Source organism: Aliirhizobium wenxiniae (assembly GCF_019511445.1).
In the GTDB taxonomy this organism is placed as follows: Bacteria; Pseudomonadota; Alphaproteobacteria; order Rhizobiales; family Rhizobiaceae; genus Neorhizobium; species Neorhizobium wenxiniae_A.
In genome coordinates this window covers 227,208-342,550 of sequence record NZ_JAEUAN010000005.1, presented here as the reverse complement: position 1 = coordinate 342,550, position 115,343 = coordinate 227,208, and the positions used below count along the sequence as shown (strand labels likewise).

The following is a 115,343-nucleotide window of genomic DNA, read 5'->3' as shown; positions in this document are numbered from 1 at the left end:
CCGTTCGCAGTCCTCCGTTGCCCTGCACGTGCTGCGTGGCATCGAGGAATACCTGCTGAAAAACACCACGCATGACATCACCGTGCGCACCACCCCGGACATCGCGCTCTTCCTGCTGAACCATAAGCGCGGCACCGTGGTGGATTACGAAAACCGCTTCGGCGTTTCTATCTTCATCGAATCCGACGTCAGCATCGGCTCGACCCATTTTGCCATCGATCGCGGCGAAGCCGTCGAGAACCCGGTCAAGATCGAAAGCCTGATGCAGTTTGCCGCCATCCCGGTCGAGGAAGACGACGATGTCGTCATCGAGATGGAAGAGGACGAAGAAGAAAACGACCTCGAGCCAGCCAAGGCTGTCAGTAAGCCGGAACGTGCCGAAGGCGATGACCAGAACGGTCGCAAGCGCAAGCGTCGTCGTCGTCGTCGCAACCGCAATGGTGAGCGTAACGGCGATGCCCAGGCAGAGAATGGCAATGTCGAGCAGATCTCCGAAGACGCCGAAGATGGCGATGACGAGAGCGAGGATGATGCCGTCGAGACATCCGCTGACGTTGACGCTTCCGCCGATGCGGAAACCGACGAAAACGGCCGCCGCAAGCGCCGTCGTCGTGGCAAGCGCGGCGGACGTCGCAACCGCAATGGCGAAGAGGGTGTTGAAGCCAGCGTCGATAGCGATGCCGAGACCGTAGCCGATGATGCCGCTCCTGTGAGCGAGGTTGTCGAGGTCGTGGTTGAAGCTGCAGAACAGGCACCGGCAGAAACGGTTGCGGAAGCCGCACCGACAGAACCTGCCGCAGAGGTCGAGCCGCCGACCAAGCCGAAGCGTGCGCGTCGCAGCAAGAAGGCGATCGAAGCCGAAGCAGCAGCCGCTGCGGCAGCTGAGGCCGAAGTTGCACCGGTTGCGGAGGTCGTTGCCGAACCGGTTGAAGCTGCTCCTGCGGTAGAAACAAAGGCAGAAGAAGCAGTCGTCGAAGCTCCTGCGGTCGAAGCTGCAGCCACCGAAGAAAAAGAGGCAAAGCCGGCACGCGCCAACCGCGCCTCCAACATCTCCTCCTCGAGCGAGGCGGTGGTGAAGAGCTCCGACGTCAATCCTGCTCCGGAAGGCGAAGATGACGCGGCAAAGCCGAAAAAGGCCGGCTGGTGGCAGCGCCGCGGGTTCTTCTGAGAACTGCCGATATCGATCGAGAAAAATGGCCGCTGATGCGGCCATTTTTTTGCGCGTATCAACGCCGTCACTGTCAAAGTGATTCAGGAAATGCTTGCAAGCTACTGGATTTCATGTGGCAATACGTCTTCGTGACAGTCTCGTGTTTTACACAGATGTGAAGCCTTCCCCATGTCGCAATGAAGTTTTTCTGTTTCGCCTGTCCGCCATCTGCCTTAGCCTTGCCGCCGATGATATGCGGGTGACCGGAATTCGCGTCGCCAAGCTTCAAGAGGAATTTTATGACACGCCTGTTCAAAACGCTCGCCGCCGGCACGGTTCTGGCCGCCTCAATTGCCACCGCTCCTGCTGTCGCGCTCGACGACAACCAGAAGAAGGAAATGGGCGCGTTCATCCGCGAATACCTGATCCAGAACCCGGAAGTGATGATCGAGGTTCAAAATGCTCTGGAAGCCAAGCAGCAGGCCCAGCGCGTCGATCAGTCGACCAAGGCGGTCTCTGCCTACAAGGATGAGATCTTCTCGTCTCCCAACGACATCGTGCTCGGCAATCCCAAGGGCGACGTCACCGTGGTCGAGTTCTTCGATTACAATTGCGGCTACTGCAAGCGCGCCATGGGCGACATGGACGAGATTCTCGCCAAGGACAAGAATATCCGTTTCGTGCTGAAGGAATTCCCGATCCTCGGCCCCGATTCCATGGCGGCGCACAAGGTTGCGGATGCCGTACGCATCCTCGCGCCCGAGAAATATCCGGAATTCCACCGCGAGCTTCTTGTCGGTCAGGAACATGCGTCGGAAGCGACTGCTATTTCGGTCGCGACCGAACTCGGTGTCGACGAGGCTGCGATCCGCAAGACGATGACCGAAAAGCCGAATGACGACATCGTTCGCCAGGCCTATCAGCTGGCAAATGCGATTGGGATTACCGGCACGCCGACCTATATCGTGGGTGATGAGGCGGTGTTCGGCGCCGTTGGCCTGCAGCAGATCGAGGAAAAGGTCGGCAATGTCCGCTCCTGCGGCAAGGCAAGCTGCTGAGACAGGCCGGTTTTCAGACCTCTTCGACGAATCGCGAATCGATTAGTGGACCAGCGGCGTTTCGGCGCGGCAGGGGCTTTCCCTTGCCGCCCTACCGGTCTATAGGTGGCCGCTGAATTCGGATGGAACATAAGATCGGTATGAGCAAGACGATTTTCGTCCTCAATGGCCCCAACCTCAACATGCTGGGCAAAAGAGAGCCAGGCATCTATGGCGGGCAGACGCTGGATGACGTTAAGCAGCAATGCATTGCGGCGGGCAAGGAACTTGGTTTCGATGTCGATTTCCGGCAGAGCAACCATGAGGGCACGCTGATCGACTGGATTCACGAGGCCGGCGAGAAAGCCGTTGGCGTCGCCATCAATGCCGGTGCCTATACGCATACGTCTATCGCGCTTCATGATGCGATCAAGGCCGTATCGGTGCCAGTCATCGAACTGCACATCTCGAATGTTCATGCACGGGAAGAATTTCGCCATCACTCGATGATCGCACCGGCCGCCAAAGGCGTCATCTGCGGCTTCGGCACGGCGAGCTACATTCTGGCGCTGCATGCCTTGAAATACACAATCGCCTGACAAGATAGAACAGAACAATAGGGTTTGCCATGTCTGAGAAGAAGAACGGGATCGACAAGGGACTGATCCGCGACCTCGCTGACATCCTCAACGATACCGATCTCACCGAGATCGAAGTCGAACAGGATGATCTGCGCATCCGCGTTTCGCGCGCTTCGGCAACGCAGTACGTACAGGCTCCGATCGCAGCTGCTCCGGTTGCAGCCGCAGCACCGGTTGCCGCCGCTCCGGCCGCAGCAGCACCGGTCGCCGCCGCCGACAACAAGAACGCGGTCACCGCACCGATGGTCGGTACGGCTTACCTGTCGCCTGCTCCGGGCGCCAAGGCATTCATCGAAGTCGGCGCGACCGTCAAGGAAGGCCAGACACTGCTCATCATCGAAGCGATGAAGACCATGAACCAGATCCCCGCGCCGCGTTCCGGCAAGGTTGTTGAAATTCTGGTCAACGACGCGCAGCCCGTGGAATACGGTCAGCCGCTCGTCATCGTCGAGTAAGGCGCTTTTCATGATTTCCAAGATCCTCATAGCCAATCGCGGTGAGATCGCGCTGCGTGTCCTGAGAGCCGCCAAGGAACTCGGTATCGCAACGGTCGCCGTGCATTCCACGGCCGATGCGGACGCCATGCACGTCCGCCTCGCCGACGAGAGCGTGTGTATCGGCCCTCCGCCGTCGCGCGAAAGCTATCTCAACATCCACCAGATCGTTGCAGCCTGCGAGATCACCGGCGCTGACGCCGTGCATCCGGGCTACGGCTTCCTGTCGGAGAATGCCAAGTTCGCGGAAATCCTCGAAGCGCATGGCATTACCTTCATCGGCCCGACCGCCGAGCATATCCGCCTGATGGGTGACAAGATCACTGCCAAGCAGACGGCCGTCGATCTCGGCATCCCGGTCGTTCCGGGCTCCGAGGGCGAAGTCACGCCCGAAAACGCCATGGAAATCGCCAGGGAAATCGGTTTTCCGGTCCTGATCAAGGCGACGGCTGGCGGTGGTGGACGCGGTATGAAGGTCGCCAAGACCGAAGCCGACCTCGAAGAAGCCTTCAACACCGCCCGTACCGAAGCGCTGGCCGCGTTCGGCAACGGTGCCGTCTACATGGAAAAGTACCTCGGCAAGCCGCGGCACATCGAAATCCAGGTCGTCGGTGACGGTGAAGGCAATGCGATCCATCTCGGCGAACGCGACTGCTCGCTGCAGCGTCGCCACCAGAAGGTCTGGGAAGAAGCAAACTCCCCTGCCCTTACCGTTGAGCAGCGCATGAAGATCGGCCAGATCTGCGCCGACGCGATGAAGAAGATGAAGTATCGCGGTGCCGGTACGATCGAGTTCCTCTACGAAAACGGCGAGTTCTATTTCATCGAAATGAACACCCGCCTACAGGTGGAACACCCGATCACCGAGGCGATCACCAATATCGATCTCGTGCATGAGCAGATCCGTGTTGCTTCCGGCGACGGGCTTTCGGTTACCCAGGAAGAGATCCAGTTCCAGGGTCACGCGATCGAGTGCCGTATCAATGCCGAGGACCCGCGGACCTTCGTTCCCTCGCCCGGCACGATCACGCATTTCCATGCTCCGGGCGGCCTCGGCGTTCGCGTCGATTCGGGTGTCTATGCGGGCTACAAGATCCCGCCTTACTATGACAGCCTGATCGGCAAGCTGATCGTCCATGGCCGCACGCGCGAGGAATGCATCAAGCGCCTCGGTCGCGTGCTGGACGAATTCGTCGTCGACGGTATCAAGACAACGCTGCCGCTCTTCCAGGACCTGGTCAAGAACCCCGACATATTGAAGGGCGACTACGACATTCACTGGCTGGAAAACTATCTGGCCGGCGGCAACGAACACTGATTATAATAGACGCCCGGAGCACATCGTTCCGGGCGTCTTTCTATCTCATCCTTTCTGCGTCAAAGCCGATGCATAAAGGATGAGGCAGAAATGGATTATCTGCATCGTACTTTCCGAAAGCCGATACCGGCTTCAGGGTCGATGCCATAGGGAGCGAAATGGCAGGTCGGCGCGGCAGATATTACCCGGCAATCACACCGGACGTTCTGTTGCGAGCCTATTCGATAGGCCTGTTTCCGATGGCCGAAGCGGCCGATGATCCGGAGATCTTCTGGGTCGAGCCGGAAATGCGGGGCATCATCCCGCTAGACGATTTCCACGTCTCCAAAAGCCTTGCCAAGACCATCCGTAAAGCGCCATTCGAAATCCGTTTCGATACCGCATTCGATGACGTCATCGGCATGTGCGCACAATCCGCGCCCGACCGACCGAGCACGTGGATCAACGCCACCATTCGCCAACTTTATGGCGAGCTTCACCGCATGGGACATGCACACAGCGTCGAAGCCTGGGAAGACGGCGTTCTGGTGGGCGGTCTCTATGGCGTGTCGCTGGGTGCTGCCTTCTTTGGTGAAAGCATGTTCTCGCGGCGTACCGATGCTTCGAAGATCTGCCTCGTGCATCTGGTGGAACGATTGAACCGGAACGGTTTCAAACTGCTGGACACGCAGTTCACGACCGATCACCTGAAGACGTTCGGCGCGATCGATATTCCCAAGGACGAGTATCTGGTGCTGCTGCGTGATGCGGTCGATCGACCCCACCTGCCGTTTTAACCAACCAGCCTGATGCCAATCAGTTCGTGGCGTTCGAAGGTGCCGGGATATCCGACTGCGGCTTGCAGCCGGTCAGCCATACGTCATAGATCGGGTGCTCGACGGCATTGAGACCGGGGCTGTCGGCAAACATCCAGCCGGAGAAGATGCGGCGGATCTTGCGGTCGAGCGTAATTTCATCGACTTCGATAAAGCCGTCGATCTTCTGTGCTTCCGTGTCGTCGCGCGAGTAGCAGACCTTCGGCGTCACCTGCAATGCGCCATATTGCACCGTCTCATTGACATAGACATCGAAGGTGGTGATGCGGCCGGTGATCTTGTCGATGCCGGCGAAGACGGCAACAGGATTGGAAATACGCGCAGCGACAGCCTGTTCCGTGGCAAGCAGCGGTGCTGCTGCGATCAGCGCACCAAGAATGAGTTTGCGTGGAAAAGGCATTATCCGTGTCATATTCATCCCGTCTCGACCGCTTATGCGATCGATGACTAGATTGCGATTATGGCCAAATGACCATCGGTGTCTGGCCGGGCTGCGGCAGTCTCAGTTTCCGGGCGTCCAGGCGTCATAGTCGCCGGTTACGCGCGGACGCTCGCCGGCAGCTGCCATCGATCCCTTGGGACGGTAAGCGAGCGCGGAACCGGTAAGATTTTCCTTGTGCGGCTTCTGCCATTCGCGCGGCTTGTAGTCTTCCTGGGATGGCGGCACATCGGTGCGGTAATGCATCCAGCCGTGCCAGCCCGGAGGAATGGCCGAGGCTTCGGCATAACCCTTGTAGACAACCCAGCGCTTCGGTTTGCCCCAGGAAGCCATCGGGCCTTCATAATAGATGTTGCCCATCTCGTCTTCACCGACCTTCTTGCCATGGCGCCAGGTGAAGAAACGCGTCCCAATCGTCTGACCGTTCCACCAGGTGAATAACTGCAGCAGAAGTGCTTTCATGGGGTATTCCGTCGCTCTGACATGGTCGAATTGGACATTTGACGCCGAAAGATGGCTATCCTGCTTATGACGCCTGCCGCCGGTCCTGTCCAGCGATTCTAGGCCTCACGAGTGCTTGAGCTTCATCTTGAAGCCGGCATGGCTTTTTGCAAAGCCGAGACGCTCATAAAAGCGGTGGGCATCGGTACGGGCGATATTGGACGTGAGCTGCACCAGGCGGCAATCACGCCGTTTTGCCTCTTCCATCGCATAATCGATCATCTTCGCGCCTATGCCGCGACCGCGCATATCCGGCCGTGTCTGAACCGCTTCGATAATCATCGACAGCGATCCGCGTCCGGTCAGCGTGCGATTGAAAAGGATCTGGAAGGTGCCGACGATCTCGCCATCCAATTCGGCAACAAAAAGCTGCTCGTTGCCGGAGTGATCGATCATATGAAAGGCGCGCAGATAATCCTCGTAGGCGGATGGATCGGTCGTGTCGCCATGACCTCCTACATCGTCCGCCGAGAAGATGGCGATCAGGGCATTTAAGTCCTCCTCATGCGCCCTTCTGATGGTCAGTTCGCTCATTGGACTTGGCCTCCCCCTCGCCTCAAATCAGTTCTGCTGCAAACGCTTTTCCATGATGATGGCAGGTAGGCCGGAATTCGGCGCTCCCCACTCCTCCATCCGATCGACCTCGGAGAAACCAAGGCGCTCGTAAAAGGACATGGCGCGGACATTCGGAAGAGCAACCTCTACACGCATGATTTCCGCATCCGGGAAGCAGGTTTCCATCTCGGCAAACAGATCGCGACCGACACCTTCGTTCTGGCAGGAAGGGCGAACGTAGAGCTGATGCAGCATCACGGTCTTCGCCATTTTGGGATACATGGCCGCATAGGCGATGCCGCCAAGCTTGCGGCCATCATCGGCCACCAGAAACTCCCCGTCACGCTTACCGATGCGCGAGCGGATCGCATTCGCGGAATGCCAGCCGCTCACCATCTTGGCCACCTGATCCGATCCATAAAATGGATCGTAGGCGTCATGAAACGTCTCGCCTAAAAGGACGCGGATCTTTTCCACGTCCTCTTCTCCGGCGGTGCGGACGAAGAACAAGGCTTATTCCTCGATGCCGAGCTTGGCCTTGACCAACGCCTGCACGGCCTGCGGGTTGGCCTTTCCGCCGGTCGACTTCATCACCTGGCCGACGAACCAGCCGGCGAGCGTCGGCTTGGCCTTGACCTTCTCGACCTGATCCGGATTGGCGGCGATGATTTCATCGACGGCCTTTTCGATGGCACCGGTGTCGGTGACCTGCTTCATGCCGCGGGCTTCGACGATTTCGGCCGGATCACCACCTTCGTTGAGCACGATTTCAAAGAGATCCTTGGCGATCTTGCCGGAAATGGTTTCCGCCTTGATGAGGTCGATGATGCCGCCGAGCTGAGCGGGCGAAACCGGAGTCTCTTCAATGTCTTTGCCGAGTTTGTTCAAGGCGCCAAGCAAGTCGTTGATGACCCAGTTTGCGGCGATCTTGCCATCGCGGCCTTCGGCTACAGCTTCGAAATAATCGGCAATCGCCTTTTCCGAAACGAGAACCGAGGCGTCATAGATCGACAGGCCGAGCTCGGCGACAAAGCGGGCCTTCTTGTCGTCCGGCAGTTCGGTCAGATCGGCGCGCAGGGCGTCGATAAAGGCGTCGTCGAATTCGAGCGGCAGCAGGTCCGGATCGGGGAAATAGCGATAATCATGCGCGTCTTCCTTGGAGCGCATCGACCGAGTTTCGCCCTTGCCCGGATCGAACAGGCGGGTTTCCTGATCGATCACGCCACCGTCTTCGAGTATGCCGATCTGGCGGCGTGCTTCATATTCAATCGCCTGACCGATGAAGCGGATCGAGTTGACGTTCTTGATTTCGCAACGCGTGCCGAAAGCTTCGCCCGGACGGCGCACCGAAACGTTGACGTCAGCGCGCATCGAGCCTTCGTCCATGTTGCCATCGCAGGTACCGAGATAGCGCACGATAGAACGCAGCTTGGTCATGTAGGCCTTGGCTTCGTCGGAAGACCGCATGTCGGGCTTGGAAACGATTTCCATCAGCGCGACGCCCGAACGGTTCAGGTCGACATAGGACATGGTCGGATGCTGGTCGTGCATCGACTTGCCGGCATCCTGCTCCAGATGCAGGCGCTCAATGCCGATCTCGATATCCTCGAACTGGCCCTGACGGTCCGGACCGAGCGAGATGACGATCTGGCCTTCACCGACGATCGGATCCTTGAACTGCGAGATCTGGTAGCCCTGCGGAAGGTCGGGATAGAAATAGTTCTTGCGGTCGAAAATCGAGCGCTTGTTGATCTGCGCCTTCAGGCCCAGCCCGGTGCGCACGGCCTGACGGACGCATTCCTCGTTGATGACAGGCAGCATGCCGGGCATGGCGGCATCAACGAGCGACACGTTACCGTTCGCCGGCTTGCCGAATTCTGTCGAGGCGCCGGAGAAGAGTTTTGAATTGGACAGGACCTGAGCGTGAACCTCCATGCCGATGATCACTTCCCAGTCGCCGGTAGCGCCGGGGATGAAGCGTTTCGGATCAGGGGTACGGACGTCGACTAGGGTCATTTTGGGCTCGTCTCATGCGTGAATTCTTTGAATTTGTGAGGTAGAACAAATGCTCTGGTGGCGCAAGCGAAGTCCGCAAAATGGGCCGATTCTGCCACATGTTGCATTTCGCGATGAACGGGTGATTCGACAGCAATGAGCCTGAGCTTTTTTCTGGCGTTCTGCGTCCTGGCATTTGCCTACAACCTCCTGGTCTTCGGCATCTACGGCTGGGACAAGCGGGCGGCGCGCAATGGCGAGTGGCGGATCGCGGAATCGACGCTGTTGTTACTCGCGTTTGCGGGTGGAGGCGCAGGTGCACTGGCAGGGCAGCGATATTTCAGGCACAAGACCCGAAAGCCGCCCTTCCCGGTGGCGCTGCCACTGTTTTGCATTCTCCAGGCCGGATGCTGCGTGGTGGCGATTGCAGCACCGGATAGAACGGGCGCACTGCTGCAAAAATTAGGTGTGAGCTAGAATTCCTGACCGTAGCTGACGCTCGGCGGCGCTTCCACCAGCAGTTTCGACAGGCCGACGGACTGAACATCCCGGTCGATCTTGGGAGAATAGGCAACAGACAGCCAATGGATGGCGTAACCGTGCTTCTCGAAAAAGCCGATCGCCTCGCTGTTCTGCGCATGGGTTTCGATCCGCACTTTCTCGAATCCCTGACGGACAATCTCCGCCTCGACCTCTTCCAGCAGCGCCTTGCCCAACCCCTGGCCCTGATATTGCGGATCGATCCAGAAGTCGGAGATCAGTTCATCGAGATGTTCGCGCGCCGCCCAGCCGGCGATGTTTCCAACATGCTCGATGACGGTGATGGTCAACCATGAAGAACGTGTAAAGTTGGCAAAGGCTTCGCGCGCACTGCCGCGCATACCGGCCATTTCACCGATCGTCTCCATCGCCTTTTCCCAGGCGCGGAAGCCTATTTCGGCAAGAGCATCAACATCGTCTTCGCGTGCGTTGCGAACTATGGCCTCATCCTTTCATGTTAGGCGACCAGTAGAACACTGTATCTGTCGTTTTACCAGCGCAAGATCTCGTGTGTCGAAGGGACTTGTTGACGAGCACACACAACTCGCCTAGCTGTTTTCATGGAGCGAAACCAGACAGTTGAAGCGCGGTTCGCCTGATGGAGTTTTGATGTTCTCTTCGCAAGAGGCCCGCTGAGGGGCCGGTAGCCGTCAGGCGACTGGCCCAGACAAAAACGCAAGCCCCGACACCTCCTCCGGGTGCCGGAAACGTTTTTGTGCGCTTGAAGCCAAGCGCCTCTCCGGACATCGAAACAATGGATATTTCCCGCGCCGAACAGCGCATTCTCCACCTGCTCGCCCAGGGCGGCAGGATCGAGATCACCCGCGACGACGATCGCAAAATCGAAAAACTGCAACTCTTTACCCGCGAAGGCTGGATCTTCTCCGGCCTCGACCTCCTCACCTTTCGCAAGCTGAAGCAGAAGAAGGCGATCCGATCGCAAGGCGGCAGGCCCTACCGGATTACCGAACGGGGATTGGTGCTGGTGAGAGCCGAACTTAATAACCGATAGAGAATTGTGGCCGGCCTTTCGGTGAAAGGCCGGCTTCCCTTCAGCCCTGCAAGGCGGCTTTCATCGCAGCCCATTCATCGGCGAAAGAACCTGTCGCCACGGATCGTCCTGCACGCCGGTACCAGTAACCGGCATTCCAGTCGTCACCTTCGATACGATGGCAGAGCGCGTGCCCCCAATCGAATGCCTGTTCGCCCTCATGTTGCTGGCACAGATTATGCACATCTTCCCAGTCAGGCCCGTTTGTGAAACCGGCAGCAGCGAGGCGGTCGAAAGCTGCGATCAGAGATGTCAGTTCGGGACTCATCCTACTCTCCTCGGCATTCGGTCAGGTCAAGGACTGCTCCAGATGAACCTTTTCCAGATCCATCCCCATGCTCTTGGAATATTCGGTGCCGCGCCAGGCGATGACAAAGCCGCAACGCTGATAAAGCCTGATCGCACCGACATTCCGCTCATGGGTATGGATGGTCACCATCAAGTGCCCCTCCGCCTTGATGCGGGAGACCATATCAAGGACCAGTGCCTTGCCGATGCCCCTGCCCTGATGGTCCGGAAGAACCCAGAGATCGGAGACATAGTTCGGCGCGCCATCCCGGGCGCACCAGCCGACGATCTTGCCATCCAGTTCGGCAAGCCAGACGTCGCCCTTGGTTTCGCCTGCGAAAATCTCATAGGCCCTGCGGGTCCGCTCCAGGACGTCGGCTGAAAGCTCGACATTTCTGAAGGCATCGCTGGATTTCCACGCAGCAAAACCGACTTCGCCGACCACATGGTGATCGGCGACAGTCATTCTTCGAATTTTAAGCCCGCTTACCACCACTTGGCCGGCGTGAACTTGCCGGCGGCCTGTTCGATGACATGGGCGGTGCGGAAGAGCGTTTCTTCCTCGAACGGCTTGCCGATGAGCTGCAGGCCGAGTGGCAGGCCCTTCTTATCGAGGCCGGCCGGAACGGCGATGCCTGGGAGACCTGCCATGTTGACCGTCACCGTGAAGATGTCGTTCAGGTACATGGCGACCGGATCAGCGGCGAGGTTTTCATCAGCGATGCCGAAAGCGGACGACGGCGTGGCCGGCGTCAGGATCGCATCGACACCTGCGTGGAAAACGGTCTCGAAGTCGCGCTTGATCAGGGTGCGAACCTTTTGCGCCTGCAGGTAATAGGCGTCGTAATAACCGGCAGACAGAACATAGGTGCCGATCATGATGCGGCGCTTGACCTCGGTGCCAAAACCGGCAGCACGGGTCTTTTCGTACATGTCGGCAATGTCCTTGCCATCGACGCGCAGGCCGTAGCGAACGCCGTCATAACGGGCAAGGTTGGACGAAGCTTCTGCGGGAGCCACGATGTAATAGGCCGGCAGGGCGTATTTCGTGTGCGGCAGGGAGATGTCGACGATTTCGGCACCGGCGTCCTTGAGGAAGGCAATGCCCTGTTGCCAGAGCGCCTCAATCTCTTCCGGCATGTTGTCGACACGGTATTCCTTCGGAATGCCGATCTTCATGCCCTTGACCGACTGGCCGAGTGCCGCTTCGTAATCCGGGATCGGAAGATCGACCGAGGTGGTGTCCTTCTTGTCGACGGATGCCATCGACTTCAGCATGATTGCGGCATCGCGCACGTCGCGTGCGATCGGGCCGGCCTGATCGAGCGAGGATGCGAAGGCAACCGTACCCCAACGCGAGCAGCGGCCATAGGTCGGCTTGATGCCCACAGTGCCGGTAAAGGCGGCCGGCTGACGGATCGAGCCGCCGGTATCGGTGGCCGTTGCACCGGCGCAGAGATGCGCGGCGACGGCTGCGGCCGAACCACCGGAAGAACCACCCGGAACGAGCTGCTGGTTAGAGCCCTCGGCCTTCCAGGGGTTGATGACCGGGCCGTAGAAAGACGTTTCGTTGGACGAACCCATGGCGAATTCGTCCATGTTCAGCTTGCCGAGCATGACGGCGCCATCGTCCCAGAGGTTCTGGGTGACGGTCGATTCGTATTTCGGCTTGAAGCCGTCGAGAATGTGAGAGCACGCCTGGGTGTGGATGCCTTCGGTGGCGAACAGGTCCTTGATGCCGAGCGGAATGCCTTCCAGCGCGCCGACCTTGCCGGAAGCGCGGCGCTCGTCGGAGGCCTTCGCCATGTCCATCGCCTTCTCCGGCGTGGTGGTGATGTAGGCATTAAACGTGCCGTTGAAGGCGTCGATCGCGTCGACATAGGCCTTGGTCAGCTCGACCGAGGTGATTTCCTTGGAGCTCAGTTTTTCGCGGGCTTCGGCAATGGTGAGGCTGGTGAGTTCGGTCATGGGCTCTTCAAAATGTTCGAATGCGTGGAGAAGATCGGAAGCGCTTTTGAAAAGCGGCTTATTCTACGACCTTCGGCACCAGGAAGAAATTGCGGTCTGTGACGGGCGCATTGGCGACGACATCCTCGGCCTTGTCGCCATCGGTCACAGCGTCCTGACGCTTGCGCATGTCCATCGGGGTCACCGAGGTCATCGGCTCGACGCCGGTTACATCGACTTCCGAAAGCTGCTCGACGAAATCGATGATGCCATTCAATTCGCCGACCATGCGATTGGCGTCCTCTTCTGTGACGGCAATACGGGCAAGGCGCGCAACGCGCTTTACGGTGGCGAGATCGACGGACATGGCTCAACTCCGGGAATGTAAAATCCCCTCCGCTATAATGGCCACGCCCGCCCTTCGCAACTGCCTAAGCTTCAAGGGATGCGGGAAATCCCATGCGTGGCGCGCGCCACCCGTGTTACGGCAAGTCTCAACCAACATGGATTGATAGTTGCATTTTTTTCCACCGGTTACCGATTTTGGCTCTTTCTTTTCGATAGACCGCTGATTATTCGGAACGCGCAAAATACTTGATAAAATTTATCATATATATGGAGAGGGTAATCCATGGATTTCAAAATCTCGAAAGTCCGTCATTCCAAGGAGAAGCTATACGGCACCATGATGCTGGTGATCGGCATTCTGATCTGGGCCATTGCGGCTATCGCCATAATCGCGGTTGCAATGCTTCAAAGTATCGCGATCGTCTTCATGCTGGCGCTCTATGTCGCAATCTTCTGGTTCATCGGCTTCGTCGGACGCGCACTCGTTCGCGCCTATATGATCGGCCATTACGTCATGGTCAGCGAGCAGCAGTTCCCGCATATCCATGCCATGGTGCAGGAAGGCGCGAAGGCGCTTGGACTGAAGGAAGCTCCGCAGGCTTTCGTCTACAATTCGAGCGGCGTGATGAACGCCATGGCGCTGACGCTGGTCGGGCGCACCCGCTATATCTGGCTCACGTCGCAGTTGATCGATGCCGACAGCGATGAGCAGGTGAAATTCGTGATCGGCCATGAACTCGGCCATCACGTCGCTGGCCACCTCAACACCCTGCCGGGCATCCTGCGCCTTCCGGCCTATATCGTGCCGTTCCTGGGCCAGGCCTATTCGCGAGGCCGTGAGCTGACTTGCGACCGCGTCGGCCTGATCGTCTGCCGCAACCTTCAGGCTTCACGCACCGCATTGCAGATGCTGGCATGCGGCAGCGCCAAGCTCAACGCACAGATGAACCCGGCAGCGTTCGAAGCGCAGGAGCGCATGGTGCCGTCGATCGCCGGCTTCTTCCTGCACATTTTCTCGCTCTATCCGCGCCTGACACGTCGCGTCGAGGCTGTGAGCCAGTTCGCCCTGCAACTGTCCGCCGGCGCCTCGACGTCCAGAACGCGTGAACCGGCCGTCCGCGTTGACGCCCAGCCGGCCTGAGCCAGCAATTTTCCAAAAGCGCCATGCCGGTTCGCCCGGCATGGCTTTTTTTCGGCTTAATCGAAGCTCAGAACAGTGCCGGGCGTCGGCGCCTCGACGCGGGTGCGGCTGCCTTCCATGCCCTTGACGAATTTTTCCGGCGTCTGGTCGATGATCGGGAACGTGCCGTAATGGCAGGGAATGGCGTGCTTGAAATCGAAGAAGCGCTGGCAGGCAAGTGCCGCCACCGCGCCGCCCATGGTGAAGCGATCGCCGACCGGGACAAGACCGATATCCGGCTGATGAAGCTCGTTGATCAGGCCCATGTCGGTGAAGATGTCGGTGTCGCCCATGTGAAGGACGGACATTTCATCGTCGACATGCAGCATCAGGCCGTTGGCGGAGCCGAGCGAATGGGCAACGCCCATCTCATCGACCTGGCCGGACGAGTGCAACGCCTGGGTGAAGGTCGCGGTAAAGCCGTCGAACGCGACCGTGCCGCCGGTATTACCCATTTCGATTTTTTCCACGCCCTTGGTGCCGAGCCAAGATGCAAGATCGGCATTTGCCAGAACAACGGCCCCCTTCTCCTTGGCGATTGCGACCGTATCACCGACATGATCTGCATGACCGTGAGTGAGAAGAACATGCGTCACACCTTCGGTGACATCCTTGATGTTGAGGCCGGCGTCGGCAAAGGGCTGGTTATAGCTCAGGAATGGATCGATCAGGATTTTTGCCTTGGCGGTCTCGATACGAAACGCCGAATGGCCGAGCCGGGTGATCTTCATGGGAGAACGTCCTCCAATACAGTCAAATGAGGGGGAACAAGACCAAATCGAAATTTGATAGAAGGGAGAGGTCGGAACGGACGTTCCGACGCGACGAAAGGAGGTGAGACGATTGAAAATCCGGGTTACGGTGATCGTTAGTTTGTTCGGTTGGCGCCTGACACTGACGATAAGCCGATAACAGCACGGGGGTCGGGCGAAAGCCCGGCTCCCACCGGAAGGAAGGTCGTCTCACCTCCTCGTCGGATAATAGCACGGCACAGGCCGATTTCAAACTTTGCGATGGTCAATTTGGACGGCACTCACGACCTGTCGGCACCGTTGCCGTGAGATCGACCAGATCGGCATCTCCTGCCGCCGCGGTTGCATGGCGCTGAGCTGTGGGATAATCGACTTCCAGCCGTTTCCAGCACCTTCGGGCAATATCGGCAACGGATGCATTTTTCATCACCTAAGGAACACATATGGCAGGCAATGACGACGAATATATCTACGACGAAGCATCCGGCGAGTGGCTTCCCGCATCTGAAGTCGCGGCAAAGGCTGCAGCGGCAGCGGCCGTCCACGATAGCGCCGGCAATGTGCTCGCAGACGGTGACGCCGTTACGCTGATCAAGGATCTGAAGGTCAAGGGCGCTGGCCAGACCTTGAAACAGGGCACGGTCATCCGCTCGATCAGACTGACGGATAATCCGGAAGAGATCGACTGCCGCCATGATACGATCAAGGGGTTGGTGCTGCGCACCGAGTTCGTCCGCAAGAAAAGCTGAGTTCAGGATAGACAAGACATGGCAACACTGACGATCGAGAAACTGGCCGAGGCGCTTCAGCCGAACCAGGCGATTGCCGGGCTTGACCTCGGGACCAAGACGATCGGGCTTGCCATGTCTGATCTCGGCCGGCGGTTTTCCTCACCCCGACCGGTGATCAAGCGGGTTAAGTTCACCCAGGATGCCCAGGTCCTTCTGGCGTTCGCCGAGAAGGAAAAGGTGACGGCCTTCATCATTGGCCTGCCGATGAACATGGATGGCTCGGCCGGGCCGCGCGTCCAGGCGACCCGCGCCTTCGTCCGCTCCATGTCGGAAAAGACCGCCCTGCCCTTTGTCTTCTGGGACGAGCGGCTTTCGACGGTCGCGGCCGAGCGGGCGCTTCTGGAAATGGACGTTTCACGCGCCAAAAGAGCCGAACGGATCGATTCGGCGGCGGCAAGCTTCATTCTTCAGGGCGCGCTGGACAGGCTCTCATCGCTGCGTACGGCAGCGGCTTCATCTTTCGAGGACTGACGCTTGCGCCACCAGGCGGCGATTGTCTTGCGCTTTCTGAAGGCAATGATTGCAAAGACGATCAGGCTGTCGACGGCAATGGCACGGGCCACGAGCGGCGGAATGGTTTCCGGCGGGATACCCAGAACGTTTCCATAGACCTCGAAGACAAGATCATGGGTGTGGCGCGTCAGCATGAAGAAGCCGAAGCTCATGTCGTAGTAGGACAAGCCATACCAGCTCGACAGAAGCGCTACAGGCGCAGCCCAGAGTATCAGGAACCACTTCATGCGGCCTTACCTTTAAGCTCTGCCGGATCCATATCCGTCAAGACGATCCATCTCGACAGCGCCATCAAACTCAAAACAACAGCGGGAACCGCGATGTTCAAAGCCAGTCCTGCGAACGCCCCCGTCAGGACGATCAGCAGTGCATACTGTCTGATGAATGGTATCACACCCGGCATTTGTCTTACGAAACCTGGTTAACAATATATTAACCAACCTAAAGACGCACCAGTTCAGTGCAACGGAAAGCCGTCGTTATGGTTAATTTCGACAGTCAGGTTGTGGAGAACGTTTCTCGGATCAGCCGTATATGGCCCGAACGAGGCGGCGCACGGCGGCGGCCACCTTTTCCCAATCCTTTTCCGCCTTCAGCGGAACGCCGGCAAACTGTCCGCTGACGGAAGCGGAAATCACCAGATGCTGGATGGATGCAAACAGCAGTGCATTGGTGGTTGATGTATCGACGCCCTTCGGCGGTTTCAGGTTGCCCTGCATCCGCTCGAGCCATTTGCCGAGCGATTTCATGCGCGACTCGGAGAGGCGACGAACCTGCGGTGTATCCTGCGAGACCTCCCAGGCGACGATCTTGCAGACCAGCGGATCGTCACGCAGCGCTTCCATGAAATACATGGAGAGCTTTTCCATCAGATCACCATAGGTGAGGACGAACATGCCGCCGGTATCCTGCGGGATCTTGTCGTTCACCCAGCTGCCGAGTTCCTCGCCGATCGCATCGAGCAGACCATCAAGACCGCCGTAATAGCGGTAGATCAGCTGCTTGTCACAGCCGGCGCGACGCGCCACCGCATTGATCCCGAAACCCTGAAAGCCGTGTTCCGAGAGGAGAGCGCGAGCCGCCAGAAAAATCGCACGCTCGGTATTGGCGCGATTGCGCGGTCTTGCGGCCACACCTTCCTTCGTCATCGCGTCGGCAATCTGCAACATTCGCAGCCACTCTCCAGAAAATCAGTCGATTTCGGATAATCCTCTCTCTGCAAGGCGGCAAGCGCGTTACGAGGTGATGCACAGAATTGCGGGCATTGCCTTGCTGCAATTTACGTGCAGAGTGCGGCAAGGGAGAGATAGTTCATAAGAAGATAAGTGTGCCGCTGGCCCATGCTGACCGTATTTGAAAGCATTCTCCCCGTTTTCCTGCTCGTACTTCTCGGTATCGGCCTCAAGCGGACCACAGTCATCAATAGCAATTTCTGGGAAGGGATGGAGCAGTGCAGCTATTATGTGCTGTTTCCCGCTCTGCTGTTCCAGACCATGGCAAAGGCCGATTTTTCGGATGCAAGCAGCATCCATGTCAGCCTGATCGCCATTCTCGCCTTCACCACCATGTCGGTCGTCGTGCTGGCATCATGGCCGGTTTTGAAGCGTGGCAGAATGACGCCCTCCACCTTCACCTCGCTCTACCAGACCTCGACGCGCTGGAACGGTTTCATGGCGCTTGCGATCGCCGCCAAGACCTATGATGCACATGGGCTCGTGGTGGTCGGCATGGTGATGGCCGCTGTCATCGTGCCGGTCAATGCCGGAAGCATCGCAGTCCTTGCCGTCTTCTCCGGGCAGAGACGCGACTATCGCGCCATTGCCATCAAGATCATCAGCAATCCGATGATCATCGCGACTTTCCTCGGCATAGGCATCAACATGACCGGGATACCTTTCTATCGGCCGGTGATGGCAACGGTCGAGATGCTTTCCCAAGCATCGCTCAGCCTTGGCCTGATCACGGTCGGCGCAGGCCTGAAAGTCGCGGACGCGCTGAAACCGAGCATCGGCGTGCTATCGGCCGTCGTAATGAAACTGGTCGTATTTCCGGTTCTCGCCATCGCCGTCGGCATGGCAGTCGGGCTTACCGGCACAAACCTGGCGCTGCTCGCGCTCAGCGCTGCCGTGCCGACAGCGATGAACGGTTATGTACTCGCCAAGCAGATGGGCGGCGATGCCGACTTCTACGCAGCAGCAGCCACGGTGCAGACGGCGCTCGCCTTCTTCACCATTCCGGTCGCGATGTTTTTCGCGAATTACGCAGCCGGCGGGTAAAGAAGGTCGACGATATAGCTGGCGTCGAAACGCGCATCGAGCATGCCGTAAGTCGAGCGCCAGCCACCGGCCAGTCGGGTTTCGAGATAGGCATCGGCAATCTTGCCGGCGCCGAGACGCGCCAGTTCAGCGGCACCGGCGGCCAGCGCCAGTTGCTCGACGAGCAGGCGGGCCGCGCCCTCATCCCGTTCACAAAGCGCCATGGCGGCCCGCAAAACCTCGATCGTCTTTCTGCCCGACGCGCCGAGATCGCGCTCGAAACCGGCAAGTACCAGTTCAAACAGGTCGCGACCGCGTGAGAGGACACGCAGGACATCGAGCGCCATGACGTTGCCCGAACCCTCCCAGATCGCGTTGACCGGCGCTTCCCGGTAGTGACGCGCGATCGGACGCTCCTCTACGTAACCGTTGCCGCCAAGGCATTCCATCGCCTCGTAGATCAGCGACGGGGCAATCTTGCAGTTGAAGTATTTCACGACCGGGGTCATGACGCGGGCAAAAGCCGCGTCAGCCGGATTGCTGGCGGCGCGATCAAAGGCATCCGCCAGACGGAAACCGAGCGCCGTGGCAGCCGCCACGTCAAGCGCCATATCCGCCAGAACCCGTGTCATCAGCGGCTGGTCGACGAGTTTTCTGCCGAACACGTTGCGGCCGCGGGTGAAATGCACGGCTTCAGCCAATGAGGCGCGCATGATGCCGGCGGAAGCGACGGCGCAATCGAGCCGCGTCAACGTAATCATATCGAGAATGGTGCGGATTCCAGCACCCGGATCGCCGAGCAGATAACCGAAAGCATCGGAAAACTCGACTTCAGCCGAAGCGTTGGAGCGGTTGCCGACCTTGTCCTTCAGGCGCTGGAACTGCAGGCCATTGGCCGAACCATCCTCGAGAAGACGCGGAACGAGGAAGCAGCTGATATCGTCCTTCGTCTTCGCCAGCATGATGAAACCGTCGCTCATCGGGGCTGACATGAACCATTTGTGGCCGTTAAGGCGATAGATGCCCTCACCTACCCGCTCGGCAGTCGAGCGGTTGGCGCGCACATCGGTGCCGCCCTGTTTTTCGGTCATCCCCATGCCAAGCGTGATTGCGCTCTTCTGCATTGCAGGGCGATTGGTCGAATCATACTTGCGCGACAGGATTTTCGGCGCCCATTCCTTCTGGACGCGCGGCGATGCCATCAGGGCCGCAACGGAAGCGCTGGTCATGGTCAGCGGGCAAAGATGTCCGCTTTCAAGCTGCGCCGTCAGATAAAACCGCGTGGCGCGGGCCTTATGCTCGCTGCCTTTTGCTTCCGGGATATTCTCCCAGATGGACGAATGCAGGCCGGTCTGCATCGAACGGCGCATCAGCGCGTGCCAGGCGGGATGGTATTCCGTGACATCCTGGCGCTCGCCGCGCGGACCGTGGGTCTTCAGCTTCGGCGGATTTTCATTCGCCATGCGCGCCAGTTCCTGCGCTTCCGGCGACGTCACATAACGGCCCAGCTGGTCGTATTCCTCGCGAATGACGCGATTAAGCCCCCCCGTCAGATCGACCAGAAGCGGATCAGAGCGATAGGCATTGATGCCGGACCAGGGCGCAGGCTGGTTCAGTTCGGCAAATTTTTCTTCGGCGCGGGTCAACTCGTTCATGCTCCGCTTCTAGCGGAAGTTAACAGGAGTGGGAACGGGCACATGACCCGAAATTGGGCTTCTCAACAAATGGCCGCGCTGGGATCCAACCAACCGCCAAACCTATAGCAAATGATCACGATATCAGATGGTAAGAAAAACGATTTCGACGCGCTTCACATGCGCCGCGCCATTATAAATTTGAGAGCTTTGCGGCCTGGAACGGGCTCACGAGCGTTTTACACCCGACAGTCGTCCAATCGCCGCAGCCTCCTTGATCGTACGTGCCATTTCCACAAGGAAAGCCGGACTTACACTGCCCAGCGGACGAATATCCTCGAGGTCATAAGCCTTGTCCAAGGCGACAAGATTATATTCATCAAGAATAATCCAGCACGGGAAACGCAGGCCTGCGCGGCGGCATTCGATCTGGTTGAATGCCAGCGAAAGCCTGTCCTCATCAGGCTGTTGTGAAGTGATCGGAAACAGATAGACGCTGCCAGGAATGTCTTTTGTCCGGATGGCAATACATACTGGCCGGGCTTTTCGACCGGATTCCTCGCCAGCCTGGGCTTGTCGTTTCCAGAGATAGTAAAATCGGACCACATGGCCGCGCTCAAGCATCGGCATCGCCTTCGGCCAAAATCTCGTCAAGGCCGCTCAGCAACTCGCGATGCACGTCATCTGGCGCATCGTAAAGGCCGAAAGCCTGAACCTGCGGTTTTCCGGCCAGCCGCTGATATGCTTCTGCAGTCAGGATGACGAGTTTTTCCTTGCCATACTTGGTCAAAGCGACCGGTTCGACCAAAGCCGTTTCCAGAATTTCGCCGGACGATCTGTTCATGTCGGAAAAAGAGAAACGCTTCATATCACCACCAAATGCCTCAAAATATCACCGCCCAATGCCTCAAACGCAATTTATGCAACTTACGTATTTCATGCAACATACGTATATTTCTGGGGTCGTTTTAGAGGCTGAGGTCGATATTGATTGCCATAGCCGCGTTCGAAGTGGTGAGCAGATGCCGGGTTTCGCTAACAACACGTAGATAACGCCCGATCCCGCTTGCAGCTTGCCCCCCCAAACCTTATAGACCGCCGAACGCAAGCGGAGACATGCCCAATGGTCTTCTTCCCTCATCGCCACCTCCTCTGCATCAAGGGTCTCAAAGAACAGGACATCACCTATCTTCTCGACAAGGCCGACGAGGCCGTGAAGATTTCCCGGCAACGGGAGAAAAAGACGTCCACATTACGCGGCCTTACCCAGATCAACCTTTTCTTCGAAGCCTCGACGCGTACGCAGTCGTCGTTCGAGCTCGCAGGAAAGCGACTCGGCGCGGACGTGATGAACATGTCGGTCGGCAATTCTTCGGTGAAGAAGGGCGAAACGCTGATCGACACGGCGATGACGCTGAATGCGATGCGCCCCGACGTGCTGGTGCTTCGCCACTCTTCCGCCGGTGCCGCCGCGCTCCTGGCGCAAAAGGTCGCCTGCTCGGTGGTCAATGCCGGCGATGGCCAGCATGAACATCCGACCCAGGCGCTGCTCGACGCGCTGACGATCCGCCGTGCCAAGGGTACGCTGACGGGTATCACGGTGGCGATCTGCGGCGATGTCCTGCACTCGCGCGTCGCCCGCTCCAACATCATTCTTCTCAACGCCATGGGCGCCCGCGTCCGCGTCGTTGCTCCCTCCACCCTTCTGCCTTCAGGCATCCGCGACATGAGCGTGGAAGTTTTCCACTCGATGGAGGAAGGCTTGAAGAATGCCGATGTGGTGATGATGCTGCGCCTGCAGCGCGAACGCATGGCCGGCTCTTTCGTCCCCTCGGTTCGCGAATATTTCCGCTTCTACGGGCTCGACGCAGAAAAGCTGAAAGCGGCCAAGGAAGACGCGCTCGTCATGCATCCCGGTCCGATGAACCGTGGCGTCGAAATCGCCTCGGAAGTCGCGGACGGTCCGCAAAGCGTGATCGAACAGCAGGTGGAAATGGGGGTCGCGGTGCGCATGGCCGTGATGGAGACGCTTCTCACCTCCAACCAGGGAGAACGCGCATGAAGTCCACCGTTCTCACGAATGTCCGCATCCTCGATCCGTCGCGCAATCTCGACGAAATCGGCACGATCATCACCGGCGAAGACGGGCATATTCTTGCATCCGGCAAAGACGCACTGAACCAGGGCGTACCGCATGGCTCCAGCGTGCGCGATTGCCAGGGCCTCGTCGCTGTGCCCGGCCTTGTCGATGCCCGCGTCTATGTCGGCGAACCGGGTGCGGAGCATACCGAAACGATCGAATCCGCCAGCCGCGCGGCAGCGGCCGGTGGTGTCACCTCTTTCATCATGATGCCGGAGACCGATCCTGTCATCGACGACATCGCGCTGGTCGAATTCGTCCATAAGACGGCCCGCGACAAGGCGCTGGTCAATGTTCATGCCGCCGCCGCCCTCACCCGCGGCCTCGAAGGCAAGGAGATGACGGAATTCGGTCTGCTGCAGGAAGCCGGCGCCGTCGCCTTCACCAATGGCCGCCATGCGCTTTCCGACTCGCTGCTGCTTCGCCGCGCCATGACCTACGCACGCGAGTTCGATGCGGTGATCTCGCAGGAACTGAGAGAAAAATATCTCGGCAATGGCGTGATGAATGAAGGGCTGTTCGCCAGCTGGCTCGGTCTTTCCGGTGTGCCGAAGGAAGCGGAGATCATTCCGCTGGAACGTGATCTCAGGATCGCCGCCCTCACCAAGGCCAAATATCACGCAGCCAAGATCTCGGTGCCGGAATCGGTCGAGGCGATGAAGGTCGCCCGCGGCCGCGGCGCAAACGTCACCTGCGGCATTTCGATCAATCATCTTTCGCTGAATGAAAACGACATCGGCGAATACCGCACCTTCTTCAAGCTCTCGCCGCCGCTTCGCACCGAAGACGACCGGATCTCGATGGCCGACGCGCTGGCTGCGGGCGATATCGACATCATCGTATCTTCGCATGATCCGCAGGATGTCGACACCAAGCGCCTGCCGTTCGCTGATGCCGCCGATGGCGCGATCGGGCTGGAGACGATGCTGTCGGCTGCCCTTCGCCTGCATCATGACGGCCGCGTACCGCTGATGCGGCTGATCGATGCCATGTCGACCCGTCCTGCGCAGATTTTTGGCCTCGATGCCGGCACGCTGAAAGTCGGTGCCAAGGCCGATATCACGCTGATCGATCTCGACGATCCCTGGATCGTTTCCAAGGATGCGATCATTTCGCGGTCGAAGAACACACCGTTCGATGAAGCCCGCTTCTCCGGAAGAACCGTCGCCACCTATGTTGCGGGCAAATGCGTACACGCAATCGATGGGGGCCGAGCGTGAGCGAACTTTTCAACTGGCAGATCACGCTGCCGATCGCGGCCGGTGCGCTGATCCTGGGCTATCTGCTCGGGTCGATCCCGTTCGGCCTGCTTCTCACCCGTGCGGCGGGGCTTGGCGATATCCGCTCCATCGGTTCGGGCAATATCGGCGCAACGAATGTGCTCCGAACCGGCAACAAGAAGCTTGCCGCCGCAACCCTTTTGCTCGATGCGTTGAAGGCGACTGTCGCGGCCATCATCGGCTGGCATTTCTTCGGCTCCGAAGCCGGACTGCTTGCAGGCTTTGCCGCCTTCATCGGACACCTTTATCCGGTCTGGCTCGGCTTCAAGGGCGGCAAGGGCGTGGCCACCTATATCGGCACCCTGCTCGGCGTTGCTCCATGGATGGTGCTCGTCTTTGCAGCCGTGTGGCTGACGGTTGCCAAGCTCAGCAGATATTCATCGCTCTCCGCGCTGGTTGCAACGCTTGTCATTCCGGTTGTGCTGTGGTTCATACAGGAGCCTAAGATTGCAGTCGTGATGGCAATCATGACCGTGATTTCCTGGGTGAAGCACAAGACCAATATCGAGCGGTTGATCGCCGGCACCGAAAGCAAGATCGGCTCAAAGGGGTAACTCACTTTCGCTGTGGCCCCAAAAGAGGCCATCCATGCCCGACGGCAGCGCAGGACGATCTGGAATTGCGCTGACGGAGAGACAGAGGATCGCCTGGCTGCGGCTGATCCGTTCCGACAATGTCGGCCCCGCCACGTTCCGGCAGTTGATCAACCATTGCGGCTCGGCAGAAAACGCGCTTGCCATGCTGCCGGAACTTTCCCGGCGCGGCGGAGCGACACGATCGCTGCGCATCGCCAGTGTCGAGGATGCCGAGCGAGAGCTTGAAGCCGCTCACAGACATGGCGCTCACTTTATCGGCATCGGCGAACCGGACTATCCCCCCGCACTCAGACATATAGATGGTGCTCCGCCGCTCGTCGCCATCAGGGGCAATCCGGCAAGCGCAACGCGTCCTTCGGTCGGTATTGTCGGCTCGCGCAATGCCTCCGTCGTCGGCGCAAAATTCGCAGCGATGATCGCCCGACGCTGCGGCCAGAGCGGCTATGTCATAACTTCGGGGCTTGCACGCGGGATCGATACCGCCGCACACCGGGCCAGCATCGAGACCGGCACGATCGCCGTGCTGGCCGGTGGGCTTGACCGCCCCTACCCGCCTGAAAATCTCGGGCTGCTGGATGAGATCACCAATGGTAAGGGTCTTGCGATCAGCGAGATGCCGTTCGGCTGGGAGCCGAGAGCACGGGATTTCCCTCGCCGCAACCGGCTGATCGCAGGCATTTCGCTCGGTGTCGTCGTGGTCGAGGCGGCGGAAAAATCCGGCTCGTTGATTACCGCGCGGATGGCCGGTGATTTCGGCCGCATCGTATTTGCCGTGCCAGGCTCGCCACTCGATCCGCGCTGCCATGGAACAAACGCCCTCCTCAAACAGGGCGCAATCGTTACCACCGGCCCGGAAGACGTGCTCGAAGCGCTTGCGCCCGTGTCGCAACTGGATCTGTTCGAACATCAGGTCATCGAAGAGCCGGAGCGGTCGGACGATGCCATGCTGCCGCCGGACGACAATGTCCGCCACACCATCATTTCAGCATTGGGGCCGACACCGACGGAGATAGACGATATCATCCGCCATACCAGCCTTCCTGCTGCATCCGTCTATCTCGTGCTGCTCGAACTCGATCTCGCGGGACGCCTATACCGCCATCCCGGCGGGTTTGTTTCCATTTCGCTTCCCGGCTGAGCACGGACGACGACCGGACTGAATGTCGCCAGCTTCGACATAGGCCATCTCGATGAGATAGCAGAGCATGTCGGCCCCCTCGCCGAATGCCACCTGCCGCAGCTCCCCCAGCATCTGGCGAATATACGCTACATTTTCGGCAGAAAACTCCTCGCGGAGCCCATACATCTGAATCGACATGCCCCACCCCACTCGCGCCAACAAAGTGAAATTATATTCACAAAGAATAGTAAAATGGACTTTATTGGAAATATTCATGATTGCAAGTCAGATTAAAGCACCCAACGATTGCATCCTTCGAAATGTGCTAATTTCACTTAAGCCCTTGACCGCGGGACAAACGCCCTCCATGTCGGGAAGTCAAATCTCCGCCTGGACCGAACGAGGCACCGGGCCCTGCTCTATTACAGAGAAGCAAAAATGAATGTTGTCGTTGTAGAATCTCCAGCCAAAGCCAAGACTATCAATAAGTATCTGGGCTCGGGTTATAAGGTTCTCGCATCCTTTGGCCACGTCCGCGATCTTCCCGCGAAAGACGGCTCCGTGCTTCCCGACCAGGATTTCGAAATGTCCTGGGAGGTCGACAGCGCATCGCAGAAGCGCATGAAGGATATCGCCGATGCCGTAAAAGGCTCCGACGGACTGTTTCTCGCGACCGACCCGGATCGCGAAGGTGAAGCCATTTCCTGGCATGTGCTCGATCTCTTGAAAAAGAAGAAGGTGCTGGGCGACAAGCCGGTGAAACGCGTCGTGTTCAACGCCATCACCAAGAAGGCCGTGCTCGACGCGATGGCTGCGCCGCGCGATATCGACGTGCCGCTGGTCGATGCCTATCTGGCACGCCGCGCGCTCGATTATCTGGTCGGCTTCAATCTTTCTCCGGTCCTGTGGCGCAAGCTGCCGGGCGCACGCTCTGCCGGCCGCGTGCAGTCGGTGGCGCTGCGCCTCGTCTGCGACCGCGAAAACGAGATCGAGCGTTTCGTCTCGGAAGAATACTGGAACCTCTCGGCGCTGCTGAAAACCCCGCGTGGCGACGAGTTCGAAGCAAAGCTCGTCTCTGCCGACGGAAAGCGTCTGGCGCCACGTGCGGTCAAGACTGGCGAAGATGCGAACCGGCTGAAGACATTGCTTGAAGGCGCAAGCTTTGTTGTCGACAGCGTCGAGGCAAAGCCGGTCAAGCGCAATCCCGGCCCGCCCTTCACCACGTCGAGCCTGCAGCAGGCCGCGTCTTCCAATATCGGCTTCAACGCGTCGCGCACCATGCAGGTGGCGCAGAAGCTTTATGAAGGCATCGATATCGGCGGCGAGACGGTCGGTCTCATTACCTATATGCGTACCGACGGTGTTCAGATGGCACCGGAAGCGATCGATGCTGCCCGCGCCGCCATCGTTTCCCAGTTCGGCGACCGCTACCTGCCGGAAAAGCCGCGCTTCTATTCCACCAAGGCAAAGAACGCCCAGGAAGCGCACGAAGCGATCCGTCCGACCGATTTCAACCGCACGCCGGATCAGGTAAAAAAATTCCTCGATGCCGATCAGGCACGGCTTTACGAACTGATCTGGAAGCGCGGCATCGCCAGCCAGATGGCGTCCGCTGAAATGGAGCGCACGACGGTCGAAATTCTCGCCTCCAACGGCGCGGACAAGGCTGGCCTGCGCGCCGTCGGCTCGGTCGTCCGTTTCGACGGTTTTCTCGGCGCCTACATGGATCGCCGTGACGAGGACGAGAAGTCGGAGGATGACGACGAGGATGGTCGCCTGCCGGAGATCAATGCGCGCGAAAACCTCGCCAAGCAGAAGATCAACTCCAGCCAGCATTTCACCGAGCCGCCGCCGCGTTATTCGGAAGCCTCGCTGATCAAGAAGATGGAAGAACTCGGCATCGGCCGCCCTTCCACCTATGCCGCAACGCTGAAGACGCTGTCGGACCGCGAATATGTGGTCACCGAAAAGCGAAAGCTGATCCCGCATTCCAAGGGTCGATTGGTAACGGCCTTCCTCGAAAACTTCTTCACCAAGTATGTGGAATACGATTTCACCGCGGATCTGGAAGAAAAGCTCGACCGGATTTCCGCCGGCGAACTGGACTGGAAACAGGTCCTGCGCGATTTCTGGCAGGATTTCTTCGCCCAGATCGAAGACACCAAGGAACTGCGCGTCACCAACGTGCTGGATGCCCTGAACGAAGCGCTTGCGCCGCTCGTCTTCCCAAAGCGTGAAGACGGATCGGATCCGCGCATCTGCCAGGTCTGCGGCACCGGCAACCTGTCCTTGAAGCTCGGCAAGTATGGCGCATTCGTCGGCTGCTCGAACTATCCGGAATGCAATTTTACCCGCCAGCTTTCGTCTGACGGCGCAGAGGCGGACGCTTCCGGCCTCAACGAACCGAAGGCGCTCGGTGCCGATCCGCATACGGGCGAAGAGCTGACGCTGCGCTCGGGCCGTTTCGGGCCCTATATCCAGCGCGGCGAAGGCAAGGAAGCCAAGCGCTCCTCGCTACCGAAGGGCTGGAGGCCGGAAGACATCGACCATGAAAAGGCGCTGGCGCTGATCAACCTGCCGCGTGACGTGGGACAGAACCCGGAAACCGGCAAGATGATTTCCGCAGGTCTTGGCCGTTACGGGCCGTTCCTGCTGCATGATGGCACCTATGCCAATCTTGAAAGCATCGAGGACGTGTTCTCGATCGGACTCAACCGCGCCGTCACCGTGCTTGCCGAAAAGGCCGCCAAGGGTAGGGGTGGACGCGGGCGCGGCACACCGGCAGCCTTGAAGGAACTCGGCGATCATCCGGATGGCGGCGCAGTCACGGTGCGTGACGGCCGTTACGGCCCTTACGTCAACTGGGGCAAGGTCAATGCGACCCTGCCGAAGGGCATGGACCCGCAGTCGGTGACGATGGAACAGGCCATGGCGCTGATCATCGAAAAGGGCGGCAAGACTTCAACCAAGACCAAGGCAAAGCCGAAGAAGGCTGCAGCCAAGGCCGACGGCGAGACCAAGAAGGCTGCTCCGAAGAAGACGGCTGCAAAGAAGGCTCCCGCCAAAAAGGCACCGGCCAAGAAGGCCACAGCGAAGACAAAGAAGACGGATACGTGAGCGAAGAGCAGGACGACGACATCAGATCGCACCGGCAGCGGAAGCGGGCGGAAAGAGCCGAACGCGGTATGGCGACCGGTTCCAAGGGAAAACCCGCGATCATCCAGGGCGCCATCCCGCCGCGCGAAGTCCTGCTCGAATTCATCTCCGACAATCCGGACAAGGCCTCGAAGCGCGAGATCGCCAAGGCTTTCGGGCTGAAAGGTGAAACGCGCGTCGAGCTGAAGGACCTGCTTCGCCAGCTCGAAGACGAAGGCCTCTTGACCAAGAGCCGCAAGTCGTTGACGCGTCCCGGCGCACTGCCCCCGGTCACCGTTCTCGATATCACCACCCGCGACAAGGATGGCGAACTGATCGGCCGCCCTGCCGAATGGCCGGAAGATCAGGGGGCGGCACCGGCCGTGCTGATCCGCCAGTCGTCGGAACAACGCGGCAAGGGCAAGGCGCCTGCCGCCGGCCTCAACGACCGTATCCTCGCCAAAATATTCCCGAACAAGGATCGCACCGGCCCGGCCTATACGGCGCGTGTCATCAAGGTGATCGACAAGCGTCGCGGTGCAACGCTCGGTGTCGTGCACAAGCTTGTCGATGGCGAAATCCGTCTCCTGCCGACAGACCGTCGCGGCGAGGAAATGGTGATCGAGCCCGATGGCCTGGGCGATGCCAAGCATGGCGATTTGGTCGAGAGCGAAACCGTACGCTCCGGTCGTTTCGGCTTGCCGCGCGCTCGTGTGCTTTCTGTGGTTGGTTCCGTCGCCTCGGAAAAGGCGATCTCTATGATCGCCATCTATTCGCATGGCATTCCGCACATTTTTCCGAAGCAAGTGATGGATGAAGCCGAGGCTGCTCAGCCAGCCTCGATGTCGAAGCGTGAAGACTGGCGCAACGTGCCGCTCGTCACGATCGATCCGGCCGACGCCAAGGATCACGACGACGCGGTTTATGCCGAGCCGGACACGTCACCCGACAATCCGGGTGGCGTGATCGTTACCGTCGCGATTGCAGACGTCTCCTGGTATGTGCGCACCGGTTCGCCGCTCGACCGCGAGGCGCTGAAGCGCGGCAATTCCGTCTATTTCCCCGACCGCGTCGTGCCGATGCTGCCGGAGCGTATTTCCAACGATCTCTGCTCGCTGCGCGAAGGCGAGGATCGGCCGGCCATGGCCGTGCGCATGACCTTTTCGAAGGAAGGCCGCAAGGCGGGCCACACGTTCCATCGCATCATGATGAAGAGTGCCGCCAAGCTCTCCTACCAGCAGGCACAGGCTGCAATCGACGGCAAGCCGGACGACAAGACCGGGCCGCTGCTCGAACCGATCCTGAAGCCGCTCTGGGACGCCTACCGGATCATGAAGATCGGCCGCGACCGTCGCCAGCCGCTCGAACTCGACATGCCGGAGCGCAAGATCCTGCTCAAGGCCGACGGCACCGTCGATCGGGTCTTCGTGCCGGACCGGCTCGATGCGCACAAGCTCATCGAAGAGATGATGATCCAGGCGAATGTCTGCGCTGCCGAGACGCTGGAAAAGAAGCGCCAAGCGCTGATCTACCGCGCCCATGACGGCCCGTCGCTTGCCAAGCAGGAGACGCTGCGCGAGTTCTTGAACACACTTGGCATCTCCATGGCCAAGGGTGGCAACATGCGCTCCAACTCGTTCAACGGCATCCTGTCACAGGCCCAAGGCACACCGCATCAGGTGATGGTCAACGAGATGGTGCTGCGCTCCCAGAGCCAGGCCGTCTACAGCCCGGACAATATCGGCCATTTCGGCCTCAATCTAATGAAATACGCGCATTTCACCTCGCCGATCCGCCGTTACGCCGACCTGATCGTGCATCGCGCGCTCGTCGGCTCGCTGGGTCTCGGTGAAGGTGGCATCACACGCGAAGAAGAAGCGCAGCTCGACGATATCGCGGCCGAAATCTCGACCTTCGAGCGTCGGGCGATGGCGGCGGAGCGCGATACTGTCAACCGCCTGATTGCCCATCACCTCGCCACCCGTATCGGCGAGGAATTCGAGGGGCGGATTTCCGGCGTCACCAAGGCCGGACTGTTCGTCTCGCTGCCGACCTATGGCGCCGACGGTTTCGTGCCGGTTTCGACGATCGGCAACGACTACTATTTCTACGACGAGGCGCATCAGGCCTTGTCCGGCGAGCGGTCGGGGCTCGGCTATCAGCTCGGCGATACCGTCGATGTACGGTTGAAGAATGCCATTCCGCTTGCCGGCGCACTGCAGTTCGAAATGCTGAGCGAAGGCAAGAAGCTGCCGACCGGAACACGCTCCTTCCACAAGGCGGGACGGCGCAACCGGCCGGGCGGCGGACCGAAAAAACCGGGCACCCGCCCTCCCCGCGGACGCAGGAGATGAGAATGGACGAGCGCGCCGGATCAACCATCAAATATGGCGGTGAAGGCGCGCCCGAGCGTCCCTTGGGACGCTCCATCAAACGCGGCCTTCTCTGCCGCTGCCCAAATTGCGGCGAGGGCCGCCTGTTCCGGGCGTTTCTCAAGCCGGTCGATCATTGCGCCGTCTGCGGCGAAGATTTTACGCCGCAACGCGCCGACGATCTTCCGGCCTATCTCGTCATCGTCGTTGTCGGCCATGTGCTGATGACGGGTTACCTGTTGACCGACATGCTCTGGCGCGTCTCGCCCTTCGTTCACATGGCGATCTGGATACCGCTTGCGGTACTGACCGCGATCGCGACCGTCCAACCGATCAAGGGCGGTGTCATCGGCCTGCAATGGGCCTATAGAATGCATGGTTTCGCAAGCCAGGAACCCGATCGCAGCGATCCTTCCACATGACTTCGACAGACACAGGCTCCGAGGAGCCGGACGAACGCTTCGAGGGGCGTCACCGCGTCCGCACACAGGATGCGGCATGCCTGATCCTCATCGATCGTTCCGGCTCTGCACCCCGGATATTGATGGGGCGTCGGGCGGCCAAACATGTCTTCATGCCGGATGTCTATGTCTTCCCGGGGGGACGCCGCGACCGCCATGACCACGCCCTGCCCTATGGCGGCGATCTCAATCCGCTGGTGATGGAAAAACTGCTGGCCGGCACCTCAGGCCGTATGGGCCCCGCTCGCGCCAGAGCGCTCGCACTCGCAGCACTTCGCGAACTGCGTGAGGAGACGGGTATCAGGCCGGCAGAGGAAACGGGTTTCGATCTCGGTACGCTACGTTATGTCGCGCGGGCCATCACGCCACCGGGAGCCGTTCGCCGCTATGACACGCGCTTCTTTCTGTGCCTTTGCGACGAGACTGTCTTCGACATGTCGCATTTCGGCGATACGGACGAGCTTGAAGACTTGCAATGGCTTGACATTGCAATGGTTTCTGGTCTGAAACTCGCGCGGATCACCCAGACGGTGCTGGAGGACATCAAGAACCTGATGAAGCTCGACCCGTCGATACCTTTTGGAACCCCAGTCCCGTTTTATTCGATGCGTCACGGACGTTTCGTCCAGAGCCGACTGTAAGGAAGAATGAATGTCGCAGCCGACGACCGACGCAAACGGGCATGTGGAACACATCCATTGGCCTTCCCTCATCGCGGCAATTTCTGCGATCAGCGCGGTGGGCATAGCGATAGGACTTGGCCTTCCGCTTCTTTCCATCATCCTTGAAAAGCGCGGCATCCCTTCAACCCTGATCGGCCTCAACGCCGCCATGGCGGGCGTCGCCTCGATGCTGGCGGCGCCTGTCACCACGAAGCTTGCCCATGATTTTGGCGTGGCGCGGACGATGATGTTTGCCGTCGTCGTTGCCTCGATCAGCGGGCTCGGCTTCTATTATGCACAATCCTTCTGGATGTGGTTCCCCTTGCGCTTCGCCTTCCATGGCGCCACGACCACGCTCTTCATCCTGTCGGAATTCTGGATCAACGAGGCGGCCCCTCCCCGTCGCCGCGGCCTGGTGCTCGGTATCTATGCGACCGTGCTTGCGGTCGGCTTCGCGCTCGGCCCCCTGCTTTTTTCCGCACTCGGCAGCGACGGCATCCTTCCTTTCCTTGTGGGCGCTATCATCATTCTGCTGGCGCTTATCCCGATCTTCATCGCGCGGCATGAGAGCCCGGTTCTAAACAGCAAGCCGGACCGACATTTCTTCCACTACATCTTCCTTGTGCCGACGGCGACGGCTGCCGTCTTCGCTTTTGGCGCAGTCTCGGCCGGTGGGCTGTCGCTGTTTCCGATCTACGCCCTGCGCGAGCAATTGCAGGAATCACAGGCGGCCATACTCCTGACCATCATGGGCATCGGCAACATGGCCTTCCAGATCCCGCTCGGCCTCTATTCCGACAGACTGAAAGACCGCCGCCCGCTGCTCGCGGCCATGGCCATTCTGGGTGTCCTCGGGTCGCTGGCCTTGCCGATGCTGATCCACAACTGGATCTTGATGGCGGTCGTGCTGTTTTTCTGGGGTGGCTGCGTCTCCGGCCTCTACACGGTCGGCCTCGCGCATCTGGGGGCGCGACTCAGCGGGGCGGATCTTGCCGCAGCCAATGCGGCCTTCATTTTCTGTTATGCAGTCGGAACCGTTGTCGGCCCGCAAGGCATCGGGGCTGCCATGGATGTCGTCGGAAACGACGGTTATGCTTGGGCGCTGGCCTCATTCTTCGGCTTTTACGTGCTTATTGCCCTGTGCCGCACGCTTTTCCATTCAAAACAGAGTTGACTTTTGGCGCGCGATTTGTAATTTCGCGCCAGATTTAGCTGGGGCGCACGCTGCGCCAACGGCTTCCTATTTTCTAGAGGCAGAACAACCATGGCGAAAGCTACGACCATCAAGATTAAGCTGTTGTCGACGGCTGACACCGGTTTCTTCTACGTCACGACGAAGAACAGCCGTACGTTCACGGACAAGATGACCAAGACCAAGTACGACCCGGTTGCCAAGAAGCACGTTGAATTCAAGGAAACCAAGATCAAGTAAGACTTGATCGAAGGGTTTGAACAAGGCGCCGACCATCAGGTCAGGCGCCTTTTCTTTTGCCCGATTGCCTGCCGGTTACTCCACTGATGCAGAGACGAAAAAACGCCGCATCCCATCGGGAGCGGCGTTTTGAATTTGGGGGTCGACCAGCCTGCAATAACGGCACGAGGAACCGCATTGATATGCCTGCCGGTCGACCGACCCCACGACCCAGGAGATGCGGCGGACCTGAGCATCATGGGGTATGGCAGTGCCACTTGAGGCACATGGTTGTCGTTGGCTTCAAAATTGCGCAAAGGAAAAAGAAAATCAATAGATTCTTAACTGGCCGGAAAAAATGGCTTTGCTATTGGTTAAAATTTGCATCTTCCGGCGACCCCCAACTTAACATTCATCAATGACAGCGAAGTAAAGCAGGCAAAACGATCAGCATCTTTTCTTTGCGGCGACAACCATCACGGAATTAATTCCGCAAAAATTGGGGACACGGCACAATCATCCGTGGAATTGCAACGATCTAAACTCGGATATCCTTAAGACGCCTCATCCTCGCCCGGATTTTAACACTCCGGAAACCGAGAAAGAGCCTGCTGAATTTTGGCTCGGCAGATCGCAACCAAGCATTGCCGCAATGCCACAAAACTGTGATTAATCCAGTCGGCAAAGCCCAATCACCGCTCCAAACCATGGAACGAGATCAAACCCTTACGAAAACCCCGCTGCAGTGCGAGATCGCCTCAAACCGATTCGCGGTCAGGCCGCGTTGGCGACAACGCGGTTCCTGCCTTCGGCCTTTGCCTTGTACAATGCCTGGTCGGCCTGCTTGAGCAATTGCTCCGGCGTATCGGCATCTCCAGTGCTGCAGGAAAGCCCGAAAGAAGCCGTCAGGCTGATCGCGGTGCCTGCGCTTTTCAGCACGAAAGGGGTCTTTTCAATAATGGCGCGCAAACGCTCGGCGACAGCTGCCGCTGCAGCCGCATCCGTATCGGGCATCACCACGACAAACTCTTCGCCACCATAACGGCACGCAAGATCAGCGCCCCGAACGGTTGACCGGATACGGGTTGAAAACTCACGCAACACCTCGTCACCGGCATCGTGGCCATAGGTGTCATTCACCTGCTTGAAGCGATCGATATCCATGAGGCAGATCGACAAAGGCCGGGATCGCACTGCGGCACGCGTGAACAGAACTTTCAGATGGTTATCGAGATATCGACGGTTGTTGAGGCCGGTCAGCGCATCGGTGACGGCAAGCTCGATCGTATGTTTGACGCTCATCCGCAGGCGGTCGTTGTAACGCTTTCGCTTGATCTGGGTGAGTGTGCGCGCCAGCAATTCATTCGGATCGATGGGACGAACGATATAATCGTTGACGCCAAGGTCGAGCGCACGAACGATCATGTCCTCGGCGCCGACTTCTGCTGCCAAGAGGATCGGTAGGAACCGCGTCCTTTCCAGCGAACGGAGCTGCGAGCACAGGCGCAATGGGTCATAGTCGTCGAAATTCGCGTTGACGATGACAAGATCGAAATTGTTTTCGGCCGCTTCGAAAATTGCAGCCTGCGGATCGGACATCGCAACGATATTGCAGACAGGCTTCAGCGCCCTGACGATGCGCTCCTGCGAGCTTGCCCGACCATCGACGAGCAGAACCTGACCGATATCGTCACGGCCATCCACACCCTTCAGCATGTCTTCCATGACAAGGCTATGGGCCGTGTCGGCGCGAATGCGCAATTCATCGCTCAGCGCCTTGAGGCGCACGAGGCTGCGAACGCGGGAAATCAGCTGAACGTCATTGACCGGCTTGGTCAGGAAATCGTCGGCACCGGCTTTCAGGCCGCGGACGCGGTCTGAAGGCTGATCCAGAGCCGTTACCATGACGACTGGGATATGAGCCGTTTTCGGATTGGCCTTCAGGCGCTCGCATACTTCGAAACCATCGATGCCGGGCATCATGATATCGAGCAGGATCAGGTCGAGATGGGTATTTTCGCAGATCGCCAGTGCCTTGTAGCCGTCATCGGCCGTCAGGACGTCGAAATATTCCGCCAGAAGACGCGCTTCGAGAAGCTTCACATTTGCCGGGATGTCATCGACCACAAGTATCCGCGCTGTCATGCCCATGCTCCCCGCATCATGCGTCGCCGAGATAAGTCTTGATCGTTTCGATAAACTTCGGCACCGAGATCGGTTTTGAGACATAGGCCTCGCAGCCGCCCTGGCGGATGCGCTCCTCGTCTCCCTTCATCGCGAATGCCGTAACCGCGATGACAGGGATGACGTGCAGTTCATTGTCTTCCTTCAGCCACTTGGTGACTTCAAGGCCGGAAACTTCCGGAAGCTGGATATCCATCAGGATAAGATCGGGACGGTGTTTGCGAGCCAGATCAAGCGCTTCCATGCCGTTTCGAGTCTGGATCGTTTCATATCCGGATGCTTCGATCAGATCGCGGAAGAGCTTCATGTTCAGCTCGTTGTCTTCGACAATCATGACCCGTTTGGGCATTGCGATCCATTCCTCAAATCGCGCCTTCAAAAGCGTATCTTCGATATATAAGCTTCAAAATGGCCGATTCCATTGAGCTCTGTTTCGCCAAGGTTAAGGCCATTTGGTTGAGAAGAGGTAACTCCCGAAAAATGCCGGCAAAAACGACAGCACAGGACGCGAAACGTATCGAAGCGGAGAAGACGGCTGCTGCCGTGCTCGCATGGATGGCGGGAGAGCCCGATATGCTGCAGCGTTTTCTTGCGCTGTCAGGCGTGGCACCTGACCAGATACGGTCGGCCATTTCGGACCCCGGCTTTCTGGCCGGCATGATCGATTTCGTGATGGGCCACGAGCCGACGCTGCTGGCCTTCTGCGAGGCGACGGACACCAAGCCGGAGACGGTAATTGCCGCGCATAACCATTATTCCGGTCCCTATTTCGGACCTGGAGACTATTGATCATGAGAGAAATCCTAGACCTTTCACATCTCAGCCTGAAAGACCGGCCGCTTATCGTCTGCGACGTGGATGACGTGGTCCTGCAATTCTTCGCGCCTTTCGAAGACTATCTGAAAAGAGATGGACTGGAGCTGCTGCCGCGCTCATTCCGGCTCACCGGCAATATCGTTTCGGTCGGCACGGAGATTGCCATCGAAGACCTCGCCGTCAAACAGCTGATCGGCTCCTTCTTCGAGAGCCAAGAAGAATGGCAAACACCCTTCGATCTGGCTCTCGACACGCTCAATGCGCTCGGGGCGGAAGCGGATGTGCTGTTCCTCACCGCAATGCCGCCACGCTATAGCGAGCCGCGCCGTCGCCTGCTTGACCGCCTCGGCTTCGACTTCCCGCTTGTCGCAACGGAAGAACCGAAAGGGCCGGTGATGCGTCGCATCCACGGCGAACGCCCCCTGCCCTCGGTCTTTATCGACGACATGGCGCATAACCTTCACTCGGTGCGGGATCATGTCGACAACTGCCTCGTGCTGCACATGATGCCGGATTCCCCGCTGCATCTTCTGGCGCCAAAACCGGATGACGGCATTGTTCGAGCGATGGGATGGGCGCAGGCAGGAGATCTCATTCGCACGCATATCAGCCAATCTTAAGGCTTCGCATCAGGCAGGTTTGCAGCGTGAACAAATGAATGTGGACGGCCGTCGGCACTCTTGAGTGTCGCCCGAATGCGGCTTATCGTGCCGATGTTCAATCTTTGTTCCTGACATGACATCTTCTGTCGATCCACTAACCGGTTTCTGTCGCGACTGCCTTGCCGAGCAGAAGGTCGAAACGCGCCGTTGTCGCAAATGCGGCTCGCCGCGTCTCCTTTATCACCGTGAACTCTACGACCTGACGCTGGCGCATATTGATTGCGACGCCTTTTATGCGACGATCGAAAAGCGGGATAATCCGGAGCTTGCCGACAAGCCGGTTATCATCGGTGGCGGCAAGCGCGGTGTCGTATCCACGGCCTGTTACATAGCGCGCATCAGCGGTGTCAGATCGGCCATGCCGATGTTCAAGGCACTGGAACTCTGCCCCAATGCCGTCGTGATCCGGCCAGACATGGAGAAATATGTCAGTGTCGGCCGGCAGGTGCGGGAGATGATGATGGAGCTTACGCCGCTCGTCCAACCTCTGTCGATCGATGAGGCGTTTCTCGAACTGGCCGGCACCGAACGCCTGCACCGCGATCCACCGGCGCGTATCCTCGCCAGGTTCGCGCGGCGCGTCGAAAGCGAACTCGGGATTTCGATTTCCATCGGCCTTTCCTATTGCAAGTTCCTCGCCAAGGTCGCGTCCGACCTGCAGAAGCCGCGCGGCTTTTCCGTCATTGGCGAGGCAGAAGCCAAAGACTTTCTCGCCCCCCGCCCCGTCACCACGATCTGGGGTGTCGGCAAGGCTTTCAACAGCACGCTTGAGGCCGACGGCATCAGAACGATCGGCCAGTTGCAGCAGATGGAGGAAAGCGACCTGATGCGCCGCTACGGCTCCATGGGGCAGCGCCTCTACCGGTTGGCGCGCGGCATGGATGAACGTGAAGTCCATACCAATGACGAAGCCAAAAGCGTTTCCGCCGAAACAACCTTCTTCGATGACATTTCCCGCCACGACGACCTGGTGCCGATACTGCGGCGGCTGTCTGAAAAAGTTTCGGCGCGATTGAAGAAACATGAGATTGCCGGCCACACGGTCGTGCTCAAGATGAAGACCGCCGATTTCAAGAGCCGGACGCGCAACAAGCGGCTGGAGGATCCCACCCAGCTTGCCGACAGGATTTTCCGCACCGGCCTTTCGCTGATGGAGAAGGAAACGGACGGCACGAAGTTTCGTCTTCTCGGCATAGGGGTGGCCGATCTTTGCGATCCGGCGCTTGCCGATCCGCCGGATCTGGTGGACCAACAGGCAGGAAGGCGGGCCGCTGCAGAGGCGGCCATGGACAAGCTCCGCAACAAGTTCGGCAAGGCAGCGGTCGAGACCGGATATACGTTTGGCGAAAAGCGTCGATAGACCTGTTGCGGCGTCTTCAGAATTTGTTTCGAAATCGCAGGAACGTGATGATTTGACACGATCCCGCCACTTTTCAGAAAATTTTCATTAAGTTTAACACGCTAAATTGCGGGCCATTGTAATGCGTAAGAGGTCTTCATGTTGCGTGGCGTTTTGTTCAGCCTCGGACTCCTGTCCGGGACCATCCTTTCTCAGTCTGCTTTTGCCGACACCGCAACACTTCAGATCATCGTTTCGAAAGACCAGCAGTCGATGACGGTCTATGACGGCGAAAAGGTCGTCACGACTTCGAAGGTCTCCACCGGCAAGGCGGGGCACACCACGCCGAGCGGCATCTTCTCCATTCTCGAGAAGCGCAAGTATCACGAATCCAACATCTATTCGAACGCGCCCATGCCCTTCATGCAGCGCCTGACATGGTCCGGCATCGCGCTTCACGAGGGTAACGTGCCGAACTACCCGGCATCGCATGGCTGCGTTCGTATTCCGACGGGTACCGCCAAAGCAATCTACGACATGACCGAGCGCGGCGTGCATGTGGTGATTTCCGATGCACCGGTGAAGCCGGTCAAAATCGACAACGCCAATCTCTTCGTACCGCTGAAGCGTCTGCCTTCGGAGCCCCTGTTTCCGAATACAGATCTGCGCCCGACCGCGATGAAGAAGGCCGCGGACGGATCTTACGATGTGGCGATGGCCGGCACGGATCCGATGCCGACCGGCTCACTGCAGGCGGTTGTTCCCGAAGATGCCGCACCCTTACGCATCCTCATCCATCGCCGCGGTGCGCGCGAGACCATGCTCGATGTCCAGACCCATCTGACGGATCTCGGCTTCGATGCAGGCGTTGCGGACGGCATTGCAGGCCCGATGACACGCGAAGCGATCGCCGGCTACAAGCGGTGGAAGGGCCTTCCGAGCGGCGGGACGCTGATCAGCAAGGAATTCCTCGCTGCGCTTTATAATTCTGCGGGAGAAAATGCACCTCCGGCCGGGCAGATCCTGGTGCGCCGCAATTTCGAGCCGCTGTTCGAAGCGCCGATCGGCATCAAGGACCCGGAACAGGCGCTCGGCACGCATTTCTTCACCGCAGACCACCTTGAGCGGAATGCGGAGACGGCGGAATGGCATGCCGTCACGTTGAAGAACGAAATGACCGAGGACGAGATGAAGCAGCTCGGCATCGACAAACCGAGCGATGCCAACCTGCCGAATGCGGCGGTAGCGGCGCTTGATCGTCTCGATATTTCGAAAGAGGTGCGCGAACGGATCGGCGAACTGATGACAAATGGCACGTCGCTGACGATAACCGACCAGGGCCTTGGCCCTGAGACCGGCAAGGGTACCGACTTCGTGACGCTGACCCGTTCCCAGGCGAATATTGCCCAGGCAGGCCTGAACCAGAGCCAACCGAAGCCTGTGCGCCGTTCGAAAAGAGATTCATATATCGGCGGTATCGGTCTGTATTAATTGGAGAAAATCGGCTCTCCGCAAGTGCGATAGCCATCGAAACTTGCTTAGACACACCGCATCGCAGCCAAGAAGTTGCGATGCGAATGTTCGTCAAGGCGGCACATAGACGAAAGTCGAACAACAAAGCTTTCACCACGTCACATTGCGACCATGTTCGATTTCTACCTAGGCGACATGGAAGTACCCCCGAAACTCGTGTCCCCCACGTGTTACGCTTCCATCAGTGCTGGACGGTTATGTGTTGTTTTTCTTCCATGACCGTCCTCCGGGGAGGATGGGCCTTCAAGGCGTTCATCCATCGGCGATGACGTTTCCGTACGGATCGCGAAGAGCAAATTATCCATTGATATATCTGCTAATTGATCGCAGTTCGGCTACCGATATAAGCGAGCGACAAGAATTTGTTTTTCTACTCATTAAGGCACACGCACAGATACCGGGGTGCCTCATGACCGTTGCGATGGATCGATGAACGGTGTCGCTTTCTTCCTTGGCGTAAATTTCGTCGTCGCAGTCTGTTTCAGCGCGGTCTTTGCCGTTGTTGCCACTCGCAGCCGATCTCGCCGGGCGGCCCTCTGGTTTGCTGCCGGGTTCGGCATTGCATCGCTATCAGCGCTCTGTGAGCTTCTGGTCGCCTATGCGAGCAATTCGAAAATCTGGGCGCTGGGCGCTTTCGCGACAGTTCTGATCGGCATGATGCTGCTCAGGGTCGGTATCGGGCATCTCTACGGTCGGCAGCTCGACAAACGCATCGCGACGTTCTTCATCGCTGCAAGCATCACGCTGAGTTATGTGATCTATGACCTGCCGCGTGGAACGCCGCTGCAGGCATTTTCCTACCAGAGCCCGTTTGCGGTCGTAATTCTCGATAGCGCATTCGTCGTACTTTCATCCCGCGGGCGGCAGATGATCGACCGCTTTCTCGGCATCCTGATGATGATCACCGGCCTGCATTTCTTCGCCAAGGCGGGTCTCGCGATATTCGTCGGGTCCGGCACAATCGCAAAGGACTATATCCACACCAACTATGCGCTGATCTCTCAAAGCGCGACAGCCATCCTCGTCGTCGCCGTGGGGCTCACTCTGCTTGCTGCGCTCGTGCTCGAGATCATGGCGGATCAGAGAAGTGAATCAGAGAGAGACACGCTTTCGGCACTCGCCAACAGACGCGGGTTCGATCGGCAAGTTCAAGTCTTTCTGGACAAAGCACCGAATGGCAACCACGCCGTGATCCTCTGCGACCTCGACCATTTCAAGCGTATCAACGACACCTATGGGCATCATGTCGGAGATCTGGTGATCAAAGGTTTTGGTCAGCTGATGAATGATAGCGCGCCCAAGAGAGCGGCACTCGGGCGTATCGGCGGCGAGGAATTCGCAATTTTCCTGCCGGAAACCGAAATCGGCTCCGCGGTTCTCTTTGCACAGGCTTTGCGCGGTGCGGCAATGACCCTGCCGGACCTTCCCGAAAGCCTGACCGTCACGGCGAGTTTCGGCGTCTCTCCCCTGGCAACGGTCGGCGGATTGGCCGAGGCTTATCGACAGGCAGACCTGGCGCTCTATAGCGCGAAGAATGCCGGCCGAAATCAGGTCAAGCTGGCCAGCGACAATCATCCCGAGGCTGGTGAAACTCGTGGGGAAACCCACCTGTAAAGTCTACCATAACTCCGAGAAGTCACGCGGGCGACACAACCTGTTACTGGACGAGTTCGACATCCAGCACGCCAGGAGCAGCCTTCAGCGCAGCGGCCATTTCCGGCGACAGGCGATATCTCTGCGTCAGTTCCACCTCGATCTCGCGGCGGCCGTCTTCCTTGATGACGATGAAATAAACCAGCCCCTCACCGCGCATGTTCAGGTGATTGGCGACCGTCTTCAGGGGGCCTGAATCGCGGACAAAGACGCGCAGCGCCTTCTGCATGCGGATCGACTGCTCTTCCAGCGACTGGGCTGTCTGGATGCGCAGGCCAATGCCCTCCGGCCGCTCGTCGGCCTGAACGGTGATGACCAGAGATTTTCCGGGTTCCAGCAGATCGCGATATTGCGCCAGCGCCTCGGAAAACAGCACGGCTTCGAACTGGCCGGATGAATCCGAAAAGGTGATGATGCCCATCTTGTTGCCGGTCTTGGTCTTGCGTTCCTGACGACCGGTCACCGTGCCGGCAAGACGGCCGGCGGTCGCCCCCTGGCGGACGGAGGTGGCGAAATCGGCAAAGGTCTGCACTCGGAGCTTCGACAGGACATCCTTGTAGGTATCGAGCGGGTGGGCCGACAGATAGAAGCCCAGAACCTGATATTCGCGCATCAGCATTTCCGACGGCATCCAGGGATTGAATGTCGGCAGGATGAGCTTTTCCGGGCCACTGCTGGAGCCTGAGCCGAAGAAATCGGACTGGCCCGAGATCTTTTCTCCCTGGGCGCGCTGCATATAACCGATGATCCGGTCAAGGCCGGCGATCAACTGGGCGCGGTCATGGCCGAAGCAATCGAAAGCACCGGCGGAGATCAGGCTTTCCAGAACGCGGCGGTTGACCTGCTTGGGATCGACCCGCATGCAGAAATCCTCGATGCCGGCGAAAGGCTTGTCACCGCGGACTTCGGTGATGTGCTCGACGGCCGATTCACCGACACCCTTGATGGCGGCAAGCGCGTAGTAGATCCTCGCCTCGCCCGTTTCGAAATGACGGAACGAGGTCTGGACCGACGGCGGAAAAACCTTGATGCCGAGGCGACCGGCATCCTCGCGGAAATCGTTAAGCTTTTCCGAGTTGCCCATATCGTAGGTCATGGTCGCGGCGAGGAACTCGACCGGATAATGCGCCTTCATATAGGCCGTCTGGTAAGAGACGATGGCGTAGGCCGCGGCGTGGGACTTGTTGAAGCCGTAGTTGGCGAACTTGGCGAGCAGTTCGAAGATGTTCTTCGCCTGCGGCTTGGAGACGCCATTCTTGACGGCGCCGTCAACAAAACGCTCGCTCTGCTTGTCCATCTCCTCCTTGATTTTCTTACCCATGGCGCGGCGCAGAAGGTCGGCTTCGCCGAGCGAATAGCCCGACAGAACCTGAGCGATCTGCATGACCTGCTCCTGGTAGACGATAACGCCCTGGGTTTCCTTCAGCAGATAGTCGATCGACGGGTGAACGGATTCGATCTCTTCTTCGCCATGCTTGCGGGCGTTGTAGGTCGGGATGTTTTCCATCGGACCCGGACGATAGAGCGCCACAAGCGCAATGATGTCCTCGATACAGTCGGGTTTCATGCCGATCAGCGCCTTGCGCATGCCGGCACTTTCCACCTGGAACACGCCGACCGTTTCGCCGCGCGACAGCATTTCATAGGTCAGCTTGTCGTCGAGCGGGATCTTTGCCAGATCGACATGGATGTCACGTTTGCGGCAGAAATCCACGGCCGTCTTCAAGACGGTCAGTGTTTTCAGGCCGAGAAAGTCGAATTTGACGAGACCGGCCTGCTCGACCCATTTCATGTTGAACTGGGTGACCGGCATGTCCGAGCGCGGGTCTCGATACATCGGCACCAGTTTCGACAGCGGACGGTCGCCGATGACGATGCCGGCGGCGTGGGTCGAGGCGTGGCGGTAAAGGCCCTCGATCTTCTGGGCGATATCGAGAAGACGGCCGACGACCGGCTCCTTGTCCACCTCTTCCTGGAATTTCGGCTCTTCTTCGATCGCCTTGGAGAGCGGCGTCGGGTTCGCCGGGTTGTTGGGCACCAGCTTGCAGATGCGGTCGACCTGACCATAGGGCATTTCGAGCACGCGACCGACGTCGCGCAAAGCGGCACGGGCCTGCAGCGAACCGAAGGTGATGATCTGCGCCACCTGCTCGCGGCCATATTTGCGCTGCACATAGCGGATCACCTCTTCACGGCGATCCTGGCAGAAGTCGATATCAAAGTCGGGCATCGAGACGCGTTCCGGATTGAGGAAGCGTTCGAACAGAAGCGAAAACCGCAGCGGGTCGACGTCGGTAATGGTCAGCGCATAGGCGACCAGCGAACCCGCGCCGGAACCACGGCCGGGACCGACCGGGATATTGTGCTGCTTGGCCCATTTGATGAAGTCGGCAACGATGAGGAAGTAGCCCGGAAACTTCATGCGCTCGATAATCGAAAGCTCGAAGTCCAGACGCTCGCGGTAGTCCTTCTCGGTGAAGCCGGCACTAAGCCCAAGTTCCTCAAGGCGATGATCGAGGCCCTCGACCGCCTGGCGACGCAGCTCGGCCGCTTCCTTGCGCTCATCTTCTTCCGGATGATCGCTGACACCGGTGAAGCGCGGCAAGATGGGGTTGCGCGTCTTCAGAATGAAGGAGCAGCGGCGGGCGATCTCGACGGTATTTTCCAGCGCTTCCGGCAGATCGGCGAAAAGCTTGGCCATTTCAGCGCGGCTTTTCAGGTAATGATCCGGCGTCAGGCGAAAACGGCTATCGTCCGAAACGATGGCGCCATGGGCAACCGCCATGAGCGCATCATGCGCATCGTAATCGCCCTTGGTCGGGAAATAGGCCTCGTTGGTTGCAACCAGCGGAACGTCATGTTCGTAGGCCAGATCGACCATGCGATGCTCGTGACGTCGGTCATAGGAACCATGTCTCTGCAGTTCGAGATAGAGCCGGTCGCCAAAGAGATTTTTCAGACGCGAGAGCCTCTGGACCGCAATCGCTGGATGCCCTTCACGGATCGCCCTGTCCACCGGACCGGATGCCGCGCCGGTCAATGCGATCAGACCGGCTGTGCCCAGCTCGTCCAGCCAGGAGGCGCAGATATGTGTTTCGCTTACTCCCTCGCCGCCGAGATAGGCGCGGCTGACGAGATCGACCAGTCGCTCATAGCCTTCGGCATTTGCGGCGAGAAGAACGATTGCCGGCAGCTTGGTAAGCTGATTGCCACGACGATCCTCTTCCTGATCCTGCATGTCGATCGACAGCTGACAGCCAATGATAGGCTGAATGCCATCACCGGTCGCCTTCTGGGCGAATTCGAGCGCGACGAAGAGGTTGTTGGTGTCGGTTATGGCAATCGCGGGCTGATTGTCCGCGACGGCCTTGCCCAAGACTTTCTTGAGCGGAAGAGCGCCTTCAAGCAGGGAAAAGGCCGAATGCAGGCGCAGGTGGACGAATTGCGGGGTCTCCCCGAGGATTTCGTCTGTCGATCCTGTCTTTGCCTGTTCCGCCATATCCGTCGCCGTACCTGTGATTCAATCGCTCTATTTTCAAGTGCGCGACGGCTCAAGTCCAGTTTTGAATTCACCGCTCAACGGTTTTCGGCGGCGCATTGCAGAGGCAGCGGCGCCCGGCGCGGGCGCCGAAGCAGGTCACATGGCAATCATCAGCATCGATAGCGTAGCGACGAAGGTTGCGATGGATGCGAAAGCGGCAATATCACGAAGAAGGTCAGTCATCGTTGTCTCCCGTGTTCGTTATGTTTTTAATTTGTTCTCTTTTTGTACGAGAGTCAACAATAGAACAAACAGGAAACGAATTTTGCGCCATATCCCCGGCCCGATAGTGAACAAAATCCTAACGGCAGATGGACAGAAAGACGGAGTCCCCCCTTGGTGCGTTTGGCTTTTTCGTTTCGGCCGGGACACGTCGGGTGCCTCGAATTGAATTTTTATAAATGACACACGCCGTGTCCCGTTCGGTGTGTTTTTCCGCGCAACTCCGGTCCGTCTGCGGCGATCCGGACCTATGCTCTTGCGAGCTGCCGGACCGATATGTGTGCGACACACGCACATCCCCTGCGATGAGGAGAGGCAGACCATTTTCTGCGCGGCCCCGGACGGTCCGCCTGCATAAGGGCAGCCTATCCGATCACCGGTCCCGCCTCGCCGGTTATGCGGACCGGTGTAGCCGAAGCGAACGCGGGCATTGTAGGCACGGGATTTGAGGGCGGGGATGAAGAAGTCGCTAAGTGATTGATTTGGCGTCCATGACCTGCAGGAATATGCACGGCTATCATCCAGGCATGGCTGGATATTTGACGCACAGATTAAACGTGATACATTTATGGACATGATCATCACTTATGATGAGATCAAACGGCGAACCAATATCAACAGGCATTTTGGCCTGGATTTTGCCGACCTCGATATGGACTTCTTCGAAGGTTCGACCGTCTATCCAGCGAAAAATGGGCGTCTTGCTGCAATTGGTATCTTTCGCGGACAGATCGTCATTGTCGTGATCTTCAAGCCACTCGGCTCAGAGGCCATTTCCGTCATCTCTATGCGGCCAGCCAGCAGAAATGAAAGGGCAAGATATGGCACCTAAATTCTCGATGAAACGCCGTTTAAGCGATCATGAGGAAGCGGAAATTCAAAGCTCCATCCTGTCGGACCCCGACAATCCAGAGCTTACCGAGGAGCAGCTATCACAGGGGAGACCGTTCCGTGAAGCGCTGCCGGATCTGGCTGCAAGCATCGATCGAGCGAGGAAACGGGGCCGCCCTCCTGTCGACAATCCCAGACAGCAGATTTCGGTTCGCCTCGACCCCGACATCATCGCCCACTACAAGGCGACCGGTAAAGGATGGCAAAGCCGCCTGAACGACGATCTGAGAAAAGCAGCCAAGCTTTAGGGTCAAAACTCAACCAGTCGGCGTGGAGAGCCTTAAAACTCCACCACCTTGCCGCCTTCCAGCGTAACGCGACGGTCCATCCGGGCGGCGAGTTCGTGGTTGTGGGTGGCGATCAGGGCTGCAAGGCCGGACTGGCGCACCAGAGCCTCAAGCGCATCGAAGACATAAGATGCAGTCTTCGGATCGAGATTGCCGGTCGGTTCGTCAGCCAGCAACAGGCGGGGCGCATTGGCAACGGCGCGGGCGATAGCGACACGCTGCTGCTCGCCGCCGGAGAGTTCGGCCGGGCGATGTTCGGCACGGTGGCCGATGCGCATGTAATCGAGAAGCTGAGCCGCCCTCTCCTTCGCCTCGGCCTTGGACAGGCCGCCGATCAGTTGCGGCATCATGATGTTTTCCACCGCCGAAAACTCCGGCAGGAGATGGTGGAACTGATAGACGAAGCCGATTTCAGCCCGACGGATGGCGGTGCGCTGGTCGTCAGGAAGATCGTTGCAGGATCTTCCACCGACGAACACGTCTCCCGCATCGGGGTGTTCCAGAAGGCCGGCCAGATGCAGGAGTGTCGACTTGCCGGTACCGGATGGGGCGACAAGCGCGACGATCTCACCGCTCACCAGTTCGAAATCAGCGCCTTTCAGAATGGAAAGCGTCGTTTCTCCCTGGCCATAATGGCGTTCGACATTGGCAAGCTTCAGTACGGATTTGCGAGGTGCCATGAGGTGATGGGATCCTATTCGTAGCGAAGCGCCTGGACAGGATCGAGCCTGGAGGCCCGCCATGCCGGGAAAATGGTGGCGATGAAGGATAGCGTCAGCGCCATGGCGACAACGGAAACGGTTTCGCTGACGCTCATTTCAGCGGGCAGTTCGCTGAGGAAATAGAGCTCAGGGTTGAACAGGACCGTGCCCGAAAGCCAGGAGAAGAACTGCCGGATGCTTTCGATATTGAGGCAGACGACGACACCCAGCGCCACGCCCGCAAGCGTGCCGACCAATCCGATCGCAGCCCCGGTCATGAAGAAGATGCGCATGATCGCGCCGGAACTTGCGCCCATGGTGCGCAGGATGGCGATGTCGGAGCCCTTGTCCTTTACCAGCATGATGAGGCCGGAAATGATGTTCAGAGCGGCGACCAGCACGATCAGCGTCAGGATCATGAACATGACGTTGCGTTCGACCTGAAGCGCCGAGAAGAAGGTCTGGTTGCGCTGGCGCCAATCGGTGATGAAGATCTGGCGGCCGGCGGCTTCCTCGATCTTCGGGCGCAGTTGATCAACGGCTTCAGGATCGTTGATGAAAAGCTCGATCGACTGGACGATGCCTTCAGCATTGAAATAGAGCTGCGATTCCTCGAGCGGCATGTAGATGATCGTCGCGTCGTATTCCGACATGCCGATTTCGAATATACCCGAAATCGTGTAGGATTTGACGCGCGGATTGACGCCCATCGGCGTCACGTCGCCTTCCGGCGAGATGAGCGTGATCTGGTCACCGGCATTCAGCCCTAACTGTGCGGCAAGCCTGGAGCCGACCAGAACGCCCTGCCCCGAGGCGAAACCGACGATATCGCCCTGCTTGATATTGCCCGCGACTTCGGTGAGCTTTTCCAGATCTTCGGCGCGAACGCCGCGGACCAGAGCACCGGAACCCGCACCACCGCGGCCGGAGGCGAGCGTCTGGCCCTCGACCAGCGGCAGGGCCATCCTGACGCCGGGAACGGCCGAGAATTTCTTCGTCAGCTCGGCATAGTCGTTCAACGGCGTATCGACCGGCTGGACGATCATGTGACCGTTGATGCCGAGGATGCGGGAGATAAGTTCGGTGCGAAAACCGTTCATTACCGCCATGACGATGATGAGGGTCGCGACCCCCAGCATGATGCCGATGAAGGAAAAGCCGGCGATGACCGAGATATAGGCTTCCTTGCGGCGCGAGCGCAGGTAACGCCAGGCGACCATGCGCTCGAAGCCTGAAAAGGCGCCGGCACTCGGGACCTTCTCGACCTTCTGCTTTTCCTCAACCGCCGCGGCACTCGCCATTCACGTTTCCTCGTCTTGATCGGTGTGGATTGAACCTTTCACGGCTTCATCCACACCCAATTCCTTCATCCGGCCGGAAACCCGAACGGTAGTGTTATCAGCCGGTTACCCGGTTGAGTGCGGCCTCAAACGTCATCACTTCGCGCGCACCGGTCTTGCGGTCCTTCACTTCGACCTCGCCAACAGCCGCAGAGCGCGGGCCGACGATGATCTGGACCGGCACGCCGATCAGATCGGCGGTGGCGAACTTGGTGCCGGCGCGATCGTCCGTGTCGTCGTAAAGCACATCCTTGCCGGCATTGCCGAGCGTAGCGTAGAGCTTTTCCGACAGCTGGTCGCAGGCGGCGTCGCCCGGCTTCATGTTGATCACCACGACATCGAAGGGGGCAACCGATTCGGGCCAGATGATGCCATTTTCATCATGCGATGCTTCGATGATGGCGGGAACAAGGCGGGTCGGGCCAATGCCGTAGGATCCCATGTGGACAGGATGTTCCTTGCCGTCCGGACCCTGAACCTTGGCGCCCATCGGCTCGGAATATTTTGTGCCGAAATAGAAGATATGGCCGACCTCGATGCCGCGGGCGGACAGGCGGTCGCCGTCCGGGATGGCGTTGAAGGCTGCCTCGTCATGCATTTCGGACGTTGCGGCATAGACCGAGGTCCATTTGTCGAAGATCGCCTGCAGGCCTGCGACATCATCGAAATCTGTGTTTTCGGCCGGAATGTCGAAATCGGTGAAGGCCTTGTGGCTGAAGACTTCCGATTCGCCGGTATCGGCCAGAATGATGAATTCGTGGCTGTGGTTGCCACCGATCGGGCCGGTATCGGCACGCATCGGGATGGCGCGCATGCCGAGCCGCGCGAAGGTGCGCAGGTAGGCGACGAACATCTTGTTATAGGAATGGATCGCGTCTTCGCGGGTCATGTCGAAGGAATAGGCATCCTTCATCAGGAATTCGCGCGAGCGCATGGTGCCGAAGCGCGGGCGGATCTCGTCACGGAACTTCAGCTGGATATGATAGAGGTTGAGCGGCAGGCTCTTGTAGGATTTGACATAGGAGCGGAAAATATCCGTGACCATTTCCTCATTGGTCGGGCCGTAGAGCATCGGGCGCTCCTGACGGTCCTGGATGCGCAGCATTTCCTTGCCATAGGCCTCGTAACGGCCGCTTTCCTGCCAGAGTTCGGCGGATTGCAGTGTCGGCATGATGAGTTCGATAGCACCGGCGCGGTTCTGCTCCTCGCGGACGATAGCGTTGACCTTGTCCAGCACCTTCTTGCCGAGCGGCAGCCAGGAATAGATGCCCTGGCTCTGCTGGCGGATCATGCCCGCACGCAGCATCAGGCGGTGGGAAACGATTTCCGCTTCCTTGGGATTTTCCTTCAGGATGGGCATAAAATAGCGGGACAGGCGCATGGTGATTTCCGACTTTTGCTTGGCCTTCCGCATCACGCAGGAATCGGCCGAATTGAAGACCATTTGCGTGGCTTATTACCGGTTCCCCGCGTTTAAGAAAACCCAGCTACAGGTGAAAAGGTGGTGGATGAGCGAAGCGGCAAATCGCTCAAGACGAGCTAAAAATGTGTTTTTGATGAAAGCCAGGGTGCGACAAATGCGCCAAAGGCAATTTTTTCCACACGTGTCACAAAAATACAAAAAAAGAGGATGACAAAGCCCAACCTATGAGCTAGTTTCAGCCCATAAAACAGGCATGAAGTTCAAATTCTTGCCAATCGCGGTAAAGTCTTGGGAGGATCAGATCTTAGGCGCGCTCGACGCTGCCCCGGCAACGGTTAGGATCACGCGAAACTAAAAAACAAGGCTTCAACGCCTTGTTTTTTTTTGCCTTTCGGCAGCCTGGAATGACGAAACCTCCTCATCTGAGAGTTACCACCGTACCCTGGTATCTATTGCGGGAAGCGCGGCACGATATCGGGGATGCTGCCGATACCAAAGCCGAAATAGACCGACGCCAGATGATAGGCCAGATAGATCGCTGCCGAGATCAGCGTGGTGAGCAGGATCACTCGTCCGCCGCGGAATTTTGCCGGGGCACTTTCCACCGTTCCGAGCGTCACCTCTCCTTCCTCGTGCTGGCTGCGATAGCCGAGCGGAAGGACGATGAAAAGGACTGTCCACCAGAGGATGAAGTAGATCGCGGCGATCGTCAGGATTGGCATGAAATGGCTCCGTCACATCGCTTTATCAGCGGAACAGGTGGTTGAAGCGGCTGACAAAATGATTCCGGGCTTTTCTCGGAGCCATTGTTTTATTTGTTATATCGCCATGCATCAGACTTCTTCCAGCTCAATCAGCGTGCCGTTGAAATCCTTCGGGTGGAGGAAAAGGACCGACTTTCCATGGGCGCCGATCTTGGGCTTTCCGTCACCGAGAATGCGCGCGCCGGTCGCTTTCAGCCTTTCGGCTGCGGCTGTGATATTTGCCGTTTCGTAGCAGATGTGGTGGATGCCGCCCGACGGATTGCGTTCGAGGAAGGCGGCGATCGGGGACGCGTCGTCGAGCGGTTCGAGCAGTTCGATCTTGGTGTTGGCAAGCTCGACGAAAACCACGGTGACACCGTGTTCGGGCAGCGCTTGCGGGGCAGAGACCTTTGCACCAAACGTATCGCGATAAAGTGCTGCCGCCTCATCAAGGATCGGGACGGCGATGGCGATGTGGTTGACGCGGCCAAGCATGTGATCTCTCCTATTTCAGACACCCGCGTTTCGACAGGTGCCGCACCGCATCCGACGGCTGGCGCCTTCTGTCCGTAAACGCCTCAACTGTCCGATGGCAGGTTGAATATCTGACGGCTAACGATTTTGAGGCTTCGATCCGGCTGTATTCGGTAGCGTTCAACAACCCGGTTGCCGAAGCTGTTGTAAAATTCATGATCGAAGCTGCTGCCGACGGGTGCCTTGGTAAGACGGCTTCGAGGTTGACCGCCGTATGTGATACTGCCCGAGATTGGCGCGATGTCAGATCCGTAATCGCGTGCGACCAATTCGGGATCGGCGGTAGCACTGCAGGCCGTAAGCGTTGCAACGGCCAAGAAAATCAGTGTTTTTCTCATCACGGTCATCTCGTCTCTGGATGCTGACGGGGCAAAGAACGTCTGTCGAAGTTCCATTATGACCGAGTGAAGCGCTAAAGCATATCGCGATCCCGCAAATTCGCTCACGCGCTTCAGGCATTGTTTTATCGGATGTCTATCGCGCAAAACCGCTGCGCACTTTTGCGCAACAGACTCTACGTAAGCGCCCCTAGAGCATTTCCGCCTTCGTTCGAAACGCGAAACTGCCCTATCTCTTTGTTTTAACGCAATTCCGGACGCAAAACCGGTTCTCACTTTTGCTGGAATTGCTCTAGAAGGTACGGCCCCACCGCCGTGACCTAGCTCTGCGCACAGAGGCGGAGTGCAGTTCACTGCACTCCGGGCGACAGGCAAGCTGCCTACTGCACCCTCGTGACAAACACCGTCACCACCGGCTTCTTGCCCCAGGCGATGTTGGCGGCCGAGCGCACCGCACGGCGGACGGATTCGCGGACCGTATCGAGATCCTTGCGGCGCGCGCGCGCGATGCTTTCGACGGCGCCGAGAACGGCGTCATAAAGGCCATCGTCCATGTCCTCGCCCTCATCGTCGAATTCCGGCAGGCCGTAGGAGACGAGGTCGGGATCGGCCAGGAATTCGTAGCGCTGGTCGAGCAGGATATTGACCGAGACATGGCCGACGAAAGAGAGCTTGCGGCGATCGCTGATGCCCATCTCATCCATGTCACCGATCAGCTTGCCATCCTTGAAGATGCGGCCGAAGGGGGCGTCGTCGATGACTTCCGCCGGGCCGGGAGCTAGGCGAAGGATATTGCCGTTGCGGACGCGCGGGATGGTCGCAATGCCGGCGGATGCGCCGAGTTCGGCCTGGGCAGTCAGGTGGGCTGCCTCGCCGTGAACGGGCACGAGGATCTGCGGGCGGGTCCACTCGTACATTTTCAGGAGTTCGTTGCGGCGCGGGTGGCCGGAAACGTGGACCAGCGCATCGGAATCGGTGACGATCTTGATGCCCTGTTCGATCAGCGCGTTCTTGATCTCGATGATCGGCTTTTCATTGCCCGGAATGGTGCGAGACGAGAAGACGACCGTATCGCCCTTGGTGAGCGCCACATGGCGCATCTCGTCGCGGGAAATTTTTGCCAGCGCCGCACGCGATTCACCCTGGCTGCCGGTGAGGATGACGACCACCTTGTCGCGCGGGATATAACCGTATTCATCTTCCGCGATGAAGGGTTTGAGGCCTTCCATGATGCCGATGTCGTGGGCGACGTTGACGACGCGCTTCAGCGACGAACCAAGCAGCAGGACTTCACGGCCGGCTGCATTTGCGGCTTCCGCGATCGAGCGGATACGGCCGACATTGGACGAGAAGGTGGTGACGGCCACCCTGCCCTCGGCTTCTTCGATGACCTTCTGCAGGCCGGCGGAGACTTCTTCTTCTGACGGCGACACGCCTTCGCGCAGGGCGTTGGTGCTGTCGCACATCAGAGCGAGAACACCTTCGTCGCCGATGGCGCGGAAACGCTGCTCATCGGTGAGAGGCCCGAGCGTCGGCTTGGCGTCGATCTTCCAGTCGCCGGTATGGACGACATTGCCAAGCGGCGTGCGGATGACCAGCGACATCGGCTCGGGGATGGAATGGTTGACGCCGACGGCCTCGATCTCGAACGGGCCGACATTGATGCGATCGCCGGCCTTGAAGATGGTGATCGGGATTTCGGCGCGGTCGCCTTCGTACTTACGCTTGGCTTCCAGCATGCCGGCGGTGAAAGGCGAGGCATAGACGGGAACGTTGAGGCCCGGCCAGAGATCGTTCAGCGCGCCATAATGGTCTTCATGGGCATGGGTTATGATAATGCCCTTGAGATTGTTGCGCTGCTTGGCGAGGAAGCGGATATCGGGAAGCGCCAGATCGACACCCGGAAGATCGGGACCCGGGAAGGTTACGCCCGCATCGACCATGATCCACTGGCGCTTCTCTGCCGGCCCATAGCCATAGAGAGCGAGGTTCATGCCGATCTCGCCCACGCCGCCCAGCGGCAGAAACACCAGTTCGTCTTGCTTAGCCATTCTTCTTCTTATTCCGTTCTTGTAAAGAATACATCCCCTGCCGCGATCGGCCGGACTTGTCCACCCCCCATTTCGGCCCCCATGTCGAGTAACAGCAGGCCGCCATCATCGATCCCGGCAAATCTTCCCTCCAGTGAGCGATCGGGAAGATTGACGGTGATGCGCTCGCCGACACCGCAGGCGACCTCCCGCCAGCGGCGAACGATCTCGGCCGTGCCCTTACCCTCATCCCACACTTCCAGCGCCAAAGCCATTGACTGATAAAGATGGGCGAAAAGTTCATCCGGCGAAATCGCCGCACCGTGATCGGCAAGGCGGGTCACGCCATAGGGCGCGCTGTCCGGCATATGGCGGATATTGATGCCGATGCCGATGACCAGCGCCCGTTTGCCGCCGGGGAGCGGTTCGCCCTCAAGCAGGATGCCGCAGGTCTTTTTGCGATTGATCAGGATGTCGTTCGGCCACTTTACCTGCAGGGCGGCATCACCTGGCGGCAGGACCGTCTTCACCGTATCATGAACGGCAACGGCGATGGCCAGCGGCAGAGAGGCGACACGTTCCATCGGAGCCGGATCGATCAACAGCAGCGAGGCGTAGAGATTGCCGGGCTCCGAGGTCCAGGCGCGACCGCGGCGGCCACGCCCTTCGGTCTGGCGGGCGGCTGTCACCCACAACAAACCGGGATCGCCCGCGCGAGCGCGGGCGAGACATTCGCTATTCGTGGATCCTATGTCGTCGAAGGCGACATGGCGGAAAGCTTCGAGCGAGAAGCGGCTCGTCTCTCCCGCCATCCTCAGAAGAAGGACCGTGCTGCAGCATCCGCCGCAGAGCCGATCGGGCCGCCATAGAGGATGTAGGTTGTGATCAGCAGGCCGGAAATGCCGAAGATGAAGCGCAACTCACCGGGCGTGCGTTCGAACTCGCCCTTGGGCTCATCAAACCACATCAGCTTGACGATGCGCAGGTAATAGTAGGCTGCAACGACCGACATCAGGAAGCCGACAACGGCAAGCGTGAAGAGGCCTGCTTCGACGGCTGCCAGGAAGACGTAATACTTGGCGAAGAAGCCTGCCAGCGGCGGGATGCCTGCCATGGAGAACATCTGCGCCGTCAGCACCACTGCCATGAACGGCTTTCTGGCAAAGAGGCCGGCAAGCTCGTCGATCTCCTCGACATAGGTGCCATCCGGACGGCGCATCGACATGATGCAGGCGAAGGTGCCGAAGGACATCATCATGTAGATGAGCATGTAAAGGGCAACACCTGAGACGCCGCTTTCGCTGCCCGCCGACAGGCCGACAAGCGCGAAGCCCATGTGACCGATGGAGGAATAGGCCATCAGGCGCTTGATGTTCTTCTGGCCGACGGCTGCGAAGGAACCAAGCGCCATGGAGGCGATCGCCACGAAGACGATGATCTGGCGCCAGTCAGCGATGATCGGCAAGAAGGTTTCCGAGGTCAAGCGGATGAGGATCGCCATGGCGGCAATCTTCGGGCCAGCGGCAAAGAATGCCGTGACCGGCGTCGGTGCGCCTTCATAAACGTCCGGCGTCCACATGTGGAAGGGAACGGCGGAGATTTTGAAGCAGGCGCCGGCGAGCATGAAGACCATGCCGAAGACGAGACCGAGGCCACGGGTTTCCGAGGAGAGCACGGTGGCGATTTCCTGGAAGCCGGTATTGCCGGTGAAGCCGTAAACCAGCGACATGCCGTAAAGCAGCATGCCGGAAGACAGCGCGCCGAGAACGAAATATTTCAGGCCGGCTTCCGTCGAGCGCAGGCTGTCACGGTTGAAGGCGGCGACGACATAGAGCGCCAGCGACATCAGCTCGAGGCCGAGATAGAAGGCGATCAGGTCATTGGCCGAGATCAGAAGCAGCATGCCGAGCGTCGAGATGACCAGCAGGACCGGATACTCGATCTTGTCGAGCTGCATGGCCTTGCCCTGAACGGCAGACATGGCGAGCGCGAAGATCGAACCGGCGATTGCCGCGACCTTCATGAAACGCGCGAAGGGATCGACGATGAAGGCGCCGCCGAAAGCTTCGCCATTGCCGGTGGAAACCGTGATCAGCAGGCCGACGACGGCAAGAAGTGCGATGGACAGCCCGGAAATGAGCTGGTTCGCCTTTTCGCCGATGAAGACACCCATCATGAGAAGCACGAGTGCGCCGACCGCCAGGATGATTTCAGGCAGGGCAAACTGCAGACTTTGAGAGAGGAGTTCAGGAGTCATAGTCTTATCTGTCCCGTCATCAATTCGCAGCCTGAGCAGCGGTCGCCACGGCCTGGATGGCCGCATGGTAGTTGGTTACGATTCTATCGACAGTGGCTGCGGAGGCATCGAAGACCGGCGCAGGATAGATGCCGAAGAAGATGGTCACAACGATCAGCGGCCAGACGATGCAATGCTCGCGGAAGGAGATGTCCACAAGGCCCTGCATCAGCGGCGACTTCGCCTGACCGAAGATCATGCGGCGGTAGAGCCACAGCATGTAGGCGGCGGAGAGAACGACACCTGTCGTGGCAAAGAAGGCCGTCCAGACACTGACACGGAAGACGCCGACCGTCGCCAGGAACTCGCCGACGAAGGCGGAGGTGCCCGGCAGGCCGACATTGGCCATGGTGAAGATCAGGAAGGCCAGCGCGTATTTCGGCATGCGATGCACGAGGCCGCCGTAATCGCCGATGTTACGCGTATGGGTGCGCTCGTAGACGATACCGACGCAGAGGAAGAGAGCGCCGGAGATGACGCCGTGTGACAGCATCTGGAAGATCGCACCGTGCAGGCCCTGCTGGTTGACCGCAAAGATTGCCATCGTCACGTAGCCCATGTGAGCGACGGAGGAATAGGCGATCATCTTCTTGATGTCGGTCTGCATCAGGGCGACGAGCGATGCGTAGATGATGGCGATGACCGAGAGCGTCAGGATCATCGGGGTGAAATAGTCGGATGCCAGCGGGAACATCGGCAGCGAGAAACGCAGGAAGCCGTAGCCACCGAATTTCAGGAGCAGAGCCGCAAGGTCGACCGAGCCTGCCGTCGGGGCTTCGACGTGCGCATCCGGCAACCAAGTGTGGAACGGCCACATCGGCACCTTGACGGCGAAGGACAGGAAGAAGGCCAGGAACAGCCAATACTGCATTTCCGGCGAGAACTTGTAGGCAAGCAGGACCGGAATGGAGGTGGTGCCGACTTCCGCATACATGACCAGAATGCCGACCAGCATGAAGACCGAACCGGCCAGCGTATAGAGGAAGAACTTCATCGACGCGTAGATGCGGCGCGGGCCGCCCCAGACGCCGATGATGAGGAACATCGGGATCAAGCTCGCTTCGAAGAAGACATAGAAGAGCACGAGGTCCATCGACACGAAGACGCCGACGATCAGCACTTCCAGGATCAGGAAGGCGATCATGTATTCACGCGCATGCAGCGTGATCGCCTTCCAACTGGTCAGCACGCCGAAGGGCATGAGGAAGGTCGCCAGCACGACGAACATGACGGAGAGGCCATCGACTCCGATATGATAGCTGATGCCCTTGCCGAGCCAGTAATACTGCTCAACCATCTGGTAGTCGGCGCTGGTGCCGTCAAAGCCGTACCAGACGACCAGCGACAGGAGGAAGGTGATGATCGTCGTGATCAGCGAGATGATCATGACGTTCTGGCGACCGTCGTCGGTGTCGTCGCGGGTGAACACCAGCAACAGCACGCCCACCATCGGGAGGAAGGTGACCGTGGAAAGAATAGGCCAATCGGTCATCAGACAGAACTCCCGAGCATCATCCAGGTAATCAGGGCAGCGACGCCAAGCAGCATCGTGAAGGCATAGTGATAGAGGTAGCCGGTCTGCATGCGCACGACGCGGTTGGCAGTGTCAACGACGCGGGCGGCAACGCCGTTGGGTCCGAAGTGGTCGATCGTGCCGACATCGACCTTCTGCCAGAAGAAGCGGCCGATCGCCTTGGAAGAACGGACGAACAGGAAGTCGTAGAGTTCGTCGAAGTACCACTTGTTGAGCAGGAACTTGTAGAGGCCCGGCTGAGCGGCTGCGAGCTTCTTCGGCGTTTCCGGCGACTTGATGTAGAAATACCAGGCGGTGAAGAAGCCGATCAGCATGGCGATGAAGGGCGACAGCACGACCAGGAACGGCACGTGGTGGAATTCGTGCAGCAGTTCGTTGTGTTCGGAGGTGAAGAGCGCGCCCTTCCAGAAGGTGTCGTAGGCGTCACCGTAGAACATGCCCTTGAAGATCACGCCCGCCAAAACCGCGCCCACCGCCAGAACGTAGAGCGGGATGAGCATGACATTCGGGCTTTCATGCACATGATGCATGACCTCGTGGCCCGCCCGCTCCTTGCCGAAGAAGGTGAGGAAGGCAAGACGCCAGGAATAGAAGCTGGTGAACAGCGCCGCGATGACGAGAAGCGTGAAGGCAAAACCCGAGACCGCCGAGTGCGAGGCGTAGGATGCCTCGATGATGACGTCCTTGGAGAAGAAACCGGCAAAACCGATCGGCGTGAACGGGATGCCGACGCCGGTCAGCGCCAGCGTGCCGATCGTCATCATCCAGAAGGTGACCGGGATGTGTTTTCTCAAACCACCCATCTTGCGCATGTCCTGTTCGCCATCGACGGCATGGATGACCGATCCGGCGCATAGGAACAGAAGCGCCTTGAAGAAGGCGTGGGTGAAGAGGTGGAAGATCGCTGCGCCATAAGCGCCGACGCCGAGTGCTACGAACATGTAGCCGAGCTGCGAGCAGGTCGAATAGGCGATGACGCGCTTGATATCGTTCTGCACCAGGCCGACGGTCGCGGCGAAGAAGGCGGTGATCGCGCCGATGATGGTGACCACGGTCAGCGCATCCGGCGACAGTTCGAACAGCGGCGACATGCGCGCAACGAGGAAGACGCCGGCGGTAACCATGGTTGCGGCGTGAATGAGAGCCGAGACCGGGGTCGGGCCCTCCATGGCGTCCGGTAGCCAGGTGTGCAGCAGGAACTGCGCCGACTTGCCCATAGCGCCCATGAAGAGCAGCAGGCAGGCAACGGTGAGCGCGCCTTCGCGGGTAAGGTGCAGGAACCACACATCGAACACGACGCGGCCAGCTTCCGGCGAACCTTCGGCCGGCAGATAGGTGCCGGCATTGGCGAAGATCGTTTCGAAATTGATCGAGCCGAACATGACGAAGACGGCGGCAATGCCGAGCATGAAGCCAAAGTCACCGACGCGGTTGACGATGAAGGCCTTCATCGCCGCAGCGTTGGCCGACGGACGATCGTACCAGAAACCGATCAGCAGATAGGATGCGAGACCGACGCCTTCCCAGCCGAAGAACATCTGCAGCAGGTTATCCGACGTGATGAGCATCAGCATCGTGAAAGTGAAGAGTGACAGGTAGGCGAAGAAGCGCGGACGGTGCGGGTCGGTGTGCATGTAGCCGATGGAATAGACATGCACGAGGAAGGACACCGTGTTGACGACGACGAACATGACGGCCGTCAGCGTGTCGATGCGCAGCGCCCAGAAGACGTCGATATTGCCGGACTGGATCCAGCGCAGGACTTCGACGCTCATGGTTTCCTGGGAACCAAGCGCCACCTGGAAGAAGACGATCCAGGACAGGACGACAACGATCGCCATCAGGCCGCAGGTGACGAATTCCGAGGCCTTGGCGCCGATCTGGCGGCCGAACAGGCCCGCGATCAGGAAGCCGACGAGAGGAAGGAAGACGATAAGCTTGTAGATCATGACCCGATCAGCCCTTCATCACATTGACGTCGTCAACGGCGATCGAGCCGCGGTTGCGGTAGAAGACGACAAGAATTGCAAGACCTATGGCGGCCTCCGCAGCCGCGACGGTCAGAATGAACAAAGCAAAGACCTGGCCGACGATGTCGTTCAGGAACGACGAGAAGGCGACCATGTTGAGATTGACCGCGAGCAGGATGAGCTCGATCGACATCAGGATGATGATGACGTTCTTGCGGTTCAGGAAGATGCCGAAAACGCCGAGCGTGAAGAGGATGGCGCTGACCGTGAGATAGTGGGAAAGACCGATTTCCATGTTTCTGTTCCTTTTTCCCGCTTTCTCAGAGGCCCTGGCCCGGCTTGACCTTGACCACCTCGATGGCGGTTTCCGGCGTGCGGGCGACCTGGCGTGAAATATCCTGACGCTTGATGTTCTGGCGGTGGCGCAGCGTCAGCACGATGGCGCCGATCATTGCGACAAGAAGCACCAGGCCGGCGATCTGGAAGTAATAGACGTAGTGGGTGTAGAGCACGTCGCCGAGGGCGGCCGTGTTGGATCGTACCGCCGGATCGGGGATCGGCATGGTGATCGAAGATGCCGCTTCGGGCGAGAGCACGCTGGAGCCGACGACGAGGATCAGTTCGGCAGCAACGATGAGGCCGACCAGCATGCCGATCGGCGCATATTGGAGCACGCCAGCCTTGAGTTCGGCGAAATCGACATCCAGCATCATGACGACGAAGAGGAAGAGAACCGCGACCGCGCCGATATAGACGACCAGCAGGATCATCGCGATGAATTCCGCCCCCGTCAGCAGGAAGAGGCCTGCCGCGTTGAAGAAGACCACGATCAGGAACAGAACCGAATGGACCGGGTTCTTGGCCGAAATGACCATGAACGCCGACGCCACAGCGACGAACGCGAACAGATAAAAGAATAGTGCGTGCAGACCCATCGTCGTGCCTTCTCGTCCCTCGTCGAGATCGGGCCTTAGCGCCCGCCCCGTCCGACCGATGCCTCTTTGACATCGGCACTTACCTCATTTCACCGGCGACGAAGCCGCCGGCAGACACAGCCTTAACGGTAAGGTGCGTCCATCGCGATATTGCGGGCGATCTCCCGCTCCCAGCGATCGCCGTTTTCCAGAAGCTTGGCCTTGTCGAAATACAGCTCTTCGCGGGTTTCCGTCGAAAACTCGAAATTCGGCCCCTCGACGATCGCATCGACCGGGCAGGCTTCCTGGCAGAAACCGCAATAGATGCATTTCACCATGTCGATGTCGTAGCGCACCGTGCGGCGGGTGCCGTCATTGCGGCGCGGACCTGCTTCGATGGTGATCGCCTGAGCGGGACAGATGGCTTCGCACAGCTTGCAGGCAATGCAGCGCTCCTCCCCATTCGGATAACGGCGCAACGCATGCTCGCCGCGGAAGCGCGGAGAGACCGGCCCCTTCTCGAACGGATAGTTGATCGTCGCCTTCTGCCTGAAGAAGAGATATTTGAACGCCAGGCAAAATGCGCTGACGAACTCCTTCAGGAAGAGCGAATTGACGGCTTGGGAGAGTGCGGCCATCTTTAAACTCCAGTGACGCTGCGGGTGTGTTCAGACATCATCAGCCTGCCCATCCCGTCAGTTTCAGTACGAATGCAACAATAACCAGCATGCCGAGCGACAGCGGCAGGAAGACCTTCCAGCCGAGACGCATCAACTGGTCGTAGCGGTAGCGCGGCACCATGGCCTTGGCCATGGCGAAGCCGAAGAAGACGAAGATGACCTTCAGCAGGAACCAGACGATGCCCGGGACCCAGTTGATCAGCCAGAAATCGACCGGCGGCAGCCAGCCACCCAAAAAGAGGATCGTCGTCAGCGAGCAGATCAGCATGATCGCTGCATATTCCGACAGCATCAGCATCATGTACGGCGCCGAGGAATATTCGACCATGTAACCGGCGACGAGTTCGGATTCTGCTTCCGGAAGATCGAAAGGCGGACGGTTGGTTTCAGCAAGGCCCGAGATGAAGAAGATCACGAACATCGGGAAGAGTGAGAACCAGTGCCAGTCGAGGAAGGAGTTCGGCATGCCGAGCATGGTGCCGAGACCGGTCTTCTGGGCATAGACGATATCGGTCAGGTTCAGCGAACCGACGCAGAGAAGCACGGTGACGATGACGATGCCGATCGAGACTTCGTAAGACACCATCTGGGCTGCGGAACGGAGCGCGCCGAGGAACGGATATTTCGAGTTCGACGCCCAGCCGGCCATGATGACGCCGTATACTTCGAGCGAGGAGATGGCGAAGATGTAGAGCACGCCGACATTGATGTTGGCGACGGCCCAGCCATCATTGACCGGAATGACCGCCCAAGTGGCAAGCGCAAGCGTCACGGAGACCAGCGGGGCGAGAAGAAAGACCGTCTTATCGGCGCCCGACGGGATGATCGGTTCCTTCAGCACGAACTTCAAAAGGTCGGCAAAGGACTGGAACAGGCCGAAGGGACCGACGACGTTCGGACCGCGACGCAGCTGAACGTTTGCCCAGACCTTACGATCGGCCAGAAGGATGAAAGCGATTAAGACCAGAAGGCAGACGAGCAGCAGAAGCGACTGACCAACCATGATCAGTGCGGGCCAAACGTAGGTCCAGAAAAACGAATCCATATTCATATCACTCCGCCGCAGCCTGGAAGTTGTTGCGGGCCAATGCCGAGCACTCGGCCATGACGGCAGAGGAACGGGCAATCGGGTTGGTCAGGTAGAAATCCTTGATCGGCGATGCGAAGCCGCCCTTGGTCATTTCGCCGGCCTTTTGGCCGAGCGCTGCCACGTCGTTGACTGAACCAACTGCAATCTCGTCGATCTCGGCGAAATGCGGATGGTCCTGATAGAGTTTTGCGCGCAGGGCGTGGAGGCTGTCGAAGGGCAGTTTCTTGCCGAGCACGTCGGAGAGTGCACGCAGGATTGCCCATTCCTCGCGGGCCTCGCCCGGCGCGAAGCCGGCGCGGTTGCCCATCTGGACGCGGCCTTCGGTATTGACCCAGGTGCCGGACTTTTCGGTATAGGCCGCACCGGGCAGAATGATATCGGCATTCATCGCACCGTTATCGCCGTGGCTGCCGATATAGATCGTCGTCTTGGCATACTTGGCCGAGAAGTTCATCTCGTCTGCGCCGAGCAGGAAGAGAACGTCCATCGAGCGCAACATGGTTGCGGCATCCGCACCCTTTGCACCCGGAACGAAACCGAGATCGAGACCGCCGACGCGCGACGCTGCCGTGTGCAGGACAGCGAAACCGTTCCACTCTTCGGTCAGTGCGCCGACCGAGCCTGCGAGCTGGGCGGCTGCCTGAAGAACGGCCAGACCGTCCGGACGGGAGAGAGCCCCCTGCCCTACGATAATCATCGGGTTCTTCGCCCCACGCAGCTTTTCGGCAAAGCTGTTGACGCCCGATGCGAGATCGGCAAGCGTTTCCGGACCGGCACCGAGATAATCGTAAGCGTAGCGCAGTTCGTTGACTTCGCCGATCACACCGATCGGGAAATTGCCGCGGCGGAAGCGCTTGCGGATGCGAGCGTTCAAGACAGCTGCTTCGAGACGCGGGTTGGCGCCGATGATGAGCAGAGCGCCGGCCTGTTCGATGCCTTCGATCGTCGGGTTGAAGAGGTAGCTCGAACGGCCAAGCGACGGATCAAGCGCCGTCCCGTCCTGGCGACAGTCGAGATTTTCCGATCCGAGAGAGGTGAGCAGCTGCTTCAGCGCATACATTTCCTCGACAGAAGCGAGGTCGCCGGCGATTGCACCGATCTTGTCGTTTGAGGCGGCGGAAACGGCAGTCTTGACGGCTGCAAAGGCTTCGGCCCAGCTTGCTGGCTGCAGGCGGCCATCCTTGCGAACGTAAGGACGGTCGAGACGCTGGGTCTTCAGGCCATCCCAGATGAAGCGGGTCTTGTCGGAGATCCACTCCTCGTTCACCTGTTCGTTGACACGCGGCATGATGCGCATGACTTCGCGGCCGCGGGTATCGACGCGGATGGCGGAGCCTACGGCGTCCATGACGTCGATCGATTCGGTCTTGCCGAGTTCCCACGGACGGGCGGTGAAGGCGAAAGGTTTTGAGGTGAGCGCACCGACCGGGCAGAGGTCAACAACGTTGCCCTGCAGCTCGGAGGTCATGGCCTGTTCGAGATAGGTGGTGATCTCGGCATCTTCGCCACGGCCGATCAGGCCGAGCTCGGAAATGCCGCCGACTTCGGTGGTAAAGCGGACGCAGCGCGTGCAGTGGATGCAGCGGTTCATCACCGTCTTGACCAGCGGACCGATATACTTGTCTTCGACGGCGCGCTTGTTCTCACCGTAGCGCGAGCTGTCGATACCGAAGGCCATCGCCTGGTCCTGCAGGTCGCATTCGCCGCCCTGGTCGCAGATCGGGCAATCGAGCGGATGGTTGATCAGCAGGAATTCCATCACGCCTTCGCGGGCCTTCTTGACCATCGGCGTGGTGGTGAAGATTTCCGGCAGTTCGCCGTTCGGGCCACCGCGGATATCGCGCACGCCCATGGCGCAGGACGCGGTCGGCTTCGGCGGGCCGCCCTTTACCTCGATCAGACACATGCGGCAGTTGCCGGCGACCGACAGGCGCTCGTGGAAACAAAAGCGCGGAATTTCGGCGCCAGCCTCCTCGCATGCCTGAAGCAGCGTGAAATGGTCCGGAACCTCGATTTCCTTGCCGTCAACCTTCAGCTTTGTTGCCATCGTTTCACTTACGTCCTGTGTTCAATTCCGACCCGAGGGCCTGAAAATGGTTCATTTCAACTGCCGAAACCGCATTTGCGGCGCTTTTACTCGGCAGCCTCCATGACGGCGCCCTCAGACGTCGCATTGTAGGTGTACTGGTCGATCCGCGCCTCGATTTCGGGGCGGAAGTTGCGGATCAGGCCCTGGATCGGCCAGGCGGCTGCGTCGCCGAGCGCGCAGATCGTGTGGCCTTCGACCTGCTTGGTGACCTGGAAGAGCATGTCGATTTCGCGCTTCTGGGCATTGCCGCGCACCATGCGCTCCATCAGGCGCATCATCCAGCCGGTGCCTTCACGGCACGGCGTGCACTGGCCGCAGCTTTCATGTTTGAAGAAGGCCGCGATGCGCCAGATCGCCTTGATGACGTCGGTCGACTTGTCCATGACGATCATGCCGCCGGTGCCGAACGAAGATTTCACTTCGCGCATGCCGTCGAAGTCCATGATCGCATCGGCCATGTCTTCGCCGCGGACGATCGGGCAGGATGCGCCGCCGGGAATGACGGCCAGCAGGTTATCCCAGCCGCCACGGATTCCGCCGCAGTGATGCTCGATGATCTCGCGGAAGGAGAGCCCCATCGCCTCTTCGAAGGTGCAGGGACGCTCCACATGGCCGGAGACCATGAACAGCTTGGTGCCGACATTGTTGGCGCGGCCGATGGAGGAGAACCAGGACGCGCCACGACGCAGGATGGTCGGCGCGACCGAGATCGATTCGACATTGTTGACCGTGGTCGGGCAGCCGTAGAGACCCATATTCGCCGGGAACGGCGGTTTCATGCGCGGCTGGCCCTTCTTGCCTTCAAGGCTTTCGAGCAATGCCGTCTCTTCGCCGCAAATATAGGCGCCGGCGCCGTGGTGGACGACGATGTCGTAATCCCAGCCATGCACCGTGTTCTTGCCGAGCAGGCCTGCCGCGTAGCATTCGTCGATCGCCGCCTGCAGCGCTTCGCGCTCGCGCATGTATTCGCCGCGGACATAGATGAAAGCAGTATGCGCGCCCATGGCAAAGCCTGCGATGACGCAGCCTTCGATCAGCGTGTGCGGATCGTTGCGGAGGATTTCGCGGTCCTTGCAGGTGCCGGGTTCGGATTCGTCGGCATTGACGACGAGATAATGCGGACGGCCATCATTCTCCTTCGGCATGAAGGACCATTTGAGACCGGTCGGGAAGCCGGCGCCACCACGACCACGAAGGCCGGATGCCTTCATCTCGTTGATGATCCAGTCCCTGCCCTTTTCGATGATGATCTTCGTGCCGTCCCAGTGGCCACGGCTCATCGCGCCCTTCAAAGACTTGTCCTTGAGGCCGTAGATGTTGGTGAAGATGCGATCCTGATCTTTTAGCATGGGCTATTCCGCCGGTTCGTCGATTATGTCGAGGCGCTTTTCGATGCGCGAAAGACGCGCGTCCTGACGCCCGAGAACTTTATAGATATTGGCGATGTCACCGTGTGCGGCGTTCATTTCCATCGCCAGACCGCGCACCTGCAAAGTAAGCGAATCCAACCGGCCATCAATTGCCACGAGCTTGTCATCGATGTTGGACAAACGCCCCTGCATCGACTTCAAGATCTCGTAGATCAGCTCGTTGGTGACTTCCGCCATCTGCTCTTCCCTCAGCGCGGTTTCTTGCCGAAGACTTTAATGTATTCGGCTTCGCCACCCTTGGCGAGCGCCTTGGCCTGTTTGATCCAGTCGTCACGCTCGATGCGGCCCTTGAAATTCAGGTAACCATCGACCCATTCGCGCTCGGCCTTTTTCCACGATGCGACTTGCGCGAAGGTGTAAATGCCGAGTTCGTGGAGCGTGCCTTCGATCTTGGGACCGACGCCGGAGATCAGCTTCAGGTCGTCAACCGCGTCGGGCTTGTCGATGCCTTTCGGACGGTTCTTGTCTTCCAGCGACGGCTTTTCGGACTTTACCGCGGGAGCGGCCTTGACCGTTTCAGCCTTGGCCTCTGTCTTGGGTGCATCAGCGGCCGGCTTGTCTTCGGTTGCCTTGGCGTTTGCCTCGGCAGCCTTCGGCGCAGTTACCGGCGTCTTCAGCTTAGGGTCGGTTTCGGGTGCCGTATCCTTGGGCTTTGCTGCCTCTGCCGGCGGAACCGGTGCGGCATCGGCATGCGCTTCGGGCTGCGGCTCCAGATTGGTGCGAACCGGCTTGATATCGTCGTTCAGCGTGACCGCGCCACCGATCGGCGCAGACAGATGACGATCGATCTGCGGACCGACCTTGACCTCTGCGCCCTTGCCTGCCTCGAACGTGTCGATGATCTCTTCGAGACGCTCAGGAGTGAGGTCCTCGTAGGCATCCTTGAAGATGATGACCATCGGTGCGTTGACGCAGGCGCCCTGACACTCGACCTCTTCCCAGGACAGCGTGCCCTCTGCATTCGGATGCAGCGGATCATGATGGATCTTGCGCTGACAGACCTTGATCAGCTCTTCTGCGCCGCGCAGCATGCAGGGCGTGGTGCCACAGACCTGAATGTGGGCGCGCGTGCCGACCGGCTTGAGCTGGAACTGGGTATAGAAAGTCGCCACTTCCATGACGCGGATATAGGGCATGTCGAGCTTGGCCGCGACGTGCTCGATCGTGGCGCGCGTGACCCAACCGTCCTGTTCCTGCGCCCGCATCAGAAGCGGGATCACGGCGGACTGCTGCCGGCCTTCCGGATATTTCCTGATCGTTGCCTCAGCCCATGCAGCATTTTCTTCGCTGAAGGCGAAGCTTGCGGGCTGGAACTGTTCTTCGGCCAGTCGACGAACGGACATAGTTTCTTACGCCTTATCAGTTATTTGGACAGCCCGCGCCGAGTGTTCGCGGACATTGGCAGACATCGTGACGTCAAAGCGGGCCATTAGCGGTCCACCTCGCCGAAAACGATGTCGAGCGAGCCGAGGACTGCAGAGATATCGGCCAGCTGGTGGCCCTTGCTGAGGAAGTCCATGGCCTGGAGATGAGCAAAGCCCGGTGCGCGCAGCTTGCAGCGATAGGGCTTGTTGGTGCCGTCGGCGACGATATAGACGCCAAATTCGCCCTTCGGCGCCTCGACCGCGGCATAGGCTTCGCCCGCCGGCACGTGATAGCCTTCGGTATAGAGCTTGAAGTGGTGGATCAGCGCTTCCATCGAGCGCTTCATCTCACCGCGCTTCGGCGGAACGACCTTGCCATCGGTGGACGAGACCGGTCCGGTCTTCGCATCACCGAGCAGGCGCTCGACACATTGTTTCATGATGCGAACCGACTGGCGCATCTCGTTCATGCGAATGAGATAGCGGTCATAACAGTCGCCGTTCTTGCCGATCGGGATATCGAAATCCATTTCGGAATAACATTCGTAAGGCTGCGCCTTGCGCAGATCCCAGGCAGCGCCCGAACCACGGACCATGACGCCCGAAAAACCCCAGGCCCAGGCGTCTTCCAGCTTGACCACGCCGATATCGACGTTGCGCTGCTTGAAGATGCGGTTGTCGGTGAGCATGCCCTCGATATCATCGAGAACCTTGAGGAACGGATCGCACCAGGCGCCGATATCTTCCACCAGCTCCGGCGGGAGGTCCTGGTGGACGCCACCGGGACGGAAATAGGCGGCATGAAGGCGAGCGCCCGAGGCGCGCTCATAAAATACCATCAGCTTTTCGCGTTCCTCGAAGCCCCAGACCGGCGGCGTCATGGCACCGACGTCCATGGCCTGGGTCGTGACGTTCATCACATGCGAGAGGATGCGGCCGATTTCGGAATAAAGAACACGGATCAGCTGGCCGCGGATCGGGATCTGGATGTTCAGGAGCTTCTCGACCGCGAGCGAATAAGCGTGCTCCTGGTTCATCGGGGCTACGTAATCGAGCCGGTCGAGATAGGGCAGCGCCTGGAGATAGGTCTTCGTCTCCATCAGCTTTTCGGTGCCGCGATGCAGAAGGCCGACATGCGGATCGACCCGCTCGACGATTTCACCGTCCAATTCCAGGACCAGGCGCAGAACGCCGTGCGCGGAGGGGTGCTCCGGGCCGAAGTTGATCGTAAAATTGCGGACGTTATGCTCAGTCATACCGCTTGCTCCATGCCGGACAGCGCTTGCGGCTGCGGCGGGAAAAGGATTGGGCCGTCGCGAAAATGCGCCGGCTTAGGCTTTGGCTTTGTCGTCGGCTTTCTCGTCGCCGGGAAGCACGTATTCGGGCCCTTCCCAGGGAGACAAGAAGTCAAAGTTTCGAAATTCCTGGCGCAGTTCCACGGGCTCGTAGACAACGCGCTTGATAGCGTCGTCGTAACGGACCTCAACGAAACCGGTGACCGGAAAATCCTTGCGCAGCGGGTGACCTTCGAAACCGTAATCGGTCAGAAGGCGGCGCAGGTCCGGATGGCCGGAAAAGGCGATCCCATAGAGATCCCAAGCCTCGCGCTCATACCATTCAGCGCCGGCATAGACAGCCGTTGCAGAAGGAACAGCATCGTCCTCGCCGGTCGCGAGCTTGACGCGTATGCGCAGGTTCTGGCGTGGCGACAGGAGGTGATAGACGACATCGAAGCGCTTTTCGCGCGCCGGCCAGTCGACACCACAGATATCGGTGAAGGAGACGAAACCGCATTTGGGATCGTCACGCAGGAAAGTCAGAAGCTCGATGATGCCCTGAGCCTCGGTGATGACCGTCAGCTCGCCATTGGCGATGATCGCTTCCGAAATGAGTGCCGGCTTTGCCTCCGAAAGATATGCGGAAAGCTCGGTCAAGCGTTCGATTGTCATAAGCCCCTCCCCGCCTAGCGCTCGATCGTGCCGGTGCGGCGGATCTTCTTTTGCAGCAGAAGCACGCCGTAAAGCAGCGCTTCTGCCGTGGGAGGACAGCCCGGTACATATATGTCTACGGGGACGACACGGTCACAGCCGCGCACCACCGAATAGGAATAGTGGTAATATCCGCCGCCATTGGCGCAGGAGCCCATGGAGATGACATAACGCGGCTCGGGCATCTGGTCATAGACCTTGCGCAGCGCGGGAGCCATCTTGTTGGTCAGCGTGCCGGCAACGATCATAACGTCGGACTGGCGCGGTGAGGCACGCGGCGCGACACCGAAGCGCTCAAGATCATAACGCGGGCCGGAGACCTGCATCAGGCCTTCAACGGCACAACAGGCCAGACCGAACTGCATCCACATGAGCGAACCGGTGCGCGCCCATGTGATCAGGTCCTGCGTGGAGGTGACGAGAAACCCCTTGTCGGCCAGTTCGTCATTGACTTCACCGAAGAAGGCATCATCACTGCCGACCGGCTTGCCGGTCTTGGGGTCGAGAATGCCTTTCGGCTGAGGCGCAACGAGGGTGCTGCCGCTATCGACTACTCCCATTCCAGGGCTCCCTTCTTCCACTCATAGACAAATCCTACCGTAAGCACGGCAAGAAACACCATCATCGACCAGAAACCGAACCAGCCCATATCTCCAAACGAGACAGCCCAAGGGAAAAGGAAGGCGACTTCCAGATCGAAGATAATGAAAAGAATCGATACGAGGTAGAATCGAATATCGAACTTCATGCGCGCGTCATCGAATGCATTGAACCCGCATTCGAAAGCCGAAAGCTTCTCCGAATCCGGAGCCTTATAGGCGACAGCAAACGGCGCGATCAAAAGCGCCAGGCCGATGACCAAGGAGATTCCGATGAATATCGCGATCGGGATGTAAGACGCGAGAAGTTCATTCATGATTCCAACCCCTGCCTGCAATAAGCGCCGAGTGGCGCATTTTTAGTCAATGCGCGGCAAGCGAACGTGCATTGCAACAAGCCGTGACTATCGCAGCAACGTTTCCCACGCAAGTGCTTTAACAAGGCACCCCACACGCATAGAGGTGTGAAATACGACAAAACGTCGCAGAGGGCGCGGAAAAGCCTGAAACGATTGAAAAACGGCGAGACTATTGCAGCCAGAGTATCGCGAATAATTATTAACAGGAGCAAAAAACTCAACGTTTGCAGCGGATTTGCCTTTTGCCAATTCCGCAGGCGACAAACCCGCCCTGCGACGTTTGTACACAGCAGAACAGGCAGCAGAAAACAATCTTTTCGGTTGCAAAGCACACCGAAAACACAGGCAAATACAGCATCGCGAACCGACGCACTCACGCATTGCGGGAAAACCACGCAACGACCGTGAACATAGCCGACTTGAATAGGAAACACCCGGTAGAAATGCCACCGATCACGCAATTGCGAACAGCACCCCTCCCCTTGCGAAGGATCGGCGCACGGCAATCAGCACAGAATACGTAGGGACCTCTGCGACCGAACAAACAGGAGGAAGACCACATTGATCGCGATGCCGCTTCAGGCGGCACGAACGGCATCAATGGAGGAGAATAAGATGGCGCGAGTGACGGGGCTCGAACCCGCGACCTCCGGCGTGACAGGCCGGCACTCTAACCGACTGAGCTACACCCGCGCATTTGCCTTTTACGGCGGATCAATCGGGGTCAACCGATCAATCAGTGAGAGAAGAATGGCGCGAGTGACGGGGCTCGAACCCGCGACCTCCGGCGTGACAGGCCGGCACTCTAACCGACTGAGCTACACCCGCACTTTCTTCAAGAAACTTTCCTCCGAGGAGGGAAACCTCTTGGCCGGGCGACCTCAATCGCTCGGTTGGCGGCTGTCTAAGAGGTTCGGGATCGGGTGTCAAGCAGGTTTCAAGACAAAAGAATGACGCTTTCAATGTTTTATCCACAGACGCTCTTTTTTGAGGGATAGCGACAAAAAATTCAAAAAAACATCACGAAGGCTCTTGCGGTTTTTTTCCGATCCGCATAGATCACGGCCACCGACGCGGCGGACATGATCCGGTCTCGCGAAGGGCGATTAGCTCAGTTGGTAGAGCGCCTCGTTTACACCGAGGATGTCGGGAGTTCGAGTCTCTCATCGCCCACCATTTCCCCTTGAAATTCCACTTATTATCTTCCGGCCTTCTTCTGCCTACCTGGAATACGTTTCCGCAGTCTGCAGAGCAGCATTTCTGCTTATCTCCAGCCCTGCATGCGCGTTGCGATCGGATCGAGCGCGAGGAAGAAGCCCTAAACCCGGCCGGCCAAAGCCCTGACAGGCAGGTTTCGCGAGCGATATTATCCAGCAGTGCAAGATTTCGCACGGCCAGGAAACGTTCACCAATTGTGAACCCCACCCTCCTAGCCTAGCTCCTCACCCTCGGCATTTCGCGCGCAGGAGGTCGTACTTGGCGACGACAAAAGGGAAACCTTCGATCCGATCCGCACTTTCCGCCACCAAGGAAGCATTTACAGGTATCGCGATATTGAGCGCCGTCAGCAATGTGCTGATGCTGGTCAGTCCGATCTTCATGATGCAGGTCTATGACCGGGTTCTGACGAGCCACAGCATTCCGACCCTTGCGGCGCTTTCCATGTTGGCGGCCGGGATTTACGCGGCGCTCGGCATCATCGAAATCCTCCGCTCCAAGATCCTACTTCAGATCGGCCGACGATTCGACGAGACGCTGAGCCAGCCTGCAATCATGGCCACATTGACCGCACTACCGGCAGGACGGGAGGGAGGATCACCGGCACCACTTCGCGATCTAGACCAGATCAGGCAGTTCATGGGCAGTCCAGGACCGATAGCCATTGCCGACCTGCCATGGATACCGTTCTTCATCGGCCTGCTTTATCTATTCCATCCGCTGTTTGGGCTGGCCGTCATCGGCGGCGCAGTCATTCTTCTCAGCCTCACCTTTTGCAGCGAGATCCTGCTGCGCGCACCGAGCAAGCGGGCGGCGCAGATGCTCGCGAACCGATGGGAGCTTGCAGACGCGAGCCGCCGCAACACGGACACGATAAAGGCGATGGGGATGCAGGGCGCCTATGCCAAGCGCATCCAGGATGCTCATGACCTTTATACGCAGGAAGGGCTGCGCAGCGGCAATCTGACGGCGACATTCAACGGGATCGCCAAGATTTTCCGACTCGCTCTCCAATCCGGCATCCTGGCGCTCGGGGCACTTCTGGTTATAGACCAGCTGACATCGGCCGGCGTGATCATTGCCGCTTCCGTACTGACCGCCAAGGCGCTCGCTCCAATCGAGATGGCAACCGGGCAATGGCGCAATTTCATCGCCGCCCGGCAATCGGCGAAACGGCTGCGCGAGACGCTAGACCTCATGCCGCCGGAAACCGCAGAGATGCAGTTGTCGGCGCCGTGCCGCTCTCTCTCCATCGCTGGCCTTGCCGTCAGCCCACCGAATGGCGACGCGCCCATCGTTCAAAATGTCTCGGCCAGTCTGTTTGCAGGTCAGGCCGTCGGCGTCATCGGCCCAAGTGGCAGCGGGAAATCCACCCTCGGCCGCGCACTCGTTGGCGCATGGCCTGTCGCAAAAGGCACAATCCGCCTGGATGGAGCAGAGCTTACACAATGGAAGAGCGACGAGCTCGGCGCCTCGATCGGATATCTGCCGCAGACCGTCGAACTTTTTGCCGGGAGCGTTGCCGAGAATATCGGACGCTTCTCGATTTCCGCGACATCGGAAAAGATTGTCGAAGCAGCCAGGCTTGCGAATGTCCATGACCTCATCCTTTCGCTGCCGAACGGCTATGATACGCAGGTCGGTGCAGGCGGCGGCACGCTTTCAGGCGGACAACGCCAGCGTATCGGACTGGCGCGCGCACTCTACGGCAATCCGTTTCTCGTCGTACTCGACGAGCCGAATTCCAATCTTGATGCCGACGGCGAGGAAGCACTGACATCCGCAATCAACAGCGCCCGCCAAAAGGGAGCGATCGTCGTGGTGATTGCCCACCGCGCCAACATGCTGAAAGTCGTCGACCACCTTATCGTCATTAACAACGGTGCAATGACCGCATTCGGACCCCGTGACGCAATCTTGAGCGCGCTCAAGACCAAGCCGGATGAGGCGCGGAGGACGGGATGATGAGAACGCATTTGGAAAGCCCCGCCAACAGGGCGATCAGACGCTACATGCTGCTTGCCGGCGTGACGATTGGCGTACTCGTGGTCGGCGCAGGCGGCTGGGCGGCGACGATGAATATCAGCTCCGCGGTGATCGGTAGCGGCATTGTCGGTGTCGAGGGCAATACGAAGAAGATCCAGCATGGACGAGGCGGCATCGTCAGGGAAATTCGCGTCGGCAATGGTGCGACGGTTCGCGTCGGCGACATCCTGCTGCGCCTTGATGGCGTTGAGGCCAGCACCAGCCTTTCTGCAACATCCAGAGAAATGGAGCAGCTTGATGCAAAACGGCTGCGGCTGATCGCCGAGCGCGACGGAGGAACGGAGCTGATCGACCCGATGCAGCTGATGACCCGGCTGAACGACACGCAATTCATCGCTGACCTGAAATCGGAGACTTCACTGTTTGAGGCAAGACGCGAGCAGATTGAAGCGAAGACGGCGCAACTGAAGGAACAGATCGCCCAGGTCGAGCAGCAACGGGACGGCACGCGCCAGAAGCTGGCGGCGAACGCGGAAGAAACCGCATGGAGCAGCCAGCAGGCACAGAGACTGGACAACCTTGCCAAGAACGGTCTCGTGCAGTTTTCCCGGCTGGCAGATTCCAAGCGCATCGTGGCGCAGTTGAGCGGCGAGCGCAGCCAGCTTCTTTCCGATGAAGCAACGGCGGAAAAACGGATTGCGGAAATCAAGCTGCAGATTGCGCAACTGCAGAAGGATCGCCGGGCGGAGGTCCTTACCGATCTGGTCGATACGGAAGGCCGGCTTGCCAAGCTCAAACAGCAGCGGCTGGCGCTTGAGGACCAGATCGCTCATCTCGACATTCGCGCTCCGGTCGACGGCATTGTCCACCAGTTGGCAACACATACGATCGGCGGGTTTCTGAGCCCCGGTGAGACGGCCATGAATCTCGTTCCAACCAGCGGCATGCTGACCGTCGAGATGCGGATCAAGCCGACCGACGTGGACCAGGTTTCTATCGGACAGGCGGCAAGGCTGCGCTTTTCGGCGTTCAACCAGAGAAATACACCCGAGATCGAAGGCCGGGTGGAGAACCTCTCGCCGGATGTCAGCGTCAATGAGCAGACGGGCGAAACATGGTATTCCGCCCGGATCGCGATCCCGGCGCAAGAACGGGCGAAACTTGGCGACCTAGCACTGATCCCCGGCATGCCGGTGGAAGCCTATATAAAGTCTGAACCGCGAACCGCGCTTGCTTATCTGATGAAACCGATCAGCGACCAGATGGAAAGGGCAATGCGGGAAAACTGAAGCTTAGACTATGAGGCAGGCCGCGACCTTTTCGGCCGATCACCAGCAAGCTCCAGATGGCGGCAACCCGTGACGCAAGACGATAGAACCCAGCGCAGGCCTTATCTGCTTCCGCACATTTACCCGAAAGATAAAACCTGAAGTCAATTGTAAAACCTCACAATATATTCCACATAAAAATAAAATTCTCCACCGACAAACCAAACAATACATCGACAAGTACTCTAAATTCGAACACGCCGAAAATAGAATTCATCAAAAATGCAGAAAAAACCATACTACATCACTGCATCCAGAAGATAACCCTTGTCTAAACAAGGTTCCATCATGCATAACATCATAATACCGTGGTGGCGTGTTGGCTTCGGCACACTTCAAAGGTCTGCGTTCCGTCGCAAAGCCGCAGGGTTCGAACGTTAGATTTTTTGCTGAAAAACAGGCGAGACCCGAGTGTATCGTCTAGTATGTAGGGCTTTGCAACCTAATGGATTTTCGATGAAATTCGGCACGAGCGGACTGAGAGGCCTGGTTACCGATCTCGAAGGTCGCGCATCAGCACTTTATGCGCAAGCATTTGCACTGCATCTGATCAGAAGCGGCCTGGCAAAGGCCGGAGATCCCATTCTGATCGGACGCGACTTTCGCCCATCCAGTCCATCCATCGCTGCAACCTGTATCGGAGCGCTTCAGCGCGCGGGGCTTCACCCGCTCGATTGCGGAGCCTTGCCGACACCGGCTCTTGCGCTTTACGGCCTCGATATCGGCGCAGCGTCCCTTATGATTACCGGGTCACATATTCCAGCCGATCGTAACGGCATCAAATTCTACCGCGCGGACGGCGAGATCGACAAGCAGGACGAAGTGGAGATCTCGGCTATCGCTGCCGAACTGGCTGATACCGATATCGATGCGACACCCGGCACGGCACCGGATAAAAGCGATGCCGCGAATGCGTTGTTTGCCGCGCGCGTCTTGTCCATCCTGCCCGCCGGCGCGCTCACTGGGCTGAAGATCGGCGTCTATCAGCATTCGACTGTCGCACGCGATCTGCTGGTCGAGGCGATTCGGCATTATGGTGCCGAGGTGGTTGAACTCGGGTTTTCGGAGGATTTCATTCCGGTCGATACCGAAGCGGTTTCACCCGAGACGGTCACATCACTGCGCCAATGGGTTCGCGAATATGGCTTGGACGCCATCGTTTCGGCCGATGGCGACGGAGACCGCCCTCTCCTTTCCGATGAAAAGGGCGAACCGGTGCGCGGCGACCTGCTCGGACTGATCTCATCGCTTTTCCTCGGTGCGGACGTGGTCGTGACGCCGGTCACCTCCAATTCCGGGATCGAGGAGAATGGTACGTTCGAGGTGGTTCGCACGCGGGTTGGCTCCCCCTTCGTCATTGCCGGCATGAGCGAGGCTCTGGCTGCGGGACGCGAGAAAGTCATGGGGTTCGAGGCCAATGGCGGCCTGCTGACGGCCTCCACCTTTTCACTGCCGGGCGGATCGATCCGACCGCTGCCGACACGCGACAGCTTTCTTCCAATCCTCGCCCCTCTCTGGCTTGCCGCGCAAAAGAAACGCCGGCTTTCGCAACTGGCGCAAGATTTTCGCATGCCGGTTGCCATGGCAGACAGGCTGGAAAATTTTCCGATCGAAACGAGTGCGGCACTGATGGCCGATCTCAGGCAGTCGGACGAGAACCTCAAGACCTTTCTGTCGCCGATCGGCATTGTTGCCAGGAAAAGCGATATTGACGGTTTGAGGGTCACTCTCGAGGACGGCCGCGTCATCCATCTGCGTCCATCGGGCAATGCGCCGGAGATGCGCTGTTATGTCGAGGCGGCAACCGAAGCGGCAGCTGCGACACTTCTTGATAATGGCCTGGCGCTGATCCGGCGCTTTGCAACCGAACGCAATATCTAAAGACAATTCCGGCACTGAACACAGAACGGTACAAGGCGGGGCAAGCATGACTGACAAGATCATTCCGGTAATCATGGCGGGTGGCAAGGGAACACGTTTGTGGCCGCTGTCGCGTGCAAGCGCGCCAAAGCAGTTCATCCAGTTCACCGATGATCTCAGCCTGTTCCAGAAGACGCTGGAGCGCATTTCCGACAGCAGCCTCTACGAAGCGCCGGTCGTGATCACCAACGAGGATTTCCGCTTTCTCGTTGCCGAGCAGGCACGCGAACTGGGCGTGAAGCTTTCAGGCGTGCTGCTGGAGCCGACTGCGCGCAATACGGCACCGGCCGTCGCGGCTGCGGCCGCCTTCGTGATGAAGAAATTCGGCGACGACGCCATCATCCAGGTTCTGGCCTCCGATCATGAGATCGTTTCCGGTGAGAGCTATCAGGAAGCGATCGATATCGCCTTCAAGACGGCAAAGGCCGGCAAGCTCGTGACCTTCGGTATCATGCCGACCGAGCCGGCAACCGGTTACGGTTATATCGAAGTCGGCAAGGATCTTGGCGACGGCGCCAAGGCTGTAAAGCGCTTCGTGGAGAAGCCGGATGCGGATAAGGCAGCGGCTATGCTCGATGCCGGCGGCTTCCTGTGGAACTCGGGCATTTTCATGTTCGGCGTTGCCCAGGTGATGTCGGAAATGAAGAAATACGCGCCTGCGGTCGCCGATGCGGCCACGGCATCCGTCGCCAAGGCGCAGAACGATCTCGATTTCGTCCGGCTCGATGCTGACGCTTTCGGCAAGGCGACCGATATTTCCATCGATTACGCGATCATGGAAAAGACCGCCAATGCCGCAGTCGTCCCCTCCTCTTTCTCCTGGTCGGACATGGGAAGCTGGGATGCTGTGTGGAAGCTCGGCAAGCAAGACACCGAGGGCAATGTCGCGCTCGGCAATGCCACTGTCGTCAACACCCGCAATTCGCTCGTCATGTCCCGTACCAGCCATCTGGCGGTGCAGGGCCTTGACGGTGTTGCTGTCATTGCCAGCGAAGACGCCGTCTATGTCGGCAAGCTCGACGAGAGCCAGAGCGTCGGGTCGCTGGTCAAGCTGCTCGGATCCGCCAAGGGCACCGCAGCCCTGACCCAGACCCATCCGACATCCTATCGTCCCTGGGGCGGATACACGTCGATCCTCAACGGCGACCGTTTCCAAGTGAAGCGGCTTTTCGTCACGCCGGGCAAAAAGCTGTCACTGCAAAAGCACCATCACCGCTCCGAACACTGGATCTGCGTCAAGGGCACAGCGGAAGTCACGGTCGGCGACGAGATCAAGATCGTGCGCGAAAACGAGTCCGTCTACATCCCGCAGGGCGAAGTCCATCGTCTGGCCAATCCCGGCAAGATCATGCTGGAAATGATCGAGGTACAGACCGGTTCCTATCTCGGGGAAGACGACATCATCCGCATTGTCGACGAGTTCGGACGAGGATAATAGCTGCTCTAACGAAGAACGTAGCCGATACTTATGTTGGCGGCTGCGGTGTCATCGGTCTGTTGGCGCAAGGCCTTATCGATCGATAGACGCTATTGAATAGGAAGGCAGTCATATGCGCATCGTAATGGTTGGCTCGGGTTATGTCGGGCTGGTGTCTGGGGCGTGCTTTGCCGATTTCGGTCACAAGGTGATCTGTGTCGACAAGGCGGAAGAGAAGATCGAGGCGCTGAAAAAAGGCGTTATCCCGATCTTCGAGCCGGGCCTCGATGCGCTGGTCGAAACCAACGTCAAGGCAGGCCGCCTCTCCTTCACCACCGAGCTTGCACCGGCCGTTGCCGAGGCCGATGTCGTGTTCATCGCCGTCGGCACGCCATCGCGTCGTGGTGATGGCCATGCCGATCTCGGTTATGTCTATGCGGCCGCCAAGGAAATCGCCGAGGCGATGAAGGGCTTTACCGTTGTCGTCACCAAGTCGACCGTGCCGGTCGGCACCGGCGACGAAGTGGAACGGATCATTCGCGAGAGCAACCCCGACGCCGACTTCGCCGTTGTGTCGAACCCGGAATTCCTGCGTGAAGGGGCGGCGATCGAGGACTTCAAGCGGCCGGACCGCATCGTCGTCGGCATTTCCGACGAACGTGCCCGCCCCGTGATGAACGAGGTCTATCGGCCGCTCTATCTCAATCAGGCGCCGATCCTCTACACCAGCCGTCGCACGTCCGAGCTGATCAAGTATGCGGCCAACGCCTTCCTCGCCATGAAGATCACCTTCATCAATGAGATCGCCGATCTGTGCGAGCGGGTTGGTGCCGATGTGCAGGACGTGTCGCGCGGCATCGGCCTCGATGGCCGTATCGGCGCAAAATTCCTGCATGCGGGTCCCGGCTATGGCGGCTCCTGCTTCCCGAAGGATACGCTGGCGCTCGCCAAGACCGCGCAGGACTATGATAGCCCGGTTCGCCTGATCGAGACGACGATCGCCGTCAACGACAACCGCAAGCGGGCCATGGGCCGCAAGGTGATTGCGGCGGCGGGCGGCGACGTGCGCGGCAAGAAGGTTGCGATCTTCGGTCTGACCTTCAAGCCGAATACCGACGACATGCGGGATTCACCGGCGATCGCCATCGTGCAGACGCTGAAGGATGCCGGTGCGATCGTTGCCGGGTACGATCCGGAAGGCATGGACAATGCACGTCAGATGATGGAGATCGATTTTGTTGCCGATCCCTACGAGGCAGCGGACGGTGCGGATGTGGCGGTTCTGGTCACCGAATGGAATGAGTTCCGCGCGCTCGATCTCGACCGGCTGAAGACGATCATGGCGACGCCGGTGTTTGTCGATCTGCGCAATGTCTACCGTGCGCATGAGGTAGAGCCGCATGGGTTTACCTATCACAGCATCGGCAAGAACAACGCCTGACAGGTCTGGACCAGCCGCCAGTTTAGCGCTGGCGGCCGATCCGACTTTTCTCACGGAGAAGCATTCCGGGTGAGGCATCCCACCCGGAATACATAGTCAATCACGCCAGATCGAAACGATCCGCGTTCATGACCTTGACCCATGCGCTGACAAAGTCCCTGACAAACTTTTCCTTCGCGTCGGACTGGGCATAAACTTCCGCGATCGCCCGAAGCTGCGAGTGCGAACCGAAGATCAGGTCGACGCGCGTGCCGGTCCACTTCAGGTCATTCGAATGGCGATCACGCCCTTCGTAGACGCCGGTCTCGCCTGCCTTCGGCGACCAGACCGTTCCCATATCCAGCAGGTTGACGAAGAAGTCGTTCGTCAGGGTCTCCGGCTTGTCGGTGAAGACACCATGCTCAGGCGCACCAGCCTTCAATACGCGTAGACCAGCAAGCAGCACCGTCATCTGCGGTGCGGTGAGCGTCAGCAATTGCGCGCGATCCACCAGGGCTTCCTCGGCTTTGAGGAACTGATGACGCTTGGCGTTGACGTAGTTTCTGAAGGCATCGGCTCGCGGCTCGAGAGCAGCGAAAGAGGCCGTATCGGTCTGTTCCTGTGAAGCATCGGCGCGGCCCGGCGTGACCGGAACGACGATACTGTGGCCTGCGGCCTTCGCAGCCTTTTCCACGCCGGCAGCGCCTGCCAGCACGATCAGGTCGGCCAGCGAAATCTTCTTGCCGGCCGTGTTGGCTGCGTTGAAGCCCTGCTGGATGTTTTCCAGCGCACCGAGCACCTTGGCGAGCTGTTCCGGCTGGTTGGCTTCCCAGTTTTTCTGCGGCTCCAGACGGATACGGGCGCCGTTGGCACCGCCGCGCTTGTCCGAACCGCGGAAGCTCGAAGCCGAGGCCCAGGCGGTCGAGACGAGTTCCTGGACCGAAAGTCCGGTCGCCAGTACCTTTTCCTTGAGTGCCGCAATATCCGCATCATCGACCAGCGGGTGGTCGACGGCCGGAATGACATCCTGCCAGATCAGGTCTTCGGCCGGCACTTCCGGACCGAGATACCGGACCTTCGGCCCCATATCGCGATGCGTGAGCTTGAACCAGGCGCGGGCGAAGGCGTCGGCGAACTCGGCCGGGTTTTCCAGGAAACGGCGCGAGATCTTTTCATAGATCGGGTCGAAGCGCAGCGCGAGGTCGGAGGTCAGCATGGTCGGGCGATGCTTCTTTGCGCCGTCGAAAGCATCCGGCACGGAGGCGTCCGCATCCTTGGCCACCCACTGATGCGCACCGGCCGGGCTCTTGGTCAGCTCCCATTCGAAACCGAAGAGGTTTTCGAAGAAGTAGTTGCTCCACTGGGTCGGCGTCTGCGACCAGGTTACTTCGAGGCCGCTGCCGATCGCGTCGGTACCAACGCCGGTATTGAACTTGCTCGACCAGCCGAGGCCTTGCGCTTCCAACTCGCCGCCTTCCGGATCGATGCCGACAAAGGACGCGTCGCCGGCACCATGGGTCTTGCCGAAAGTGTGGCCGCCGGCAATCAGCGCGACGGTTTCTTCGTCATTCATCGCCATGCGGGCGAAGGTATCACGGATATCGCGGGCAGAGGCGAGAGGATCGGGATTGCCGTTCGGGCCTTCCGGATTGACGTAGATGAGGCCCATCTGCACGGCGCCGAGTGGCTCGGCCAACTCACGTTCGCCGCTGTAGCGCTCGTCGCCCAGCCAGGTGCCTTCCGGTCCCCAGTACAGCTCTTCCGGCTCCCATACATCAGCACGGCCTCCGGCAAAACCGAAGGTCTTGAAGCCCATCGATTCGAGAGCGACATTGCCGGTCAGGATCATCAGGTCGGCCCAGGAAATCTTGTTGCCGTATTTCTGCTTGATCGGCCAGAGGAGGCGGCGCGCCTTGTCGAGGTTGACGTTGTCGGGCCAGCTGTTGAGCGGGGCAAAACGCTGCTGGCCCATGCCGGCACCGCCGCGGCCGTCGGTGATGCGGTAGGTGCCGGCCGAGTGCCAGGCCATGCGGATGAAGAGACCGCCGTAATGGCCGAAATCGGCCGGCCACCAATCCTGGCTGTCGGTCATCAGCGCATGGAGGTCCTGCTTCAGCGCCTGAAGATCAAGCGCCTTGAACTCCTCGGCATAATCGAAGGACTTGCCCATCGGATCGGCAAGCGAAGAGTGGGTGTGAAGGATCTGAACATTCAGGTGGTTCGGCCACCAGTCGCGGTTGGACCGTCCGCGCGGCGTGTTGCCGTGGGCGACAGGACACTTACCGCTGTTCTCGCTAGACTTGGCATCCATGACTATCTCCTTCCAGTCGTTGTTATCGATGACGGAAGCCGGGACCTGACAGGTTTCCCATAAGCTTCCCTGATTGGGTTTCGTGAGGTTAAGCTGGTGCAGATCCTCTCATGGGCAAATCAAATAACTGGATTTGTTGATAGTTTTAAGTTGGATTTAAAGATCATATCGATAACAAAAACATATCGACCGTCGTGGTTTTACGTTTCGCGGGATATCCGCATGAACCTGCGGCGCGCTTTGAACTTCCCGAAATTAGGTGATATAAAAATGGTGAGGAGATTTTCGTGGCGGGACCTGCCGCCACGTCGGATCCGAAGCTTTCTGTCCACTCCGAGCCATGGATCCGATGGCACCTCGACCGCGCTCACATAAGGCTGCCTCACCACCGCGACCGGCAAGACGCTGGCCGCTGCTCCTGTTTATGCTCGCCGTCATAGCCGCCGTTGCCGCTACGGTTCTGCTGGCGAATGAACAGCGCAACTTCAAGGCATTTGCACGCGTTATCGGTATTCCACTTCCTGAGGCTGTCGTTAGTCCGGCCCCTGCCCCGCCAGAACGTGAAATCAGTCAAGTGCCCAAACCCGTTCATCGTTGGCCGTGGCCCGATTTCGCCATGACACCCGACCTTATCGAACCGATCCCCACGCCGGCAGACATGTGCAGCAGGCAGGCCACAGGTGCGCAGGAATTGCCTGCCTTTTCGGAATCGCAGCAACGCGGCTGGGAGTGTTCCATGTTGCGGGATGGGTTCGGCGCGAACCATTCGGCCTCGCTCTTTCTGCAGGCACGCGGCGCCCTGCATGAGCCTGCTGACAGCATTCGCGTGAAATTCAATCTCGCAGGCGGCAGGCTGGACGGTGACCTCGCAGCACAGGCTCTCGCCTTCTTCCGTTCGGCCGCTTCGATGCCGCGCGATCCGGCATTATCCGAAGCCTTGACCAAGCTGCTGACGACCCAGGCAGACTTCTATTTCTTCGCAGGGTATCAAAGCCTGACGTTCCGGCAGGAGATCGGCAACCCGGGACGATACAATTTCATTGGGTCAGACAGGACATCAAGAACACTGGTGGATCCCCCTATTGCCTTGTCCATGGAGCGACAGGTTGGTGGATCTGCACAGGACGCAAGGACGGCAAGGCTCCCCCGTCTCTTAACCCTGCCTGCAGGAAGTGATTGAAGATCGGCAAATTTGCGAATATCGGCAATATGTTAACCCTCCTTTAGGGACGGGTTCCCATTGTCGATGGGATGTTCTTGTCCATATTTAGCCTGTCTACGATTGGCGGCATCAATGCGTAAACTCATCGGCTGGATGAAAGGTCGCCCAAAGGGCCAGCCTTCTCTGCCTTCCCGACGCCGGATAGATCTGGGAGACAAACCTGCCAGCTACCCTATCTATGCGATCGGCGATGTGCATGGCTGCTTGAACGAACTGCAGCAAGCGGAAGCCCGCATTGCCGCCGATATGGCAATGACAGGGCGTCCTGGAATGATCGTCCTGCTTGGCGACTATGTGGACCGCGGCCCAAGCTCCTATCAGGTTATAGAGCATCTGCAGAAGCCAAGTGAACTGGGTTTGCGAAGAGTGGCGCTCTGCGGCAATCACGACGACATTTTCAGCAAGTTCATCGACGAACCGGAAAAATACTCCGACTGGCTTCGCCTTGGCGGCGAGCAGACGCTGATTTCCTACGGCATGGATATCAATCAGCTGACCGCTGCGAAAAATGGCAGGCTGAACGATCTCAGGCAGGCGCTTGGCAAGGCCGTTCCGACAAGCCACCAACAGTTTCTTGCCAATCTTCCGATCTACCTGAAGATCGGCAATATCGTGTTCGTTCATGCGGGCTTGCGCCCAAGGGTGGCATTGGACAATCAGACGGATGAAGACCTGATGTGGATCCGCGAGCCGTTTCTCAGCCAAGGTCCCGGTCAACCATTGCTGGTCGTCCATGGTCATACCCCGCAGCCGACGCCGGATATCAGCCTGGGACGTATCGGGATCGACACGGGCGCCTATTACAGCGGCAAACTGACCGTGCTGAAAATCGACGGCAGCCACAAGGCCTTTGTCTGAGAGCGGCCGAGCCTGCACCTATCTGCTTAATTTTAGCCGATACCAGATTTCGATGAACGGCCGGACCAGAGGGCCGAACAGGGCGAGCGCCGCAATCGAGCCTGTGAAATAGACATGAGCGCTGCGGCGATCGATGCCGGCCACAAGCCTGGCTGCAATCTCTTCCGGCCGTCTCGGCTTGATACGACCCATCAGAATTTCGGCTTCTCGCGGCCGGCTTTGAAGCTCTCGGGCAAGCTGGGGCGTGTCGGTATCGGGCGGAAAGCAGATGCCGACGGTCACGCCCCCTGCTCCCCCCACTCGCACGCCCTTCGACATGGCCTCCAGGCGCAGGGCGTCAGCGAAACCGACCAATGCGGATTTCGAGCCACAATAAGCGGCATAGGCGGGAATTCCGATGAAGGCGGCAGCCGAGGAGACGATCATGATACGCCCCTCCCCGCGCGCTCTCATAGTCGCATAGACATCCCGCACCGTATTGACCACACCGGTGAAATTGGTCCGCCACTGGGCTTCGAAAGCTTCCGTCGTCTGCTCATGAAACCAGCCCGGCTCGACGAGGCCAGCGGATGCGACGAGGATATCGCATGGTCCGTGAGCCGCTTCGCAAGACTTTATCGCGGCTGAAATTTCGATGCCGACGGCAGCATCAGCGGAGACGACAAAGACCTTGGTTGCGCCTGCGGAATGCTGTTCAATCTCTTTGCGGGCCGTTTCCAGACGGTCTGCATTGCGGGCAATCAACGAGACCGAAGCGCCGCGGCGCGCATAGATCTTTGCAACTTCAAGGCCTATGCCGCTCGATCCCCCGGTTACGACGACATGCATGGCCGCGCTCCCGAAATCAGCTGTTGGGCGATTGAAGCAGCGGAGAAAGCAGCATCATCTTTTCCATATCAAGCGAGGCCAGGCCGAACTTGCGCTCTTCCAGGCTTTTCAGGCGACGCGAAGTCGCTTCGACGGCATGGCGGATCTGCTCTTCCGTGTGATTGCAGGTGATGAAGAAGCGCAGCCGCGCCTGCCCTTCCGGCACCGCCGGGTGGATGATGGGCAGTGCATTGACGCCATCTTCCAGAAGCTCGTTCGATAGCTGCACAGCCCGAAGCGAATCGCCAACCAGAACCGGGACGACGGAAAACCCGACGCTCAGGCCCGTGTCGAGCCCGGCCTTTCTGGCCTCTTCCAGAAACAATGCGCCGTTGCGGTGAAGCTTTTCGGTCCGTTCCGGTTCGCTGCGCAGGATCTCGAGACCGGCCTTTGCGGCTGCGGCCAGAACCGGCGCCAGTCCGACGCTATAGACGAAGCCACCGGCCTCGGCTTTCAGGATATCGGCAAGCGCCTGGGATCCGGCAATATAACCGCCGCAGCTCGACGTCGTCTTGGACAGGGTTCCCATCCAGATATCGACGTCCTGCGGATCGATATCGAAATGCTCGAACGTGCCCCTGCCCGTCTTGCCGAGAACGCCAAGCGCATGGGCCTCATCGACCATCAACCAAAAACCGTAGCGGTTGCGCAGTTCCAAGAGCCGCGGCAGATCGGCAATATCTCCATCCATGGAATAGACGCCCTCGACGATAACGAGGACACGCCGGAATTCCGATGCGAGCGTCTTCAGCACTGTTTCGAGATTGTCGACATCGTTGTGGCGGAACAGCCGCCGCGTTGCGCCCGACTGCTTGATGCCCGCAAGTGCACTGTTGTGGATGAATTCGTCGTGGATGACGAGGTCCTGCGGGCCGACGAGACAGCTGATGGCCGCAACATTGGTGAGATAACCGCTGACGAAGCAGACGGCTGCCTCTACGCCATAGACCTCGGCAAGCAACGCTTCGAGTTCGGTATGGACGGGACGCTCACCGGCAACCAGACGGCTGGCGGAAGCGGAAATTCCATATCGATCGATCGCCTCCTTGGCACGGCTCGTGACCTTCGGATCCGTGTTCGTTCCGAGATAGTCGTAGGATGCAAAGTTGGCGAAGTCCCGGCCGTCCATAACCGTGGTGGCGCCTGCCGCAACATCGTGCGAGCGATAGAACGGATTATCCACCCCGATCACCTCGCCCACCTTCCGCTGCGTCAATACACGCTGATATTCGGGAAGCTGATCGAATTTCGGGCTCTGGCGAACAGAAACCTGCGGCTGGCGGTTCAAGCGCGCTTCGCGATTGCGGCCGGAAGCTTCGCTGGTCTGTCGCATCTTTTCCAGAAAACCAAGCTTGGCGCCTCCGGTTGGAGACGCGGTCGTTTCCGGCTTGTCTTTCTTGGTCACTGAGAAGCTGCTTTCTGGCTTTGGGTCGAGTGGCTCTTGACCAGACGGTCGAGCACCTCGTCCTGCTGCGGGGTCTCCTCCTCCCCGCCACTGCGTTTCGAAACTCTCTCACGCAGGCGCGTGACCACGTCACTCACCGTCGTGTCCTCGCCTACACCACTCAAGGGAATATCAAATCCGGTCTTCTGCTGGAAGCTCATGCCGAGTTCCATCGCCATCAGGCTGTCGAGGCCGACATCCTTGAGGACCTTTTCCGGCGTGATGCTATCTTCGGTGACGCGCAGGATGGCGGCGATTTCGGCCGCGACAATCTTGTGCAGGATCGCCTGCGCTTCATCGGCGGACTTGCCTTCGATCAACGCTTCGAGATCGATCTGATCGCCATCGCCAGACGATTGCGCATTGCCGGCGGCCCGCATGGCGGTCTCGAACAGGCTGGCTGTCGAGATCGGCAGCATGCGCACGGCGTTCCAGTCGACTTCTGCGATCATCACGGCTGCACCATCGATACTGCCGGTCTCGCTCGCAAGATAATTTTCGACCTGTTCCAGCGCATCACGCGCCTTCATTGCGGTCTTGCCGATCCTCTTCGACAGGATCTCGTTGACCTCGGCATTGCGTGCCAGAAAGCCGGTATCGGCAATTGCGCCGAAACCGACGGCCAGAGCCGGGCGGCCGGCAGCGCGACGGGCGCGGGCAAGCCCTTCGAGATAGCCGTTGGCGATAACATAGTTCGCCTGTCCGGGATTGCCGAGCATGGTGGTGGCGGACGAGAAGAGCAGGAACAGTTCCAGAGCGTCGTCACGGGTCAGCTTGTCGAGCAGCTCCGCGCCGCGAACCTTGACGTCCACGACCGGACGGTTGCGGTCATCGGTCAGGTTCGACAGGAGAGCGTCGTCCAGCACCATGGCGGCGTGGATGATGCCCTTGATCGGAGCCGCAGAACGCAACTCCGTCAGAAGAGCGGACAAAGCCTGTTCATTGGTGATGTCGCAGGCATGAAGCGTGGCAACGACGCCGAGAGCAGCCCATTTTTCCAGAGCCTTGATCGTCGCTTCATCCGCGACCCCGCGGCGAGAGCACAAAGCGATCCGGCGCGCGCCCTTGGCGACCAGCCAGTCGGCGGCAACGAGACCGAAACCGCCGATGCCACCGGCAACGAGGAAGGTTCCGTCATCGCTGAAACGTACAGTCCGGTCGGTGGCAATCATCACCTGATCCCTGCCGCGGACCGGCGGGCGGATAACGATCTTGCCGATCTGGCCGGCATTCTGCATCAGGCGGAACGCGCTGCCGATCTCGTCATAGCCGAAGGCGCGATAAGGCAGAGGCACCAGATCGCCGCGCTCGAATAGTTCGCCTATCTCGGCAAAAATCCGCTTGGTGATCTTCGGCTGGTTGACCAGCAACTGGTCGGCATCGATGCCGAAATAGCTGATATTGCGACGGAACGGCCGCAGGCCGATCTTGCGGTCGGAATAATAGTCGCGCTTGCCGAGTTCGAGGAAGCGGCCGAAGGGTTTTACCAGTTCGAGGCTTCGCTCCATCGCTTCGGAGAAGAGCGAGTTGAGGACGAGATCGACACCCTCGCCATTCGTGACCGCACGAACGCGCGAGACGAAATCCAGCGAGCGGCTGTCGAAGATATGGTCGGCGCCGAGCGTTTCGAGGAAGCGGCGTTTTTCGACCGTACCCGCCGTGGCGATGACCTTTGCGCCCTTCAGCTTGGCGATCTGCAGTGCTGCAAGACCGACGCCGCCTGCGGCGCCATGAATGAGGATCGTTTCGCCCTCTTCGATATGGCCAAGCTGGACCATGGCGTAATAGGCCGTCAGGAAGGCGACCGGCACCGTGGCCGCGGCTGAATAATCAAGCCGATCGGGGAATTTCGTCACACCGTCACGGCGGACACGAACATGGGTGGAGAAGGCGGCCGGGCCGATGCCCATGACGCGATCGCCTGGCTTGAGATCCGTGACGGAAGAACCGACGCGCTCGACGCGCCCGGCCATTTCCATGCCAATGGTTGCGCCGGCGAAACCGTCTTCCAGTGCTTCTTCGGGCAAAAGCCCCATCGACCACATGACGTCGCGGAAATTCAGACCTGCAGCTTCGACCGCGATGATGACCTCGCCATCACCCGGCTCGCGAAGCACGCAGCTTTCCCAGACGATGCTGTCGACGCGACCGCTGGTCCGCTGGTGGATCGTCGCGGCCTCGAAATCAGCGGTGGTCGTATCGCGGCCTGCGGACGGACCGGAAGCCGCACGGATTTCAACGAGACCGTGTTCACCGGCAAGCCATTCGCGATTGGCGCTTTCGACCGTTGCAATCCGATCGATGAGGGCAATCGCCTGCTTGCCTTCGGCATCGATCATGTGAATGTCGATGGCGTCATATTCGTTCTGCAGAACGCGGGCGAAAGTCCACAGACCGCCATTGGCCGCATCGCTGTTTTCACCGGCAAGCGGAGATCCGCCCGGCGCAAGCACGATGAGGCGTGGCCTGACCGCGGAACCGCCTGCCTGGCGGGTCATTCCCTCGGCCAGCGCCTTGAAGCGCGACAGTCTTGAAATCTCAAGAGCCGAAACGGCCTGACCGGCACCGCGATCGGCGAGATAGGCCATGCAGATCGGAGACTGACTGCCTTCCGGCACCAGTTCCAGAGCGCGTTCCGACTCGGCAGCCTGAACGATCGCAGCATCGACAAAGGACGGAGCGAGCATCTGTTCGGATGCCTGTTCGGCAACAATGATAAGCCTGCCCCTGCCCGTTTCGGCAGCCACAGTCTCGGATTTCACGCGCGAATGGGCGATGGCGACGACGAGCGCGCCCTCTTCCACCTGCATGTCGTTGACGGATGCAACGTCGAAACCGAGATCGGACAGCAGAGTTTCCACCTGAGCCGCGGTCGCCAACCGGCCGACCGGGAATTCGGCAGACTGGCTTGCCGCGAACCATCCCTCCGACAGACCGAAAGCAAAATCGTTGAATGCCGAGGGAGCACGATCGCCAAAAGTGATCGCAGCACCCGATGCCGCGGCCGAACGCAGCGCCTGGCGCACATCCTCGTCACCGGTCAGCATTGACTGGCTGGACAGGCCGCCTGCAACGATCAGGTCCACATGCTTGAGGCCGGCAAGAGCCTTGGGCTCTATGACCGAGACATGGACATTCTGCTCGAACGCCAGTTCCAGCATGCGTCGTGCATTTTCGTTCGGCTCGGCAATCACAAGCGTTGCGCCGATCGATGCGGAGAGACCGGCAAGCCGGGTGCTGACCGACTGGCTTGTCGTGCCCAGCTCGACGATGAAACGGATTTTTCCAGAATTTTCGCGGCAGAAGCGTTCCGTCAGATCAAAACCGCTTGCGGCGCGGCGAAGACCGAGCGGCGAATGGACCAGAACGTGGTCGAGCGTTGCTTCGCTGATATTGCTCGTGTGTTCGCTTTCAGCCTCGTCGGCGGGCTTTCCTGCGAGCATGAGATGTTCGAGCGCATCGCGATAGACGTCATTGACCAGCACTGCTTCAGCGATGCGTGACGAGTCTTCGCGGTAGATTTCCTGGATCAGTTCATCGACACCCGGGAACGAGAAGTCTTGCGGGATATTCCAGCCGTCATCAGAGGACACGGCGATGCCGGCATCTTCCAGGGTGAACAGGCAGGATGTCAGGAAGGCGCGGAAATCCCGGTCGCCGGGCAAGGATGCCGACGAAAGCCTGCCATCGCCATCGGCGAGCGACAGGGCAATCTCGTGGCTTGCACGATAGACCGCCGCATCGATCATCAGCGATGCATTGTCCTTGGCGTCGGACGATACAAGCTCGGCCAGAGCCGGCAGGTTGAATGCCGGCGCATCCGACACCGCCAAAAGCGCACTCGGCACGGCGTCGAAATGGAAGGCAACAGTATCCAGCGTGTGATGACGGCGCAGGGACGTGCGACGGAAGCGGCAATCCGAAAGAACCGCAACCTGATCGCCATCCGCGTCGAAAAGCCGGAAATTGACCTTGATCGAGAAATTGCTGAACCGCTCGATCTCGATCCGCGCCTTGGCGATTGCGCGACCTCTGCCCGCGACGCGGATGGAGCCGAACCGAACCGGGATGTAGGGAGATCCGGCCTCAGTTCCCGAAAGCCGATCGAACATCGCGACGAGCCCGTGGAAGGCGGCATCGACGGAGAACGGGTTGAGGTTATAGCCGATATAGGGATGGGCGGGAGCCGCCGCTTCCTTCAACTCGACTTCAACGACATTCTCGCCATAAGGCACCGCCTTGGACAGGAGCTGGAAGCGCGGTCCGTATTGCAGGCCGAAACGCTCCGCCATCTCATAAACCTCGGCAGACGAGAGGCTATCGCCGCCTTCTGTGGATACGGTGACATCGAACCGGTGGCTGTCCTCATCCACCGGGCGTCGACAACGGCCGACGGCGTGAACGGTCCAGTCGTCACTGCTGAGCCGTTCGCGCGAACGAATCTCGATATTGCCGGTTTCCGGAGAAATCAGCGTCGAAAGCTCAAGCATCCGATCAGGACGCAATTCGAGCGGCCGGACGATCTCCATGTTGGAAATCTCGATCTCGTCAGTGCCGAAATGCGCCTGGGCGGCAGTGACCGCGATTTCCAGGAACCCGGCTCCCGGCAAGATCGCGCGACCATCGACAACATGCTCCGCCAGATCCGGGAAGAGCAGCGCATCGACATGGTTTTTCCAGTGCGACCCGTTCGGATCGTTTCGCCAGCCGAGAAGCGTGTAGCTGTTCTTGAAATCCCGACCGAACATGTCGATTTCGTCGGTGGTTGCCGGCACTTTGAGCGCGCTCGGTTCGAACGGCAAAGGCGGCAGGTCGACGACCGGGTTGCGTGTGCCTGAATGCCTGGATGGTGCTGGTATCGCGCCATGGGCAATAGCACGCGCAAACGAGCGGGCGATAGGATCACGGCCTTCGACGGGTGTCTCGCGCTGCAGCGAACCGATCACGGTTGCCGGCTGGGCCTTGCTCTTGGCGATTTCCGAGACGTAGTTCGACAGGATCGTGCGCGGAGAAATCTCGATGAAGAGATTGCAGCCGAGATCGAGGGCCGCTTCGGTTGCAGAGCGGAAGAGAACCGGCTCACGCACATTGTGCCACCAATATTCGGCATCGAGACCACGACCGTCATAGATCCCGCCGGTGACGGTGGAAATGAAGGTACAGGCAGCAGCCTGCGGCTCGATCGCCGGCAATTCCGCGAGGAAGCCATCGCGAGCGCTGTCGATGATCGGATGATGGAACGGGTAGTTGATATCGAGGATATGGACGACCGTCTGGGCCTTGCGGGCAGCATCGCGGAAGGCCTGGATTTCTGCGATCGGTCCGGAAATCGTCACGGAGTTCGGTGCGTTTACCGCCGCAACGTGGATGCCATCCAGACCATGCGCCTTTGCAAATGCAACAGCAGCGTCTTCGCCCATCACGGCGGCGGCCATCTTGCCCTGCCCTGCGAAGAGATGCTGGGAATGCGAGCGCTTGGCAACGATCGCAACGGCTTCGGCAGCCGTCAGCGCCTTCGACGCATAGGCGGCAGCAATCTCACCGACCGAGTGGCCGAAAACGACATCGGGCCTGATGCCATAAGCGCTCAGGCTATCCGAAAGCGACGCCTGGACGGCAAACAGCAGCGGCTGGGCAATCGTCGCGTCGGCCAGCCGTGTTCCCAGATCGTCTGCGACGATGAGATCCGTCAGCTTTTCGCCGAGATGATACTCGAACAGCGCGCTGAAGGATTGGAAATACTGGCGGAAATGCGGGTTCTCGCGATAGGCTTCGACGCCCATTCCGGCCCATTGCGCACCATTGCCGGAAAAGACGAAGGCGATCTTGCCGAGCGAAGACGGCGCTTCGCCGCGCTCGCCGTCAGACGCCTCACCCGAAAGATGCGTCTTGATGGCATCGAGGACGCCGCGTTCGCCGCGTGCATCGACGGCAAACCGATATTTGAGAGCATCCCTGTTCGTTGTCGTGGCGGCAATGATGCGGCGTGCTTTATCCGGCGCTGCGGCCGACAGGCGGGCACGATAATCCTTAAGCAGGTTTTCCAGTGCGCTGGCGCTATGGGCGCTGGCCAGGAACAGCAAGTTGTCGCCCTTGGCGGGCGAAGCTGCCTGTGTGACCGGTTCGGGGTCGCCTATGACGACATGCGCATTGGTGCCGCCGAAGCCGAAGGAATTGATGCCGACAAGCCGCGCTTCCTTGGCCGGAAGCAGTTTGACGGCTGCAGTATTGACCCTGACATTGAGGGCATCGAAATCGATGTCTTCGTTCGCCGTTTCGATATGCAGCGTCGCCGGAAGGTAGTCGTTCTCGAGCGCCAGCATGGCCTTGAACAGGCCAAGAAGGCCGGAGACCGGCTCCGTGTGACCGATATTCGACTTGATCGAGCCGATAGGCAGCGGCGCGCGGCGCTTCTGGCCGATGACTTTACCGATGGCCCAGACTTCGGCAGGGTCGCCGACGCGGGTACCGGTGCCATGGCCTTCGATGAAGGCGACGCGGTTCACGTCGATGCCCTGCCGGTCATAGATGGAGCTCAGCAGCTCGGCCTGCGCCTCACGCGATGGCAAGCTGATGCCGTTGGTGCGGCCGGAGGAATTGACGCCGGTCGCATGAATACGGGCATAACTGCGGTCATGGTTCTGTCGCGCGAGATCGCTGCGACGCAGGACGATTACCGCACCACCTTCCGCGCGGACATACCCCTGGCCATTGGTGTCATAAGCCCGGCAAAGGCCTTCCGGCGACAACATGCGCGCCTGGGCGAAACCGACGAAAGACAGCGGGTGGACGAGAAGATTGACACCGCCGACGATTGCCGTGTCGACATCGCCGCGCTCCAGTGCACGAGCGGCCTGATCCAGCGCCACTAGCGAGGACGAACAGGCCGTATCGATCGTCATGCTCGGACCATTGAGACCGAAAACATGCGAGATACGGTTGGAGACGATCGAAAGCGTATTGCCCGTCATGAAATACGGGCTGCCGGAGGCCGGATCTTCTGCCGACAGATTGCCGCTGTCGAGGCTGGAGGCGCCGATATAGACGCCGACCCGCTCCCGGGCGAGCGAGCTTACCGGCAGGTTGGCATCCTCAAGAGCCTTCCAGACCAGCGTCAACAATATGCGCTGCTGCGGGTCCATCTGCATGGCCTCGCGCTGCGACAGACCGAAGACTGCAGGATCGAAATCATAAACCGCGTCGATGACGCCAGCCGCGAATGTGTAGGTTTTTCCAGGTGTCCCTTGAGTGGGGTGCCAGAAACGAGCCAACTCCCACCGGTCAGCAGGGATTTGCGTGACGGTGCAACGACCGGTTCTAAGAACGTGCTGCAACTCTTCAATGGAGCTGGCACCGGGCGCAACGCAGGCTCGGCCAATTACTTCTATCGTCATCGTCACTCTTATGTTCATCACAGCTATAGTAGCTGATGCAGATTTAAGCCGACATCGACTTTAACAACATACTTGCCCCTAGTTGTCACGAGAAAAGCAGAACGAACCACTACTTCCAGATGACAATCCAGGATTATTACAATCAATGATGCAGGTGCATATACGCCCGGCCTTGCGGTTAGTCACTCAGATTGTTGGAAATCGCGGCGCCCTGAACGGCGATCCCGACAGGCGTGCCAATGACGCGCAGGAACTTGGTCAGGTCGACAGCCGGATGGCGCGATGCATAGATCACGTCACGGCTTTTCACGGGGAAGGTCTGGCCGACGAGCATGCTGTCAGGCCGGCTCATGTCGAACCTGTAGACGATCGGATAGCGGCCATTCTTGTCCGGCTGCATGCCCTTGCGCGTGAGTTCATCGAACCGGCGCTGGCCCAGAAGCCCGAGGACCACTTCTGGATCCTCGTAACGGAACAGGAAGAAGCCTTTCGCATTGACGGCCTCGTCATTGCCGCCTCGGCCGAGCGCAACCGCTTCGAGAAGGTTCAGATCGTTGGCGCCGAATGCGATCCGCGAATTGCTCTTGACGGCTCCAAGCAGCGTGAAGGTGCGTGGATCCTGGGTTACGAAAATCTGGTCGCCAGGCTGGACATAAATGTTTTCAGACGGGTTCTCGATGATCGACTTCATCAGCGCCGTACCCGTGCGCTTGCCGCGAACGAGCGTGACATAGGTCTCATAGGGCTGAGCGGTCGGCCCACCAGCCTTGGCGATGACATCGGAAATCTGCTCGCCATTCAGGTTGAGCGGGATCTGCGCCGATTTATTGACAGCACCGGCAACGGTGACCGAGCGCGACGGCGTATCGCCCATGGCAATGATGACATCCGGCTCGACGGCCTTGCTCTTGAGAGAAGACAGGATTTCCTGGCGGGCCTGCTCAAGTGTGCGACCGGCGAATCGCACGGTACCGACATAAGGGATAGCAGCGGTACCGTCCGGTTGCACGACGACATCAATCGCGGCCTGCTTGCTATCGGTGGTCGAGAACAGGCCATCGGCACCGGCTTCGAAGATCGTGACCTTCAACTGGTCACCGATACCGATCACCGCCCTGCCTGCACCGCCGCCAATGCCGAATCGGCGCTTCAGTGCGGTCGAAACATAGTCCGACACCAGTCTTGCAGTGTGATTATCAACGTCGACAATATCGAAAACCGCGGCGTTTACACGGCCGATCTCGGCCGGAGACCGACCAGCGTCCTCGTTAATCGCGGAGGCCAGAGGCCCTTCCCCCGGAACCGCCTGACATCCCGCCAGGGCAGCACAAAGAACGATCGCAGTCACTCGAACCAAATCTCGATACTCCAAGCCAGGATCGTGCGAGCGCTGACTTGCCCCGCTTGATCCAGAATTTCACGTCCTTGAAAGCACACCGGACGACGAACGACAAGCTTCATGGCTTGGGCTCCCCGGAAAATAAAACCTGGTGCGGTTTTAAGGCCATAGTCACCAGCGAACTGGTACTCAGAAGCGAAACTAAAAAAGTTAACTTAAATGCCTACTAATTAACGTGGTTAACGGGCGCTCGGAAGCCGCGCGGTGATGTCGGAATGGTCGCTTTCCGTTCACCATTGCCGCTAAACACACTTGGACACGGGCTTGCCGGATATGCCAAAGCTTGTCGGCATTTGAACCTGAAACGGAGCAATCTCCTTGGCGGACAAGGCGGAACTTCTGACGCCTCTGATGCGCCACCGAAGACGGCGGCGTGCAGCAAAGGCGTTCGGCGTTCTGCTGCTTCTCGGCCTCACGCTGCTTGTTGCTATCGTTCTTATGGTCAATGACGGACGCAATTACCGTCGGCTTGCGGAATGGCTCGGGGTGGAAGAATACCTCGCGCGACCTTTCGCCGCTGCGCCGCCGCCCGCTTTGCGCGCGCGGCGAATGACACGCGTTGTCGATGCGCCGCCCCGACTCATCGATCCCGCAGTCGGTCGTTACGACCGATTCCGCGTTCTCCCCCGCCTGACTTCGCATGAGCGGTGCGAGCGGCTCGGGGAGGATGGCCCTGCTGCGAATTTCCAGGCCGCCGGCGGAGAATGGGAATGCCTGTTTTCGAAGGAGCTAGGAACGACGGCGGAACCCTCCGTGCTTTTCGCCCAGATCAAAGGAACATCGTCCAGCACCTTCCGCACGTTCCGCCTCAAGCTCAGCCTGCTCGATCCACGGCAGGACGAAGAAATGTTCCGGCTGGTCGCCAATTCCTTAGATCGTTTCGGCCTGGAACTGACACCGGAAAACCGGCGCTATCTCAATGATAGAATTCGGGCCGGCGACACCTTCTCATCGAGACTGGAAGGGTATCGTATCAGCTACGATCGAGAGAGAGACGACGATCGTCGATCCAACCTGCTGATCACGCAAATTCCTCAGATCTCAGCCTGCAGCGGACCTATACCGATCTCACGCGGATATCCGATGCAATCCTCGACCGCACCGATCATGCTCGAATGCCTGCCGCTGCCGAAGCCTCGCTTGTCACGCCCGATCCAGGCGGACTAGATCGACATCGTCACCCAGTTCGCGCTCAGCGGCGTCAAGCAGGCTCATCTGGTGGGTAAAGAGGATCGACTGGAAGGCACCGCTTGACGCGGCCAGCGTGCGAAGCCCGGCTGCGGTGCGCTCGTCGTCGAATGTCTGGAAGATATCGTCCAGCACCAGCGGCGCCGGTTCGTTACGGCGGCAATAATCCTCAAGGAAGGCCAGTCGAAGCGCGAGATAAAGCTGATCGCCGGTTCCCTCGCTCAATCCGGAAAGCGGCACCTGCTCGCCCGTCTTCCGTTCGACGGCGAGTTGCAGATCGTCGTTGTCGTCATAGACCTGCAGAAGACGGGCAAACCGATTTCCCGTCAGCTGGGAGAAAACCTCGCCCGCGCGCGTCATGACGGGATCGGCCTGACGTTCGCGGTAAGCCTCCATCGAATGACCGAGCATTGCACCGGCGAGCTTCAGCACCACCCAGCGACGCGCGAGGTCCTTCGCTTCCTGTTCGGCCGCCAGTTTTTCGAAGACGGCGCGTTCCGCACCCGTGCCTTTCTCCAGCTCCTGCCTGCGGCGCAGATTGTCGGCTTCCGCCGCACGCAGATCGGCAAGACGATTGATCTGTCGGCTGTCTTCCGCCTCCAGCCGTTCGATTTCGACGCCGGCGGATATCCTGTCGAAACCGACCAAGGCGGTCCGCACGGCCTCTTCCTCCAGACCGTCCGCCTGCTGGATGAACCTGTCACGGCACTGGCTCTCGTTGGCAACAAGCCTTCTGCGCTCGACAAGCGCCGCAAGGACGGCCTCGAGACGATCCGGCTGAACCGTCGCGGCCGTTGCCAGTTCGGTTCGCTCAGCGCTGAGCCTGGCGGCCTCCGCGACATGATGGGTGTGGGAAAGCTCGTTTCTCTCCAGCGCCGTCGTCAATGTCGAGCGCTGGTTGTCCGCCGCGCGCGCCTTGGTGACCCGGTCGTTCAGGAGGCCGCCTGCCACATCGGCCGGGATCGACAGGAGATCGGGTGCCAGCGATCGGCAAAACGTGATGATTTCAACTTCGAAGCCTTCCATGTCACGGGCCATGCCGCGAACACGGCGATCACGATTTTCCCGTTCGGACAAAAGATCCGGCAAGGTGCGCCAAATATCGAGCGCCGCATTCGCCATCTCGATCGTCGCATCTTCGGGCAGCCCCGCGGACGAAGATGCAGCGGCAAAACCTGAGCGCCACAGATCAGCCTTGTTGCGCAGATCGGCCTCGTCCGTTTCCAGCCGTTTGAGCGTCAGGCTTGCGGTGTCGCGCATCCGCTCGATCGTGCGTCCCTCGCTCCACTGGCGGGTAATTTCCTCCAGACGCGCGGAGATTTCCCGCGCCAGGCTTCTTGGCGGCAGGACACCGGAGGATGCCCCGGTGGCATCGGCCAGTGCGGCCAATGCCGGGCGCAGTGTTTCTTCTCTGGACCGCAGCACTTCATATTCATCATCGGCCGCATTCAGAGCGGAGGAAAGCGCTGCCAATCCCTCAACGGCACGACGCCATTCGATCATGCGCTCAGGCGCGCCCGGTGTTACCGGGACAGAATGGAACAGATCCTCGAATTCTGTCACGGCATCGGATGCGGCGATGGAGGCTTGTTTTGCTGCTCCCTCTGCTACGGTGATTGCGTCGGCCTTCTTGCGTTGCTGCAATCTCAGCTGCGCGTGGCGAGAGACGCGTTCCGCGTCGGAAAGCGCCATATCGGCCAGTCGATCCGCCTCCTGAACAGCAGATCTTGCGGTCTGCAAAGCGGCATCGGAAGGCTTGAAGGCCAAAGTATCGATCAGACCGTCACGTTCCTGGCGCGCAAGCTCGATCGTCTCCCGCGAAACTATCCTCCCCTCGCCTTCCAGAAGCACCACCTGATCCTGAAGCTCATCCGCATCGGCTTTCAGCGCTGCGAGCTTCTGCAAGGCCTGCGCGCTTTCCTGTCTCGCTGTCTCGATCAGGCGACGGTGATGGGCAAGCGTCTCCATGTCGGGAAGTGGGACGGCAAGAAGAAGGTCCAGATCCCGAACCGGAGGGTCAAGGCGCGCAGCAGCGGCATCGAGATCGCTTCTTGCGCGGGCAGCACGGATCTTCAATGTTTCGAGATTAGCCAGCTCCTCGATCTCGGGTCGCAAGGCCGCAAGCTGGTCACTCAGGGGCTTGGGATCGACGATACGAGTGACCGGCGCATCGGCTTCGAGTTTGCGCAGCGCATCGGCTTCCTCGTCGATCCGTTTGCGAAGCTGACGCATCTCGCGGCCGAGTTCCCCCCCTTCTTCGACCAGCTGGCGAAGACGTACCAGATCGGAATCAGACGGCTGCATCTTCTCAAGGTCGGAAAACTCCTTGAAGCCCAGACGACGGGAGGCCTGAAGCAGCTTCTGGTCGAAATCCTCGACTTCACCGCGCACGCGCGCGATGTCCTGCCTGGCCTTCAGATAAACGCCACTGCGGCCATAGGCGGCAAGGATTTCGGGCGCGGACGCGAGCAGCGCGTCGTCCACGGTTATCGCCGCGATTTCGTCACGCAGCCTTGCAATCGCATTATCGGATGCGGTGAGCGCGTCTGCGTTCTTGCGCAGAGCATCGAGTGTGGCTGAAAGTTTTTCTTCAAAACCATCCGGAAGGTCGGAAAGGGCCTCATGTTGCGCAAGAAGCGCACGCTCGCGGTCCAGCTCGCGCAATAGCGGTTCCAGCGCCATCTGCCGGCGCAGGCGATCGAGCCCGCGTTTGGTCTCCTCACGCCCATGCTGCAGCGTCTGGATTTCCGCGGCAAGTTCGGCTTCTTCCTTCAGAAGGTTCTTCCAGTCACCCGCCTTCAGCTCGTTTTCCCGCTCGGCCTTGCGGGCTGCATCATGTGCATCGAGTGCCTGGTAGAAACTACGGTCCTTCGACCGGCGCGGGGAATAGATGGCGTCAGCGCCTGCTTCCAGCGACTTGCGCAGATTGGACAGGCCCGTCAGACCGGAGGCGGCGGAAAACAGGAGGCTGCCGATCTCGCCGCCGCTTTTCAGCATGGTCTCTCCGCCGGCACGCAGCTTATCCGAATTCAGGCCGAAAGCGCGCTCGAAAACATCGCGGGAGAGGTTGCCCATGAACGGGGAGAGAGCGTCATCCGGCAAATTTCCCTCTGCCTCGCTGTCAGCGAGCAGCGTGTTCTTGCGCCCCTTGCGGCGGCGGAAGGACAGAGACTGCCCGTCCTTCGCCGTCAGCCCGGCGCCGACACGCAGGACGCCGGCATCGTGCATAAAACCATAGGCAGAGCGTTCGGGAAAACCGAAGAGAAGATCGGAGATTGCCGAGAGCGCCGACGATTTGCCGGCCTCGTTCGGCCCGTAGACGATGTGAAGCTTCGCGTCCGGCCGAAAGACGAGACGGCGATCGGTGAGCGCGCCGTAACGCAAAATGTCGAGACGATCAAAACGCATAGTCAGCCGGCCTCCGCCGCGCGGGAAAGGAGAAGATCACGCGCTTCGGCAAGCAGCACATCGATATCATCGCCAAGCGGCAGGCTGCCTGCTCCGCTGCCGCCGGGCAGTCTTGCGGCGATTTCCGCAACGCGCGCGGCGGCCTCCTCCAGAAGTTCGGGGGCAAAGCCGTCCATAGTCAACAACCCATCCAGCCCAAGAGTTCCGGGTGCGTGTTCGGCAGCACTGCTGTCGGCCTCAAGCCTCAGATCGAGCTTTTCCAGCCAGATATCGCCATGGCCGCGATGGCAGGCGGCCTGCACTTCGTCGCGAAAATCCTCGACCCTTGCCAGGACCTCGTTGCGGTGACGCGATTTTCCGGAGACGCGGACGCGCAGTGCGAGCGGACGCCCCTCCATGGCCTCGACCAGCGGGTCGAGTGCGTCTTCGATACGGCGCAGCAGGACGGCGGGCGTATCGTCGATTTCGGCTGCGACCGGAAGCTCGGCAAAGCGGGCGCTATCGGTGATCAGGCGCTCATAGCTGATGCGGCCATCCTCGACCGTGACGAGCACGGCGCCCTTTGCGCCGGTCTCGCGAATAGAGCGGCCCTGCAGATTTCCGGGAAAGACGACCAGCGGGTCTTTCGCCACGATCTCGAAATCATGGACGTGACCGAGCGCCCAGTAGTCATAACCGCGCGAACGAAGGTCCTCGACAGAACATGGCACATAGGGCGCATGCGGCTCCCGGCCGGTGAGCGAGGTATGCAGCACGCCGATATTGAACCACCCGGTCTCGGGCCTGGGATAGGAAAGAGCGAGGTTTTCGCTCGCAGCCCGTTCGGCGAAGCCCTGGCCGTGCAGCGCCACCTTAAGGTGATCGAGCCTGAACGTGCCCGGTTTGTTGGTCGGAAATTCGCTGACATTCTTCGGCAGCGTGATCGTTCTTGTAATCACGCTTTCGGCGTCGTGGTTGCCCTTGAGCAGGAAGACCGGGATGCCGGCGCGCTCCAGCCGTGCCACTTCGCGATTGAAGAACAGGCCGATCTTGTTGTCCTTCCAGTCGCCATCATAAACGTCGCCGGCGACGATGAAGAAATCGACCTTGCGTTCGACCGCCTCGTCGACCAGTGCGGTAAACGCCTTGCGGCTTGCTTCGACAAAAAGCTCGGCGAGATCGGCATCTTTCAGCGCCAGCCCCTGAAACGGGCTGCCGAGATGCAGGTCTGCGGCATGGATGAAGCGGAAGGAACTCATCGAATCGTCTCATGCGAACACATCGGGAACGCCAGACTTAAGTCAGGTGCCCCGAATAAAAAAGGCCGGGTGCGCAAACACCCGGCCTTTTCCTGTTGAAGATGGCGATCTGTTAGTTGGTAACCTTGAGGTCGACCGGCAGGAACAGGGTTTCGCCGGACGAGTCGTCAACGCCGTCATTGTCGGTGACCATGAAGGCCTTGCCGGACTTGTCGAAGGCGAAACCTTCCAGCTTGTCGACAACATAGCCGTTGGTGGCGTTCTTCAGGTCGGGAAGGAAGTCGTGGATTTCTTCCTTGGTGACGACCGGCAGTTCGCCGCCGAGCTTGGCCGGCTTCAGATCATTGAGGGAAACGCGGTAGAGCTTCTTCAGCTTGGCAGCGTCGCCGATCAGGTTGTCGCGCTCGACGATATAAAGATGGTCACCGCTGGCGGTGATTTCCGAGAGGCCTACCCAGCCCTTTTCGGCCTTTTCGAGCGGGTAACGGACGGCTGCCCATTCCTTCGACTTCGGCTTGTAGGAGAGGAGCTTCGTCTGGCCCTTCGGATCGTCCTTCCATTCGCGCTGGACAGCCATCCAAAGCGTCAGGTCGTCGCCCTCGCCCGTCGTGGTGATGCCTTCGAGACCGAAGCGGGTTTCGCCTGCGAGAAGCTCGGCCGGAAGACCGATCTCGCTCTTGATCTCGCCCTTGGCGTTGACGTTGTAGATGCCGTGGCCGACGAGCTTGGAGCTATCACCTTCCGACGCGAGCCAGAAACCACCCTTGCCATCCAGAGCGATGCCCTCGATGTCGAGCTTCTGGGCCGGCTGGCCGTTGCGGGTAATGCGCAGGACATTGGTGATTTCGGCCGGCTTCTTGGTGGCGTCGATGGTGAAGATCGACGGCTGCATAGCGTAGACCGAGTCGGATACGGCGTAGAAGGTGCCGTCCTTTTCCGCGTCACCAACGAGACCGGAGAGAGCACCCCAGCCGATGACCTTGCCGTCCAGATCCTTGGAGACGAGTGTCGGATAGGCCTTTTCGCCTTCCGCCAGCTCATAGAGCATCACGTGCGAACGGGCGCTGCCATCTTCGCCGAGATCGGCTTCGTTGGCGGTGGCAAGCAGGTTGCGGCCCGGAATGGCGACAGCGCCTTCAGGCGAGATGCCGGACGGCAGCAACTGGACGAGTTCAGGCTCGGCGCCGGTGTCCTTGTAGACGGCAACCATCGAACCGCGCTCGGAGAGCACGAAGAAATACTGCTGGCCGTTGAAGATCGCGGCTTCCATGCCTTCCGGCTCGATGCCCTTGTTCTTGGCGCGCTTTTCCGGGAAATGGCCGTGACGGGCGATTTCGTGTTCCAGCGTCATGCCGGCATCGAAAAGAACCTTGCCGGAACGATCGAAGATGGTGAAGCCGCGCGAACCGCCCTTGTAATCGCCTTCATTGGCGATGACGAGGCGGTCGGTGCCCAGCCATTTGACGGCATCCGGCTCGCGCGGGACGGCGGTGAGTTTTCCTGAAAAATTCAGCGAGCCGTCAGTCTTGGCGTCGACGCCTTCAAGATCAACCGTGCCGGCGGTGAAGTGGCCGGTGACCTTGGCGGTCTTACTGTCGATAATGATGACGTGATTGTTTTCCTGCAGCGTCAGGGCGATCTCGCCATTGGCATTGATGTTGACGAATTCAGGCTCCGGATCTTCCGGGGCAACGGTGGCAAGGCCCGTCACGTCAACACGCTTGATGCTGTCGCAGGCAGGAACGCCGTTCTTCAGCGATACGATCAAGAGTTCGCCGGCAGGAAGCTGCGGCAAGGCGCCGTCGTTCAGGTCTTCGTCACGCTGGTTTTCAATCGCGATGGCGGCAAACGAGCCATCGGGAGCCACAACAACGCTATCCGGCTGACCGCCGAGATCGCAGGTGTTTTCGAGCTTTTTCGAGGCAATGTCGATGACACCCAGCTGACCTGCCGGCTTGGTGAGGTCTTCGGTCCTGTCGATGGTGATCAGAACCTTCGGGCCTGCCGCGGCTACCGAGTTCGGCTCGCCGTCGATGGCGATCGAACCGCCGGCCTTCGGGGCCCTGGCGTCGGTGATGTCGATGAAGCCGATCGTGCCACCCGGCGCGTCGGAATAGATGAGCGTGTTACCATCAGCTGTCGCGGTAATGATTTCCGACGACGTCGCCTTGTCCTCGCCCTTGGGCAGGTTCTGGGCGACGGGGAAAGACGCGATACGGTTGAAAACCTGCTCGGCGCTGGCCGGTACTGCGACCGAGGCGAGCAGGAGCGCCGTCAAGGCGGCGCGCGTAGAAAATGTCATGGGGGAGCCCTCCGTAAAACCACAGATGGGCTTTTGATGCAGTGTCATGACAGAGGAATGACAAAAATGTATCCTCGATTGCAATCGGATAGAACAGCGGATGACTGCCCCCAGAAAACGAAAAGGCCCGGTATCTACCGGGCCTTTTCTTGTTCCTGAACACAACCAGTGTTCACTGGATAGCTACAATCAGAACTTGACCGTCCAGTTGCTGCGAACCCACACATCCGGATCCTGGCCCTTGGTTGTGGCATTGACCATGAAGGACGCCACACCCTTCCCAAGATCGAATTCGGCGCCGACGCCACCACGAGCCCAGAACTGCTTGAGATCCTGGCCGTCCAGATCGAAGTCGCTGATGCCGACCAGCGTGCCGCGCGTCGCCGCTGCATGGTCTTCGAACTGGTAGTCGAGCTCGGCCTTTGCCAGCAGGCGTACCGTGTCGTTGAGCGGCCGAACAAAATCCGCACCGAGACGAAGGATCGTCGAATGGTCGCTGGTTTCGTCGAAATTGACCGGGAAGGAGCCGCCGGTTTCCGTGAAAGCGTCGACCTTGGTATGCGCGTAGGAGAGACCGACATAAGGCGTGATCGCGATGTTATCGACCGTTATCGCGTTCAGCCAATCGAAGCGGATCTTGGCACCCCAGGTCTCGGCATTGGTGTCGCCCGTGGAATAATCGGTCACGGCACCGTTCAGATAACCGCGGCTGCTGTCGACACTGCTGCGGCCCCAGTAACCGCCGACGGTCATGTAGATGTTCCGGCCAAGATCTGCAGAGACTTCCGGCGACAGGTAGACACCACGCTGACGCACGTTGCCGCCGGCATCGAGATCCTGGTCCGTGTAGGTGCCCCCAACCGCAAAGCGGGCTGTGACGCCATCAGCGATACCGTACCCAAAACCGAACTCACCGAGAGCCAGGCCGCCATCAGCGTTGGCACCATTGTCATAGCCGCCGTCAACCGTGCCCCAGACGGATCGCTGGCCGGTGGTCAGCAGGCTGCGCATCGGAGCGCCCTGCGCACCGAACATGATCGTGTCGGCGCTGTTGACGCCGCCTTGGACGACCACGTTGCTGGCCGTGGCGACAGTCGGGTAAAACTTTGCGGTGTCGATGATGCCGGTTCCGCCGCCACCTCCGCCTTGGCACATGTTGGCGCTGGGAGGGCAGCCATTGTCCTCGACAACGCGTGCGATGTAGATGGTGTCGTTTGTCGTTCGTCCGACGATGACATTGCCATCATCAGAAACGAATTCGGCCGTTTCCGTCATGTCGGTGCCGAGTGTGCCGCCCTGGCTTTCAAGCCAGTCTTCGACGGAAATCATTCCGGTCGCTTCCGTCCAGCGGAATCCGTGTTGAACGGACTGCGCATCCGTGGAGGCTCCGACCACAACGCTGCCATCGAGATTGACGTCACTTGCGCTCGAATAGGTACCGCCAAGCGTTTCCAGATCAGTCATCGTGTCGGTGGATGCGACATAGCGATAAGCGTGAGACGAGAGGTTACCTTCAAGATAGGAGTTGCCCACCAGAACATTGCCCTCGCCGCTCATCGCGTTCAGGAATGTATAGGAACCACCCAGGTCGCCGATATCCACCATGCCACCCGCTTCGGTCCAGTGAAATACATGGTATGGTGACGATGCCGACGTGTACCAGGACCCCGCCACGGCTGATCCGTCGTTGCTGACCAAAGCAGCTGTGGAGTTTCCGGAAAGGGTGTCGATGTCACGGAGTTCTTCGTCGCCGACCTTCCAGAGAAATGCGTGGCTCTTGCCGTCGAGCGTGTCGGCCGTGCCGACAACCGTTGTCCCATCCCTGCTGATGGCGATTGCCCTGGAGCTCAACCCGCCGAGGGAGCCAAGTCCGATCTTGCCATCCGCCGCAGTCCAATAGAAAGCTTCGTTGTAGTTGGCCCAGTCGTACCCCGCGACCGCTTTTCCGTCGCCGCTTACCGAAGCAAAATAGCTGGATACATTGGCATCGGCGACCTCTACAAAGCCGCCGGCCGCGGTCCACAGAAACGGGACATCTCTGTGCGCTGTGCCATCATAGTAGCTTCCGATGACGGTCTTGCCATCAGCGCTGAGGCCTCTCAACGCCAGATATCCAGCGCCAGACGGTGGAGTGATCGTCTGTGTCTGGCCTGTGGCCGTCGACGTCAATTGATAGACGTATTTCCCCGTACTGATGTCATAGACCTCGCTGAGCATGACGGATCCGTCGCTGCTCAGGCCGACAACGCCGGAGCCGGCGGCTGCATGCGCTACGGATCCAGCAGCAATCATGCCCGCGAGCGCCGAGCTCGCAAGTAGACAAATAGTTTTATGCTTGAGAAACATTTCCAGAACACTCGCTGATCATTTTAGACGGACGCCGTCAGCGATGCCGAGATATGATATGCCTTAGAAGAATAAGAACCGTTCATATTTCTAAATTTAGAATCGCCTTTGCCCCAAAACAAAAGAGCAGCGATGCACTTGACCTGACAAGTAGTTCCAAAACCCTATGCGGTGCTTTTCTGACAAATATCAACGAAGAGAACTTTGTGTTGCCGCGCAGCATCACCATGCAAATACCTGGAATTGGCCTTAAGCGCGCTATCTCTATCGCAGATAGAAAGGCAATCGAGCGCAACAAAAAACCCCGGAGGTTATCCGGGGTTTCGAGACCATGGCAGACATGCTGCCGGTCAAGTCTTACTTGCCGTTGACGGCGTCCTTCAGGCCCTTGCCGGCCGAGAACTTCGGAACGTTGCGAGCCGGGATATCGACTTCAGCGCCGGTCGACGGGTTGCGGCCCTTGGAGGCTTCGCGACGGGATACGGAGAAGCTGCCGAAGCCAGCGAGACGAATGTCGCCGCCGTTCTTCAGTTCGCCCTGTACGGTTTCGAATACTGCGTCCACGGCGGATGCGGCGTCAGCCTTGGAGAGGCCAGCCTTTTCGGCAACTGCGGAAACCAGCTCGTTCTTGTTCATGTTTCCATCCCTTTCTACGGTTTTGGAACGACTCGATTAGTCGGCGCCGACAATAGTTTTGCATCGGTGCTTGGCAACCCAAAAGCTCTGAGATCGCCTGAAAAACAAGGGGTTTCGTGCATTTTTCACAAAAAAAGCCGGCTTTCGCCGGCTTTCTCCACAATTCAAACTCGGTTGACCCGAAAGATCGCTCAGTGAGCGATGGTCGTCGCACCGTCTTCGGACCCTTCGACTGTGGCGATGACCGGCGTTTCAACCGTTCCATCCCACTCGATCGGCTCGGGGCGACGCACGAGCGCATGCTTGATCACCTCGCCCATGCGGGACACCGGGATGATCTCCATACCGTTCTTCACATTGTCCGGAATATCCGCCAGATCCTTGGCGTTTTCTTCCGGGATCAGAACCGTCTTGATGTTACCGCGAAGGGCTGCAAGCAGCTTTTCCTTCAGGCCGCCGATCGGCAGCACACGGCCACGCAGGGTGATTTCGCCGGTCATGGCGATATCCTTGCGAACCGGAATGCCGGTCATGATCGAGACGATCGCGGTTGCCATGCCGACGCCGGCCGACGGGCCGTCCTTCGGGGTAGCACCTTCCGGCACGTGGACGTGGATGTCCGACTTGTCGAAACGCGGCGGCTCGATGCCGAAATCGACAGCGCGCGAACGGACATAGGATGCCGCAGCCGAGATCGATTCCTTCATGACGTCCTTCAGGTTGCCGGTGACGGTCATGCGACCCTTGCCCGGCATCATCACGCCTTCGATGGTCAAGAGCTCGCCACCGACTTCCGTCCAGGCGAGACCGGTGACGACACCGACCTGATCCTCACCCTCGGCTTCACCGTGGCGATACCGCGGAACACCGAGGTAATCCGAGATGTTGGCAGCCGTGATGGCGACCGACTTCGTCTTGCCCTTGATGATCTCGGTCACGGCCTTGCGGGCGAGCTTCATCAACTCGCGCTCGAAGGAGCGAACACCTGCTTCGCGGGTGTACTGCTGGCTGATCGCCATCAGGGCATCGTCGGAAACCGAGAATTCGTTCGGCTGCAGCGCATGCTCCTTGATGGCCTTCGGCAGAAGGTGACGCTTGGCGATCTCGCGCTTTTCATCTTCCGTGTAACCGGCGATGCGAATGATCTCCATGCGGTCCATCAGCGGACCCGGGATGTTGAGCGTGTTCGCCGTGGTGATGAACATCACGTCGGACAGGTCGTATTCGACTTCAAGGTAGTGGTCCATGAAGGTCGAGTTCTGCGCCGGATCGAGAACTTCAAGCAGCGCCGCCGAAGGATCGCCGCGGAAATCCGAGCCCATCTTGTCGATTTCATCGAGCAGGAAGAGCGGGTTGGACTTCTTTGCCTTCTTCATCGACTGGATGATCTTGCCGGGCATCGAGCCGATATAGGTGCGGCGGTGACCGCGGATTTCGGCTTCGTCACGAACGCCACCGAGCGCCATGCGAACGTATTCGCGGCCGGTCGCCTTGGCGATCGACTGGGCGAGCGACGTTTTACCGACACCCGGAGGGCCAACGAGGCAGAGGATCGGTCCCTTGATCTTGGTCGCACGCGCCTGCACCGCGAGATACTCGACGATACGTTCCTTGACCTTGTCCAGACCGAAGTGATCCAGTTCAAGGATCTTTTCGGCGTTGTTAAGGTCGGCCTTGATCTTCGACTTCTTGCCCCACGGAATACCGAGCAGCCAGTCGAGATAATTGCGCACGACGGTCGCTTCCGCCGACATCGGGCTCATCTGGCGCAGCTTCTTCAGCTCGGCATCCGCCTTTTCGCGGGCTTCCTTGGAGAGCTTGGTCTTGCCGATGCGCTCTTCCAGTTCGGCCATCTCGTCGCGGCCTTCATCGCCATCGCCGAGTTCCTTCTGGATCGCCTTCATCTGTTCGTTCAGGTAATATTCGCGCTGTGTCTTCTCCATCTGGCGCTTTACACGCGAGCGAATGCGCTTTTCGACCTGCAGGACCGAGATCTCGCCTTCCATGAAGCCGAGCGCCTTTTCCAGACGCAGCTTAATGGAAACCGTTTCCAGCATTTCCTGCTTTTCGGTGATCTTGATCGACAGATGCGAGGCAACCGTATCGGCGAGCTTCGAGTAATCCTCGATCTGGCTTGCGGCGCCGACAACTTCCGGCGAGATCTTCTTGTTCAGCTTGACGTAGTTCTCGAACTCGGAAACGACCGAGCGAGACAGAGCCTCGACCTCGACGGCATCCTCCTGCGGTTCGTCGAGAACTTCGGCCTTCGCCTCATAGAACTCCTCGCGGTCGGTATAGGTATCGATCTGCGCGCGGGCGCGGCCTTCGACCAGAACCTTGACCGTCCCGTCGGGCAGTTTCAGAAGCTGCAGCACGTTGGCGACGGTACCGACCTTATAGATCGCATCGGGTTCCGGATCGTCGTCGCTGGCGTTGATCTGGGTGACGAGCATGATCTGCTTGTCGGAGCCCATGACCTCCTCAAGCGCGCGGATGGATTTCTCACGTCCGACGAACAGGGGAACGATCATGTGCGGGAAGACCACAATGTCGCGCAATGGCAGGACCGGATAGGTCGCAGTGCCGGATGCCGCAGACGTTGAACTTGTCATCTTGTTTCCTTTCCATCGTCCCGTTTCCGGGATGGCTTGAGCAAATACCCAAGCACTTCACTCCCGCCCAAGGTGGAGCTTTCCTATGTCATTTTCAAGCCTCGCAGCAGCCCGGCCGTCGCCGACGTGACAGGGATATTACAAAGCTCGTATAAATCTTCACATTGCCGCTACGCCAGACCGGCCCGTTCACCGACAGAAACATACATCCTATGCGGCTCATCGCCCAAACCGTGACTGCGAAGCAGCGAGAGCAGACATGATCTGCGTGCTTCACGTCTAAAGCAAGCTGAATATGGTGCAATCGCCAGTCTTCGGTATTTCTCCGAAACCGGCTCGAAACCACAACTTACCTACGAAAAGAGGCCCCAATGCGGGGCCTCGATCAAATCTATATGAGCGATGCGGCTCAGGCCGAAACGTTGGCCTTCTCGTCCTGGCGGTCCGCATAGATGTAGAGCGGACGGGCATTGCCCTTGACGACGTCGTCGGAGATGACGACTTCGCGAACGCCTTCCATCTCGGGAAGTTCGAACATCGTGTCGAGCAGGATCTTTTCCATGATCGAGCGAAGGCCGCGGGCGCCGGTCTTGCGGATGATCGCCTTGCGGGCGATTTCGCGAAGAGCGTCCTCGTGGAAGGTCAGTTCCACGTCTTCCATCTCGAACAGGCGCTGATACTGCTTGATCAGGGCGTTCTTCGGTTCCGACAGGATCTGGATCAGGGCGTCCTCATCCAGGTCTTCGAGTGTTGCCAGGACCGGCAGACGACCGATGAATTCCGGGATCAGGCCGAACTTGACCAGGTCTTCCGGCTCCAGTTCGCGCAGAACCTCGCCTACACGGCGGTCGTCTGCAGCCTTGACGGATGCACCAAAGCCGATCGATGTCTTCTCGCCACGGGCGGAGATGATCTTGTCGAGGCCGGCAAAGGCACCGCCGCAGATGAACAGGATGTTCGTCGTATCGACCTGCAGGAATTCCTGCTGCGGATGCTTGCGGCCGCCCTGCGGCGGCACCGAGGCAACCGTGCCTTCCATGATCTTCAGAAGCGCCTGCTGAACCCCTTCGCCCGATACGTCGCGGGTGATCGACGGGTTGTCGGACTTACGCGAAATCTTATCGACTTCGTCGATATAGACGATGCCGCGCTGGGCGCGCTCGACATTGTAGTCGGCTGCCTGCAGGAGCTTCAGGATGATGTTTTCGACGTCTTCACCCACATAACCTGCTTCGGTCAGCGTCGTTGCATCAGCCATGGTGAAGGGAACGTCGATGATGCGGGCGAGCGTCTGGGCAAGATAGGTCTTGCCGCAGCCGGTCGGGCCGACAAGCATGATGTTCGACTTCGCAAGCTCCACATCACCGCCCTTGGAGGCGTGTGCGAGGCGCTTGTAATGGTTATGAACGGCGACCGACAGGATACGCTTGGCCTGCTGCTGGCCGATGACGTATTCGTCGAGAACCTTGATGATGTCCTGGGGCGTGGGAACGCCGTCGCGGGACTTGACCATCGAGGTCTTGTTCTCTTCGCGAATGATGTCCATGCACAGTTCGACGCATTCATCGCAGATGAATACGGTCGGTCCGGCGATCAGCTTGCGGACCTCGTGCTGGCTCTTTCCGCAGAAGGAGCAGTATAGGGTATTCTTGGAGTCGCCGCCGTTGCCGCTGCTGACTTTGCTCATATCACTTTCCTTCCAGCACTCTGCGCTCACATGACAACACGGGCGCAGTCCACTCAACCGCTGCCGACACATGACGCCAACCGGGTCATGTGCCTGCCCTGCTTCGGGGGTACTCTACCGGTCCATATAACTGGTCCGGCGGCAACGAAACCCCTCAGAAACGAATGCTATGTCATAAAAGTTCAACACAGCATTAATACTTACTAATAGCGCTTTCCGACCGACTTGAAACCCCCATTTGCTCACAACAGGGTTACAGTGGCGGAAAGGCTACAACCCGATCAGCCTTCCGAGCCGCCTTCAAGCTCCTGGCGCGAGGTCAGGATCTTGTCGATGACGCCCCATTCCTGGGCTTCGTCGGAGGTCATGAAGTGGTCGCGGTCAAGGGTCTTTTCGACTTCCTCGAGCGTGCGACCGGTGTGCTTCACGTAGACCTCGTTCAGGCGGCGCTTCATCTTGAGGATGTCGCGGGCGTGACGTTCGATGTCCGAAGCCTGGCCCTGGAAGCCGCCGGAGGGCTGATGCACCATGATGCGGGCGTTCGGCGTTGCAAACCGCATGCCCTTCTCACCTGCGCACAGAAGCAGCGACCCCATCGAGGCAGCCTGACCGATGCACAGCGTCGAAACGGCCGGCTTGATGAACTGCATCGTATCATAGATCGCCATGCCGGCGGTAACGACACCACCCGGCGAATTGATGTAGATCGCGATTTCCTTCTTCGGGTTTTCCGCTTCAAGGAAAAGCAGCTGGGCGCAGACGAGCGACGCCATGTGATCTTCCACCGGACCGGTCAGGAAAATGATGCGCTCTTTCAGGAGACGCGAATAGATATCGTAAGAGCGCTCACCGCGGTTGGTCTGTTCGACGACCATAGGCACCAGGGCCATTGCGGTATCAACTGGATTTTTCATGTCCGTCCTTTGTCAAATGCCTTGCCGAAGGCAGCGTGGCGCTCCGGAATCATTGGAATGGGTCAATCCCTACATAGAGTGTCAATGCCCGGTACTTCAAGACGGAGAGCCCGATATCCTTAACTCGCAATATCAACCCCTGACCAACCACGTTCCGAACTTCACGGGATGGCCAAGCCGATAGCATCTGCGCTGTCGCGAATAAATCGCTTCGGCTCAATCATTCGACGGCAATGCCCACCTTCTTTTTCGTCGCCAAGGTAAAGCAGAGGTAAATCACCACACGCAAGAGCGCCTTATGTCGAATATTGCGTCCAACATGCTTATTTCACGCAAACCTCACCTTAAACATTCAGCGATATACACGCGCCATGCCGAGGTTCGGCGGGGAGTATTGCGTTGGATATTGTCACAGGTTTCATGATCTGGGCCGCTGAGGCCAGCACGATCGGCGTGCTTTTGTGGTCACGCTGGTTTTACGAACGCCAGTCGTTTTACTTCACCTGGGGAACCGGCTTCATCTTTCACGGCATCGGTGTCGGCATGGTTGCGATGCGCGGCACATTGCCGGATTTTGTCTCGATAGAAATCGCCAATGTCATGGCACTTGCCGGGATCGGCCTGTGGGTTGCCGGCATGCTGCAATTCGACAAACGACGCGTCGAGCCGTTCATCGCCATTCCGTCGCTGATCTTTGTGGCCGGCATGCTGCTCGAACCCGTGCGGACCAGTTTCAGCTATCGCGTCGCCCTTTTCCATGGCGCAGCGTCGGTGGGATATCTGATGCTGATCGCTACCGTTTTGTGGGGTGACAACGGCCGCTCGCAAACGCGTCGCGTTTTTGCCGCCTGCGTCGGTGTTCAGGTCCTGTCCAGCACGATCGTCGCAATCTTTGCACTGATCAGCCAACCGCAATCCTTCGCAACAGGTAACAATTCCTTCCTGCTGCTTCTGGTCGCCGCATTGTGTTTCATCGCGGCGATCATGAGCGGGACAAAGCTCATCAACGAGCGCAACGAGGCCAAGTTGAAATTGCTCGCCGTTACCGATCCGCTGACCAACCTTCTCAACCGCCGCGGGTTGATCGACGAATTCCACTTGCTGAAGCGGCTCCATGCAAGCGATAGCGGAATGCTGACGCTCATTCATCTGGATCTCGACGGTTTCAAGCAGATCAACGACCTTTACGGCCATCAGGCCGGTGACGAGGTGCTGATCGCTTTCGCAAAAATCGGCATGGCAGCACAACGGGGCCGCGGATCATTCGGTCGCATGGGCGGCGAGGAATTCGCCTCGATCATGTATGTCGCCAACATGATCGAAGCTGCAAGTGTCGCGGAAGCAATCCGCACAACACTGAAGCAGCGGCCGATCATCGTCGGAGAACACCAGATCGCCGTTACCGTCAGCATAGGCATCGCGCTTGCGGACGTCCGGACCGCGGACCTGGATACCCTGCTCAGCACGGCGGACCGGGCGCTCTATGTGGCAAAAACCAATGGTCGCGACCGTACCGCGATCGGCACGGAAAGCGATGTATCGATCGTTCCTGCAATCGACCATGCCGATCAGCAGGACACCCCTGCACGGGCCAGCATGACCCAGCAGGTCGCCGCTTTGAGACGGATCGTGGCGATCGGAAAATAGGCGTCATGCGATGAGCTAGGCTCATTACGTTTTTCAGCCTGCCCCTTGCCTTCGCGGCCCGGCCCACCCAATTCCCTTCGAAACGAAACGAAGAGGGTGGGACATGGCGAAGACACTTTACGGGGCTGTTGTCATCAGCCTTCTCTCGATTTCGTCCGCATCTGCGCAGCAGGCGTCCGACACGATCGCACCCGAACGCGCCACCGGCACGGCCAGCGCCAGCCGCGTGGAAGCGCGAGATTTCATGGTCGCGGCGGCCAATCCGCTTGCGGCGCAAGCCGGGCGTGACATCCTTGCTGCCGGCGGCAATGCGATAGACGCCATGGTGGCGGTGCAGGCCGTACTCGGCCTCGTCGAACCGCAGAGCTCCGGTCTCGGCGGCGGTGCGTTCCTGGTCTATTACGACGCTGACGCGAAACGACTGACGACATTCGACGGGCGCGAAACAGCGCCGATGGATGCGACGCCCAAGCTTTTCCTCGACGATGCCGGCCAGCCGCTCAAATTCATGGATGCCGTGGTCGGCGGCCGTTCAGTCGGCACGCCCGGTACTGTTCGGCTGTTGGAAGATGTTCAGAAGCGTTACGGCCGAGAAAACTGGCCGATCCTGTGGAAACCGGCGGCCAAGCTTGCCCGTGAAGGGTTTGCAGTCTCCCCTCGCCTGGCCTCGCTGATCGCCGCGGAAGGCGACGGACTGAAACGCTATGAAGGTGTCCGAACCTATTTCTTCGATCAGTCCGGCGCGCCGCTGAAGGCCGGGCACATCTTGAAAAACCCGGACTATGCCGAAACGGTCGAGGCAATTGCCACAGGGGGAGCTGACGCCTTTTATCGCGGCCCGATCGCGGAGGATATGGTCAAGACGGTGCGCGGCGCACGCGACAATCCGGGTGTCCTCTCACCCGTCGACCTCGCCACCTATCATATCAAGGAACGGGAGCCCGTCTGCTTCGCCTATCGAGCGCTCGACATCTGCGGCATGGGACCACCTTCCTCGGGCGGGATTGCCATCAGCCAGATGCTGGGCATGACAGAGAATTTCGACCTCAAGGCGCTCGGGCCTGAAAATGTAGAAAGCTGGCGGATCATCGGAGATGCACAGCGCCTGGCCTTTGCAGACCGTGAACGCTATGTCGCCGACACGGATTTCCAACCGCTGCCGATCAAGGGGCTGCTCGACAAGGCTTATCTCGGCGAACGGGCGAAACTTCTCGATGGCGACAAGGCACTGGCCAAGGACGCGGTGAAGGCGGGCGAACCCGAATGGGATCATGCCATGCTGCTCGGCCGAGACGCCGCAATCGAACTGCCGTCCACCAGCCATTTCGTCATCGTTGACAAGCAAGGCAACGTGGTGTCGATGACGACGACGATCGAAAACGGTTTCGGTTCGCGGCTGATGACAAACGGCTTTCTGCTCAACAACGAGCTGACCGATTTTTCCTTCAAGACCCATGACGGCGCGTTCGCCGTCGCCAACCGCGTCGAGCCCGGCAAGCGGCCGCGCTCTTCCATGGCGCCGACGATCGTGATGAAGGACGGCAAGCCGCTGCTTGCGATCGGCTCACCGGGCGGCAGCCAGATCATCGGTTATGTGGCTCAGGCACTGATCGCCTATATCGACTGGGGCATGCCGGTGGAACAGATCGTCGCCCAGCCGCATCTGATCAACCGGTTCGGCACCTATGATATCGAGGCAGGCACGACGGCGGAAAAGTTTGCCGAGCCGTTGAAGGCGCTCGGCTATGAGGTCAAGCCGGGTCAGATGACATCCGGCCTTCACGCAATCGAGATTACCGGCAACGGGCTTGTCGGCAGCGCCGATCCGCGCCGCGAGGGTGTGGCGCTGGGAGAATAACGCCCGGCACGTCATCCCGATTGCGCAGCGTGGAATTTTTGCGCTACGCATCGGGAATGACATCGCTTCCTGATTTCCTCCGCGTCGATCCCGCCACAAGGCATGTCTCTCTTGACGGGCGCAACCCGGCTTTCTATGCCGATCCGAACCGAGTCTATGCTGCACTCCACCAGTACTGTCCTACCTTCTACTGGGAGGAGCAGAAACAGTGGTTCTTTACCTCCTATGATCATGTGAATGCGCTTTTGCGCGATCGTCGTTTTGGGCGGCAGATCCTGCATGTGGCAAGCCGTGAGGAGTTGGGCTTATCGGAACCGCAGGCGCATCTTGCCAATTTCGACCTTGCGGAGCGACACTCGCTGCTTGAGATAGAACCGCCTGAACACACAAGGCTTCGCACGCTCATCAACAGAGCCTTCGTGTCCCGTCATATCGACAGGCTCAGGCCTGAGATTACTGCGCTTGCCGAGAAGCTGATCGACGGTTTCGAAAACGATGGAAAGACCGAGCTGCTCTCGTCCTTCGCCGATATCATTCCGGTGACGATGATCGCGCGGATGATCGGCATTCCCGACGAGATGGGGCCGCAACTTTTGAAATGGAGCCATGCCTATGTCGGCATGTATATGTTCAAGCGTTCAAAAGAAGACGAGCATGCGGCCGATCTGGCGGCGAAGGAATTTGCCGATTACGTCAGGACGCTGATTGCCGAGCGCCGCAGAACACCTGCCGAAGATCTGCTCAGCCACATG

The 115,343-nt window shown here is 59.1% G+C and carries 98 protein-coding genes and 3 tRNA genes (2 of these 101 cut by a window edge); 42 read left to right on the top strand and 59 right to left on the bottom strand.

Annotated features, from left to right (window positions below):
* The 6 genes from JNB91_RS09240 to aat all read left to right on the top strand — a co-directional run.
* Positions 1 to 1,168, top strand: the final stretch of a protein-coding gene (locus JNB91_RS09240) for an Rne/Rng family ribonuclease (protein ID WP_220325201.1). It extends 1,745 nt beyond the left edge of the window; the window shows 1,168 of its 2,913 coding nt (coding positions 1,746–2,913); its start codon lies beyond the left edge, outside the window; the stop codon is at positions 1,166 to 1,168.
* 281 nt (positions 1,169 to 1,449) lie between these two features.
* The gene (locus JNB91_RS09235) at positions 1,450 to 2,208 is read left to right on the top strand and encodes a DsbA family protein (protein WP_220325200.1); all 759 of its coding nucleotides are present in this window, start codon (positions 1,450 to 1,452) and stop codon (positions 2,206 to 2,208) included.
* Between the two features lie 140 nt (positions 2,209 to 2,348).
* Positions 2,349 to 2,786, top strand: a complete 438-nt coding sequence (gene aroQ, locus JNB91_RS09230; protein ID WP_148148021.1) for a type II 3-dehydroquinate dehydratase — start codon at positions 2,349 to 2,351, stop codon at positions 2,784 to 2,786.
* A gap of 29 nt (positions 2,787 to 2,815) precedes the next feature.
* Positions 2,816 to 3,283: an acetyl-CoA carboxylase biotin carboxyl carrier protein gene (gene accB / locus JNB91_RS09225; RefSeq protein ID WP_220325199.1), complete on the top strand. Its 468-nt coding sequence runs from the start codon at positions 2,816 to 2,818 to the stop codon at positions 3,281 to 3,283.
* A gap of 10 nt (positions 3,284 to 3,293) precedes the next feature.
* Complete coding sequence (gene accC, locus JNB91_RS09220; RefSeq protein ID WP_220325198.1) at positions 3,294 to 4,640, top strand: acetyl-CoA carboxylase biotin carboxylase subunit; 1,347 nt, start codon at positions 3,294 to 3,296, stop codon at positions 4,638 to 4,640.
* A 158-nt stretch (positions 4,641 to 4,798) separates the two neighbouring features.
* A complete protein-coding gene (gene aat, locus JNB91_RS09215) occupies positions 4,799 to 5,416 on the top strand; it encodes a leucyl/phenylalanyl-tRNA--protein transferase (protein ID WP_220325197.1) in 618 nt (205 codons plus the stop codon).
* A gap of 19 nt (positions 5,417 to 5,435) precedes the next feature.
* On the opposite strand, the gene JNB91_RS09210 is transcribed toward aat, so the two are convergent.
* From JNB91_RS09210 to gatB, 5 genes are all read right to left on the bottom strand, one after another.
* Entirely contained in the window at positions 5,436 to 5,867 is a 432-nt protein-coding gene (locus tag JNB91_RS09210) for a DUF2155 domain-containing protein (protein ID WP_220325196.1), read from the bottom strand.
* A 90-nt stretch (positions 5,868 to 5,957) separates the two neighbouring features.
* Positions 5,958 to 6,356, bottom strand: a complete 399-nt coding sequence (locus JNB91_RS09205; protein WP_220325195.1) for an NADH:ubiquinone oxidoreductase subunit NDUFA12 — start codon at positions 6,354 to 6,356, stop codon at positions 5,958 to 5,960.
* Positions 6,357 to 6,461: 105 nt separating this feature from the next.
* Complete coding sequence (locus JNB91_RS09200) at positions 6,462 to 6,929, bottom strand: GNAT family N-acetyltransferase (RefSeq protein ID WP_220325194.1); 468 nt, start codon at positions 6,927 to 6,929, stop codon at positions 6,462 to 6,464.
* 27 nt (positions 6,930 to 6,956) lie between these two features.
* Positions 6,957 to 7,460: a GNAT family N-acetyltransferase gene (locus JNB91_RS09195; protein WP_220325193.1), complete on the bottom strand. Its 504-nt coding sequence runs from the start codon at positions 7,458 to 7,460 to the stop codon at positions 6,957 to 6,959.
* 3 nt (positions 7,461 to 7,463) lie between these two features.
* Positions 7,464 to 8,966 (bottom strand): Asp-tRNA(Asn)/Glu-tRNA(Gln) amidotransferase subunit GatB, encoded by a 1,503-nt coding sequence (gene gatB, locus JNB91_RS09190; protein ID WP_220325192.1) that lies wholly within the window; start codon positions 8,964 to 8,966, stop codon positions 7,464 to 7,466.
* A gap of 135 nt (positions 8,967 to 9,101) precedes the next feature.
* Here gatB and JNB91_RS09185 point away from each other — a divergent pair, with 135 nt between their 5' ends.
* Entirely contained in the window at positions 9,102 to 9,422 is a 321-nt protein-coding gene (locus JNB91_RS09185) for a DUF1294 domain-containing protein (protein WP_220325191.1), read from the top strand.
* Here the strand turns inward: JNB91_RS09185 and JNB91_RS09180 are convergent.
* Complete coding sequence (locus JNB91_RS09180) at positions 9,419 to 9,925, bottom strand: GNAT family N-acetyltransferase (protein ID WP_220325241.1); 507 nt, start codon at positions 9,923 to 9,925, stop codon at positions 9,419 to 9,421. The two genes, JNB91_RS09185 and JNB91_RS09180, sit on opposite strands and share 4 nt — an antisense overlap.
* 314 nt (positions 9,926 to 10,239) lie before the next feature.
* On the opposite strand from JNB91_RS09180, the gene JNB91_RS09175 reads away from it, so the two are divergent.
* The gene (locus JNB91_RS09175; RefSeq protein ID WP_220325190.1) at positions 10,240 to 10,497 is read left to right on the top strand and encodes a YjhX family toxin; all 258 of its coding nucleotides are present in this window, start codon (positions 10,240 to 10,242) and stop codon (positions 10,495 to 10,497) included.
* Positions 10,498 to 10,537: 40 nt separating this feature from the next.
* Here JNB91_RS09175 and JNB91_RS09170 read toward each other — a convergent pair whose 3' ends face one another.
* From JNB91_RS09170 to gatC, 4 genes are read right to left on the bottom strand one after another with little or no spacing between them, the layout of a single operon-like run.
* Positions 10,538 to 10,804, bottom strand: a complete 267-nt coding sequence (locus JNB91_RS09170) for a hypothetical protein (RefSeq protein WP_220325189.1) — start codon at positions 10,802 to 10,804, stop codon at positions 10,538 to 10,540.
* A 21-nt stretch (positions 10,805 to 10,825) separates the two neighbouring features.
* Positions 10,826 to 11,290 (bottom strand): GNAT family N-acetyltransferase, encoded by a 465-nt coding sequence (locus tag JNB91_RS09165; RefSeq protein ID WP_220325188.1) that lies wholly within the window; start codon positions 11,288 to 11,290, stop codon positions 10,826 to 10,828.
* 20 nt (positions 11,291 to 11,310) lie between these two features.
* On the bottom strand, positions 11,311 to 12,792 hold the full coding sequence (gatA, locus tag JNB91_RS09160) for an Asp-tRNA(Asn)/Glu-tRNA(Gln) amidotransferase subunit GatA (protein ID WP_220325187.1): 1,482 nt from the start codon (positions 12,790 to 12,792) through the stop codon (positions 11,311 to 11,313).
* Between the two features lie 58 nt (positions 12,793 to 12,850).
* Positions 12,851 to 13,138, bottom strand: coding sequence for an Asp-tRNA(Asn)/Glu-tRNA(Gln) amidotransferase subunit GatC (gatC, locus tag JNB91_RS09155; protein ID WP_220325186.1), 288 nt, complete (start codon positions 13,136 to 13,138; stop codon positions 12,851 to 12,853).
* Positions 13,139 to 13,402: 264 nt separating this feature from the next.
* Here gatC and JNB91_RS09150 point away from each other — a divergent pair, with 264 nt between their 5' ends.
* Entirely contained in the window at positions 13,403 to 14,260 is an 858-nt protein-coding gene (locus tag JNB91_RS09150; protein WP_220325185.1) for a M48 family metallopeptidase, read from the top strand.
* A gap of 56 nt (positions 14,261 to 14,316) precedes the next feature.
* Here JNB91_RS09150 and JNB91_RS09145 read toward each other — a convergent pair whose 3' ends face one another.
* Complete coding sequence (locus JNB91_RS09145; RefSeq protein WP_220325184.1) at positions 14,317 to 15,030, bottom strand: metal-dependent hydrolase; 714 nt, start codon at positions 15,028 to 15,030, stop codon at positions 14,317 to 14,319.
* Between the two features lie 464 nt (positions 15,031 to 15,494).
* Between JNB91_RS09145 and JNB91_RS09140 the strand changes: the two genes are divergently transcribed.
* Both JNB91_RS09140 and ruvX read left to right on the top strand, forming a co-directional pair.
* On the top strand, positions 15,495 to 15,800 hold the full coding sequence (locus JNB91_RS09140; protein WP_220325183.1) for an alkylphosphonate utilization protein: 306 nt from the start codon (positions 15,495 to 15,497) through the stop codon (positions 15,798 to 15,800).
* Positions 15,801 to 15,818: 18 nt separating this feature from the next.
* The gene (ruvX, locus tag JNB91_RS09135; RefSeq protein ID WP_220325182.1) at positions 15,819 to 16,313 is read left to right on the top strand and encodes a Holliday junction resolvase RuvX; all 495 of its coding nucleotides are present in this window, start codon (positions 15,819 to 15,821) and stop codon (positions 16,311 to 16,313) included.
* Here ruvX and JNB91_RS09130 read toward each other — a convergent pair.
* The 3 genes from JNB91_RS09130 to JNB91_RS09120 all read right to left on the bottom strand — a co-directional run bounded on the left by JNB91_RS09130 (position 16,250) and on the right by JNB91_RS09120 (position 17,524).
* Positions 16,250 to 16,582, bottom strand: coding sequence for a DUF6105 family protein (locus JNB91_RS09130; RefSeq protein WP_220325181.1), 333 nt, complete (start codon positions 16,580 to 16,582; stop codon positions 16,250 to 16,252). The two genes, ruvX and JNB91_RS09130, sit on opposite strands and share 64 nt — an antisense overlap.
* Positions 16,579 to 16,758: a hypothetical protein gene (locus tag JNB91_RS09125; protein ID WP_220325180.1), complete on the bottom strand. Its 180-nt coding sequence runs from the start codon at positions 16,756 to 16,758 to the stop codon at positions 16,579 to 16,581. The genes JNB91_RS09130 and JNB91_RS09125 overlap by 4 nt, the downstream gene beginning before the upstream one ends.
* 121 nt (positions 16,759 to 16,879) lie before the next feature.
* Positions 16,880 to 17,524 carry a TetR/AcrR family transcriptional regulator gene (locus JNB91_RS09120; protein WP_220325179.1) on the bottom strand — a complete coding sequence of 215 codons (645 nt, stop codon included), beginning with the start codon at positions 17,522 to 17,524 and terminating at the stop codon, positions 16,880 to 16,882.
* A 171-nt stretch (positions 17,525 to 17,695) separates the two neighbouring features.
* Here JNB91_RS09120 and JNB91_RS09115 point away from each other — a divergent pair, with 171 nt between their 5' ends.
* Complete coding sequence (locus tag JNB91_RS09115) at positions 17,696 to 18,631, top strand: AEC family transporter (RefSeq protein WP_220325178.1); 936 nt, start codon at positions 17,696 to 17,698, stop codon at positions 18,629 to 18,631.
* Here JNB91_RS09115 and JNB91_RS09110 read toward each other — a convergent pair.
* The 3 genes from JNB91_RS09110 to JNB91_RS09100 form a co-directional block, all read right to left on the bottom strand.
* Positions 18,613 to 20,265, bottom strand: a complete 1,653-nt coding sequence (locus tag JNB91_RS09110; protein WP_220325177.1) for an acyl-CoA dehydrogenase family protein — start codon at positions 20,263 to 20,265, stop codon at positions 18,613 to 18,615. The two genes, JNB91_RS09115 and JNB91_RS09110, sit on opposite strands and share 19 nt — an antisense overlap.
* A 207-nt stretch (positions 20,266 to 20,472) precedes the next feature.
* Positions 20,473 to 20,868 carry a hypothetical protein gene (locus tag JNB91_RS09105; RefSeq protein WP_220325176.1) on the bottom strand — a complete coding sequence of 132 codons (396 nt, stop codon included), beginning with the start codon at positions 20,866 to 20,868 and terminating at the stop codon, positions 20,473 to 20,475.
* Entirely contained in the window at positions 20,861 to 21,112 is a 252-nt protein-coding gene (locus JNB91_RS09100) for a prevent-host-death protein (protein WP_220325175.1), read from the bottom strand. The genes JNB91_RS09105 and JNB91_RS09100 overlap by 8 nt, the downstream gene beginning before the upstream one ends.
* 255 nt (positions 21,113 to 21,367) lie before the next feature.
* Here JNB91_RS09100 and JNB91_RS09095 point away from each other — a divergent pair, with 255 nt between their 5' ends.
* Genes JNB91_RS09095 through dprA form a run of 4 tightly spaced genes read left to right on the top strand, consistent with a single transcriptional unit; the run spans position 21,368 to position 25,398 of the window.
* A complete protein-coding gene (locus JNB91_RS09095; protein ID WP_220325174.1) occupies positions 21,368 to 22,306 on the top strand; it encodes an aspartate carbamoyltransferase catalytic subunit in 939 nt (312 codons plus the stop codon).
* Complete coding sequence (locus JNB91_RS09090; protein WP_220325173.1) at positions 22,303 to 23,604, top strand: dihydroorotase; 1,302 nt, start codon at positions 22,303 to 22,305, stop codon at positions 23,602 to 23,604. The genes JNB91_RS09095 and JNB91_RS09090 overlap by 4 nt, the downstream gene beginning before the upstream one ends.
* A complete protein-coding gene (gene plsY / locus JNB91_RS09085) occupies positions 23,601 to 24,218 on the top strand; it encodes a glycerol-3-phosphate 1-O-acyltransferase PlsY (RefSeq protein WP_346269296.1) in 618 nt (205 codons plus the stop codon). Before JNB91_RS09090 ends, plsY begins: the two co-directional genes overlap by 4 nt.
* A 34-nt stretch (positions 24,219 to 24,252) precedes the next feature.
* Positions 24,253 to 25,398 carry a DNA-processing protein DprA gene (gene dprA / locus JNB91_RS09080; RefSeq protein ID WP_220325171.1) on the top strand — a complete coding sequence of 382 codons (1,146 nt, stop codon included), beginning with the start codon at positions 24,253 to 24,255 and terminating at the stop codon, positions 25,396 to 25,398.
* On the opposite strand, the gene JNB91_RS09075 is transcribed toward dprA, so the two are convergent.
* Complete coding sequence (locus JNB91_RS09075; RefSeq protein ID WP_430736262.1) at positions 25,351 to 25,578, bottom strand: hypothetical protein; 228 nt, start codon at positions 25,576 to 25,578, stop codon at positions 25,351 to 25,353. The genes dprA and JNB91_RS09075 overlap by 48 nt on opposite strands.
* 240 nt (positions 25,579 to 25,818) lie before the next feature.
* Here JNB91_RS09075 and topA point away from each other — a divergent pair, with 240 nt between their 5' ends.
* The 6 genes from topA to rpmG all read left to right on the top strand — a co-directional run bounded on the left by topA (position 25,819) and on the right by rpmG (position 33,442).
* Positions 25,819 to 28,497 (top strand): type I DNA topoisomerase, encoded by a 2,679-nt coding sequence (gene topA / locus JNB91_RS09070; RefSeq protein WP_220325170.1) that lies wholly within the window; start codon positions 25,819 to 25,821, stop codon positions 28,495 to 28,497.
* Positions 28,498 to 28,565: 68 nt separating this feature from the next.
* On the top strand, positions 28,566 to 30,869 hold the full coding sequence (rnr, locus tag JNB91_RS09065) for a ribonuclease R (protein WP_220325239.1): 2,304 nt from the start codon (positions 28,566 to 28,568) through the stop codon (positions 30,867 to 30,869).
* A gap of 2 nt (positions 30,870 to 30,871) precedes the next feature.
* On the top strand, positions 30,872 to 31,309 hold the full coding sequence (locus JNB91_RS09060) for a DUF983 domain-containing protein (RefSeq protein WP_220325169.1): 438 nt from the start codon (positions 30,872 to 30,874) through the stop codon (positions 31,307 to 31,309).
* The gene (locus tag JNB91_RS09055; protein WP_220325168.1) at positions 31,306 to 31,989 is read left to right on the top strand and encodes an NUDIX hydrolase; all 684 of its coding nucleotides are present in this window, start codon (positions 31,306 to 31,308) and stop codon (positions 31,987 to 31,989) included. The genes JNB91_RS09060 and JNB91_RS09055 overlap by 4 nt, the downstream gene beginning before the upstream one ends.
* A 10-nt stretch (positions 31,990 to 31,999) precedes the next feature.
* Positions 32,000 to 33,184 carry an MFS transporter gene (locus JNB91_RS09050; RefSeq protein WP_220325167.1) on the top strand — a complete coding sequence of 395 codons (1,185 nt, stop codon included), beginning with the start codon at positions 32,000 to 32,002 and terminating at the stop codon, positions 33,182 to 33,184.
* Between the two features lie 90 nt (positions 33,185 to 33,274).
* Positions 33,275 to 33,442, top strand: coding sequence for a 50S ribosomal protein L33 (gene rpmG, locus JNB91_RS09045; protein WP_112457312.1), 168 nt, complete (start codon positions 33,275 to 33,277; stop codon positions 33,440 to 33,442).
* Positions 33,443 to 34,195: 753 nt separating this feature from the next.
* Here the strand turns inward: rpmG and JNB91_RS09040 are convergent.
* The gene (locus tag JNB91_RS09040) at positions 34,196 to 35,566 is read right to left on the bottom strand and encodes a PleD family two-component system response regulator (RefSeq protein WP_220325166.1); all 1,371 of its coding nucleotides are present in this window, start codon (positions 35,564 to 35,566) and stop codon (positions 34,196 to 34,198) included.
* Between the two features lie 16 nt (positions 35,567 to 35,582).
* Positions 35,583 to 35,954: a response regulator gene (locus tag JNB91_RS09035; protein WP_220325165.1), complete on the bottom strand. Its 372-nt coding sequence runs from the start codon at positions 35,952 to 35,954 to the stop codon at positions 35,583 to 35,585.
* Between the two features lie 131 nt (positions 35,955 to 36,085).
* Here JNB91_RS09035 and JNB91_RS09030 point away from each other — a divergent pair, with 131 nt between their 5' ends.
* The 5 genes from JNB91_RS09030 (at position 36,086) to JNB91_RS09010 (ending at position 41,569) form a co-directional block, all read left to right on the top strand.
* Entirely contained in the window at positions 36,086 to 36,394 is a 309-nt protein-coding gene (locus JNB91_RS09030; protein ID WP_220325164.1) for a DUF3572 domain-containing protein, read from the top strand.
* A gap of 2 nt (positions 36,395 to 36,396) precedes the next feature.
* Positions 36,397 to 37,041, top strand: a complete 645-nt coding sequence (locus JNB91_RS09025; RefSeq protein WP_220325163.1) for a hypothetical protein — start codon at positions 36,397 to 36,399, stop codon at positions 37,039 to 37,041.
* A gap of 115 nt (positions 37,042 to 37,156) precedes the next feature.
* Positions 37,157 to 38,443, top strand: coding sequence for a DNA polymerase IV (locus JNB91_RS09020; protein WP_220325162.1), 1,287 nt, complete (start codon positions 37,157 to 37,159; stop codon positions 38,441 to 38,443).
* A 138-nt stretch (positions 38,444 to 38,581) separates the two neighbouring features.
* Positions 38,582 to 39,913 (top strand): L,D-transpeptidase family protein, encoded by a 1,332-nt coding sequence (locus JNB91_RS09015; protein ID WP_220325161.1) that lies wholly within the window; start codon positions 38,582 to 38,584, stop codon positions 39,911 to 39,913.
* Between the two features lie 471 nt (positions 39,914 to 40,384).
* On the top strand, positions 40,385 to 41,569 hold the full coding sequence (locus JNB91_RS09010; RefSeq protein WP_220325160.1) for a GGDEF domain-containing protein: 1,185 nt from the start codon (positions 40,385 to 40,387) through the stop codon (positions 41,567 to 41,569).
* 43 nt (positions 41,570 to 41,612) lie between these two features.
* Here JNB91_RS09010 and dnaE read toward each other — a convergent pair whose 3' ends face one another.
* The gene (dnaE, locus tag JNB91_RS09005; protein ID WP_220325159.1) at positions 41,613 to 45,107 is read right to left on the bottom strand and encodes a DNA polymerase III subunit alpha; all 3,495 of its coding nucleotides are present in this window, start codon (positions 45,105 to 45,107) and stop codon (positions 41,613 to 41,615) included.
* 838 nt (positions 45,108 to 45,945) lie between these two features.
* Here dnaE and JNB91_RS09000 point away from each other — a divergent pair.
* Together JNB91_RS09000 and JNB91_RS08995 are read left to right on the top strand one after the other, a co-directional pair.
* Positions 45,946 to 46,203, top strand: coding sequence for a BrnT family toxin (locus JNB91_RS09000; protein WP_220325238.1), 258 nt, complete (start codon positions 45,946 to 45,948; stop codon positions 46,201 to 46,203).
* The gene (locus JNB91_RS08995; RefSeq protein WP_220325158.1) at positions 46,193 to 46,510 is read left to right on the top strand and encodes a BrnA antitoxin family protein; all 318 of its coding nucleotides are present in this window, start codon (positions 46,193 to 46,195) and stop codon (positions 46,508 to 46,510) included. Before JNB91_RS09000 ends, JNB91_RS08995 begins: the two co-directional genes overlap by 11 nt.
* A gap of 32 nt (positions 46,511 to 46,542) precedes the next feature.
* Here the strand turns inward: JNB91_RS08995 and JNB91_RS08990 are convergent, their stop codons facing one another.
* From JNB91_RS08990 to proS, 3 genes are all read right to left on the bottom strand, one after another.
* On the bottom strand, positions 46,543 to 47,229 hold the full coding sequence (locus tag JNB91_RS08990; protein WP_220325157.1) for an ABC transporter ATP-binding protein: 687 nt from the start codon (positions 47,227 to 47,229) through the stop codon (positions 46,543 to 46,545).
* A gap of 14 nt (positions 47,230 to 47,243) precedes the next feature.
* Positions 47,244 to 48,551 carry a lipoprotein-releasing ABC transporter permease subunit gene (locus JNB91_RS08985; RefSeq protein WP_220325156.1) on the bottom strand — a complete coding sequence of 436 codons (1,308 nt, stop codon included), beginning with the start codon at positions 48,549 to 48,551 and terminating at the stop codon, positions 47,244 to 47,246.
* Positions 48,552 to 48,648: 97 nt separating this feature from the next.
* A complete protein-coding gene (gene proS / locus JNB91_RS08980) occupies positions 48,649 to 49,971 on the bottom strand; it encodes a proline--tRNA ligase (protein ID WP_220325155.1) in 1,323 nt (440 codons plus the stop codon).
* Between proS and JNB91_RS08975 the strand changes: the two genes are divergently transcribed.
* Positions 49,970 to 50,224: a hypothetical protein gene (locus JNB91_RS08975; RefSeq protein WP_220325154.1), complete on the top strand. Its 255-nt coding sequence runs from the start codon at positions 49,970 to 49,972 to the stop codon at positions 50,222 to 50,224. The genes proS and JNB91_RS08975 overlap by 2 nt on opposite strands.
* A 238-nt stretch (positions 50,225 to 50,462) precedes the next feature.
* Here the strand turns inward: JNB91_RS08975 and JNB91_RS08970 are convergent, their stop codons facing one another.
* The 22 genes from JNB91_RS08970 to JNB91_RS08865 form a co-directional block, all read right to left on the bottom strand.
* Positions 50,463 to 50,735, bottom strand: coding sequence for a DUF1467 family protein (locus tag JNB91_RS08970; RefSeq protein WP_220325153.1), 273 nt, complete (start codon positions 50,733 to 50,735; stop codon positions 50,463 to 50,465).
* A gap of 111 nt (positions 50,736 to 50,846) precedes the next feature.
* Positions 50,847 to 51,251, bottom strand: a complete 405-nt coding sequence (gene mce / locus JNB91_RS08965; protein ID WP_220325152.1) for a methylmalonyl-CoA epimerase — start codon at positions 51,249 to 51,251, stop codon at positions 50,847 to 50,849.
* Between the two features lie 83 nt (positions 51,252 to 51,334).
* Complete coding sequence (locus JNB91_RS08960) at positions 51,335 to 51,628, bottom strand: hypothetical protein (protein ID WP_220325237.1); 294 nt, start codon at positions 51,626 to 51,628, stop codon at positions 51,335 to 51,337.
* A gap of 380 nt (positions 51,629 to 52,008) precedes the next feature.
* Entirely contained in the window at positions 52,009 to 53,679 is a 1,671-nt protein-coding gene (locus JNB91_RS08955; protein ID WP_220325151.1) for a ribonuclease J, read from the bottom strand.
* Between the two features lie 8 nt (positions 53,680 to 53,687).
* Positions 53,688 to 54,470 (bottom strand): biotin--[acetyl-CoA-carboxylase] ligase, encoded by a 783-nt coding sequence (locus JNB91_RS08950; RefSeq protein WP_220325150.1) that lies wholly within the window; start codon positions 54,468 to 54,470, stop codon positions 53,688 to 53,690.
* Between the two features lie 2 nt (positions 54,471 to 54,472).
* Entirely contained in the window at positions 54,473 to 55,915 is a 1,443-nt protein-coding gene (gene nuoN, locus JNB91_RS08945; protein ID WP_220325149.1) for an NADH-quinone oxidoreductase subunit NuoN, read from the bottom strand.
* 19 nt (positions 55,916 to 55,934) lie between these two features.
* The gene (locus JNB91_RS08940; RefSeq protein ID WP_220325148.1) at positions 55,935 to 57,446 is read right to left on the bottom strand and encodes an NADH-quinone oxidoreductase subunit M; all 1,512 of its coding nucleotides are present in this window, start codon (positions 57,444 to 57,446) and stop codon (positions 55,935 to 55,937) included.
* Positions 57,446 to 59,437 carry an NADH-quinone oxidoreductase subunit L gene (gene nuoL, locus JNB91_RS08935; RefSeq protein WP_220325147.1) on the bottom strand — a complete coding sequence of 664 codons (1,992 nt, stop codon included), beginning with the start codon at positions 59,435 to 59,437 and terminating at the stop codon, positions 57,446 to 57,448. The genes JNB91_RS08940 and nuoL overlap by 1 nt, the downstream gene beginning before the upstream one ends.
* Positions 59,438 to 59,444: 7 nt before the next feature.
* Complete coding sequence (nuoK, locus tag JNB91_RS08930; RefSeq protein WP_112511603.1) at positions 59,445 to 59,753, bottom strand: NADH-quinone oxidoreductase subunit NuoK; 309 nt, start codon at positions 59,751 to 59,753, stop codon at positions 59,445 to 59,447.
* A gap of 25 nt (positions 59,754 to 59,778) precedes the next feature.
* Positions 59,779 to 60,393, bottom strand: coding sequence for an NADH-quinone oxidoreductase subunit J (locus JNB91_RS08925; RefSeq protein ID WP_220325146.1), 615 nt, complete (start codon positions 60,391 to 60,393; stop codon positions 59,779 to 59,781).
* A gap of 122 nt (positions 60,394 to 60,515) precedes the next feature.
* A complete protein-coding gene (nuoI, locus tag JNB91_RS08920) occupies positions 60,516 to 61,010 on the bottom strand; it encodes an NADH-quinone oxidoreductase subunit NuoI (RefSeq protein ID WP_112511599.1) in 495 nt (164 codons plus the stop codon).
* Positions 61,011 to 61,050: 40 nt separating this feature from the next.
* A complete protein-coding gene (gene nuoH / locus JNB91_RS08915) occupies positions 61,051 to 62,097 on the bottom strand; it encodes an NADH-quinone oxidoreductase subunit NuoH (protein ID WP_220325145.1) in 1,047 nt (348 codons plus the stop codon).
* Between the two features lie 7 nt (positions 62,098 to 62,104).
* Positions 62,105 to 64,189, bottom strand: coding sequence for an NADH-quinone oxidoreductase subunit NuoG (nuoG, locus tag JNB91_RS08910; RefSeq protein ID WP_220325144.1), 2,085 nt, complete (start codon positions 64,187 to 64,189; stop codon positions 62,105 to 62,107).
* Positions 64,190 to 64,275: 86 nt separating this feature from the next.
* Entirely contained in the window at positions 64,276 to 65,580 is a 1,305-nt protein-coding gene (gene nuoF / locus JNB91_RS08905) for an NADH-quinone oxidoreductase subunit NuoF (protein ID WP_220325143.1), read from the bottom strand.
* 3 nt (positions 65,581 to 65,583) lie between these two features.
* Positions 65,584 to 65,838, bottom strand: coding sequence for a hypothetical protein (locus JNB91_RS08900; protein ID WP_220325142.1), 255 nt, complete (start codon positions 65,836 to 65,838; stop codon positions 65,584 to 65,586).
* Positions 65,839 to 65,849: 11 nt separating this feature from the next.
* Positions 65,850 to 67,004: an NADH-quinone oxidoreductase subunit E gene (locus JNB91_RS08895; RefSeq protein WP_220325141.1), complete on the bottom strand. Its 1,155-nt coding sequence runs from the start codon at positions 67,002 to 67,004 to the stop codon at positions 65,850 to 65,852.
* Between the two features lie 86 nt (positions 67,005 to 67,090).
* Positions 67,091 to 68,281, bottom strand: coding sequence for an NADH-quinone oxidoreductase subunit D (locus tag JNB91_RS08890; RefSeq protein ID WP_220325140.1), 1,191 nt, complete (start codon positions 68,279 to 68,281; stop codon positions 67,091 to 67,093).
* Positions 68,282 to 68,356: 75 nt separating this feature from the next.
* Entirely contained in the window at positions 68,357 to 68,974 is a 618-nt protein-coding gene (locus JNB91_RS08885; RefSeq protein WP_220325139.1) for an NADH-quinone oxidoreductase subunit C, read from the bottom strand.
* Positions 68,975 to 68,988: 14 nt separating this feature from the next.
* Entirely contained in the window at positions 68,989 to 69,573 is a 585-nt protein-coding gene (locus tag JNB91_RS08880; protein WP_220325138.1) for a NuoB/complex I 20 kDa subunit family protein, read from the bottom strand.
* Positions 69,564 to 69,929, bottom strand: a complete 366-nt coding sequence (locus JNB91_RS08875; protein ID WP_220325137.1) for an NADH-quinone oxidoreductase subunit A — start codon at positions 69,927 to 69,929, stop codon at positions 69,564 to 69,566. The genes JNB91_RS08880 and JNB91_RS08875 overlap by 10 nt, the downstream gene beginning before the upstream one ends.
* Before the next feature lie 658 nt (positions 69,930 to 70,587).
* A tRNA-Asp gene (locus JNB91_RS08870) sits at positions 70,588 to 70,664 on the bottom strand.
* Between the two features lie 58 nt (positions 70,665 to 70,722).
* Positions 70,723 to 70,799, bottom strand: a tRNA-Asp gene (locus JNB91_RS08865).
* 272 nt (positions 70,800 to 71,071) lie between these two features.
* On the opposite strand from JNB91_RS08865, the gene JNB91_RS08860 reads away from it, so the two are divergent.
* The 6 genes from JNB91_RS08860 (at position 71,072) to JNB91_RS08835 (ending at position 79,281) form a co-directional block, all read left to right on the top strand.
* Positions 71,072 to 71,147, top strand: a tRNA-Val gene (locus tag JNB91_RS08860).
* 300 nt (positions 71,148 to 71,447) lie between these two features.
* Entirely contained in the window at positions 71,448 to 73,154 is a 1,707-nt protein-coding gene (locus JNB91_RS08855; protein WP_220325136.1) for a type I secretion system permease/ATPase, read from the top strand.
* Positions 73,154 to 74,464, top strand: a complete 1,311-nt coding sequence (locus JNB91_RS08850; protein WP_220325135.1) for an HlyD family type I secretion periplasmic adaptor subunit — start codon at positions 73,154 to 73,156, stop codon at positions 74,462 to 74,464. Before JNB91_RS08855 ends, JNB91_RS08850 begins: the two co-directional genes overlap by 1 nt.
* Before the next feature lie 495 nt (positions 74,465 to 74,959).
* A complete protein-coding gene (locus tag JNB91_RS08845) occupies positions 74,960 to 76,384 on the top strand; it encodes a phosphomannomutase (RefSeq protein WP_220325134.1) in 1,425 nt (474 codons plus the stop codon).
* A 46-nt stretch (positions 76,385 to 76,430) separates the two neighbouring features.
* Positions 76,431 to 77,858, top strand: a complete 1,428-nt coding sequence (locus tag JNB91_RS08840; protein WP_220325133.1) for a mannose-1-phosphate guanylyltransferase/mannose-6-phosphate isomerase — start codon at positions 76,431 to 76,433, stop codon at positions 77,856 to 77,858.
* 115 nt (positions 77,859 to 77,973) lie between these two features.
* A complete protein-coding gene (locus JNB91_RS08835) occupies positions 77,974 to 79,281 on the top strand; it encodes a UDP-glucose dehydrogenase family protein (protein WP_220325132.1) in 1,308 nt (435 codons plus the stop codon).
* A gap of 100 nt (positions 79,282 to 79,381) precedes the next feature.
* On the opposite strand, the gene katG is transcribed toward JNB91_RS08835, so the two are convergent.
* Entirely contained in the window at positions 79,382 to 81,571 is a 2,190-nt protein-coding gene (gene katG, locus JNB91_RS08830) for a catalase/peroxidase HPI (RefSeq protein WP_220325131.1), read from the bottom strand.
* Positions 81,572 to 81,995: 424 nt separating this feature from the next.
* Between katG and JNB91_RS08825 the strand changes: the two genes are divergently transcribed.
* On the top strand, positions 81,996 to 82,751 hold the full coding sequence (locus tag JNB91_RS08825; RefSeq protein WP_220325130.1) for a DUF6030 family protein: 756 nt from the start codon (positions 81,996 to 81,998) through the stop codon (positions 82,749 to 82,751).
* Between the two features lie 114 nt (positions 82,752 to 82,865).
* Positions 82,866 to 83,651: a metallophosphoesterase gene (locus tag JNB91_RS08820; protein WP_220325129.1), complete on the top strand. Its 786-nt coding sequence runs from the start codon at positions 82,866 to 82,868 to the stop codon at positions 83,649 to 83,651.
* 18 nt (positions 83,652 to 83,669) lie between these two features.
* Here JNB91_RS08820 and JNB91_RS08815 read toward each other — a convergent pair whose 3' ends face one another.
* From JNB91_RS08815 to JNB91_RS08800, 4 genes are all read right to left on the bottom strand, one after another.
* The gene (locus JNB91_RS08815; protein ID WP_220325128.1) at positions 83,670 to 84,479 is read right to left on the bottom strand and encodes an SDR family NAD(P)-dependent oxidoreductase; all 810 of its coding nucleotides are present in this window, start codon (positions 84,477 to 84,479) and stop codon (positions 83,670 to 83,672) included.
* A gap of 16 nt (positions 84,480 to 84,495) precedes the next feature.
* Entirely contained in the window at positions 84,496 to 85,923 is a 1,428-nt protein-coding gene (locus JNB91_RS08810; protein ID WP_430736259.1) for an aminotransferase class I/II-fold pyridoxal phosphate-dependent enzyme, read from the bottom strand.
* Positions 85,920 to 93,356: a type I polyketide synthase gene (locus JNB91_RS08805; protein ID WP_220325127.1), complete on the bottom strand. Its 7,437-nt coding sequence runs from the start codon at positions 93,354 to 93,356 to the stop codon at positions 85,920 to 85,922. Before JNB91_RS08805 ends, JNB91_RS08810 begins: the two co-directional genes overlap by 4 nt.
* Positions 93,357 to 93,534: 178 nt before the next feature.
* A complete protein-coding gene (locus tag JNB91_RS08800) occupies positions 93,535 to 94,713 on the bottom strand; it encodes a polysaccharide biosynthesis/export family protein (protein WP_220325126.1) in 1,179 nt (392 codons plus the stop codon).
* Positions 94,714 to 95,073: 360 nt separating this feature from the next.
* On the opposite strand from JNB91_RS08800, the gene JNB91_RS08795 reads away from it, so the two are divergent.
* Positions 95,074 to 95,922, top strand: a complete 849-nt coding sequence (locus JNB91_RS08795) for a DUF6030 family protein (RefSeq protein WP_220325125.1) — start codon at positions 95,074 to 95,076, stop codon at positions 95,920 to 95,922.
* On the opposite strand, the gene JNB91_RS08790 is transcribed toward JNB91_RS08795, so the two are convergent.
* The 8 genes from JNB91_RS08790 to clpP form a co-directional block, all read right to left on the bottom strand.
* The gene (locus tag JNB91_RS08790) at positions 95,899 to 99,351 is read right to left on the bottom strand and encodes an ATP-binding protein (protein WP_220325124.1); all 3,453 of its coding nucleotides are present in this window, start codon (positions 99,349 to 99,351) and stop codon (positions 95,899 to 95,901) included. The genes JNB91_RS08795 and JNB91_RS08790 overlap by 24 nt on opposite strands.
* Before the next feature lie 2 nt (positions 99,352 to 99,353).
* Positions 99,354 to 100,589: a metallophosphoesterase family protein gene (locus tag JNB91_RS08785; RefSeq protein ID WP_220325123.1), complete on the bottom strand. Its 1,236-nt coding sequence runs from the start codon at positions 100,587 to 100,589 to the stop codon at positions 99,354 to 99,356.
* Between the two features lie 112 nt (positions 100,590 to 100,701).
* Positions 100,702 to 102,891: an esterase-like activity of phytase family protein gene (locus tag JNB91_RS08780; protein WP_220325122.1), complete on the bottom strand. Its 2,190-nt coding sequence runs from the start codon at positions 102,889 to 102,891 to the stop codon at positions 100,702 to 100,704.
* 189 nt (positions 102,892 to 103,080) lie between these two features.
* Positions 103,081 to 105,183: an autotransporter domain-containing protein gene (locus tag JNB91_RS08775; RefSeq protein WP_220325121.1), complete on the bottom strand. Its 2,103-nt coding sequence runs from the start codon at positions 105,181 to 105,183 to the stop codon at positions 103,081 to 103,083.
* Between the two features lie 411 nt (positions 105,184 to 105,594).
* On the bottom strand, positions 105,595 to 105,873 hold the full coding sequence (hupB, locus tag JNB91_RS08770; RefSeq protein WP_112457241.1) for a DNA-binding protein HupB: 279 nt from the start codon (positions 105,871 to 105,873) through the stop codon (positions 105,595 to 105,597).
* Between the two features lie 191 nt (positions 105,874 to 106,064).
* Positions 106,065 to 108,485 (bottom strand): endopeptidase La, encoded by a 2,421-nt coding sequence (gene lon, locus JNB91_RS08765; protein WP_220325120.1) that lies wholly within the window; start codon positions 108,483 to 108,485, stop codon positions 106,065 to 106,067.
* A gap of 409 nt (positions 108,486 to 108,894) precedes the next feature.
* The gene (gene clpX, locus JNB91_RS08760) at positions 108,895 to 110,172 is read right to left on the bottom strand and encodes an ATP-dependent Clp protease ATP-binding subunit ClpX (protein ID WP_220325119.1); all 1,278 of its coding nucleotides are present in this window, start codon (positions 110,170 to 110,172) and stop codon (positions 108,895 to 108,897) included.
* A 281-nt stretch (positions 110,173 to 110,453) separates the two neighbouring features.
* A complete protein-coding gene (gene clpP / locus JNB91_RS08755; RefSeq protein ID WP_220325118.1) occupies positions 110,454 to 111,086 on the bottom strand; it encodes an ATP-dependent Clp endopeptidase proteolytic subunit ClpP in 633 nt (210 codons plus the stop codon).
* A gap of 399 nt (positions 111,087 to 111,485) precedes the next feature.
* On the opposite strand from clpP, the gene JNB91_RS08750 reads away from it, so the two are divergent.
* From JNB91_RS08750 to JNB91_RS08740, 3 genes are all read left to right on the top strand, one after another.
* Entirely contained in the window at positions 111,486 to 112,733 is a 1,248-nt protein-coding gene (locus JNB91_RS08750; RefSeq protein ID WP_220325117.1) for a GGDEF domain-containing protein, read from the top strand.
* A gap of 103 nt (positions 112,734 to 112,836) precedes the next feature.
* On the top strand, positions 112,837 to 114,591 hold the full coding sequence (gene ggt, locus JNB91_RS08745) for a gamma-glutamyltransferase (protein ID WP_220325116.1): 1,755 nt from the start codon (positions 112,837 to 112,839) through the stop codon (positions 114,589 to 114,591).
* A gap of 56 nt (positions 114,592 to 114,647) precedes the next feature.
* Positions 114,648 to 115,343, top strand: the 5' portion of a protein-coding gene (locus JNB91_RS08740) for a cytochrome P450 (RefSeq protein ID WP_220325115.1). The gene runs 552 nt beyond the window's last position; 696 of the gene's 1,248 nt are visible here — the first part of the coding sequence; its start codon is at positions 114,648 to 114,650; its stop codon lies off the right edge, out of view.

What these genes read in the sequence shown, in the direction of transcription:
- JNB91_RS08880 (WP_220325138.1), bottom strand. Translation starts at nt 69,573, where the DNA reads ATGGGAGTAGTCGATAGCGGCAGCACCCTCGTTGCGCCTCAGCCGAAA.
- nuoH (WP_220325145.1), bottom strand. Translation starts at nt 62,097, where the DNA reads ATGGATTCGTTTTTCTGGACCTACGTTTGGCCCGCACTGATCATGGTT.
- JNB91_RS09150 (WP_220325185.1), top strand. Translation starts at nt 13,403, where the DNA reads ATGGATTTCAAAATCTCGAAAGTCCGTCATTCCAAGGAGAAGCTATAC.
- JNB91_RS09140 (WP_220325183.1), top strand. Translation starts at nt 15,495, where the DNA reads ATGGCAGGCAATGACGACGAATATATCTACGACGAAGCATCCGGCGAG.
- rnr (WP_220325239.1), top strand. Translation starts at nt 28,566, where the DNA reads ATGGCGACCGGTTCCAAGGGAAAACCCGCGATCATCCAGGGCGCCATC.
- JNB91_RS08890 (WP_220325140.1), bottom strand. Translation starts at nt 68,281, where the DNA reads ATGACTGAGCATAACGTCCGCAATTTTACGATCAACTTCGGCCCGGAG.
- dprA (WP_220325171.1), top strand. Translation starts at nt 24,253, where the DNA reads ATGCCCGACGGCAGCGCAGGACGATCTGGAATTGCGCTGACGGAGAGA.
- JNB91_RS09000 (WP_220325238.1), top strand. Translation starts at nt 45,946, where the DNA reads ATGATCATCACTTATGATGAGATCAAACGGCGAACCAATATCAACAGG.
- JNB91_RS09015 (WP_220325161.1), top strand. Translation starts at nt 38,582, where the DNA reads ATGTTGCGTGGCGTTTTGTTCAGCCTCGGACTCCTGTCCGGGACCATC.
- JNB91_RS08970 (WP_220325153.1), bottom strand. Translation starts at nt 50,735, where the DNA reads ATGCCAATCCTGACGATCGCCGCGATCTACTTCATCCTCTGGTGGACA.
- JNB91_RS08820 (WP_220325129.1), top strand. Translation starts at nt 82,866, where the DNA reads ATGCGTAAACTCATCGGCTGGATGAAAGGTCGCCCAAAGGGCCAGCCT.
- clpX (WP_220325119.1), bottom strand. Translation starts at nt 110,172, where the DNA reads ATGAGCAAAGTCAGCAGCGGCAACGGCGGCGACTCCAAGAATACCCTA.
- JNB91_RS09145 (WP_220325184.1), bottom strand. Translation starts at nt 15,030, where the DNA reads ATGAAGATCACCCGGCTCGGCCATTCGGCGTTTCGTATCGAGACCGCC.
- topA (WP_220325170.1), top strand. Translation starts at nt 25,819, where the DNA reads ATGAATGTTGTCGTTGTAGAATCTCCAGCCAAAGCCAAGACTATCAAT.
- JNB91_RS09185 (WP_220325191.1), top strand. Translation starts at nt 9,102, where the DNA reads ATGAGCCTGAGCTTTTTTCTGGCGTTCTGCGTCCTGGCATTTGCCTAC.
- JNB91_RS09210 (WP_220325196.1), bottom strand. Translation starts at nt 5,867, where the DNA reads ATGACACGGATAATGCCTTTTCCACGCAAACTCATTCTTGGTGCGCTG.
- accC (WP_220325198.1), top strand. Translation starts at nt 3,294, where the DNA reads ATGATTTCCAAGATCCTCATAGCCAATCGCGGTGAGATCGCGCTGCGT.
- JNB91_RS08975 (WP_220325154.1), top strand. Translation starts at nt 49,970, where the DNA reads ATGGTGATTTCCGACTTTTGCTTGGCCTTCCGCATCACGCAGGAATCG.
- JNB91_RS09120 (WP_220325179.1), bottom strand. Translation starts at nt 17,524, where the DNA reads ATGTTGCAGATTGCCGACGCGATGACGAAGGAAGGTGTGGCCGCAAGA.
- JNB91_RS09040 (WP_220325166.1), bottom strand. Translation starts at nt 35,566, where the DNA reads ATGACAGCGCGGATACTTGTGGTCGATGACATCCCGGCAAATGTGAAG.
- JNB91_RS09205 (WP_220325195.1), bottom strand. Translation starts at nt 6,356, where the DNA reads ATGAAAGCACTTCTGCTGCAGTTATTCACCTGGTGGAACGGTCAGACG.
- JNB91_RS08845 (WP_220325134.1), top strand. Translation starts at nt 74,960, where the DNA reads ATGAAATTCGGCACGAGCGGACTGAGAGGCCTGGTTACCGATCTCGAA.
- JNB91_RS08780 (WP_220325122.1), bottom strand. Translation starts at nt 102,891, where the DNA reads ATGACATTTTCTACGCGCGCCGCCTTGACGGCGCTCCTGCTCGCCTCG.
- ruvX (WP_220325182.1), top strand. Translation starts at nt 15,819, where the DNA reads ATGGCAACACTGACGATCGAGAAACTGGCCGAGGCGCTTCAGCCGAAC.
- ggt (WP_220325116.1), top strand. Translation starts at nt 112,837, where the DNA reads ATGGCGAAGACACTTTACGGGGCTGTTGTCATCAGCCTTCTCTCGATT.
- JNB91_RS09105 (WP_220325176.1), bottom strand. Translation starts at nt 20,868, where the DNA reads ATGCTTGAGCGCGGCCATGTGGTCCGATTTTACTATCTCTGGAAACGA.
- gatC (WP_220325186.1), bottom strand. Translation starts at nt 13,138, where the DNA reads ATGTCCGTCGATCTCGCCACCGTAAAGCGCGTTGCGCGCCTTGCCCGT.
- JNB91_RS08990 (WP_220325157.1), bottom strand. Translation starts at nt 47,229, where the DNA reads ATGGCACCTCGCAAATCCGTACTGAAGCTTGCCAATGTCGAACGCCAT.
- katG (WP_220325131.1), bottom strand. Translation starts at nt 81,571, where the DNA reads ATGGATGCCAAGTCTAGCGAGAACAGCGGTAAGTGTCCTGTCGCCCAC.
- JNB91_RS09125 (WP_220325180.1), bottom strand. Translation starts at nt 16,758, where the DNA reads ATGCCGGGTGTGATACCATTCATCAGACAGTATGCACTGCTGATCGTC.
- JNB91_RS08840 (WP_220325133.1), top strand. Translation starts at nt 76,431, where the DNA reads ATGACTGACAAGATCATTCCGGTAATCATGGCGGGTGGCAAGGGAACA.
- clpP (WP_220325118.1), bottom strand. Translation starts at nt 111,086, where the DNA reads ATGAAAAATCCAGTTGATACCGCAATGGCCCTGGTGCCTATGGTCGTC.
- gatA (WP_220325187.1), bottom strand. Translation starts at nt 12,792, where the DNA reads ATGACCGAACTCACCAGCCTCACCATTGCCGAAGCCCGCGAAAAACTG.
- JNB91_RS09055 (WP_220325168.1), top strand. Translation starts at nt 31,306, where the DNA reads ATGACTTCGACAGACACAGGCTCCGAGGAGCCGGACGAACGCTTCGAG.
- hupB (WP_112457241.1), bottom strand. Translation starts at nt 105,873, where the DNA reads ATGAACAAGAACGAGCTGGTTTCCGCAGTTGCCGAAAAGGCTGGCCTC.
- JNB91_RS08775 (WP_220325121.1), bottom strand. Translation starts at nt 105,183, where the DNA reads ATGATTGCTGCTGGATCCGTAGCGCATGCAGCCGCCGGCTCCGGCGTT.
- JNB91_RS09090 (WP_220325173.1), top strand. Translation starts at nt 22,303, where the DNA reads ATGAAGTCCACCGTTCTCACGAATGTCCGCATCCTCGATCCGTCGCGC.
- JNB91_RS09165 (WP_220325188.1), bottom strand. Translation starts at nt 11,290, where the DNA reads ATGACTGTCGCCGATCACCATGTGGTCGGCGAAGTCGGTTTTGCTGCG.
- aroQ (WP_148148021.1), top strand. Translation starts at nt 2,349, where the DNA reads ATGAGCAAGACGATTTTCGTCCTCAATGGCCCCAACCTCAACATGCTG.
- JNB91_RS09235 (WP_220325200.1), top strand. Translation starts at nt 1,450, where the DNA reads ATGACACGCCTGTTCAAAACGCTCGCCGCCGGCACGGTTCTGGCCGCC.
- JNB91_RS08925 (WP_220325146.1), bottom strand. Translation starts at nt 60,393, where the DNA reads ATGGGTCTGCACGCACTATTCTTTTATCTGTTCGCGTTCGTCGCTGTG.
- JNB91_RS09110 (WP_220325177.1), bottom strand. Translation starts at nt 20,265, where the DNA reads ATGAACGAGTTGACCCGCGCCGAAGAAAAATTTGCCGAACTGAACCAG.
- aat (WP_220325197.1), top strand. Translation starts at nt 4,799, where the DNA reads ATGGCAGGTCGGCGCGGCAGATATTACCCGGCAATCACACCGGACGTT.
- JNB91_RS08955 (WP_220325151.1), bottom strand. Translation starts at nt 53,679, where the DNA reads ATGGCTAAGCAAGACGAACTGGTGTTTCTGCCGCTGGGCGGCGTGGGC.
- JNB91_RS08940 (WP_220325148.1), bottom strand. Translation starts at nt 57,446, where the DNA reads ATGACCGATTGGCCTATTCTTTCCACGGTCACCTTCCTCCCGATGGTG.
- JNB91_RS09010 (WP_220325160.1), top strand. Translation starts at nt 40,385, where the DNA reads ATGAACGGTGTCGCTTTCTTCCTTGGCGTAAATTTCGTCGTCGCAGTC.
- JNB91_RS08995 (WP_220325158.1), top strand. Translation starts at nt 46,193, where the DNA reads ATGGCACCTAAATTCTCGATGAAACGCCGTTTAAGCGATCATGAGGAA.
- JNB91_RS09200 (WP_220325194.1), bottom strand. Translation starts at nt 6,929, where the DNA reads ATGAGCGAACTGACCATCAGAAGGGCGCATGAGGAGGACTTAAATGCC.
- JNB91_RS09170 (WP_220325189.1), bottom strand. Translation starts at nt 10,804, where the DNA reads ATGAGTCCCGAACTGACATCTCTGATCGCAGCTTTCGACCGCCTCGCT.
- JNB91_RS08875 (WP_220325137.1), bottom strand. Translation starts at nt 69,929, where the DNA reads ATGAATGAACTTCTCGCGTCTTACATCCCGATCGCGATATTCATCGGA.
- mce (WP_220325152.1), bottom strand. Translation starts at nt 51,251, where the DNA reads ATGCTTGGCCGCGTCAACCACATCGCCATCGCCGTCCCGATCCTTGAT.
- proS (WP_220325155.1), bottom strand. Translation starts at nt 49,971, where the DNA reads ATGCGCCTGTCCCGCTATTTTATGCCCATCCTGAAGGAAAATCCCAAG.
- JNB91_RS09175 (WP_220325190.1), top strand. Translation starts at nt 10,240, where the DNA reads ATGGATATTTCCCGCGCCGAACAGCGCATTCTCCACCTGCTCGCCCAG.
- JNB91_RS08850 (WP_220325135.1), top strand. Translation starts at nt 73,154, where the DNA reads ATGAGAACGCATTTGGAAAGCCCCGCCAACAGGGCGATCAGACGCTAC.
- JNB91_RS09025 (WP_220325163.1), top strand. Translation starts at nt 36,397, where the DNA reads ATGAGAGAAATCCTAGACCTTTCACATCTCAGCCTGAAAGACCGGCCG.
- JNB91_RS09100 (WP_220325175.1), bottom strand. Translation starts at nt 21,112, where the DNA reads ATGAAGCGTTTCTCTTTTTCCGACATGAACAGATCGTCCGGCGAAATT.
- JNB91_RS09075 (WP_430736262.1), bottom strand. Translation starts at nt 25,578, where the DNA reads ATGTCGATTCAGATGTATGGGCTCCGCGAGGAGTTTTCTGCCGAAAAT.
- rpmG (WP_112457312.1), top strand. Translation starts at nt 33,275, where the DNA reads ATGGCGAAAGCTACGACCATCAAGATTAAGCTGTTGTCGACGGCTGAC.
- JNB91_RS09050 (WP_220325167.1), top strand. Translation starts at nt 32,000, where the DNA reads ATGTCGCAGCCGACGACCGACGCAAACGGGCATGTGGAACACATCCAT.
- JNB91_RS09020 (WP_220325162.1), top strand. Translation starts at nt 37,157, where the DNA reads ATGACATCTTCTGTCGATCCACTAACCGGTTTCTGTCGCGACTGCCTT.
- dnaE (WP_220325159.1), bottom strand. Translation starts at nt 45,107, where the DNA reads ATGGCGGAACAGGCAAAGACAGGATCGACAGACGAAATCCTCGGGGAG.
- nuoL (WP_220325147.1), bottom strand. Translation starts at nt 59,437, where the DNA reads ATGATCTACAAGCTTATCGTCTTCCTTCCTCTCGTCGGCTTCCTGATC.
- nuoF (WP_220325143.1), bottom strand. Translation starts at nt 65,580, where the DNA reads ATGCTAAAAGATCAGGATCGCATCTTCACCAACATCTACGGCCTCAAG.
- JNB91_RS08895 (WP_220325141.1), bottom strand. Translation starts at nt 67,004, where the DNA reads ATGTCCGTTCGTCGACTGGCCGAAGAACAGTTCCAGCCCGCAAGCTTC.
- JNB91_RS09060 (WP_220325169.1), top strand. Translation starts at nt 30,872, where the DNA reads ATGGACGAGCGCGCCGGATCAACCATCAAATATGGCGGTGAAGGCGCG.
- JNB91_RS08985 (WP_220325156.1), bottom strand. Translation starts at nt 48,551, where the DNA reads ATGGCGAGTGCCGCGGCGGTTGAGGAAAAGCAGAAGGTCGAGAAGGTC.
- nuoN (WP_220325149.1), bottom strand. Translation starts at nt 55,915, where the DNA reads ATGACTCCTGAACTCCTCTCTCAAAGTCTGCAGTTTGCCCTGCCTGAA.
- JNB91_RS09035 (WP_220325165.1), bottom strand. Translation starts at nt 35,954, where the DNA reads ATGCCCAAACGGGTCATGATTGTCGAAGACAACGAGCTGAACATGAAG.
- JNB91_RS08815 (WP_220325128.1), bottom strand. Translation starts at nt 84,479, where the DNA reads ATGCATGTCGTCGTAACCGGGGGATCGAGCGGCATAGGCCTTGAAGTT.
- JNB91_RS08885 (WP_220325139.1), bottom strand. Translation starts at nt 68,974, where the DNA reads ATGACAATCGAACGCTTGACCGAGCTTTCCGCATATCTTTCGGAGGCA.
- nuoG (WP_220325144.1), bottom strand. Translation starts at nt 64,189, where the DNA reads ATGGCAACAAAGCTGAAGGTTGACGGCAAGGAAATCGAGGTTCCGGAC.
- JNB91_RS08835 (WP_220325132.1), top strand. Translation starts at nt 77,974, where the DNA reads ATGCGCATCGTAATGGTTGGCTCGGGTTATGTCGGGCTGGTGTCTGGG.
- accB (WP_220325199.1), top strand. Translation starts at nt 2,816, where the DNA reads ATGTCTGAGAAGAAGAACGGGATCGACAAGGGACTGATCCGCGACCTC.
- JNB91_RS08825 (WP_220325130.1), top strand. Translation starts at nt 81,996, where the DNA reads ATGCTCGCCGTCATAGCCGCCGTTGCCGCTACGGTTCTGCTGGCGAAT.
- JNB91_RS08805 (WP_220325127.1), bottom strand. Translation starts at nt 93,356, where the DNA reads ATGACGATAGAAGTAATTGGCCGAGCCTGCGTTGCGCCCGGTGCCAGC.
- nuoK (WP_112511603.1), bottom strand. Translation starts at nt 59,753, where the DNA reads ATGGAAATCGGTCTTTCCCACTATCTCACGGTCAGCGCCATCCTCTTC.
- nuoI (WP_112511599.1), bottom strand. Translation starts at nt 61,010, where the DNA reads ATGGCCGCACTCTCCCAAGCCGTCAATTCGCTCTTCCTGAAGGAGTTC.
- JNB91_RS09095 (WP_220325174.1), top strand. Translation starts at nt 21,368, where the DNA reads ATGGTCTTCTTCCCTCATCGCCACCTCCTCTGCATCAAGGGTCTCAAA.
- JNB91_RS09115 (WP_220325178.1), top strand. Translation starts at nt 17,696, where the DNA reads ATGCTGACCGTATTTGAAAGCATTCTCCCCGTTTTCCTGCTCGTACTT.
- JNB91_RS08960 (WP_220325237.1), bottom strand. Translation starts at nt 51,628, where the DNA reads ATGAGAAAAACACTGATTTTCTTGGCCGTTGCAACGCTTACGGCCTGC.
- gatB (WP_220325192.1), bottom strand. Translation starts at nt 8,966, where the DNA reads ATGACCCTAGTCGACGTCCGTACCCCTGATCCGAAACGCTTCATCCCC.
- JNB91_RS09030 (WP_220325164.1), top strand. Translation starts at nt 36,086, where the DNA reads ATGCCGGCAAAAACGACAGCACAGGACGCGAAACGTATCGAAGCGGAG.
- JNB91_RS08900 (WP_220325142.1), bottom strand. Translation starts at nt 65,838, where the DNA reads ATGGCGGAAGTCACCAACGAGCTGATCTACGAGATCTTGAAGTCGATG.
- JNB91_RS09130 (WP_220325181.1), bottom strand. Translation starts at nt 16,582, where the DNA reads ATGAAGTGGTTCCTGATACTCTGGGCTGCGCCTGTAGCGCTTCTGTCG.
- lon (WP_220325120.1), bottom strand. Translation starts at nt 108,485, where the DNA reads ATGACAAGTTCAACGTCTGCGGCATCCGGCACTGCGACCTATCCGGTC.
- JNB91_RS08790 (WP_220325124.1), bottom strand. Translation starts at nt 99,351, where the DNA reads ATGCGTTTTGATCGTCTCGACATTTTGCGTTACGGCGCGCTCACCGAT.
- JNB91_RS08785 (WP_220325123.1), bottom strand. Translation starts at nt 100,589, where the DNA reads ATGAGTTCCTTCCGCTTCATCCATGCCGCAGACCTGCATCTCGGCAGC.
- JNB91_RS08950 (WP_220325150.1), bottom strand. Translation starts at nt 54,470, where the DNA reads ATGGCGGGAGAGACGAGCCGCTTCTCGCTCGAAGCTTTCCGCCATGTC.